The organism is Candidatus Chloroploca sp. Khr17 (assembly GCF_004138165.1).
Lineage (GTDB): Bacteria > Chloroflexota > Chloroflexia > Chloroflexales > Chloroflexaceae > Chloroploca.
This window is the reverse complement of record NZ_RYFF01000005.1, coordinates 123600-212087: the sequence shown is the minus strand read 5'-3', so window position 1 is coordinate 212087 and position 88488 is coordinate 123600. Positions and strand designations below refer to the sequence as shown.

Sequence of the window (88488 nt, the reverse complement as noted above, 5' to 3'; positions counted from 1 at the left end):
CGACCGCCGCGCTCGTCACGTCCGGGGCCACCGTAGCTCCGCTCGCCCCGCTCGTACCCGCGTCCGCCACGCTCATCACGTCCAGCGCCGTAGCCACGCTCATCGCCACGACCGCCGCGCTCGTCACGTCCGGGGCCACCGTAGCTCCGCTCGCCCCGCTCGTACCCGCGTCCGCCGCGCTCATCGCGCTGATCGCGACGAGAATGAGGCGAAGTTCGATCATCATCAGGCCGTCTGGCGGCACGATCTTCGCGATCGCCAGAAACTTTCTTCACGCCAGCCGCACCCGCCGCACCTGCCGCAACGCCCGCAGCCACACGGCGCGATGAACCGGTCTCATCAGCATGCTCGGCCTCACGGTGCATCGAACGATCATCCGCACGCGCCTCATCAGCAAATGATGTCGGCGGCACATGCGTGCGCAACTCGGCAATCTCTTCATCGGTAAGGGTACGATACTCACGGATGGGCAAAGTACCAAGGGTGAGTTTACCTTCGCGCACACGGATCAGGCGTCGCACCTCGTAGCCCAGCGTTTTTGCTGTTTCACGGATCTGCCGTTTACGGCCTTCACGAAGCACCACCGAATACCAGACACCTTCATCGGTTGTTTCGGCGAGAGCGACCCTGGCCGGAGCGGTCATCTCGCCCTGAAGCAACAACCCATTCCGCCAATCGCGGAGGGCAACGGTCTCGAGGGGACGGTCAAGCAGAACGCGATATTCTTTCTCAACCTCAAAACGGGGATGGGTCAAATGATGGGTCAGTTCGCCATCATCAGTCAACAATAACAGCCCCTCACTATCAACATCAAGGCGGCCAACTGGAAAAATCCGTGCAGGCACCTGCACCAGATCGATCACCGTCGGGCGACCGTGGGGGTCTTCCACGGTTGAAACTACCCCAACCGGTTTATGTAACAACACATACGTACGACGACCGGGCTGCCGTACCGGCTCGCCATCAAGCATAATCACATCCTGCTCTGGATCAACTCTCAAACCTGGCTCTTGCACTACACGGCCATTAACTGTCACTCGTCCGGCAGCAATCAACCCTTCGCTATCACGACGCGAAGCAATGCCAGCACCCGCCAGCACTTTTTGCAGACGTTCTGCACCCAAAACACACCTTCTTCCGACCTTTTCAGGTCACGTCAAGAACGTGCTGGCCATCGCCGCGGCCTCACGCCGGGGCGCTCAGGCGAGCACACAGAGACATTGCTCTTTCTGGTTCGTTCGCAATGTACAATGTAGTATAGCATACTCATCCTGATCCAGAAGAAGCGACCAAGCCTCTGGAAGAGGAGGAAAAGTCAACCTGTTATGAGCAACGACGCAATACCACTGACACTGAAGTCTTTTCTCTCGACCTGGCTCTCCGAGCAGCTTGCCAAAGGCCAGGTTCAACAGGGTATGGTCGTTTCCACACAAGCCACCACACTCTATGCCGATTTGAGCGGGTTTACGCAACTCACCAGTGCCTTTGCGGATCAACCCGATGGGGCAAGCCAACTGCATGACACGTTGAACCACTATTACGCGACCTTGATTGACACGATCGGGACTTATGGTGGGGATGTGACCTCAATTGCAGGTGACGCCCTGACCGCCTGGTGGCCTGAGATAAGTGATCGCGAACTCGGATGTGCCTGTGGGGAAGCGTTACTCAGCACGATCAAGCGGTTTCCCGCGATCGTAACGCCACAGAGTTCGATCAAGCTACACCTGCGCATCGGCGTAAGCACAGGCTTGATCAACGGCCTCGTGGTGGGAACGCCTGAACATGGATGTCACTTCCTGCTCGCCGGGCCAGGACTCCGCGCTGCAATTGAAGCCAGGCAAACCTGCCCGCCCAAGCAACTCCGGTACGCCCTTGCCCCAGAAGCAGCCTGTGAGGTTGATCCTTCGCCCGCGTCAACAACCTCCACCATCGTATGGCACGACTTTCTACCACGGCCAATCGCGCAACAGTTGGCGAGGGATCAACTCGTTTCAGGCTATCGGCGTTGCCTTCCGGTATTTGCGGCCTTTGAAGTTCCCCCACAGCTAGGCGCACTCCATCTGGTTGTGCGCGACGTTCAGGGCGTGGTTGCACGATGGGGTGGGGAACTCAACGAAATTGAGCTTGGGGATAAAGGGCCTATCTTTGTGCTCCTCTTTGGGCGCAACGGTCTCCCCGAGCAAGGATCGTGCCAAGCCGTAGGATGCTGCCTTGAGTTGCGCCAACGTGGTCTGATTACATGCGCAGGCATCACGCTTGGGCAACTCTTTGTTGGGGCGGTGGGCAATACGCGGCGGCGTGTCTATACGGCACAAGGCGAAGAGATGAACCTGGCCGCCCATTTGATGCAACAGGCTCGCTCTGGTGACATTTTCGTTTCAGGGCGGGTTCATAGCGATATGATGGGTTGTTATCCGACCAGTGAGCCAGAGATGATCAGAACAAAAGGCCATCGCCAAGGCATTCCAGTGAATCGTGTGCTTGCATATGTGTTACCCTGAAAGTGAGAAGGTACTTGGGATACTGAAGATGAAAACATTACGTGAATTACTCGCCCATGTTGCGGTCGTCCAGATCATTGGCTCGCTGGATACACCCATTGCCGGGTTGGCCTATGACTCGCGGCAGGTGGTGCCAGGTGGCCTCTTTGTCGCCATCGCGGGGCACCATGTTGATGGGCATGCCTACATTGCACAGGCGCTTGCCCGTGGGGCGCGAGCCATCGTCGTTGATGCACGGCACCAGAGTGCGCATGCCTTGGAGGGTGCCACGCTGATCAAAGTGATTGATAGCCGGGTGGCCCTGGCACCCCTGGCAGCGGCTTTTTACGACTATCCTGCAACCCGGTTACGCACGATCGGCATAACGGGAACCAAAGGCAAGAGTACCACCACCGATCTCGTCAGTCAGTTGCTTGATGCATGTGGCAAGACGACCGGGCTCATCAGTACGGTTGATTTCAAAATAGGGAACCGCCGCTGGGCGAATACTACCCGTCAGAGCACCCCCGAGGCCCCTGATGTCCAGGCATTATTGACCGAGATGGTAGCGAACGGGTGTGATACCGCCGTGATCGAGGCAACCTCCCACGCCTTGTCAGCCAGCTGGAATCGCCTGAACGGATGCTATTTTGATGTGGCTGTCTTTCTCAATCTCAGCCACGAACACCTCGACTATCATGGCACATTTGAGCAGTATCGAGCCGATAAAACCCGCCTCTTTGCCATGCTCGATGAACCAGCGGTTGGAGCGACCCAAGGAACAAGCCTGCCCTGGGCCATTGCCAATGCTGATGACCCACACCACCACTTTTTTCTTGAGGAGGCTCCGGCGAAGGCGCACCAACTCACCTACGGGATCCTCAAAGCGGCTGAGGTCAAAGGCACCATCGTGCGCAGTGGGCCGACAGGCTCGCTCGTGCATGTGGCTACCCCGTGGGGTGAAGGCGAATTGAGCTTGCGGTTACCGGGCACCTTCAACATCAGTAACGCGCTCGCCGCGCTCAGTGTCACGCTCAGTCAGGAGGTGCCCCTGGAACGAGCGCTGGCCGCCCTCGCCACAACCCATGCCCCGCGTGGGCGTATGGAACCAGTTGAACGAGGCCAACCATTTGACGTCATTGTTGATTATGCGCACAGCCCAGGTTCGTTCGAGCAGGTGATGGGCATGCTCCGCCCGCTCGTGACGGGGCGCATGATCGCGGTCTTTGGCAGTGCTGGCGAACGTGATATCGCCAAACGGAGCCTGCAGGGCGCGATTGCCGGGCGTTACTGTGAGCTGCTGATCCTCACCGATGAAGATCCACGTGGCGAAGACCGCGAAGCAATCATCGAACAGATTGCCACAGGGGCACGTCAGGCGGGCCTGCGGCCCAATGAAGGGTATCTGTGCATCCCCGATCGTGCGCAGGCGCTGCGTACCGCGCTGGCAAAAGCATGCCCAGGCGACCTCGTCCTGCTGCTGGGCAAAGGACACGAAGGTAGCATCATCTATGCCGATCATGCCATCCCATGGGATGAAGCAGCCGAGGCACAGCAGGCGCTACGCGAACTTGGGTATAGACTCTCGGAAGCATGAGAGGAAGGAACGCATTGATCAAATACCGTTTGTTGGGCCGCACCGGGGTGCGCGTAGCACCAATCTGTATCGGAACGATGAATTTTGGCAATCCAACGCCAGAGGATGAAGCAGCGCGCATGCTTGATTGGGCACTTGATGCCGGGCTCAATTTCTTTGATACGGCGAACAGCTACAATGCCGGCGAAAGTGAAGCGATTATCGGTCGCGCCCTGGACATCAGTGGACGTCGCCACGAGGTTATCCTGGCAACCAAAGCCCACTATCCCACCGGGCCAGGCCCAAACGAGCGCGGCAATTCCCGCTTGCACTTGCTACGAGCTTGCGACGCCTCGTTGCAGCGCCTGAAAACCGACTATATCGATCTCTATCAGATCCACCGGCCTGATCCAACCGTGCCGGTTGAAGAAACCCTTGGCGTCCTGACCGATCTGGTGCGCCAGGGCAAAGTACGCTACATTGGCTGCTCGACGCATCCCGCCTGGCGCGTCATGGAAGCACTGATGATCAGCGAGATGAAGGGGTTGGCGCGTTACGTTTCAGAGCAACCGCCGTACAACCTGCTTGATCGGCGGATCGAAAATGAATTGGTACCGCTGTGCCAGGCCCACAACCTTGCGCTTATGCCCTGGTCACCAATGGCGCAGGGGGTACTGGCCGGGCGCTACCACGATGCCCATGCCGTACCAACCGACTCACGGGCAGCCTTACGGGGCGGCATCTACGCCGAGCGCGTGACCGTTGCTGGCGTTGAGGTAGGCAAGCGTTTTGTCGCGCTGGCCGAAGCGCATGGCATCGCCCCGGCCCACCTGGCCTTGCTCTGGGTCAAAGATCAGCCAGGCATCACCGCACCAATCTTCGGCCCGCGCACCCTGGCCCAACTCGAAGCGATGCTACCGGTGGCGACGATGCAACTCAGCGACGAACTCCGCGCCGCCTGTGACGAACTGGTACCGCCGGGCACCGCCGTCGTCAACTTTCACAATACAAGTGGGTGGATGCGCATGCGCGTTGCCTAAGCTCACGCGAAGGCGCGAAGGGTTACGCTCACGTACGCTAAAAACTTTGCGCCTTTGCGCCTTTGCGTCAAAAACCAGTCTTATGTGCCAAGCATTGGCTCTAGCTCGACCACCCGCCCGGCGGCGGCGCGGGTGAGGCGGTCACGGATCGCCAAGGCAAGACCAAGCGCACCCAGATCACGGGCAAGGATCAAGGTCGGTTGGCGCTGATCAAGGGCACGGAGCGCCGCATAGAGGTTGCGGGCGATCTGGGAAACATCGCCTGCTGGCCCGAGTGGTTCACAATCAACCTCAAGGTCAGCCAGGGCGGCCGCATCTTCGTCAGGCACCAGCAACCCCACCCGATGCCCGAGAGCAAGTTCGGCACACACACGCTCGCGTAACCAACTCTGCATCGCAGCGGGTGAACCACGCACAAACCAGAGCGGCGTCACCGGTGCGTAGTGACGCTCAAGCAGGCCAGGCGAGGCAAGGCCAGTGCCTACGCCTGTGGGCTGACGTTGACCAACCAGCACCGGGCCAAGCCGATCCCGCAGGGCTTCGAGGCTCACCCCACCGGGGCGAAGCAGGGTCGGGATCGGCGTTGTGAGATCGAGCACCGTCGACTCAACCCCAATCGTCGTTGGCCCGCCATCAAGGATCGCCTCAATGCGCCCATCAAGATCGGCAAGCACATGCGCCGCCGTTGTCGGACTCGTATAGCCAAAACGATTCGCACTCGGTGCGGCAATCGGAAGGCCAGCCTCCCTCAGTAACGCACGCGCCACCGGGTGCGCCGGAATGCGCACCGCCACCGTCGGGCGACCGGCCGTCACTGCAAGGGGAAGATCAGGGCCACGTGGCACAATCAGCGTCAACGGACCGGGCCAGAAAGCCTCGGCAAGCAGCATCGCCGCCACAGGCAGCCCTGCGGTGACCCGGGGAAGCTCGGCGACATCAGCGAGATGAACAATGAGCGGATCCTCAGCGGGACGACCCTTGGCCGCAAAAATACGGGCCACAGCCGCCTCATCAAGCGCCGACCCGCCAAGGCCATAGACCGTCTCGGTAGGAAAAGCTACTAACCAACCGGCCCGCAACAGTGCAGCGGCTGTCGCAAGGCCCTCAGCATCAACCGGCAAAATTCGGGTCAGCTTGCGCATAGCAGAAAACTACGGCTTTCCATAGCCCAGGGCACGAGCGATGGTACTCATCATGGCACGTTCATCGAGGCTCATCGACTGTGCAGCGACACCAAAGAGTCCCGCTTCATTGTGCGCCCAGGCAACGTGTTCAGCAAGGTGAATCACAAACTCACGGTAGGCGTCCAATTCTTCGGGCGTAGCACGCTCGCGCAGCAGGGCAACGGCGCGGCTACAGAGATCCACTGCCTCATCGACAATACTGGCATAGGCATACCGCGCAGCACCACTCTCGGGTCGGCGCTCGGGATCAAGCCAGGCCACAATCTCTGCCCCAAGTTCAATCTGGGCAAAATGCTCACCAGCAGCACGCCACCCCTTCATCATCGCCTCGGCCTCACTGCGACCGCCGCCAGGCGAAGCCAGCGCCACCGCAGCGCCAGCGGCGAGCGGCGCATCGCCAAGCAACGTCCACTCAGCCGCCTTGAAACTCTCGCGTCGCGTCATTCCCACCTCCATGCATGATGAGCTGTGAAGCAAAAACCGTTACAATGGGGGAAACCCATCATAACGGCTTTACGCGTGTGGAGCCAATGCGGGGGCTCGAACCCCGGACCTGCTGTTTACGAAACAGCTGCTCTACCAACTGAGCTACATTGGCATGCGGATGATACGGCCACAAGCATAAAGATTGTAGCGGCAAATGCGATGCCTGTCAAGCCGTCGGGTGCAACAACGCAACTGAATGCACAGCTTTCGCGTCACATCAAAGGCATTTTCATCTGGCCTGGTGTGCTATAATCAGAATACTAGGTATACGCTACGATCACCGATCACGATCGGGCGTCAGGGAGGGTCTGTGCACGAGGAGACACCCGTTCTCTTCAATTTTCCTTCATCGAAACCCGATAGCACGCTGCACGATTCCTCTCCCGTAGAGCGCGATTTGATCGTGTTGCCGCTTTCTGATACCGTGCTCTTTCCACACATGCTGGCCCCGATCTTTCTGGTGGACGATGCGGCACTTGCGGCGACCGACCTGGCCCTCGACGGGGATCGTACCGTCCTGGCCCTGGCCCGCCGTGAACTCACCCTCGGAACGACGGGGCTCAGTGATCTCTACACGATCGGGGTAGAGGCCATTATTCAGCGTTCACGCAAAATGCCTGATGGCACGACCAGTGTGGTGCTCGAAGGACGGCGGCGCATGCGCATTGTCAGTGCGCTCGAGCACGACCAGGCTCTGCGCGTACGTGCGGTGGCCATTGAACATCACGGTGAACATACGATCGCCATCGAAGCGATGATGCGTGCGGTACGGTCGCTCTTCGAGAAGGTTGTGCGTCTGTCGCGCACGTTGCCCGATGATGCCTATATGATGGCCTTGAATGTCGATGACCCCGGTGGACTAGCCGATCTCATTGCGTCAACCTTGCCGATCAGCATCGCCAATCGCCAGCAGATTCTTGAAACAGTTGATCCCGAAGAACGCCTCCATCGCATCAGTACCCTGCTCACGCAGGAACTTGATCTGCTTGAGTTGGAGAGCCGGATCCAATCTCAGGTGCAAAAAGAAGTTGACCGGAGCCAACGTGAGTTTTTCTTGCGTGAACAACTCAAGGTGATCCAGCGCGAGCTTGGGCAAGAAGATCCCACCCAGCGTGAAATGGCCTCGTTGCGGTCACGCATGGCGGCAACGCATCTTCCTGTCAAGGCCCGCGCACGGGCCGAAGAGGAGCTTGGTCGCCTCGAGGCAATGTCGCCGGTAACGCCTGAATATGCGGTCATCCGCACATATGTTGAGTGGATCCTGAACTTGCCATGGTCAATCACCACTGAGGAAGCGATTGATCTGCGCAAGGCAGCCAAGGTGCTTGATGAGCATCACCATGGGCTCGCCAAGGTGAAGGATCGCATTCTTGAGTTTATTGCTGTTCGTCAGTTGGCCGGTCATAATCAGCGCGCACCAATCCTCTGCCTTGTAGGACCACCAGGCGTCGGCAAAACCAGCCTCGGACGCAGCATTGCTGAAGCGATTGGCTGCGCATTTGTGCGCTTGAGCCTCGGCGGCGTACGCGATGAGGCCGAAATTCGCGGCCATCGCCGAACGTATATCGGCGCTATGCCCGGACGGATCCTTCAACGGATGAAAGAAGCCGGAACGCTGAATCCCGTCTTTATGCTCGATGAAGTCGATAAACTCGGGGCCGATTTCCGCGGCGATCCCGCCGATGCCTTGCTGGAAGTCCTTGATCCCGAACAAAATTCATCGTTTTCCGATCATTATCTCGATCTACCTTTCGATCTTTCACAGGTGTTTTTTGTTACAACAGCCAACTATCTTGATGACATCCCCGAGCCGTTGCTCGACCGGATGGAAGTGATTACCCTCCCTGGCTATACCGAAGACGAGAAACTCCAGATTGCCCGCCGTTTTCTTGTCCCACGCCAGCAGGTTGCGAGCGGGCTGGTTGATACCCCGCTACGCTTTGGGCAACCAACCCTGACGACCCTTATCCGAAGCTACACGTATGAAGCAGGGGTGCGTAACCTCGAGCGCGAGATCGGATCGATCTGTCGCAAGACGGCACGCCGCATTGCGGAAGGCCGGACGTATCCGCGTGTGATCACACCAAAATTGGTCGAGAAGTTGCTCGGACCGCCGCGCTACGAGACGAATACCGCCGAGAGCAGTGCCCAGATCGGGTTGGCGACAGGTATGGTTTACACCGGTGCTGGTGGCGATACGATGCCGGTTGAAGTGTCGTTGATGGAGGGCAAAGGGGTGCTGACGCTGACCGGCCAACTTGGTGAGGTGATGCAAGAGTCAGCGCAGGCGGCCCTATCGTACACGCGCGCCAATGCAACAGCCCTGGGTATTGATGTACGGCGCTTCGAAAAACTCGATATCCATATCCACGTCCCCGAAGGTGCCACCCCGAAAGAGGGGCCTTCAGCAGGGATGACCATTGCCGTCGCGCTGATCTCGGCGCTGACCGGGCGCACAGTACGCCATGATCTTGCCATGACCGGCGAAATCACGCTGCGGGGCAATGTCTTGCCCATCGGCGGGGTCAAAGAGAAACTGCTCGGCGCCTTGCGGGCAGGCATTACCGAGGTCATCCTGCCACAAAAGAATAGCCGGGATCTGGTCGAAGTTCCTAACTCTACCCGCTCGCGCCTGACAGTTCACCTGGTCAACCATCTTGATCAGGTGCTTGAGCTTGTCCTTGGCCCACCCCCACCTGAACCCGAAAAACGCACCATTCGCTCGGTACTAGCCCGTTCCCGCTAAACGCGATAGCAAGAAGAGAGGGCGTGCCCACCACGTAGCTGCGCTACGTGGTTGGCACGCCCTCTCTTCTTGACAAGCCTCTAATCAAGCAACAGATTATCAATCAAACGCACACTGCCGAGGCGTGCAGCAAGTGAGATCAGTGCCCCACGCGCTCCGATCGTGTCAAGTTCGAGCAAGGTCATCGGATCGGCAAGACTGATGTACTCTGGTTTCACGAGTGGTTCACTTGCCAAGAGATCGGCGATCTGCTGACGCAAGCGCGTTGCATCACGTTCACCCGCCTGATAGGAGTGCGCAGCCGCAGATAACGCACGGTAGATCACGGGCGCAGCCGCTCGTTGCTCACTGGTAAGGTAGGTATTGCGACTGCTCATCGCTAACCCATCGGGTTCACGGACAGTAGAAGCAACGACAATCGTGGTGGGTATATTCAGGTCACGCACCATCTGGCGGACCACAACGGTCTGCTGCGCGTCTTTCTGGCCAAAATAGGCTCGGGTCGGTTGCACAATATTGAGGAGCTTGCACACCACCGTTGCCACCCCCCGAAAATGGGTTGGGCGGGCCGCGCCTTCAAGCACTTCATCGGCGGCAGGCAATACAACATAGGTACCAAAACCTTCGGGATACATCTCGCCTGGTGCAGGGGTAAAGACCAGGTCAACCCCTTCGGCTTCGAGCAGGCGCAGATCGCGTTCGAGATCTCGCGGGTAACGCGAAAAATCTTCGCGCGGGCTAAACTGCGTCGGGTTGACAAAGATACTCACCGCCACAGCGCCACATTCTTCACGCGCACGGCGCACAAGACTGAGGTGCCCCTCGTGCAGGTAGCCCATCGTCGGGACAAGGCCGATCTGGTCAAACTTGGCCCGCGCCGTACGAACGGCGTCAATTGTTGTCAATACTTGCATGCGTTGCATTACGATCCTACTCCTCAGCGAGTGTGACATAGCAGACGGCACCTAACGGCGTACACAATGCTTACGCTTGACCCGCTTTGCTCTGACTCAGAGCAGCCTGCAGCTCCGCCTCGTCCATCCGTGCGCTATGCTCGGCCCCGGGGAAGGTACCTTCACGGACTTCGGTCGCATACATTTGCAACGCAGCCTCCACGGTCTCCACCAGACTCGCATACCGTTTGGCGTGACGAGGCTTGAAATCGCTGTAGAGACCGAGCATATCATGCCAGACCTGCACCTGACCCGAGCAGTGAACCCCTGCCCCGATGCCAATGGTGGGGATGCGCAAGTGCGCCGTGATTTCACGTGCTAGTGCGCCCGGCACCAACTCGAGCACAATGCCAAAGGCCCCTGCCTCTTCAAGAGCGAGGGCATCATCAATCAAGCGTGCGGCCCCTGAAGATGTTTTGCCCTGAACACGGGTGCCAATTTGATGTACTGATTGCGGCGTAAAGCCGATATGCCCCATCACTGGAATGCCCAGGTTCACCAGACGCCGCACAATCGGGGCGACCTCGGCGCCTCCTTCGAGTTTGACCGCCTGAGCGCCACACTCCTGCATAATGCGCCCGGCACTCTGAATGGCTTGGTCAACCGTTGTATAGGTCAGAAACGGCAGATCGCCGATCACCAGAGCCTGACGACTGCCACGCACGACCGCTTTGATATGATGGATCATGTCATCGAGCGTGACATGCACCGTTGAGTCATAGCCGAGCACCACCATGCCGAGCGAATCACCCACGAGAATCATGGGAATACCCGCCCGATCGGCCATCTGCGCCGAAGTATAATCGTAGGCAGTCACCATCGGGATACGTTCACCCCGATCTTTGAGCTTCTGAATATCAAGAATATTTGTTCGCATATAACCTCCTGCCAGGGGCGTGAGCGTGCGCAGCCTGTGTGCGCAAACCCGGCTCACTATTGTAACATAGGGGAGATGCGTTCCGAAAGAGGCTTGACGATTTCACACGTAGACCTGCTGCGGGCAGCACAAAAGGCCAGTTTTGCTGGCCTTTTGTGCTGCCCAGCGTGTGCTTAGGCTGAGACGGGGATCTCTTCCGGCTCGTTCGTGAGGTCGCGCAAGGTGTTGAGATCACGGATACGTTCGGTAAAGAGGATGCCTTGCAGATGGTCAATTTCGTGCTGAAGTGCCCAACCAAGCAACCCGTCAGCCTTGCGCAAACGGCGCGTTTTGCCACTCAATTCCTGGTACTCGACCGTCACCCAGGTCTGGCGAGGCACCTGGCCAAACCAACCAGGCAGACTCAGGCAACCTTCGTCGCGCATGATCTCTTCGCCACTCGTTTTGACAATCTTGGGATTGCACAACACGTAACGCTCAGAAGGGGCAACCTCGACTTCGGTGCCATCCTCTTGCTGCTCGTATTCAGGTGGGATTTCAATAATGCAGAGTTGAATGGGCAGGCCGACCTGCGGCGCCGCCAGGCCAACCCCATTGGCAGCTTCCATAGTCTCAAACATATCAGCAACAAGTTGCTTGAGCGTGCGATCAGGAAGCTTGACTGGACGGCAGTTCGTCTTCAGAACTTTTTTGTCTTCTGGATGATCAATGCGAAAAATACGCCGCTGTGCCATAGGTTTCTTTCTTCCGGGTTGCTATCCCAACCCTAACGGGTTTAGTGTTTGTGTGCGTGCTCGCGGCTACACCGCGAGCACGCACACTTTACCGTTACAAATTCAGTATACCATTATAACATGCAACCTCACGGGCCTAACGACAGTTACAACACATGCACCGGATCAACATCAACCATCCAACCCGGGGCCGGGCCAAGATCATCGAGCAACCTGGTAACGGCATTGGCATCAGGCGTAATAGGCATGCGCACAATAAGGTGCCAGCGCCAACGCCCTCGGATCTGCTGGATAAAGGCTGGGGCCGGGCCAATGAGACTCCAGTTTTCTCGACGCTGACTGGTGATGAGGTTCTGCAGGCGTTCGGCGAGTTGTTCGGCGGCGCGCCTGGCCGCCGGTTCACCAGAACTGGCATAGACAAAGCGCACCAAACGGCTAAACGGAGGATAGCCGATTTCGCGCCGATAGGCGATCTCCTGGAGAAAAAAGGCCCGATAGTCGTGTTCCTGGGCGGCGAGCAAGGCGTAATGCTCGGGATTGTAGGTCTGAATGACCACTTCCGCCCCAGACGTGCGGCGCCCCGCCCGGCCTGCCACCTGGGTCAGCAGTTGAAACGCTCGCTCGCCACTGCGAAAATCGGGTAGGTGCAGACCGGTGTCGGCGGCAACGACCCCGACGAGCGCAACAAAGGGGAGATCGAGACCCTTGGCGATCATCTGGGTACCCACCAGGATATCAACCTCGCGTCGCAAGAGCAGGTCTAACATGCGCCCATGGGCACCTTTGCCGCTGGCTGTGTCGCGATCCCAGCGCATGACACGCGCCGCAGGAAGCAATTCGGCGACCGCTTCGGCGACACGCTGGGTGCCAACGCCAAAGCGACGAATCCGTGTGCTCATACATTGGGGGCAGACCGGCGGCACCGCTGCGCGACTCCCGCATGAATGGCAGATCAGAACCGAGGCGGGTTCCGCCACTTGCGCAGCCTCACGTGAGGAGCGTTCATTGACCGAGGAAGGGGGCGGGTCTTCCTCGTAATGCAGCGTCATCGGGCCACTACACACCCCACAATTGACCACATACCCACAGTCTCGACACATCACAAAACTGGCCGCCCCGCGTCGGTTGAGAAAGAGGATGCACTGTTCACCACGCTCAAACGCCGCGATCAGGCTCTGCTGCAAAACCCGGCTAAAGATCGAGCGGTTGCCCTGTTGCAATTCGTGACGCATATCAATGAGGCGCACCGGCGGCAACAGCAACGGGGCTGAACGGGCTTGCGCGTTGGGGCCAAGGCCACTGACCCGTTCACGCAATTCGAGCAGACGATACGTGCCTTGCGTAGCCCGATGATAGCTTTCCACTGCGGGCGTTGCACTCCCGAGAATGACGACACTTTTAGTCAAAGTTGCGAGGTGCAGCGCACAATCACGGGCATGGTAACGTGGGGCCGCATCGTGTTTATACGTGAGCTCGTGCTCTTCATCAATCACAATCAGGCCGAGATCAGGCAAGGGCGCAAAGACCGCCGAACGCGACCCGATCGCAAGGCGTGCCTCGCCGCGCCGCAAGCGACGCCACTCGTCGTAGCGTTCACCGAGGCTCAGACCGCTATGCAACACGGCGATCTGACCGGCGAAACGCGCCGCAAACCGGCGCACCAACTGCGTCGTCAGGGCAATCTCGGGTACCAGCACCAACGCCTGATGCCCAAGCCGCAGCGCCCGCGCAATGGTGCGCAAATAAACCTCGGTTTTTCCACTCCCAGTGATGCCATGCAACAAAAAGACCGCTGAACCCTCCGGAGCTTCAAGTGCCGTGACAATCGCTTCATACGCGGTACGTTGATCCGGACTCAACACCGGGGGCTGATCAGGGACAACATCATCACCGGCCAACGGATCGCGCCGTACCTCGCGCTGCTCAAGGGCAATCAGGCCGCGCTGCTCTAACATACGCAAGAGCGCGGCATTGGTGCCGGTTGCGGCATAGATCGCGCTGACCGGCAAAGCGACGGGCGAAGCCTCATCAGCAATGGATGCGGGCGGCTCGCCCACCCTTGGATACGCGGGCGAGTTGAGCGCCCCAGTTGCTTCAGCCGGGAAAGCAGGGGATGGCAAAGCAAAGCCTGCTTGATCAGCCATCCACTCGATCACAGCAGCCTGCCTGGGGGCACGACGCAACGCTTCCAGCGTGGGGCCGAGTTGCGCTGGTTCAATAGCGAGTTGGGCAAAACGTACCGTGCGGGGGCGCGCCCCCGGCGGTGTCTGCGCCGTCCCAGACGCGACGAGGCCACGCTCATAGAGGGCGCGATAGATGGTGCGCAGTTCGGTATCGGTACCACGCAAGGCCGCCCGCAAATCGCGTTCACGCTGCTCACCGTGCAGGCGCAAATAGTAGAGGATCGCACGCTCGCCTTCAGGCAGACTGCCCAGATCCACCAACATGCCGGCTGGCGTCGCCCGCCAGGTCAACTCGGCTTGCTGCCGCACCCCCGGCGGCAGCAAGAGACTCAAGGCGTCGTAGAGAGGCGCACGATAGGTCGTGGCAACCCACTGGGCCAGATCCAGGCCCACCGGGGTCAGGTAGCCTTCGGGATCGCCCAGCGCATCCAGTTCGCGCAGCCCCGTAGCTTCACCCCCGGCAGGGGCAACCCGCAAGACAACGCCCTGCACCCGGCGACGACGTAACGGCACCCAGACAAGGCGTCCGGGCGCAATCAACGCCTGGAGTGCAGGCGGCACGAGATAGGTGAGCACGGGGCTCTTGTCAAGGCCAAGACGCGCCCTGAGGGCCACGTCGGCAATCAGCGACGGCATCTGCTTGGATTCCTATAGCCTAGTAGGGTGTAACGTAAGTTTCCCGGTAGCGCCGCCGACCACGAAGAACCCTCACGAAGAAACGAAAACAGGCTTTGTGACGCACGTATTCGTTTCTTCGTGGCCCCCTTCGTGGACGGCTGAGGACGCCAGAAAATTTAGTTGACAGACTACTAAGTAGTCTGTGAACGAACGATCAACGCTTGATCAACGGCACAAAGACCTTGTTATCCAATTGTGGCCGCTCACCAAGGTTGCGATCGCCCGTATTCGAACTGTAACTCTGCCCAGTCGTGGCGATCAAGGCAAAGGGTTGCGAGCCAAAGACTGCATTGAGTGCGGTTGCCCGGACGATAATGCGGTAGGTACCAGCAGCCGGATTCTCGATCCGCACGCCCTCGACATTGTTGATCTGGTCAGCCTGGCCGTTGCCAAGGAACTGCGTTTGATCGGGGGCAATTACCACTAGATCGAGATTGTTGACGAGTGTCCGGGCTGCGCTTGCCTGTGCAGGCGGATCAGTCCAGACTAGCGTCACATAGAGCCCATTGCCACTCGGCGGGGGCTCGGTGCCGCCACCGCCACCACCGCTGCCGGTGATCTGGAACTGCGCACTCGCCTGGCGTGAACCCTGGGTTGCCCGCAGCGTGTAGGTACCCGGCGGAATATTGGCATTGGTCGTCAGAGCAACCTCGAAGGTTCCATCCGGCCCAGCCGCGAGCTCACCAATGGCCTCGCCATCGAGATCAAACTGGATCGACTGAGATGGCGCAAAGCCACTGCCCTGGAAGACAAAGCCCGAGCCCGGCGCACCGGTCTGGGGCGCAACGGTCATCACCGGTTGATCGCTGCTGACAGCGGTCACCTGGAACTGCGCCGAGGCGGTGCGACCGGCGCTATCGGTGAGTGCGACTGGATAGGTGCCAGCCGGGGTATTCGAGGCGGTGCGCAGGGTGACACCGACCTCACCATTGATATTGCTGCCCACCGTACCAAGATTCTGACCATTGACGGCCAGCGTGATATTGCTATCGTTGGGGCTAAAGCCCGCCCCGGCGACCCCAAATTCGGTACCGGCAGGCCCGGTCGAGGGCGTAATCACGACTTCAGGCGTTACACCACCAACAATCGTCAGCGTCGTACCCGCCGTACGATTCGCCACATCGCTCATCACCACCGTCCGCTGCCCAGGGGCAATCCCAGCGTCGGTCTGCAAATAGGCCAGCACATCGCCGCGGGCATCGGCATAGACCGTACCAAGGACATTTTCGGGGCTAGCACAACTCGTATTGCAGACCTGCACCGGGAAATAGGGCACCGCATTGATTGCCTCCAGCAAAAAGGTCGAGCCAGGAGGCCCCGCCGCAGGCACCGCCGCCAGCGCCATATCGGGATAGTCGATCTGCAAGAGCACATCGTCAACGAAGGCTGACATATGTGGTAACGCACCATCCCCATTGGTAAAGAGAGCAAGGTAGCCCGACATACCGGCGAGTGCCGCACGCTGATCGGCAGTAAAGGCGGCCTGGGCTTGATAGATCGTCAAGCGATCGAGGCCAGTACCATCCCAACACGACGCGATCCCGGGGATCACAGCCCCTGACGGATCGATTAACGCAAAACAGAATTGATCGAATCCAAGATCAAAATCAGCCATCGCAAAGAGGAACTGTATACCACTGGCGTTGGCACTATCAATGGTGCGCGGGAAGCTGACCGGGTAGAAGATCGCATCATTGACCGGGGTGCCACCGAGCCAGATCGAGGCATTGCCATTGATCACTGGCTCGTCAAGCGCACGACTCGTACGCAACGGGGCCCCCTGGCCCAGCCAGAGTTGACTGAAGTTTTGCCAGCCTGGATCTTCAAAATCACCACCAAGCACCACGTTGTAGGCAAAGGCACTGGTAGTAGCACCATCCTGCACCGGCGTGATCTGCAGGTTCAAGGCACCCTGACCAGTGATCGTTGGCACGGCAAGCGGGCTATTCAGCCCAGGCAGGCCAGTTTTATCGACACCCATACTATCGGGAATAAGCGAGGTAACCGGCGGCTGATCGTAACCCGGCACCGTCTGGAGGCTCACGTCATCAGCGGCAAACCGCATACGACCCTGGATCGCAGGAGTGCCACTGGCAGTCATATAAGCGGCAGGGTTTTCGGTCAACACAGGCGCCGGTGACTGGACAAAGAGCGTACCAGCCGGGGTACTCCCGGCGACCTGCACCGTGAACTCGCGCTCTTGGCCGTTCGTCAGGCCACTGCGATTATCCTCAAAAACGGCATAGTTGGCCTCAAGAATATTCTTGAGGTCAACCCGGCCCCAGCCACTATCAAAGTTGGGCAGAGCCCCAGGCATGCGCGCCGTCCCGTGAATGAGCAACCCCTTGAGCAACGCCGCACTCGGATCGGCTACCCCACGCTCGCCCGTCACCCACTCACGCACCTGCGTCGCAACCCCAGCAGTCAGCGGTGTCGCCATCGACGTTCCACTTGAATAGGCATAGGGCACCCCAGGGGCCACTGGCTCAAGGCCCGTCGCCTGAGCACCGAGCACCGACAGAATATTGGTGCCAGGGGCCACGAGGTCGGGCTTCAACCGCCCATCAGCCGTTGGCCCACGCGACGAAAAATCGGCGACCTGATTGGGATTATCCGAAGATGGCCCAAGCGCAGGACGGTTATTCTCCGAGGCCCCGACCGTCAAAATATTTTTGGCTGAGCCAGGCGAACCAATCGTCTGTGACCCATTGCGTCCGGCATTACCCGCCGAGTAGAGCACCAGATAATTCTGGTTGCGCCAGATATAGTCATCAACAACCATCGAGTTCTGGGTATAGGCCCCCTGTGCATTCGAACCCCAGCTATTGGTCGAGATGCGGGCACCATTCTCATAGCCAAGGGCAATGTAGTTGCCATTGACCGGCACACATTGAATACCCGACGAACCATCGGTATTCATCGCCATAAAGACCATGCGCGCCTTTGGTGCCGGGCCAGCGTGTGACGTTCCATACTCATTATTGGCCGGCACTGCCCCCGACTGCGAACCATTGCCAAGCACCGAACCGGCGACGTGGGTTCCGTGACCATTCAGGTCAGTCCAGGAGGTTTTCGCGGCACACTGCGGTACCCCTGGCAGCATCTCGCTGGGGGCAAAGGCCCGCACTAGGCTCCCCTGGAAATCTGGGCTCAACTGACTGACATCGGTTCCCTGGCCAACACTCAACCCCGAGTCAGAGATCGCGACAATCTGGCCTGCGCCATACAGCCCGCGGCTCTGCCAGATCGCCTCGACGCCCATGATCCGCCGACCCTCGGCATTGGTCAGATCGGGGGCAAGATAGGGTTCGATCCAGGCAATCGCGGGATGGGCAGCAAGCTCGGCGAGACTAGCCAGGGGAAGCGTCGCCCGCACAACGGCACCTGTCGCAAGCGCGGCGCTATCCTCGATCACGGCACCCTGGCCGCGCAAAAACATGCGCAGAGCGGGCAACGACTCGCCCGGATGCGCAATGATCGTCACCTGGCTGCGGGCATCGGCAAGCTGCGGACCCGTCATCACCGCCGTCATTGCCGGGGCAAGCTTATAGGCCGGTTGATACGCCCCGAGCCAGCGCACCGCATACATCGCCCGCACCTTCGCCACATCCTCCGGCGCAAGGTGCACCACATGCGTATGCTCGGGCAGATAGCCGAGCACCTGAGCCCCAAGGCGCTCAAGCTGAGCGAGCCATGCCGCCTGCACTGGCCCGGTAAACTGGACAAGATAGTACGGATTTTCGCCACCAGGAACCGCGCTCAAAAGCGGGCTGCGCGGTTCACGATCAACAAGGGGATCAAAGACACCAGCCTGAAGATAGATCGGCTGCTGGAACGCGGGTTGCCGACTCTCTGCAACCGAAACCATGCCTACCATCAGCAGAATGGCAAAAAAGAGGGCCAGAGACGTAGTAAAACGCCGCATAACATTACCTCCTCTACAAAGTCTCTTGCTCAATCAACACTCCTTCGCGATAAGCCGCAACCAGTTTACGCAGGTCTTCGAGTTGACCACGGAGCAACGTACCCGTATCCGTATCACCAATCAGCAGACGGCGAGCAAAGGTCTGCACATACTCGGTGTGGGGGGTCGGGTCATGGCCGGTACGGATCATTGCTTCGGCGCTGGTAAAAGCTTCGTGGGCGGCAAGGATCAAGACGTGCGAGCTACCCACTAGGGTATAACCTGCGATCCCCGTCTCGTGCTGATAGGCCTCGCTCATGCCGCCGTCAATGATGATGAGCTTGCCATTCGCCAGCAGCGGACGCTCACCACGCCTGGTCTTGACGGGCGTGTGACCGTTAATAATATGGCCGTACTCGGGATCAGCCCCGAATGCGGCCAGCACGCGTCGGCAAAAGGCCTCATCGTCACGCAACGCATAGTAAGGGCCTTTGGGTTCTTCGTGCGACACGGGATCGGCAATGACATACCGCTCGAACGTCGCCATCCGCAAGCGCCCATACAGAGGCGAATGCTCACCACACCAGAGATACCAGAGGGCATCCTGTCCAGCCCGACGTACCTGCGCATCGCGGCTAAAGAAGGCTTCGCGAGCCATTTGTTCATAGCGGGTCAGCAGGGCGGGGCCAGCGAGTTCTTCGCCACCAAGGGGAAAGTGAATAAAATTGCCTGCTGCATCCACCGGCAAACAACCATGGAATTTCAGGTTACCATCGTGAACCTGAAACATATTGCCATAGCTATAAAGAAAGCGGATATGCCGTTGCAAACGTGTACTCTGTTGAAACTGGGCACAGAGATCGGCAATGAGCTCGGCCTCGCCAGGGGTCAGCACCGAACGATCACGCCCGCCCATCGTCGGCCAGTTTGCATCAAGCAACTGATAGGCACGTCCCTCGATCGTCGCCGTCCCAGCGGCAAGATCCAGGCCCTCCAGAATCAACCGATGCTCCATCTGATATTCAGGATGACGCCGGATGATCTGGGCTTCAAGTTTGAATTGAATAGCGGCAATCGCCTTGTGCATCCGGGCGAGCGCTGCGGGGGTATAATCTTCAATTGGCGAAGCAACTTTGGGGCGAAAGGCGTGACATGGGTCATGGCTGTACACGGCATCGGCGAAACGGCTGAGTTCGCGCAAATTGATGCCATAGCCATCAATCAGGGTTGCAAGCGTGCTATAACGCAGGGCAACACGCACCACATTAGCCACAAGAGCCGGGCACCCACTCGCCGCACCCATCCACGAGACATCGTGATTGCCCCACTGGATCGAGACATAGTGGTAATGCATCAGACGATCCATAACCTTCTCGGCAGCGGGACCACGGTCGTAGATATCACCAATGACATAGAGACGATCAATGACCAGGCTACGGATCAGATCCGCCAGCGTTACAATGAAGGCCTCACCTTCACCTAGCTCAACAATCGTCGCCACGATGCTCCGATAATACTGTTCCTTCTGGGCTGTCTCGGCGGCTTCACTTTCGCTCAACAACTCTTCAAGCACATAGGCACGCTGGGGATCGAGCCGTTTGCGTACTTTGCTCCGCGTGTATTTCTGGGCCGACGTACGGGCAACCCGCGCCAGACGCACAATCGTCTCGGCAATCCAGGTCGCCGGCGTATCAAGCGTAGGCAACGTCGCACGAAGCTTCTGCTCAGGATAATAGACGAGCAGCGCCAGTTCGATCTGCTCCTGGTCAGTCAGTTCACCTTCAAAGGTCTGGGCAAGCTTGCGCCTCACCGCACCCGAGGCATGGCGCAGCATATGGTCAAACTGATCATACGCCCCATGAATATCCGAAAGATAGTGGTCGGTTCCCTTCGGCAAGGCCATGATCGCGTAGAGATTGATCATCTCGTTGTGGGCAGCCGTAATCGAAGGGAACCGACGACTGAGCAACTGCAAAAGCCTGAGTTCCTGATCACTGTAGCTCATAGGGGTTGATCTCGTTGAGGTGAGGGAGGATTTTATACCATTGTACCAAATCCTTGCAAGATTTGGGCCATGGTACGGCTCCCCTTCGCAGGGCTGATTAGCGTTGCGCCCCAGACCACATTTTTTGGTTCGTTTTGGCGGCGAAGCCGCTCCACACCCCATCGCCCGAAGCGAACGTGGCAACAGCCTAGGGCTATTGCCAAGATACGCATTGTCCCTCATCAGCCGATGGGGTACAATGCCTCTAGCATAACCACGTCTGTACGCTGCGGCCAGCCTTCGATGGGCTGCCACCGCAGTTGAGAATGATCCTATGCCTCGTCTCTCCTTTGTGTATCCTGAGATGCTCTGGTTGCTGGGCTTGATCGGGTTGATGGTGGCAATTGCCGTGCTCACCCCACGCCGCTTGGCCCCGTGGCGGTTTTGGTCAAGCCTGACCGTGCGCACACTCATCGCCCTTGCCCTCGTTCTTGCGATCGCAGGGGTGCAACTGGTACTTCCAGTCAATCGACTGACGACCGTCTTTTTGCTCGATGGCAGCGACTCGCTCTCGGCATCGGCGCGAGCTCAGGCCGAGACGTTTATCCAAGAGGCGTTGCAGGCTATGCCCGAGGATGATCGAGCGGCGATTGTGGTCTTTGGCGGCAATGCGCTGGTCGAACGGGCTCCTAGCGAAGAACAACGCCTCGGGCGCATCAGTTCGGTGCCAATTGCGACCCGTACCAATCTTGAACAAGCCATTCAGCTCGGCCTCGCCCTCTTTCCCGCCGATGCTTCTCGTCGCATCGTCTTGCTCTCGGATGGAGGCGAGAATGCCGGACGGGCCGTCGAGGCGGCCCGCCTGACGGCTAGTCGTGGGGTGCCCATTGAAGTCGTTGCCTTAACCATTGGTGCCGGTGAAGCCGAGGCGCTCGTTGCCAGCGTCGAAGCCCCGGCTCAGGTGCGTGAAGGCCAGGTGGCAACGGTTGTGGCGACGATCGAGAGCAATGTGGCGCAACCGGCGACGGTGCGGTTGATCGGCGATGGTGGTACGATCAGCGAACAACAACTCGCTCTGCAACCCGGTCTGACCGAGGTGACGTTTGCCGTCGAGATTGCGGGTAATGGCTTTCAACGCTTCCGTGTACAGATCGAGCCCGAACGCGATGGGCGAGCCCAAAATAATGAAGCCGCTGCGCTCATTCAAGTCCAGGGGCCACCACGGATCCTCGTTGTGGCTCAAGATCAGGCCGACGCGCAACCGCTCGTCAGCGCTCTTGAAGCAACCAATATGGACCCCGAAGTGCTTTCGCCAGCGATGATGCCTTCGGATTTGGCGGGAATGATCACCTATGATGCGGTTATTCTCGTCAATACCCCTGCACGCACCTTGCCTGTGGGCGCCATGCGCGCCTTGCCAGGGTATGTGCGCGACCTTGGACGCGGCCTGATGATGATCGGTGGGGGAGATAGTTTTGGCGTTGGCGGCTACGGTCGCACACCGATCGAAGAGACCATGCCCGTCTATATGGATGTGCGCAATCGCGAAGAACGCCCCGATCTCGCGATGGTCTTTGTGATTGATAAATCAGGGTCAATGGATGCCTGCCACTGCAGCAGCCCTGATATGAGCAGCAACCCTTCGCAACTTGGTGGGGTGCGCAAGGTTGATATTGCCAAAGAAGCCGTCGCACAGGCTGCCGCCCTGCTTGGGCCGCAAGATACTCTTGGCATTGTCACTTTTGATAGTCGGGCCTTCGATACGCTACCCGCAACCACCGGCGCCACGCTTGACCAGATTCTCGATGCGCTCTCGGGTGTCGAGCCGCGTGGGGCCACCAATCTTCGTTCTGGCCTCATCCAGGCCGAAGCGATGTTGCAACAGGTTGATGCCCGCCTTAAACACGTCGTGCTGCTCACCGATGGCTGGGGCAACGGCGGTGATCAGTTGGAGATCGCCGCCCGGATGCGCGAACAGGGCATGACCCTTACCACCATTGCCGCAGGGAGCGGGTCGGCCACCTTCCTCGAAAATCTCGCCACTACTGGCGGCGGCCGTTACTATTTCGCCGAAGATATTACCAGTGTGCCGCAGATCTTCGTCCAAGAGACGATCAGCGCCGTGGGCAACTATATTGTCGAACGACCATTTACCCCGGTGATCATCGGCAGTAGCCCCGTGCTCAATGGGCTCGGCGGCTTGCCTCCGCTCTACGGGTTCAATGGCAGTACCCTGAAGGATAGCGCTCGCGTCTTGTTAGAGACCGATGATGCCCAGCCGCTGCTGGCAACATGGCAGTATGGCCTCGGACGCAGCGCGGCCTGGTTGAGCGATACCAAAGGGAAATGGGCCATTGACTGGATGTCCTGGGAGGGGTTTCCGCGTTTCGCCGGGCAGGTCGTGGGTGATATCTTGCCCGTCCGTGGCGGCCAGGAGATCAGCACCGATCTGCTCGTGGCCGGCGGCGAGACGATGATCCGCCTGAATGCAGGGCCAGGCCAGGAAAACCTGGACGTCACGGCAACCTTGATTGGCACCGATGGCTCACGGCGTGCCGTGCCGTTACCCCAGGTTGGGCCCTTGACCTATCAGGGCCGCGTCGAAAGCCCGACCCCTGGCACGTATCTTGTCCAAATCAGTGGTTCTGCCGCCGATCGCATTGTCCTGCAAGAGATGGCAGGCCTGGTCGTACCCTACTCATCGGAATATCGTGGCGGCCAGGGAAATCCGGCCCTGCTCGACGAACTGGCCGCCCTGACCGGGGGCCAGCGCCTGAGCGAGCCTGCCGACGCGTTTCTGCCCGTCGCAGGGCGCATCACCCAGGCCCGCGAAATCGGGCTGAGTCTGCTCTTGCTCGTCCTTATGCTGCTCCCCTTTGACATCGCGCTCCGTCGGTTGATGCTGCAGCCCGGTGATCTGCCCTTCGGCCAGTTCTGGCGTTCACAGCAGCAACGTGCGGACGCCCGGCGCGTTGCCGCCGAGCAGGTTCCACCCGACCCGACTATGGCACGCCTCCAAAGCGCGAAAGAACGGGCTAGCACGCGCATCAGGGGTGTCAGCCAGACACCCGAAGATCAAGTACCTGATAAACAGGCCCCTGACGATGATCCCCTCGAACGCCTGCGGGCAGCCAAAGAACGCGCCCGCAAACGCACCTCCGGCGAAGAAGGGTGATCATCTGCTCAACGCCGTGGCCGCTGGATTGCAAAGCAATCCAGCGGCCACGGCGTTGAGCAGATGACTTTAGATACGTTCTTTGGCTCGGTGCAAACGCCAGGTGCGGGTTAACAGGGTCAACCCAAGCATCAGCACACCAATCAGCGGAACCCCCGTGCTTGTTTCAGGCAACGGTGAGCTCTCGCCTGGAGGTTTGCCGCCCCCTGGTTCAGACGTTGGTTGCGGATCGGGTTGACCACCTGCTGGCGGGGTCGTGACCGGTGTAGGCGAGGGCGCACTCGGGGCCGAGGTGCTGGTTGGCACGGCGGTCGCCCCTGGCGGCACAGGCGATGGCCCCGGATCGGGGGTACTGGTTGGATCAACGGTTGGCGTCGCGGTCGACACAACCGTCGGTGGCGTACTGCCAACAACCTGCACCGAGACAATGTTCGAGAAGAGCTCTTGCGGTCGTCCGGCATAAGTGAGTTGCCCCTGCGCCACCAGCAAGGTACCAGCCGTGACGCTCGTCTTGATACGGGTATTGATGGTGAGTTCGACACTCTCGCCGGGTTGCAGCACTTCAACTGCATGACGGATTTCGTTACCGGTGATGGTCGGATCAGTGCCACGGTCGGCCCGTACGCCAAGCACTTCAAGATTGCTCGGCAAGAGCGTCCGCATATTCACCATCCGCAGATCGTTGGCACCTTCTGCGGCAGCAGGGCGCGAATTACGCACAACCAGGGTGTAATTCATGATCTGGCCCGGGTAGGCACTCCCCCAGTCACTTGCCATCCGGAAGAAGACATCACTGCCTGTCTGGTTTCCCCCAAGCCCCGGTGAGGGGGTTACCGCTGTGGTGGCGGTGACTTGAACAGGTGTGCTTGTCGCAGCACTGCTTCCTCCGGTAGTCCCCCCACCAGACGGTGGCCGTGGGGCCGCCGTTGGGCGAACCACCGTCGGACCAGGCGGAGGTGGCACCGGCGTTGGTGGCTCGGTTGGCACGACAGGCTCAGGTGTTGGCGGAGCCGGCGGAGCGATCGGCAGTGGCGTGGCGGGTGGAGCAGGTTCGCCCGCAGGCGGCACAACGACCGGTGGTACCGTCGGATCAACCCCTGGCGGCGTCGTTGGCACAACCACTGACGGCGTGGTCGGTGAGGGCAAAAGTGGTGTCGTAGGCGACGGGCCAACCGGTGTCGTAGGCGACGGGCCAACCGGTGTCGTAGGCGACGGGCCAACCGGTGTCGTAGGCGACGGGCCAACCGGTGTCGCCGTCGCCGAAGGCCCAGGCGTGCCTGCAATAACCATGATCGAAGCCCCGCTTGTCTCGGCTCCCGGTGCGGTCGCAACATTGCTAATCGTCATCCCAACCGCAGCACTCGAGCGAACCCGTACTTGCAAGGTGATCGACGCCGAATTACCACTGTTCACCGTCAGATCACAGACAACCGTCTGACCGCCGCTGCATGAACCACCACGAGCATCAAGCCCGAGGAACTCAAGGTTGGCATCAAGGGCATCTTGCAGACGCACCGACTGATTGGCCGTGCTCGTCGAAACAACCGAAATGCTGTAACTGAACTGCTGCCCCTGGGCAACCTGCGACGATGAGGCAATCTTGAAGATGCTGACACCGGTTGGCGGCACGTCACTGGTGGGGCTCGGCGGAACAGTGGGAATCGCCGTAAATGTGGCCGTCGGCGAAGCCGGCTCACTCGTGGCCGTCGGCGAAGCCGGCTCACTCGTGGCCGTCGGCGACCCTGGCTCACTCGTGGCCGTCGGCGACCCTGGCTCACTCGTGGCCGTCGGCGACCCTGGCTCACTCGTGGCCGTCGGCGACCCTGGCTCACTCGTGGCCGTCGGCGACCCTGGCTCAGTTGTTGGCGTAGCAGGTTCACCTGTACTCGTGGCAGTGGGTGTCCCGGCCAGCGGAGTATTGGTCGGCGTCAAGGTTGGCCCTTGATTCGTCCCTGTACCCGAAGGTGAAGGCTGAGGCAAAATCGGATCAGTTGTTGGTGTTAGATCAGGCAGCGATGTCTCAGTTGGTGGTGGTAGCGGCGTATTCGTAGGCGGAAATGCAAGATCAGGCGTCGCCGTAGGATTCTCCTGCGCCGGAGCAACAGGCGCGAAAACAAGGCGCGTCGCTTCGGCGTAGAGCGGAAAGGCGATCATCACAATGCTGACGACAATCAGGCTGATCTCCCATACCGTCCAGCGAACAGGCCCGCGACCACGGCCTGGTTGAGAGGGGCGTCCCCGTGCAGGAGGTTGCATATCTTCTCCTCGGCTCAAGACAGAGGGCTTACATCAATTAAATCGGCAACGACAATCAAACGCTGTGTATCCCAGTTCGTACATGTAATCAAAGTCAAAACTGGCGTGGACGTCGGATTCATCACTTCAACTTGATGCGGCCAAACATTGTGAGTATGGCGCACCTGGTAAGTATAGCGCCAGTTACTCGTTTCAATAACAACCTGATCACCGGGCTTGAGGCGCCCAAGGTGCTGAAACACAGCCCCTCTGAGCCCAGCGTGCCCCGAGAGCACCGTATTGCCAAGCTCACCGGGCAGCGCACTGCCATGATGAAACCCAGCCGCATACTCGGCTACTTCCCATTCATTATTGCGCACAAAGACTTCATAGACATCCATCTCGGCCCCAACTGAGGGCATCGAGAGGCGTTGTGGACGTGGATCATCAGCCACCAGGGGCGCACGCATCGTCTGCGGCACAAGAAACTGATCATCGGCTGCAAACGACGACGACTCTTCATCTCGATGAATAAAGGGCAGGGGAGCAACCGCCAGCGCCTCTGGCGGAACAGAAGGTGTCGGCGTGCTGAACGCGGGGGGAGAAGGAGGGGTACGTTCGGGTTCCACCTGGCTCGCCGCAACAGGTTGGGCCTGGCGCAGCATAAAGAGCCAATCGCGCCCATAGCCATCGAGCAACCAGTAGCCAAACGCCACAAAAGCCGCCACAATGAGCACCCGCTCAACGACAAAAAGGGCACGGTCAAACCCGTTGCGCAAGAGATAGCCGCGCAGGGCCTCGTTACGCTGCTGCGAAGTAGAGCGCACACGTGCCGCACGCAGACTCTCACGGCGACTCGGCACGTCACTGGTGAGCAACGTACTCAAGAGTTGAGCATCTTGATCATCCGGCCGAGCGACCGGCGAGCAAACAATTCGCGGCATGGAAACGCCTGGCTGATGAGGTTGAAGACAAGGCGATGGCCTGTCGCGTTGTCTTTCGTCGTGGTAATGATTATACAACCAGGCGTGTGCAGATGCAATAGGATCGCATGAAAATCACGATCTTGTAAGTGCTTGCATCAGGCGCGTAAGACCATGGGCAAACTGAGTCGGCTCGGTCAGGGCCGAAATGAGGAGATGCGTGCCCGCTGCTTCGCCATAAAAATAGCCTGGATGGACAAGCACCCCTTGCGCAAGCAAGTGCAACACCAGTGCATCTTCATCCTCCCAGCCGTGAACCACCGGAAACAGGTAATAACCACCATCAGGCGGGCGAAGCGTGATCTGAGGAGCCTGACAAATCGTTGCAAAAAACAGATCAAGGTTGGTGCGTACCCGGGCAACCATTGCGTTGACAAAATCCATACCCTGGGCAAAGAGGGCCGGCACAAGATACTGGGTCAGGCTGTTGGCCCCCAGAAAAGTGTCGTTCAACAATTCGAGCCGAGGGAGAAAGTGACGCGCCGGTGGATTGAGGGCGATCCAGCCCAGTTTAAGATCGGGCAGGGCAAAGAACTTCGAGATCCCATTCAAGGTAAAGACCGGCAATTCAGGATGCAACGCAGCAAGCGGTGGCACCTGGGGTTGGGCATACGTAAAGGCGGCAAAGACCTCATCACAAATGAGTGGCAACCCCAGTTCGCGCAGCACCGCCACCGGTTGCTGGATCACCGAGCCAGTAGGATTATGCGGCGAAATGAGAAGAATGGCACGGGTACGCTGGTCAACGGCAGCACGGAGTGAGGCCTCATCGATGCGCCAGCCTTCTTCTTCACAGAGTTGATAGGGGCGCAACTCAAGATCGCGTAAGGCAGCCAGGTATTCGAAGAGCGGATAACAAAGACCCGGGGCCAGCAGGTTATCCCCCGGATCAGCGAGAAGCGCAAAAAGCAAGGCGTAGGCTTCACTCGTACTGGCCGTGATGAAGAGATCATCAAGAGTCAGGTGCAGCGCCGGTGTACGCCCCGCATAATAAGCCACCACCGCAGCACGAGCAGTTGCACTGCCATGCGGGTCAGGCGCATAACGACGTGAGGCCCAGAAGCCCTCGGCAGCCTGCTGCAGCACCTGGGGGGGAAAGATGAGCCCGTGTTCCGTCGGATTGCTACTGCTGAGATCAACGTAGCCGCCGGTCGCCTGCTGCTGCAGACGGGCCAGTTCCAACTCATTCGGGCTCAGATCGAGATCGTCATAGACGCCTGGCATTAGCGATGCACCGTCTGCACCAATTGGCGCCAGAAATCGTCCATCTGCCCGGGGACAAAGGGAATATAGAGGGCAACGCGATCAAGGAGGCCCTCGTAGCGTTCGCGCAGCGCCGCCCCAAGATCAGCAGGGTCAGCCTCAACCGCAAAGGCTGCAACCATCTCATCAGTGATCAGTGCGGGCATATCTGTCCAGCGCTGCTGACTAGCGAGTTGCGAGAGTTGCTCACCGACGGCCCCCCACCCGTGGCATTCGAGCACAGGGCGATACGACGGTGTTGAACCATAGAAGGCAAGCTGCTGACGCACAAAATGGCGCAGGCGCTCACGCTGCTTTGGTTCAGCACCAGTAATCACAAAGCTGCTCCCCGCAAGCATACAGGCCGAAGGATCGCGGCCTGCTTTGGCCGCACCAGCGGCAACTTGAGGGCGCAAAACCTCGGTGAGATAGCGCGCACTATTGAGGGGATGGGCATGGAAGCCATCACAAATCTCACCAGCAAGCTGCGCAAGGCCACTATTGACGCCGGCGATATAGATCGGAATCGTCGGATGCGCGATCGGGCCGGGGTTAAAGAAGGGCGACATCAGCGTATGCTGATAGAACTCACCGCGATAGCGCAGTGGCCCCCCAGTTTGCCAGCAGGTCCAGATCGCCTGCAGCGCGAGGATATAGTCACGGAGGCGGGCGACAGGCTGATCAAAATTGGCACTGAAGCGACGCTCGATATGGGCACGCACCTGCGTCCCAAGCCCGAGCACAAAGCGGCCCTGGCTATAAGCCGCGAGATCCCAGGCAAGCTGGGCCGTAATCATCGGGCTACGGGGAAACGCAATCGCAACGGCGGTACCAAGTGTCATGCGGTTGGTGTGTTCAGCCGCCAGCACCAGAGGCAAAAAGCCATTATGCCCGGTCTCGGGCGTCCAGAGGGCAGCAAAACCAATCGACTCGGCGGCACGGGCAAGTTCAACAGCGGTAGGCAAAGGATTCGCATCTACCGGAACAGCAACATCAAGCAACATAGCTTGCTCCTATGGGCGAATACGTCGTAGCAACGCCGTCAGGCGGTCGTAATCATCTTTGAGCAGACCGGCCACTTCGCGTCCAGCGCGAAGCAGGTAGGGTTCGCCATCGGGGCGCACACGGGCAAAGCCACGAATCGAGGCAGCCAGCAACTCGTCACCGGGGATCTGGGCGGCAAAGAGCACCCCACGAAAAAAACTGGTCACCTCACTAAAGCGAACCATTTCAGCAGAGGTTGCGGCATAGACTGAATAATGCACAGGCGGAGGCTGAGGAGGCAAATAGTGGCAGATCTGACCATCCGCAACATAGCCAACGGTCAACGCCGAAAACTCCGTTTGCAACACCTCAGCGAGGTCAGGATGTTCGGCATAGATCTCTTCATCAAACAATTCACGCCCGCTATAGGTACGCCCGCGTACGAGCGCACGGCCTCCAGGATCTTTGCTACTGGTACGAATCTCATAGACGAGACCATAGACGTCGAGACTGGGATCACGGGTCACCGCTCGCACCAGGACACCAAAAGAGGGTGCCTCGAGCAACTCATAGGCACCTGCGGTAAAACGAGTCGTTGACGCTTCAATCACTTCGCCGATGCGTTGCATCTGGGGCACCACGTAAACGCAAGGACGAGACGGGAGGTAACTACCCCCGTCTCGCCTGAGAGAGGCCCGGTAGCCCCGAGGATCCTACCGAAAAGCTGCGTGATCACCTGCACTGGAGCGGGCGACAGAAGCTAGTACCGATCGCCGTAGCCACCACGACCACCACGGCCGCCGCCGCCCCCGTAACCGCCGCCGCCGCCGCCGCCGTAACCACCACGGCCACCGCCACCGCCACCGCCACCGCCACGGCTGCCACGGTCGCGATCCTCAGACTCATTCACCCGGATCGGGCGGCCATTCAACTCCTGGCCATCAGTTGCCCGGATCACGGTATTGACATCATCAACCTCAATCTCAACAAACCCAAACCCACGTGAGCGACCCGTATCGCGATCAGTGATCACGCGAGCGCTCTGCACATCCCCGTGGGGTGCAAAGACTTGCGCCAGATCTTCGTCACCGACACTCCAGGGCAGATTCCCAACAAACAGCTTGACCAACATCAAAACTACTCCTCTGCGTCTCTACGCAGTGTTGACAGACGCACGGCACCAGACACCGTCGTCAAAAACCCTACTTCCCTATCACCTTCCGTACCACCGGCAGCCACCATAACGGCTGTCGCACTCCGGCCATCACAACGTAACACACCCTTCGAGCGAAGAAGTTCCCACGACCGCTCAGGGGACTAATCAGGAGTCTCTGATGCAAGTCTGGCAGCTATGCAACGTTGGCAAACACCGCAATCATAGCATATTTTTCAAGAATAGCAAGACCTGAATGGGTACAGAATCCACAGATATGAAAAAACTCAACAGGCAGCACAGGCTTCTGCCCGAGCACCTATTGAGTCACTACACCATCGGACTGCCCACAAAGGCTCAACCTTGTTCAAGAAGGGTCGGCCATGAGTTCAGCCTGAAGCGCTGCAATTGCCACGCGCACCTGACGTTCACGCTCTTCGAGCGTTGTTGCCATCGCCCGCGCTGCCGAAAGTTGGGCTGCCAGCGCACCCGAAATAGTCCCCGCTGGTACCTCTACCTGCTCACGTTCAAGACGCCAGACGGCCTGCCGTGCCCGTTCGGTGCTAGGAGCCAACGCATTGAGGCGCAGGCGCAAGGCATCGAGACGTCGCTCGAAATAGACTTTGTTCATAAAGATGCAAGCTCCATAACCCAGCCTCACCCGAAAGCATGAGGCTGAACTACTACCGTCCCGCAGAAGTGCCGCGCCGCATTCCGGGTATGTTAGGTAAAGTATATCACATCTTTTGTATTTTGCACAGGTTTTTTCAAGATCATGTCAATAATTTGCAAAATCTTCGGCGTCATCTTCGTCGACACCAAACAGACGCATCCATTCTTCAATTTCTGCCGCAGTCAGGGGGCGATCATTGCGTTTGTCCTGAAGCGAGGCCCGCGGCTGATCGAGTGCAGCCAGGCGGCGCGCAAAGGCCTGTGCCGAGATAACCGGAATGCGGTGGGCCTGGGCCGCCCCAATTACCGCCCGATCAGAACTGACAACGAGCCATTCGTCACGCCGTTTGATCGCTCGGATGCGCCGGATCAACTGGGTATCGGCATCAGACGGCGAGTGCGCAAAATGGGCTTCGACACCATAGCCATTGAGATTATCAGGGTGCCCATAAACGCCGCCATCAAAAACGACCACGATTTTGCGCCCCCGGCGGCGCGTGGCATAACGACGCAAGAGCATCACCAGACGCGCCTCATCATCGGGGTCGGCAAGGCTGAAACCAGGCAACTGACCAATCAGGTTGTGTCCATCAATAAGGATCGGCATATTGCATTGTACCATCAGGAGCCAGTTGGAACGCAACACTCAGACCAATCAAGGCGTCGTATGCATAGTGAAGATGCTTTAGTGCGAGGTGTGCTGTGCAAGACAATCCTGAACCTCAATCCTCTTCAGGGCCAGAGGAACGCTATGACCGACGCGGTGAGCAGGCCCGACGCTGGGGGGTTCTGCTGCTCGTCATCGGTGTGATCTGGCTCGTTTTTGCGCTCAGCGCCCGCAACTGGCCCGGGAACTTTATCCTCAGCACCGCTGAACGTAGTCAGGTGATGCTTGAGCAACGCTATGAGGCCAGTACGGTGGTGATCCGCGGCGTCAATGACCAGGTGCAGCTGGTGGGCATTGCGGGCAATCAGGTCGAGGTCAATGCTCTGCGTCGTGGCTTTGGCTTTACCGAACAGTCAGCCAATCGGGCGCTGGATCGCCTCGAATTGCAGGATTCACTCGAGAATGGCACGCTCACCCTTGAAGTACGCCGTTCACCATGGAATGGCCTCTCCTTCGGGCGTTCGCCCTATGTCGAGTTTCGCATCGGGGTTCCCGAGGGTGTGCAGGTCCAGGCTGAATTGGTGAGTGGCGATGTCCAAGTCGAGGGAGTGCAGGGTGCCTTGACCTTGACGACCGTCAGTGGCGATCTTACCACCACCAATACCAGTGGTGCCCTCCAGATCAGCAATACATCGGGGGATCTGAGCGTGCAGAATCATCGTGGCAAGCTGCACCTCAATGGGGTGAGCGGCGATGTGCAACTCAGCGGTCAACTTGATGATCCCTTTGTCCGTACCGTCAGTGGCGATATCGAGGTTGATGGCGCAACCGGGCTTGTTGATGTACAGACGATTTCGGGTGATATACAGATCAACGGCGAGGGGCCGATGCGTTTGCAGCTTGAAAATACTAGTGGCGACATCGACGTCCGAACGAAGCTAATGCCAGGGGCGACACACACCATCAGCAATGCGTCAGGTAGTATCAAGGTACGCCTGGCTTCAAGCGAGAATCTGCATCTTGAGGCCACCACCACCAGCGGTTCGGTGGCGACAAATATTGATGGCCTTGCGCTTGAACGACGTAGTTTGCGTGGTACGCTGGGCACCGGCGAAACACGCTTGACCATCACGACTGCCTCTGGCAGCATTTCGGTTGAGACGCTAGAATAAATATTAGTAGCTTGCGGCACGCAAACCGCCAATTATGTGGCGGTTTGCGTGCCGCAAGCAAACCTGGCAACCGCAGGCAAGCTTTTGAGGGACGCGAGCGATGTTTGTTGTTGGAACCGCAGGCCATGTCGATCACGGGAAATCCACGCTGGTGAAAGCCTTGACGGGCATCGATCCTGATCGCTGGGAAGAAGAACAACGTCGCCAGATGACTATTGATCTCGGGTTTGCCTGGTTGACCCTCCCCGGCGGGCGCAGGGTCAGCGTGGTGGATGTGCCTGGACACGAGCGTTTTATCAAGAACATGCTCGCTGGCGTCGGCGGACTCGATGCGGCCCTGCTGATCATCGCCGCCGATGAGTCACTGATGCCCCAGACCCGCGAACATCTGGCGATCCTCGATCTGCTTGATGTCCGCCATGGGGTGGTGGTGCTCACCAAGGCCGATCTGGTTGATGCCGAGTGGCTGGCGCTGGTGCGCGAGGAGGTCACGAGTGAATTGGCCGGAACAAGCCTCGCTGAAGCTCCGCTGGTGGCTGTTTCCGCCCGTACTGGGGCAGGGCTTGATCTGCTCCGGCAGACGCTGGAACAGGTGCTACAGAGCCTGCCTCCCCGCACGACGGCTGACGGTGTGCCGCGCTTGCCAGTTGATCGGTCGTTCACGATTGGCGGCTTTGGCACCGTTGTGACAGGCACGCTCCGCGATGGCCCGTTACGGGTTGGTGACGAGGTTGTTGTTTTGCCTTCGGGTTTGAACGGGCGCATTCGTGGTCTGCAGATCCATTATGATAAGGTTGAAGCGGTTGCGCCTGGGACGCGCGTCGCGGTGAATCTAGCCGGCATTCATCATAGCGAGGTCAAGCGTGGTGATGTCTTGGTGCCCCCCGGGACGTTGCAGCCAACACGATTGATCGATCTGCACCTGCGCGTTCTCCCTGATGCGCCGGGGCCACTCGAGCAGAATTGCAGCCTCGATCTCTTCACTGGCGCAAGTGAGGTGCCTTGTCGCCTGACCCTGCTTGATACCGAGCAACTCGCGCCTGGCAGCAGCGGGTGGGCGCAGGTACGCCTCGAAGCTCCGGTCGTTGTTGTGCGCGATGACCATTGCATCCTGCGCGTTGCCTCGCCGAGCCGCACCGCCGCCGGGGGCATGGTCGTTGATCCCTTCCCGGTGCGCCACCGGCGCTTTCGCACCGAGGTCATCGCTGCCCTCGAAACGCTGGCTCGCGGCGACCCCGCCGAACTGGTGCTCCAGACGCTCGGCACTGATCCGCCCCGCCCCTGGGAGGAGGTCGCCAGGGCGGTGGGCTTGCCCGATGAGCAGATGCGGTCGTTGGTCGGTGATCTGGTGACGAGCGGGCGAGTGCTGACGATGCCGGCTCTTCATCTCGGCGAAAAAGCCGCGCCCTTGGCCGACGTCTTGCTGGTGACACCAGCAGGCTGGCAGGTGCTCGCGACTCGTCTGGTGCCACCGGTGCGCGCCTATCATACGCGGTTTCCGCTGCGCCAAGGGATGCCCCGCGAAGAACTTCGCCAGAAATTGCGCCTCGCGCCACGTCTGATCGGTGGCATCGTTGGCGAAGCCATTCGGTGCCAGATCATTGCCGCCAACGAAACAAGCGTCTGGCTGGTGGGACACGACCCGCAACTTGCGGCACATCAGCAACGTGCGGTGGAAACGACGCTCGCGGCAATGCGACGCACCCCGTACAGTCCGCCCCTCCCCGATCTTGACCCCGAAGTGCTGGCGTGGGTGGTTGAACAGCAGATGCTCGTGCGCATTGCCCCTGATCTCTACCTGCTACCCGAAACCTATACTGAACTGGTCAACTGGGTGCTCACGCTACTCCAGGCCGAAGGCAGCCTGACGGTAGGGCAGTTGCGTGACCACTTTGGCAGCACCCGCCGTTATGCGCTGGCCCTCCTTGAGCATCTCGACGAGCGCAAACTGACGCGCCGCGTCGGCGAACGACGCGAGCTCGCGTGATGTGGTAGACTATGCCGTGTGGCAACGGGATGACAGAGGAGCAAGGCATGGACACGTTCGGGGAACCTGGTGAAGCGTTTGCGGCCCATTTTGGCAGCGAACCCGCGATGCTGGTACGCGCACCGGGGCGTGTCAATCTGATTGGTGAGCATACTGATTACAACGATGGCTTTGTCTTGCCGATGGCGATTGACCGATCCACCCTTGTGGTAGCTCGGCCCCGTAGCGATCAGATGGTACAGGTCTATAGCACCAGTATGCAGGCCGAAGACCAGTTCAGCCTTGAGACGCTCGAACGAAGCCAGACGCACCCATGGAGCAACTATATTCGTGGGATGCTCAAGTCGATGCTTGCCCGCGATCTGCATGTCCAGGGAGCGGATCTGCTGATCACCGGTGATCTGCCGGTCGGTGGCGGGCTTTCTTCCTCGGCGTCCCTGGCAATCGGGGTTGGCTACACCTTTCAGTTGCTTAACGATCTCAACTTGCTCGGCGAAGAGTTGGCGCTGCTCGCCCAGGGGGCGGAGCAGAGTTTTGTGGGTACCCAGTGCGGCATCATGGATCAGTTTATTGTCACGCTCGGGCGGGCAGGCCACGCGATGTTGCTCGATTGTCGCGATCTGAGCTATCGTAGCATCCGGTTGCCCGCCGAGGCCAGGGTAGTTGTCTGTGATAGTGGCGTGCGGCATCAACTCGTCGCTTCGGCGTACAACGAACGGCGCGAGGCCTGTCACGAAGCTGTACGGCGTTTGCGCACTCGTCTGCCCAGGCTGATGGCTCTCCGCGATCTCACGCCGACGCAATTGCAGGCGCACGCCGATCTGCTCACGGGGAAACTGCTGCCCAGGGTACGCCATGTCGTCACCGAGATCAGTCGGACGGTTCATGCTGCCGCAGCGATGGAACACGGCGATCTGGCAGGCTTTGGGCAACTGATGAACGCCTCGCACGCAAGCCTGCGCGACGATTACGAGGTGAGCATCCCCGAGCTTGACACTCTGGTTGAACTGGCCTGCGCCTTGCCAGGGTGCTACGGTTCACGAATGACCGGGGGTGGCTTTGGGGGCAGCACCGTCAGCCTGGTGGCCCACGATGCGGTCGCCACTTTTGAAACTGAACTGCGTGCCGGTTACCAGGCCCGCACCGGGCGCGAAGCCCACACCCTGGTCTGCACACCTGCCGAGGGTGTCCGCCTGATTGCCATTGCCTGATACCATTTCAGCGTGCAGCTTTTGGATTGCGGATTGCCGCCTGTGGCGTCCCAATATGCCCTGGCAACACGACCTATGCGGATTGCTCAATTCCAATTGGTATGACGCGCCAGCCGATGGCGCTTTGCAGATGAAAGCCGTACCTATGCCCCAGAATACCCCGCAACACGACCAGGTTTTCCGCCGTCGCCTCGAAGTCGGCGGGGCCTTTTCACGTGTGCTGATCCCGCTCAGCCTCGGTATCACCCGACGCGCCCTGCTCCGCGCTGGCGTGAGCAGCCACGAACGCCGCCTGGCAGGCATTCTGAGCCACTACTACTACGCGCCTGCACACCACAAAGCGGTGACGAGCCACCCGCTGGTACTTATTCACGGCATAGCCGATAATGCGTTGACTTGGGCGTTCACGATGCGCGGCATGACAAAAATCGGGCCAGTCTACGCACTTGATCTGCCCGGCTTCGGCCAGAGTGGCTATCCACCAGGGCGTCGTTTTGCCACCATTGCCGAGCAGGTGGCCGTGATTCAGGCCCTGATCCGCGAGGTGATCGGCCAACCCGCGATCCTGGTGGGCAACTCGATGGGCGGATGGGTTGCCGCACGCCTCGCCGAACTATCGCCTGAATTGACGCGTGGCATCGTCTTGCTTGATCCTGGTGGCGCGCAACTGAACGGGCGCCCTTCGTGGGAGCATTTTGTGGCAACGGTGAGCGTCCCTGATTTGGCGACGGTTCGTCGCATCTACCGCCAGATGTTCGGGCGGGTTCCCCTAGCCCTCTACCTAGGACAGGCCAGTTTCCGCGATCTCTTCGCACGCGATGCTGTGCGGCAATTTATTGAGGCGGCGAGCGAAGATGACTTCTTTACCCCCGAAGACTTGCGAAGCATCACCGTCCCAACCATGCTGATCTGGGGCGACCGCGACCGTTTTTTACCCGCAGGATCGTTTGAGTTCTTCCGTGACAACATGCCGCAGGCCGAATTGCACGTCATCAAAGGGTCCGGCCACCTACCCCAACGCGAACAACCACGGCGACTGGTTCGCCTTGTGCGTGGATTTGCCCTCAAGCAGAGCGTGCCTGCCAGCGGGAGGTAGGGGCCTGCGGCCCACACGTAGCTTTGCTGTGTTCAGAAAAAAGCCAGCGACGCTGGCTTTTTTCTGAACACAGCAAGAGGTTTGAGGCGTCAGCCTTCAGAAGGAAAAAAGATGAAAATCCACGCCCACACACTTGCCAACGGCATGCTCGTCTTGATTCGCGAAGTTCATAGCGCCCCGGTCGCCACCAGTTGGATCTGGTATCGCGTGGGGAGTCGCAACGAGCCAACGGGTCAGACGGGGATTTCGCACTGGGTTGAGCATATGCTCTTTAAGGGGACGCCAGCCGTGCCGAGGGGTGAAATTGATCGCCTGATTGCCCGCAATGGCGGTACCTTCAACGGGTTTACCTGGGTCGATTATACGGCCTACTACGAGACGTTGCCAGCCGATCGCATCGAGCTCGCGCTGCGTCTCGAAGCTGATCGTATGGTCAATGCCCTCTTTGAACCTGACGAAGTGGAGAGCGAGCGCACGGTCATCATCGCCGAGCTCGAAGGGGCCGCGAACTACCCAGAAACATGGCTCGATGAGGCGGTGAAGGCCAGTGCGTTCACGGCTCACCCGTACCACAACCCGGTCATTGGCTACAAAAGTGATCTCCTCGCCATGACCCGCGACGAACTCTACACCTATTACCAGACCTTCTATATGCCAAAGAACGCGGTACTGGTGATCGTCGGCGACGTTGACACCGACACCATCCTGCGTCAGGCCGAAACCCATTTCGGGTCACTGCCGTCAGGGCCGTCCTTGCCTTCGGTACGTGCGGTCGAACCAGAGCCACAGGGAGAACGGCGCGTTGTGATCCGCCGCCCCGGGCCAGCCCAATATGTGCAGATCGGCTTTCTTGCGCCTGATTGTCGTCACCCCGACTTTGCCGCTACGGTGGTGCTTGATGCCGTGTTGAGTGGGGCGAAAGCACCCAGTTTTATGGGGGGCGGTGCTCCGACCAACCGGAGCGCCCGGATCTACCAGGGGCTTGTCGAGACCGAGCTGGCTGCCGCCGCGTGGAGCAGCTTTATGCCCACCCGCGACCCCTATCTCTTTGAACTGAGTGCCATTGTGAGTGAAGCACATAGCGCTGAAGAGGTCGAAACGGCGCTGCTGCACGAACTGGTGAAGATCCAGCAGGACGGCATCACACCGAACGAACTCGCACGGGTTCTCAAGCAGATGCGGGCCCAGCTTGCCTACAGCCTCGAAAGCGTGACCAATCAAGCCTTGCAAATCGGCATGTGGGAAGTGCTCGACAACTACCAACGCGGCGAGACCCTGCTTGAAGAACTTGCCGCTGTCGAGGCTGCCGACGTGCAACGCGTCGCACAGACCTATTTGACAAGCAACCGTAGTGTGATTGGGACTTTTCTGCCTACGGCAGAGGAGTTGTAGGTTCCTCTGCCGTAGACGGATGAAGGGTGCGTCTGTGGCCCTACCTCTGCTCGATACGGGGACCTGACGACTCACCTGCACTGCGGGGGGAGAGCAAAAACCCCCGCACAGCCTTTTCAAAAGCATACGGGCGTTCGTCCATTGGATTATGCAAGGCACCAGAAACTTGATGATAGCTGGCACCAGGGATCAGGTCAGCGAGGCGGTGGGAATTGGCCGGAGGCACCAGGCTATCAAATTGACCTGAGAGCACAAGCGTAGGCACCGCAATCCGGGCGAGGCGATCACCAGTCTGGGTCGCAAAGAGCGAACGATAGACACGGTGCAAGCCTTCAGGTTCAAACATTGCCAGATAGGACGAGCGGCGCAACCAGGGGCGAATCCAGCCCCCACCGTGTTCGTGGGGAATGCGGAGACCGAGGGGGCGCGCACGACGTCCAATCAACTGGGTCAGGCGCAACAACCCCCAACCAAGTTGCGGCAAGAGATAGACCCGGGCATAGATAGGCATCAGATGGGCATCAACCGCCGCATCCACGAGCACCAGACGATGGACAAGGTCAGGATGCGCAAGGGTCAACTCGGCAGCAATCGCCCCGCCCATCGAATGGCCCATCAAGATAATCTCGGTCAAACCGAGATCGGCGCAAAACTGGGCCACAACGTCAGCAAGCAACGGAATCGTGTGCGCGCCTCCCAAGGGCGAATCGCCGTGACCAGGCACATCCAGGGCAAAACAACGGTGATCGCGCCCCAGGCCACGCAGTGTGCTCCACCAGAGTTCCTTGAAAGCCCCCCAGCCGTGCAGCATCACGACGGGCGGCCCAGTCTCACCGGCACAGAGATAGGCCAGGCGAGGATGGGGATGCAGGCAGGCCTGGATCGCGGCCGGAGGCCGATCCGCGAAGGCAACACGGACGTTGTTGTTATTGAGAGCAGCCATACGCTGCATTATAACAAGCCTGGCTTCCGCGCTCCATCATAATTAACCGTGCAAAAGTATTGCAAAGTATTGACAGACAGTGTACAATAGGAAAAGACAAAGGTAGGGTTGTGATTTCGAAAGAACTTCCTTATAATACTCACGCAACCACCACCAGATGCATCAGCAACAGAGGATCGTTCGAAGTTCAGCCTGATGAGACCATCGGACTGGTACCAGGGAAGGGATGGTATGCCCGTTCAACTTACGATGTGCAGGTTTTGCATCCGCAGTCGACCTGAAGTGCAGCGCACCGTTGCCCAACTCGTCAAAGAGTTTCCGAATCAGATCGAAGTTGAAGAACTCGACTGCATAGCAGCATGTGACGATGTACCAGCCATCATGATCGAAACTGATTATCACCCGCAGGTCGCGCCGTGTGAACTAGCTCGCCTCATCCGCGAGCGTCTGACCCCTCAGGTAACTGCGACACAAAGTGTTGGGGTACCCGCCCCTTACCCACCTGCATAGAGGAGGCCTTGCGGCCTCCAGAAGCACAAAAAGGCCAGCAAAACTGGCCTTTTTGTGCTGCTCAAAGAGCCCGGTGGATGCTCACGCCAACGTCGCGCTGGCGAGATCAGGGCGATTCGTAATAATGCCCTGGACACCCAGGGCCGCCAGTTGGCGCATCCGCTGAGGCGCATCAACAGTCCAAACATTGACCTGATAGCCAGCCTTGCGCACAAGCGGAATAATCCGGTCAACGAGGGGCAATTCGTGCGAGGGATGCCAGGCAGCGACAGCAAAGCGACGCAGGGCCAGAAAAGGCCACAACTCGCGGAGACGTATATCAGGGCGATAGGTACGAGTTCCCATCAAATACGCCCGGCGCACCGCCGGATCCGCCGTTTGCACCTCACGCAGGGCAGCAGGGGCAAACGAAGAGACGATCACCTGATCAACGAGGCGGGCCTGGCGCACCAGATGGGCGCACTGCCTTCCTGTTCCGGCAGTCTTGAGTTCAATATTCAGGGCAATGCCGGTCGTAGCGGCAAAAGCAAGCACCTCTTCGAGGATAGGGACACGTTCGCCGCCGATATCAAGGGCTTGCAATTCGGCCAAACGACACGTCGCAACCGGACGCGGGCGGCCATCCCAGCGCTCGGTTGTCTCATCGTGAAAGACCGCGAGGTACCCATCGGCGGTGGGTTGCACATCCAGTTCGATCATCCCGGCCCCCTGGCGATAGGCCAGTTCGAACGCAGCCATCGTATTCTCGGGTGCATAGGCTGAGGCACCGCGGTGAGCAATAATCAGTGGCATAGGCATAAGGCACAGAAAAAGACCATGAAGGTGCAACGTAGTAAAAAGCGAACGAAACACACTTCATGGTCTTAAAATATTTTGAAGAGATCGCTAAACCGACACTTCGGCAGACGCATCAATTGCCAACTCAGCCTGCCGAGCTTCTTCATCAAGCATCGGATTCAACATGCGCTGCATCGCCATCACGTGTGCGCAGGTGCCCCACGTCTGAAAGAATGCACAATCGCAGGTCCAGTGGCCTTCGCGCAGCACCACTTCGTGATTGCTATTGCCACCATTAAAGTTCGCACGCAACTCGACAAATTTCACCCGATCAGGTTCAGCAGCGTAACGGCGGGCCTTTTCAATCTTGCCGATCAGATCTGATTGCATTTCGTGCCTCCTGTCCTTCCTGAACTCCCATGTCCAGATATGCGGAGCGTAAACAAAACAACAGGGGCGGCAGCAGGACATTATCCCGCGCCGCCCCTTAGGAAACCAGCTCTTTTGTCAGTTTTGCCCCCATGGTGGCTCCTTGATCAAAAGTTAAGCAACCCTTAACATAACCTTATTATACGAGTGTGCGTGAGGCACGTCAAGGAGCAATTCAACGACCTTAGCGGAAAGTAATTCGGCTTTCTAATGAGCGACAACGCCTCACTAGACAACAAGATAATCAGTGAAGATTTGCGCATTGAACGGTTGGCCGACGTTAACTTTGACGCATACGGTGGGCGAGATCGAGAATGCGTTGCCCATACTCAGTCCCAGGAACAGCCCAGATACCATTGAGCCCAATGATCGTCGGGGCAATGCCACGGATCTGCGCGGCGAGTGGTCTCACGGCGAGCGCATAGTCAATCAATTCACGCTGATAGGATGTCGCCGCCCAATCAGGCAAGGCATAGGCTAGGAGACGCCCCAGATGTGCCCGCACCGAGAAGCTATCCCAAGCTTCAAAACTCGCCCCTTCGCGCCATTGGCTTCCATCCCAAGCCCAGTTCACTCCAGGCGGATTATCCGGCGTGCCATCACGCACGGCTCCGGTGACGGCAATGCCAGCGGGATTCCGGCGCGGACGATCACACCACCACGAGGTCAGACTGCCTGTTTCATGGGCGCACTGTGCCAGCGCCAGAAACCAGTCCACCCCGGCTTCATTGCCGATCCGCTCATAGGCCCCGACGATCTGCAGTAGATCGTAATGGGTATAGATTGTTGAACGAGCATGGAACCATGCGATCGCTTGATCAAACCGCCCCGACGGGCCAGCAACGATCCAGCCCTCATCATTGGGCCAGGGTCCCGAATGTGCGTCAGCAGGTTGCAGCACCAACGGCAGATAGGCTTGATGAGACGAAGCTGAAGCAGCATCTGCCGTACAATGCTGTGCCACTGCGCCCATTGTCCCTGCGGCGAGCATCAAGCGAAGGAACTGTCGTCGCGTTGTCATAGGATGAGCCTCTAGCTATGTCTTTGATCCAAGGGTACGTATTGAATCAAACGTCTCAGGAGGCTCAACCTGGATGAGAAGAAGGTGGTACCTGGCTCACTGATTTGAGGACTGCAGGCCCCAAGAATCTTGCGTATACTGACGAAAACAGCCAACGGCGCTGGCTGTTTTCGTCAGTATACGCATAGGTTTTCAGATCGAGACCCCAGCAAAAAGATCTGTTTCATGCAAACCGGCTTCAGGCTCAGGATAGGCGCGCATAAAGGTATCACGGCCTCCAAAGAGGCGGGCAAAGACGGCAAAGAAGCTGCCCCCAAAATTGGTTCCGCCCTGACTCGCGTGGCACCGCGCTGCGGCCATGCGCGCCTGGGCCATCGGGAGGTAGTCGACCTGGGCGTGTACCGGGAAATCGACTTCGGCGAGCGAGACAAGGTCAACATCGTGGTTCCGTCCAAACCGGCGCGGATCACGGCCAAAGAAGGGCATAAGGCGCACAAAGATGCGCAGGAGGCGACGCGGGATCGTTTGAAAGTAGAGTTTTTGGGGCTGCCAGGGAGGCAGATCGCCAGGGAAGCGGGCAGGATCGCCAGCAGCATAGAACGCAGCGACCGTCGCCTGATGAATAGCAATATGATCCGGATGCCGGTAGCCGCCAATTGGATCAAAAGTAACAACAACATGGGGGCGCAAGCGGCGGATATGCTCGACCACCCGGGCGATGACCTGTTCAAGGGGTTGTGCGGCCAGCGCCTCGGGATGGTGGTTTGCAGGGGTATCGGGCATCCCCGAGTCGCGATAGCCAAGCAGCGTGACACTGGTCAAGCCAAGTGCTTGCGCAGCACAGGCAAGTTCCGCCTCGCGGCGTGCAGCAAGCGACGGATAGCCCACCAGAAACTCGGGGTCAGCCGCACCCTCTTCGCCACCAGTGGCACAGATCAGGTGAACATGCGCTCCCATCCACGCATAGGCGGCCAGCGTCCCGCCGATCCCAAACGACTCGTCATCAGGATGCGCGAGCACGGCAAGCAAGGTTGGGCGAATACCATCTATGTTTGGTAACGTAGACATTCTTTTACTTTCTTCTTTTGGTCACAAAATACGTTTCCCCAACGCCGAGAGCGCCAGATCGACAGCAAGGGCAGCGGTGGCATTGCGTTCATCGAGAATTGGGTTGACTTCAACAAGATCGAGGCTACGCATGCCGCCAGCGTGGGCAATGATTTCGAGCGCAAGATGGGCCTCACGACGCGAAATACCACCCGCTACTGGCGTACCAACCCCAGGGGCTTCGCGGGGATCGATCACATCAAGATCAAAGCTGACGTGAAAGCCACCGGTACCTTGCTGAGCAATCGCGACGGCGGCCTCGATGACTGCGGCCATACCCCGGCGGTCAATGTCATGCATGGTGAAGACATGGATCGAGGCATGGCGCAACGCTTCACGCTCGAGCGGATCGAGGTCCCGCACGCCAACGAGGGCAACATGCGCCGGCTGAATCGCCGGGGTTCGCCCGGCAAGCCCGGTCAACAATGGATGTCCACGACCAGTCAGGGCCGCCAGCGGCATCCCGTGGATGTTGCCGCTGAGGGTCGTCTCGGCGGTATTGAAATCGGCGTGCGCATCGATCCAGATAAGACCGGGGGCGCAACCACGCGCACTGCCACTGACCGAGCCAAGCGAGAGGCTATGATCCCCGCCGAGGATGAGTGGTAAGAAGCCATCGGCAATGCTCGTCTCAACCGTAGCGGCCAAGGTCGCACACACCTCGGCAATTGGCTCGAGATACCGCAGGCACTCACCGGGGGCCGGTGGCGCACTCGTCTCGACCATCGGCGTGACCAGGTTGCCCAGATCAACAATCGGATAGCCAAGATCCTCGATGCGTCGACGCAGGGCCGTATAGCGCATCGCACTTGGCCCCATGTCAACGCCACGCCGTCCAGCCCCCAGGTCAAGTGGTACCCCAATAAGCGCGATTTTCTCAGGCTTCATTCGCACTCGCAGCCGGCTCAAGCGGCAACCCCTCAGGCACACCAAACCGCACTTCGAGCACACCATTGCGGAAGACTGCGCGGCGCGCAGGACGTTCAGCAAGGGTCATCGGCAAGATCATATCGCGCCGGAAGTTACCAATTTCGATAAAGAGCTCATCGCCACGTTTGGTCATCGCGACTTTGCCAATTTCGACGTGCGGCAGGGGCAGACGCATCACATACTCTTCGCCCTCACGCACAATCTCCTGAGTCTTGCCCCGAAACTGCACTTTGACCGGGTCGGTCTCACCAAAAAGGGCCCGGCCAACCATCGAAAGGTCGTCAACACCGGCAAGATCACGGGCATAGTGGGGGCTTTCCCAGATCGGCAGCGGTTGAAAAATATCGTACGCCATCTGGCGATAGCCCTGCTGGATACGGGCCAGTTCCTGCATAAAAGCGCCCTCGGCCTGATCAACTGGCAAAACCCGGTTGAGCACCACCCCGTCGACCGGATAGCCAAAGAGCGCGAGGTAGGTCGCCGCACGCTGCGCCTCTTTGATCACCATACGTTCAGGATTGATTACCAGGCGATACGAACTGACCTCGGGATCAATCAGCGTTTCACGCAAGGCTTCGACCCCTTTCGAGAGGCGCTCGAGGGTCGCAAACATATCGGTTGCCGGAATCAACTGCTTGACGAGGGGGCGGGCAGCCTTCAACGTTTGCGGCTCCCAGTCCATCACCCGTGCAGCATACCAGGTAAAGGTTTCAGGCATCGTCAAAAGGCGCACCGTTTCGCCGGTCGGGGCGGCATCAACCACCACAACATCAAACTCGCCCGTTTTGGCCTGACGACGAATATGGAGCAAGCTGACAACCTCTTCCATCCCTGGAATGATCGCCAACTCTTCGGCTGCAACTTCGTCGACCCCGCGCCGTCGCAGCAGGGTTGATAGATAGCTACGTAACTCGCCCCAATGCTCACGCACCTCGTCAAGCACATTGATCTCCTGGCCCCAAAGACGATCAGTCAAAGGGGTAGGATTAGAGCCAAGAGGCGCATCAAGGGCATCAGCAAGGCTGTGCGCAACATCAGTACTGACAACAAGGGTACGATAACCTAACTCGGCGGCCCGGACGGCCGTAGCGGCAGCTGTGGTCGTCTTGCCAACTCCGCCTTTGCCAAGATAGAGGATGAGCCGCATATATCTTCTTCTCTCTCCACTAAACTACAATGTCAGTCATTGCTCTCTTCATCTGACGCTTCTTCTATTGTACGTGTTGCATAAGAGGGCGTCAAACGTCATTGACAGTGCGCGCGAGGCTGTGCTACCCTGAAGGTAATGTATCATTGTTCAACGCGGAGAGGCGCAAGGAGTGCTGACTGATCTCTATTTGATTCGTCACGGTGATCCCGCACGCAAAGCTGACATCCCCTATCAGACGCTGCCAGGCCCTGATCTTTCACCACGCGGGCGCGAAGAGGCGCGTCAGGCAGCGGCGTTTCTTGCCAATGTGGGCCTGGAACATCTCTTTGTCTCGCCGTTTGCCCGCACCACCCAGACGGCCGAGGTTCTTGTTGACCACCTGCATGTCCCTGTTACCTTTACTGGTCTGGTGCAGGAGCATGGCCCCCACGAGCCGTTCGAGCAGGTGCGTGAGCGGCTCCGCGAGTTACTGGCAGCCGCGCAGGACTCACCCTATCAACGCATCGGTCTGGTGACACACGGTTCACCGATCCGGGCGCTGTTACTCGAAATGAGCAGTGAAAAGATCGATCTGAGCAAGCATGTCTACGCGGGAGGGAACCCCGCGCCCACCTGTGGCATCTGGCATATTCACCGTGTTGACGAACATACCCAGCGTTTTGAACTCATCTTTCGACCATCATGAGCAAGGAAGAGCCAGCCATCCCGAATAGTCTGCTGGAGGCGCTGCGCACAGCCCAGCATCTTGTTGTGCTGACGGGGGCAGGTATTTCAGCCGAGAGCGGCATTCCGACCTTCCGCGATGCGCAGACGGGCCTCTGGGCGCAATACAGTGCCGAAGAACTCGCCACACCTGAAGCTTTTCAACACCATCCGCGCCTTGTCTGGGACTGGTATGCCTGGCGGAGGCAGATGGTTGCGGCGGCCAAGCCAAATGCAGGCCACCTGGCCTTAGCCCGTCTCGAACATCTTGTCCCGACCTTTACCCTGATTACACAGAATGTTGATGGCTTGCACGCAGCAGCCGGGAGTCGCGCGCCAATCGAGTTGCATGGGAACATCATGCGTGTCCGGTGCGCCACCGAAGAGACCAGGTATACGACCTGGAGCGAGGAGGGCGCATTGCCGCCACCTTGCCCAACCTGTGGCGCACCCCTGCGCCCCGATGTTGTCTGGTTTGGCGAACAATTGCCCGTGATCGCCCTTGAACGAGCCTGGACCGCCGCCGCAACCTGTGATGTCATGCTCTCGATTGGCACCTCGGGACTGGTCGAGCCAGCCGCGTCGCTGCCACGGTTAGCCTACAACCGCGGGGCTACTGTCGCGGTGCTAAACCTTGATGTCACCCCACACAACGAAGAACGACTCTATCTGCTCAACGGCCAAGCAGGAAGCCTGCTGCCAGCGTTGGTGGCTGCCCTGGAGCAACAGGGATAAAACCCGGGGAAACCTGCCGGGGTACGGCGCGCGGTTGGGCGCCATCTTTAGTATTTTGCAGATGGCACAAGCCCGCTTAGCGGGCTTGTGCCATCTGCAAAATACAAAGATACGCTACTCCTGAAACCACCAGGCATAGCGCGCCCACGGCTGATCAGGATAGACATGCTCGGGTCGTTCGGGGTTGATGCGGACGGTCAACTCGATCCCAGCCCGCAGGTGATAGACATTGGCATCGTTGACCACCCACGCGACACGGGCTTCGTAGGGGCGACGGTTGGGCGGTCGTACCCATAAGACGAGCGTCAATTCAGCAGCGTGGAAAAGCATCTGGTGGTTGATCGCATCCTGGCGTTCGACGCGCAGAATCTCGGCCGGTGCCACAATCGCATGCGAAAGATCGGCTTGCATCGTCGTCCGCGCTTTTTCCGCCCGCTGCGCACGCCCTGCCAGGGCAAACCAGATCAATGGGGCGACGCCAAACGACACGATTGACACCGTGTACTGCATAACCAGGCCCGTAGCCACAGGTTCGCTGCGCCCATCAGTGGGCAAAATGCAACGAAAACGTAGGCTTAGAAACCCCGTCTCCGGTTCAAGCCTTCCCTGACAGAGCAATGGTTCAGCCAGACGTGCTGAAACCGGCATCACAACCAGGCCAACAAGACTAACGACAAAGCCGAGCGCCAAGCTCACAAGCGTGCGTTTGATTAGCTGCACCATACGACTTCCCGTCTAGATGATGATAGGGAGGTTGGAAGGATCACACCACAAGCACAACGACCCGATAATCTTTCTTTAAGCGCAGAAGCCTTGCTCTTTGGTTGTATTTTGCAAACTATGTTGTGGGAATTATACCAGTTCTGGTTACGTTGGGGAAGGATCATGCGGCAGAAAAACGAGTGGTCTCCTGTATAATAAGAACTATCAGGAGCGTAGCCGCCCTGAACATGAGACCTCTACGGTGCTGCACCCCATAGATGGGGGTTGCCATGAAGATCAAAATCACGCGAAGCAAGAAGCGTTCCAAAACCGTGAGTGCCCGTCAGGACGGCGATACGATCGAAATCCTTGCGCCAGCCCATCTTTCTGATGAAGAACTCCAGCCGATTATCGCCCATTTAACTGGCCGGATCGAGCGCCGTGCGCAAAAAGAGGCGCTTGATGATGCGAACCTGCACGCAATCGCCAGTGAACTCAATCACCGTTATTTTCAGAATGCCCTGCACTGGGCTAGCATTACCTGGTCAATGCAACAGAACAAACGCTTTGGTAGTTGCACCCCGATCGATAGTACGATCCGAATTTCGCATCGGCTGGCGCATATGCCCCGTTTTGTCCAGGAATATGTGGTGATGCACGAGCTCGCCCATTTGCTTGAGGCGAATCATGGCCCCCGGTTCTGGAGCATTGTTGAACAGTACCCGCTTACCGAACGTGCGCGGGGGTATCTGATGGCGGTTGGGTTGGAACAACTTGACGATGAGGCATAAGGACGTTGGTATGGCTAATGAAGCAACGGTGCTCTATTCGGTTCATGACGGTGTGGCGACGCTCACGTTGAATCGTCCGGAAGTTTATCACGCGCTCAATGCGCAGATGCACGCCGATCTTATGGCTGGCCTGGCAAGGGCTGAAGATGATCCGTCAGTGCGGGCGGTGATTCTTACAGGGACTGACCAGGCCTTTTGCAGCGGGCAGGATCTGCGCGAGTTTCCAACCGAAGGCACCGTCGCGATGATTGGCGAACGCCTGCGCGACAGTTATAATCCGCTGGTGCGCAAGCTCCAGACGCTCCCCAAGCCGATCCTTGCCGCCATCAATGGGGTCGCCGCAGGGGCCGGGTTGAGCCTCGCACTGGCATGCGATCTCCGACTGGCCGGCCAGCAAGCCCGTCTGGTCGTTGCGTTTGCCCGCATTGGCCTGATTCCCGACTGCGGGATGCTCTATACCCTGCCCCGTCTCATTGGTCAAACCCGTGCGTTTGAGCTTGCCGCGCTCGGTGGCGAGCTTGATGCGACTACCGCCATGGCCTGGGGAATGGTCAATCGCGTTGTGCCTGATGACGAGGTGCTCGCCGCTGCCCAGGCGCTCGCCGCCCAGCTCGCACGCGGCCCGGCAACGGCAATCCGGCTCATCAAAGCCGGCCTCGCCGAGTCGCAACACGCCACGCTTGATGCCATGCTCGACTACGAGCTCCACGCGCAGCAGATTGCCGGGGCGCACCCCGATTTCCGTGAGGGTGTGGCCGCGTTTGTGCAGAAGCGCGCCGCTCGCTTTCAGTAGGAGCCCTATGCAGACTCTACCCTTCGGGTTGTGGGCCAGTCCGTTGACTCCACGCCAGATGGCGGCTTCGTTGCGCCTCGATGATGTGCTCTGGGATGCCAGTGGGCGGTATATCGTCTGGCTCGAGGCCCTTGATGGGCGCGGCGCGCTCTGGTGCGTTGATACGCAGCGTAACGATGCACCCCGTGAACTGACCCCCGGCGATCTTGCGGTGCGCGGGCGGGTTGGCTATGGCGGAGGCGCTTTTGCCGTTGGCGATGGGCAGGTTGTCTTTGCCGAAGCTTCTTCGGGCCGCCTCTGGTGCCAGCACCTCGACGGGAATTCGCGCCGCCCAGTGACACCAGCCTTTGGGTCCGCCGCCGCCCCTGCGCTTGCCCCTGATGGCAAAACGGTGATCTTTGTCCATAGTTATGAAGAGCAGGATTGCCTCGCCATTACGTCACTTGATGGCACCCACTGGCCGCAACAACTAGTCAGAGGGCACGATTTTGTGATGTGGCCCTGCTGGCATCCTGCGGGTGACCGCATCGCCTATGTGGCATGGCAGCATCCCCATATGCCCTGGGATAGCTCGACCCTCTATCTGGCCGAGCTTGGGTTCGAGGGGCAACTGCCACACGTGCATACGACCCGTATAGTCGCTGGGGGTGAAGGCCAGAGCATTGTGCAGCCCTGCTTTTCACCCGATGGGCACTATCTCGCGTATGGATCTGATCACGAGGGTACGTGGCAGGTGTATCTCTACGAAGTGGCGACGGGGAACAACCGACGGCTCAGCGCGGGCGCGGGCGAGTATGGGCAGCCAGCCTGGGCGCAAGGTTTACGCTCTTTGGCGTGGAGCCATGACAGCCAGCGGATTTATGCGCTGCACAATGAGCGTGGCATACGAAGCATCGAGGCTCTGCCCATTGACGGCAGTCCTGCGTCTACCCTTGCCAATCCCGAGGGATATACCTGGTTTTCACAGCTTGCCGCTTCCCCCCGGAACGACGACCTGGTGAGTCTGGCCTCGGCTTCGACCATACCGCCCCGCCTGGTCGTACAGAATGCAGCAACCACCCAAATCCTGCGCCGGAGCAGTAGCGAACTGGTGGCAAAAGAGCAATTGGCCGACGTACAGTGCGTCAGTTGGGTCGCAGGAACCGCCACAATCCACGGCATGCTCTACCTGCCACCGGGATATGACCCCAACCAAGATGGCCCAAAACCACCTGCGGTGATCCGTATTCACGGCGGCCCAACTGATCAGGCGGTGGCGACCTATAGCGGTGAGGTTCAATTCTTTGCGACCCGTGGTTATGTTGTGCTCGACGTCAACTACCGTGGAAGCACCGGCTACGGGCGCGCCTACGCCCAGAGTCTGCGCTACGCATGGGGCGTCTTTGACGTGGCCGATGCGATCAGCGGAGCTCACTATCTTGCGCAAGAGAACCTGGCTGACGCTTCACGGATCATCATCATAGGAGGCAGCGCGGGTGGCTACACCGTGCTTGAGGCGCTCTGTCAGGCACCCGAACGCTTTCGTGCAGGCATTTGCCGTTACGGCGTCAGCAACCTCTTTGCCCTGGCAACCGACACCCACAAATTCGAGGCGCACTACCTCGACAGTCTGGTCGGCCCCTTGCCAGAAACGGCCACGCGCTACCGCGAACGCTCACCGCTCTTTCACGCCGAACGGATCAACGCCCCGATGGCAATCTTTCAAGGCAGTGAAGACCGGGTCGTGCCGCCCGATCAGGCCGAAACGATTGTTGCGGCCCTGCGACGACGTGGCATCCCACACATCTACCACCTCTTCGACGGCGAAGGCCACGGCTGGCGGCGGGCCGAAACAATTGCAACCTACTACCGCGCCATTGACGATTTTTTACGTCAACACGTCGTCTTTGCCGGGGCCTAAGGTGGTTTGGCGTCCGTCCACACAAGGGTACGTGGGCCGCGTGCCAGCGTTGCTGGCACACGGTACACGCACCATTACACCCCTTGCCCGTAGACACGCCTGATCGCAACACGCACACTGGCACGGGGCGCATCTGGTCGACGGGTCAACCATTCCTGAACACGCTCAGGAGCCAGGTAACGCTGCGCCAGGCGTAGACGCAGCGCAGGATCGCTCGGCTCAACAATCGCCTCGCCTTGCAACGATAGATAGCGAATCCCGTCTTCGATCGTGATGCTAATCGTCGGCGTACGGCGCAGGTTGCGGGCCTTGACACTCTGATCACCAACACTAAAACAGATCACATCCCCATCCAGGAGGTACCAGACAACCGTCTGTTGAATGCTGCCATCGGCATTGAGCGTAGCGATCACCGCATAGTGCCGTTCGTCGAGCAGCGCACGTTGCGGTGGCGTGAGGGTAACAGATGTGTTCATTGATTCGGCTTTCCCTTCCGATAAGAATCTATCTTGTGACGCACAAGTTTTGAGAACCGCAGGCCCTAGGGCGATGGCATCTTCCGTGTATGCACCCGCCCGGGCACCCGCAAGGGGTGCCCGTACACCGGGCCCGGGCACCCGCAAGGCGAGCCCATACACCGGGTCTGGCACCCGGCCGGTAGGGGCACCCCTTGCGGGTGCCCTGATAGCGCGTCTTTTTGTCTCCGGTTTCGTATCATGCAATCGCCCTGCCGCAGGACCCCAGGCCCGTTGGCAATTGCCCGCTCGTATTGTATGATCAGTTAGCAAGCGTTGCCAGCACATACTGGTCAAGAAGGAGAACCATCCGATGCTCACCCTCGAAGCGCCCCTCGATATGCACCTCCATTTGCGTGAAGGAGCAATGCTCGAGTTGGTTGCGCCCCTCAGTGCTCAGGCGTTTGCCGGGGCCGTGATCATGCCGAATCTTGTTCCCCCGGTCGACACCCTTGAACGGCTTACGACCTATCGCGCGGCGATCGAGGCAGCGGTTGTGCCCCACCGCTTCCTTCCGCTGATGACGCTCTTTTTTCGTGCCTACGACCGGGCGACCCTGGCGGCAGCACGCCCAGCGATCATCGGGGTAAAACTCTATCCTGATGGGGTGACGACCAATAGCAGCGGTGGCGTCAGCGATCTGGCGGGGGTGGAACCAACCCTGGCCTTGCTTGAAGAGCTTGGCATTCCGCTGCTGGTTCACGGCGAGAGTCACGGCTTTGTGCTCGACCGCGAGACCGAGTTTCTGCCTTTCTATGCACATTGGGCGCAACGCTTCCCCCGCCTGACGATTGTGATGGAGCATATCACCACGGCGGGGGCCTTGGCGCTGCTCGATGAATATCCGAATCTGGCGGCTACGGTAACATTGCATCATCTGCTGATCACGCTTGATGATGTCGCAGGAGGCTTGCTGGCCCCGCACCTCTTTTGCAAGCCTATCGCCAAGCGCCCCGAGGATCGTGCCGCATTGCTTGCGGCAGCCTTGCGGGCTCATCCGCGCCTGATGTTTGGGAGCGACTCGGCCCCGCACCCAATCCACCGCAAAGAGGCGGCAGGATGTGCCGCCGGAGTCTTCACGGCACCGGTGATCCTGCCCATGCTCGCGGATCTTTTTGAGCGTCACGAAGCACTTGACCAACTCCAGGCTTTTGTTTCCGACAATGCGCGCCGCATCTACGGCCTCGAGCCACCGGCGAAGCAGGTTCGCCTGGCACGGGAAGCCTGGCGGGTACCCGAGCGCTACGGTGACGTTGTCCCCTTCGCAGCCGGCGAAACGTTGAACTGGCAGATCGTTGAAGTTTGTTGATACTGCTTCAATGCACGCGCACCACAAGGAGCGTCATATCGTCGTGGGTCGGCATACCAGCGCTAAACAACTCGACATCGTACGCAATACGATCAATCAAAGCCTCGGGGGCGAGATGCCCCCAGTGTGCCAGCAGCGCTTGCAAGCGCTCAAAACCAAAGAGATTGCGCTCGTGATCATGGGCCTCGACAATGCCGTCAGTATAAAAAAGCAGCGTATCGCCAGGGGCGAGCGCAATCTCGACCTGCGAAAATGTGGTGTCACGCGAAAAGCCTAGCGGCAACGACTGAGGGCTCGGCAGAAAATCGGTTGTTCCATCGCGCCGATAGCGCAGCGGCGTCAACTGGCCTGCCGAGGCAAGCACCATCCGCTGCTGCTGAGGATCAACCACGGCATAGCTCACGGCCACAAAGCTAGAACGGGGAACATCATCGACCAACCAACGGTTGGTCTCGGTCAACACAACCCAGGGCGTCTCGTGGTTGCGGGCCTCTGAGCGCACCGTCGAGCGCGCCACGGCCATCAGCATCGCGGCAGGCAACGATTTGCCGCTCACATCACCGATAATGACCCCAACGCGCGTACCAAGGTCAACCACATCATAGAAATCACCTCCGGTCTCGCGTGCAGGCAAACAACGCGCCGCCAGTTCGACCTGTGGCATCCGGGGCAGTTCACGCGGAAAGAGGTTCAACTGGATCTTGCGCGCAATCTCAAGTTCTTGTTCAACCCGTGTGATCGACTCTTGATAGAGGCGTGCATTCTCGATCGCGAGGGCGGCATGGTTGGCGAAAGCGCGTGCGACCTCAATCTCACGCTCGGTAAAGATCCGCGACACACGGCTCTGCGGATCGAGGCTACGTGAATCGATATTGAGAACCCCAAGGACGCGGCCCCGCGCCACCAGGGGCACACCGAGCCACGAGCGAATATCGTTGAGGACTTCCATTGGCAGCCACGGAGCGCCCCCCTCCCCTTGAATATAGACTAGCGGTTCATTGCGAAGAACCACCGCCCCGCCGGCACTTCCTTCGAGAGGCAAGATAAACGGGAACAACTCTTGGTCTTGCGCGCGACCTTTGAAGGCAACCATATGCAGATACGAGCCTTCGCGCAACATAATCGAAGCCGTATCAAATGCAATCAGCTTGCCAAGCTCATCGAGCACCAGACGCAACACCTCAGCAGGGTCAAACGAAGAACTGAGCACTCGGGTCATCTCGCGCAGCGTATCGGCGGTCTGGCGTTGCGCCTGTTCAGCCGCAAAGAGTTGCGCATTCTCGATGGCAGCAGCAATCGAAGTCGCCACCGTCATCATCAACTCTAGTTCCTCAGCGCTAAAATTGAGTGGCTCGCTAAGGCTATCGAGCGAAATCGAGCCAAAGACCCGGTCACGGCTAATCAACGGGACGATCACCAGCGCCTTGATGCCAAGCGACCGCCAGAGCTCACGTGAGGCGGCGGCAAGCGGATCGTGATCTGGGTCATTAATGACCACGGGACGGCGAGTTATCGCAAGTTGCCGCACAATCGGGTTGTCGCTCGCCTCAATCTGCAGGCCAACCAGTTGGAGATCGGGGTATTCAGCCGCGACATACCCTGTTCCATCAGGGTGGAGAATGACCGTCCCCGTATGATCGGCCCAAAAGAGTTGCACCAATTCACGCGCCGCGAGATCGAGGATCTCCTGTTGATCAAGGCGGGCCGACAAAACCGAGGCCATCCGATGCACAAGAGCCATCCGGTCGGCCTGGCGCTCGGCAGCCTCGGCACTCTCACGGGCTTCGCGGAGCAGACGTTCACGTTCTTGAAACAGGCGTACCTTCTGGACACCAAGACTGATATAGCTCGCCACCTGGCTCAGAAAATCGAGCGTGCCAACATCATAGCGATAGGGCTGATACGCCTGGATCGAGAGCACGCCGATCAACTCGCCATCACGCGCAACCACGGGCACACCGGCCCAAGAACGCACCTCATAGGGCGGACCAATGGGTTGGGGCATAATGCCACGCCGGTGCAACGCTTCGCGCTGTTCGACCAGATCCTGAAAAAGCAGCGGCTCACGTTGCGCAAGAATCCACGTGCTCATTGAAGCGTGGGGCGGGGGCTGACCAACAAGATCGAGTGAAAACCACTCACCCTCTTCAACAAAGGCGGCATTGGTAATCAAACCACTCTCAGGATCGCAAACAACCAGCGCAAAGACATTGACGCCAATCAATTCGTGAAAGATGCGATAGGTCTCGGCGAGCATCTGATCGAGGTCATACGAAGCAGCGACGAGTTTACCGATCTGACCAATCGCTTCGAGTTCAACAATCTGGCGTTCGCGCTGACTCTGCAGGCGCACATTTTGCAGATAGAGGGCAATCTGGGCCGCAACATTTGGTAAGAACTGCGCATCACGTTGGGTAAAAACACCAGGGCACGCACTCCGAATGCTCATCTGACCAATGACCACCCCGTTCCGGTCATACAGGGGCACGCCAAGCCACGCATGTACCGGCAGCAACCCGGGCGGGGCGGCATGGCGAATATTTGGGTAGGCCGCAAGTTCAACCGACAGATCGTTGAAGCGCATCACCTGGCCGGTCGCCAGAATATGCGCGGTCAAAGAGTTCGCCGGCGGCGGCTCAAGCTCCCACAACCGGGTCGTCCGCCCCTCTTCCAGCATCAGGCTATCCGTGACCACCCCGCGCTCGTGATCATAGGCAATCACCGTCAACCCATCAAGCTGGACAAAGCTCTGCAAGGCATCACGCACCGTAAAGAGCAAGGTTTCGAGCGTCGGAGCGGTCAGGGCGGCCGTACTGATCGTACCGAGGGCACGGAGTTCAGCAATCTGGCGTTCACGCTGGTCGAGCAAGCGCGCATTTTCAATAATCGTCGCAATCTGATACGCGATCGACATCGAAAGATTGATTTCGTACTCCTCAAACGGGCGCGGGGACAACCCGAAGAGGTTCAGGGTACCGATCACCATGCCACTGATAGTTAACGGTAAAATCAGCGAACTTTCGGCAGGCGGAAAGACCTCAAACGGCAAACCAATGCCTTCATAGTGAGAGCGCCAGTTATCAGGAATCACAATTGGCTGTGCCGTATAAACCGCCTCGCGGATCGGGCTGACCGTCAGACGTGAGTAGGTCGTCCGCTCAACATACGCCTCAGAAAACCCCCGCTGCGCATAGAGCACCAGGAATTCGCGGTTCTCATCGATCAAGCGCACATTGCCGGCATCAAGCTGAAACAATTCGAGCACGACATCAATCGCGTGATCGAGCAACTCCGTGAGTGGCTTGCGCGTCACCAACCCTGCCGAGACCTCACTGAGGGCACGAATCTCTTCAGTGCGGGCAGCAACCTGTGCGGCTAGCGCATGCGAGAGATTCTCCTGTTGTTCGATCAGGGCAACATTTTCGAGGGCAACGGCAATCACATTAGCCATGCGCTGCAACAGGTCAAGCGTAGCCTGGGTATAAAGGCCAACCTTATAGCTCTGCAGCGAAATCACGCCAACCGAGGCCGCGCCGATCAAGAGCGGGACACCCATCCAGGCCCGCGAGCGCTTCTCGATCTGACCGAAAGGGACACGGGGCAAGGCAGGATCGCGCTCATAGAGCAAATCGCGATAGAGCATCGGCTGCCCACTCCGCACAATCGCCCCGGTGAGGAAGCCGTACTCAACCTGTTCGATATACGAAACATCACCCTCATCAACCAGCAGCGCACACTTGAAGTATTCAGGACGCTCATCGCAAAAAGCCAGGTAGGCCGCGTCAAAATCAAAGACAGTCGCGAGTTCAGCCTGGATCGCCTGAAAGATCGCCTGAAAACTCGGACGCTCGCGGCACGTCAGGCTAATATTGTAGAGCGCTTTGAGCACACGCGGATCGCGCTCCTGCTGTAAGCGGAGCAAGCGGCGGCGGTATGCACGTTCAAGGTGATCGCGCCTGGCAGCAAGCCTGGGCATAGTGCTCTAGATCCTGATTGGTTAGCGGAAGGGAAGTTCTACAACCTCCGCAGCGACACCGGCAATCTCAAGCCGGGTACCCACAGCAGCATAAGCGGTACGCACATACCCCAGGGCAATCAAGCCATAGCGTGGGGAGACAACAAGGCTGGTGAGATCACCGGCCTCTTTGTCACCAACAGCAAGTTTTGCCAAAGGGATGGTTGGTTCAGTCGGCAGCGTGGGCAACGCCGCCAGGCGTAAGCCACGCAACTGTTTCGCCAGGCGCCCACGACTCTCCATACGGGCAATAATCTCTTGCCCAACATAGCAGCCTTTGTTGAAACTCACCGCCTCCCACAGACCGGTCTCAAGCGGAATATACTCCTGTGACAATTCACGCGCATAGGCCGGATAGCCCTGTTCGACCCGCAGCACATCGTAGGTCGCGGGGTCAAGCAGCTGCGCACCAGCTTCACGCAGCGCATCAGCCACCTGCGCCATCGTTTCAGGTGCCGCGAGCAGCCAGTACCCATTGCCGCCAATAGCGTGTGTCCGTGTTACATACAGCAACTGATCATGCCAGGTTGTCACCGCAACCCCGTGCGCAGCAAGCTCAACCCCCGGCAGACCAAGTTGGGCAAGCAGCGTAGGAGCCTGAGGCCCATAGAGGGCACGCTGATCAAGGCTGGATCCGGCATCTTCAAGTTTCACCCTGTCGTTGAAAAAGATATTTTTGCGTAGATGGCTGCTCAACGCCGCCCCACGCCCGGGACTGCTGATCAGCAACAGCGCATCATCAAAAGCGTACACCGTCAAAAGATCAATCATCCGCCCGATTGGCGTCGTCAGGACGGTCATCGTCCCTTGCCCAGGTTGCAACGCTTCAATATGGTTCGTCGAGAGGCGATGGAGGAGCGCAGCACGATCACGGTCACGCATCCAGACGCGACCGTGATCAGTCGCAACCAGCAGGCTTGCGCCTTCGTACGTATCAGCATAGGCACGAGGCATGGCCTCGGAAATATATGACAGCATAGGGGATTACCTCACTATTCATGTCATGATACCACAGGCCGCCTGGTTTTATCTGCGATCTTGCTGAAATTCATTGCCGAGCAGACCAAGCAAGACATTGTAAGGTGGCGCATTTTCGGGATGGAGCTCGAAGCGTGCCCGCTCAAACCACTGCACCGTATACTCGCGCCCATCACTGAGTGTCTCGGCCTGTGGGCCACTCAGCGGCAACCCAAAGAGCGCAAGGCTCTCGGCTTCACTCTTGCCGGGGCGTCCATCAAACTCAAGCCCATTGGCACGCCAGAGGGCCAGGATCGCACCGCAGACATTGTGGCCCGTCTCGGCAAAGAAACGACAGCCTGGCTCTGATGTACTCGTTGCAAAGGTTTGCCAATCACGCCCCTGTTGCACCAGCCGATCAAACCCCAGCCGCCCGAGCAGCACATCGTACGGCGGCGCATTGCCGGGATGCAACTCAAGGCGATTGCGTTCAAACCACTGCACCTGCAACGCCCGACCTTCGATCATCTCTTCGCGCTGCGGCCCCACCGGATACCCAAAGACAGGCAGGCCACCATTCTGTTCCCAGAATGTCCGGATCCGACCCGCGATGCAAAAGCCCGTCTCGGGGAAACAGCGTTGATCAACCGGCTGGGGTTGCGGTTGCGGTTGAGGCTGAGCCTGGCCGACGACGTGACGCAGGAAGACTGGCGACGGGCCGAGCCCGAGGACAAATTGCCCATCACGTGCCACCTCGGTACGGGTTTCACCACTGAGCGTCACCAGTGTTCCTTGGCCTGCGCCGGTAGGAATGGCAACCTGAGCAGGCTGCAAGGCCCAGAGCAGATCAACCACCTCGCCCCCGCGTTGAAAGCGTGCGCCATAGGCCGACGGGCCACTCAAAACCGTCAGATCATCAAGGTAGATCGTCCCTGCTCCCGTCGCCGTATCGGGTTCATCATCAAGCACCAGGGCGATCAAACGAGCCGGCAGATCGAGGCGAAGGTTGCCACTGCCACTGACGCGATCGTAGGCCTCGACCTGACCAGAGAGCGGCACGGCGAGGAATTGCCACCCAGGCGCACCAACAAAACCGAGGCGAAACTGCAACGTCTCGCCTTCGGCATCACGCAACCAGACCTTGAGCGCATGACCACTACCATCGCCATAGATTTGAACCCCAAGGTCGGTGGCACCAGCCGGGATCAGGGCCGGTGAACCTGCGGTAAAGACAACATAATCATTGCCACGAGTACCAAAGGTATAACTGAGCTGGCCCGAAAACTGACCGCCATAGACCTGTGCCGAACTCTGGGTAAACGTACCATTCGGCTGATCACCACGGCGCCACGTGCCAAAGTTCTCGAAATCAACCACCACGCTGCGCTGACCGAACTCAAGCATGCCAGCGGGCGTCGTCCCAACGAGTTGCTGATTGAGGGTACGGAAGGCCTCGAGGGCGGGTTTGCCCTGGCTATAATCAGTACGCCCCGCGCCATAGGCGAGCAGACCAAGGCCATCACCGGGGTTGACGTCCTTGAGGTTATACCAGATCACCCGTTCCACCCCGGCAGCCCGTAAAAGGGCAGCCCCGCGCACAAGATAGCTCGCCTGAACCTCAGGCGCAACCTGACGGCCATCGCGGTCACCACTGGCCGTCGACCAGCCATACTCAGTCACCCAGATCGGCTTCGATCCAAGGCGTTCAGCGAGCGCTCGTACTGAACCAACCCCAGCCGCAGCGATCTGACCCTCTTCAGGGCTTTTGGGATCGGTATAAGGGTGCAACGCAATCACATCAAACGCATTCCAGGCCCCGTGCGTCGCCATCGCTTGCAAAAAGCTCGTCGCAGGCTCAGGCGAGACCAGGCCAGCCGCTAACACCCGGGCATTGGGATCAGCCGCCTTGATCGCCTGGTTCGTTGCCTGCAAGAGCGCGGCATAGGCAGCAGGGTCGGGGGCAGGTGCCCAGTAACGCGCATTATCAGGCTCATTCCAGACCTGCCAATATTGCACCCGATCTTTATAGCGAGCGACGACCGCACCGGCAAACGCCGCAAACTGCGCCACATCAGGAGGGGCAAAGGCTTCGCCGCGTCCACGCGCAGCCCAGGCCGGGGTCGGGCCATTCAACAGACCAATGACCTTGATGCCACGCCGCGTCAGATCATCAACCACCCGGTCATGCCAACCCCAATCAAACTCACCCGGACGAGGCTCGATCCGCGCAAACTGGAAATCTTCGCGTGCCCACCCCATCCCCGTCTGCCCCACTAGATCGACCGGCACCTGCAACGTCTCATAGACTGGATAGCGCGACGCCAGGTGGCTATTCACCCCAAACGCCGAATCGATCCCAGCGCCTGATGATTGCCCAGCGACTGGTGGCAAGGGCGTGAGCAGCAGCGCAAGGCCGACGAGCACCCCAAGCCAGAGGCGAGCTGATTTGAACATACAAAGGCTCCTTACGTAACTGTTCATACTCATCCTGGGAGCGAGAGCGTCCCGCCCTCGGAATGCCTTCGAGGGCGGGACGCCCTCGCTCCCAGGCAAGCCTGCTACCCCAAATGTGAACACATACCTCCTCAGGGTGACTTGAAAGAATAACAAGACCCTGGTATAATACCGAAGGTTTGAGCCAATTGGTTACGCACCAAGACGAGCCACATTGTACAGCATGTCTTATTTCTGCGCCCCCATAGTCTAGCGGCCTAGGACGTCACCCTTTCAAGGTGAAGATCGCGGGTTCGAATCCCGCTGGGGGTACCATTTTTTGTATGGCTTGCTGGTTACTCAAAACTGAGCCCACCGTATACAGCTACGCTGACCTGGAGCGTGAGCGCAAAACGATCTGGGACGGGGTCGCAAACAACGTTGCCCTCAAACACATGCGCACGATGGCCCCAGGCGATCAAGCACTCATCTATCACACGGGCGACGAGCGCCAGGCTGTAGGCATAGCTGAAGTAATCAGCGCCTCATATCAAGACCCCAAGACAGACAATCCTCGCGTTCTTGTCGTTGATATTCGTGCCACGCGCGCCTTGCCCTCACCCGTCAAACTGGCCGACATCAAAGCCGATCCGCTCTTTGCCGACTCGGCGCTGGTGCGCCAGGGTCGCCTCTCAATCGTTCCTTTGACAGATCAACAGTGGCAACGTTTGCTTGTCATGGCCGAAGTTTCGGCGTAATATGGTATATTACGCACTATGTTTGGTCAATTTGCAACTCCAGTGAAACTGGAACTATCTGAGGCGCTGCGGAGGTGCTGCGATGGATGCAGCGACAATCCTGGTCGTAGACGACGAGCAGCCCATTGTCGATCTGGTGGCGAGCTATCTAGCTGCTGAAGGTTTTGCGATTCAGCGCGCCTTCGATGGCCCATCAGCGCTGACGCTGGCCCGGGCGATCCGGCCTGACTTGGTCATCCTGGACGTCATGCTGCCCGGCATTGATGGCATCGAAGTCTGTCGACGTTTGCATCAAGAGACATCAGTCTATGTGTTAATGCTGACCGCTCGCACTGACGAGGTTGACAAATTGATTGGGCTTTCGGTCGGGGCCGACGATTACCTGACCAAACCCTTCAGCCCGCGTGAACTCGTCGCCCGCGTCAAAGCAATCCTGCGGCGTTCGCGGATGCCCCAGGAAAAAAGCGCCGAACGCCCAGCACTTCAGTTTGGGGTGCTCAGTATTGACCCCGAACGCCGCGAGGTGCAACATGGCGAGACCATGGTCGAGTTAACGCCGCGTGAATTTGATCTCCTCTACGTGATGGCGAGCTATCCGGGGCGCGTGTTTACCCGTGAAGAGCTGTTGCAACGCATCTGGGGGGCCGATTTTGCGGGCATAGATCGGGTCGTTGATGTGCATGTCGGCACCCTCCGCCGGAAACTCGAAGAATGTGGCCCGCGTGAAGCCCCAGTTGTCCAGACCGTGCGTGGGGTTGGATATAAATTTGTCGGTGGGATACGATGAGATGGCATCATCAGTTACGCTGGAAGCTCTTTGCATCGCACCTGATCATTGTGGTGATTGCTGATGTTGTCTTGATCGCCACGGCGCTCTTCCTGGCTCGCGTCGGGTTGGTTGAGGTCGCCCCGCTCACCCTCGGGGCAGCAGCGGCGGAAACAGGCCCGCTCCGCGATCTTGCGGCAACCGAGGGCGTGCAGACACCCTTATTGCGTCAGTTTCAAACCGTCTTGCAGCAAGCCCTGTTGATCAGTGGCTTTGCTGCACTGACGGCTGCGGTGATTGTCAGCCTGTTTGTTTCCAAACGCATCGTTGAACCCCTTTACACGCTCTCGATCGTCAGCCGACGGCTTGCCCAGGGCTTTTACCGGGAACGAACCAGGATCTCGAGTGACGATGAGATCGCCCAATTATCGCAGAGTGTCAATCAACTGGCCGACACCCTTGACCGTACCGAACAACGGCGCCTGGCGCTACTCGCCGATGTGACTCACGAATTGCGCACCCCGCTCGCAACCATCAGTGGGTATATGGAAGGATTGCTCGATGGCGTCATCAAACCTGAACCGCAAACCTTCAACCTGATTCTCCACGAGTCAAACCGCCTCCAACGCCTGATTGAAGACCTCGAACTGCTCTCACGCGTCGAAGCTGGCCAGATCCCCGTGGTGGTGCGCAGCATGAACCTGCGCACCTTGCTGCAAGGGGTCGTGACCCATTTTGAGCCGATCTTTCAGGCCAATCAGGTCGAATTGGCCCTCGATGTCGAGGCCTACCTACCTTCGGTCTGGAGCGATCCCGATCGCATTGATCAGGTGATGATCAATGTGCTCTCGAATGCCTTTCGCTACACACCCAGTGGGGGCAAGGTAACGGTACGAGCCGTCTATGCCAACCCGATGGTCAAAGTCTCAGTGCAAGATACCGGAGTAGGCATCGCAGCCGAGCATTTGCCCCATGTCTTTGAACGGTTCTATCGCGTCGATAAATCACGCGCACGCCAAAGCGGGGGCAACGGCATCGGTTTAGCCATTGTGCGCCACCTGATTGATGTCCAGGGTGGTGAGATCTGGGCCGAAAGTGCAGGGCCGGGCACCGGCACAACCATCTCTTTTACGCTGCCCATCCCGCCGGGGGCCTCAGAAGCCCTGTTGCAACCTGCACGCCAACCAGGCGCCGTCGAGGCCCCATGAGCGAACTGATCACGCTGGAACTCTGGCACGTCTTTTTGATCGTCGTCAGTTCACTGGCCGTGGCCTTCCTCGTGATGCACCGGATCTTCCCCCCGATGGAACGCATCCGCGACATACGTGATCTCTCACGCGAGAGCGGCTTGCCGACACGACCACAACCCGAGCCAGAGGTAGCCAGCACGCCAGAGCGTAGCGTTCAAGAAGAAGGGCTGGTTGGCTACCGTGCGCCACCGTGGCTGGGGGTCTATTGGAAGGCTAATCTTACGTTGATTGGGCCATTGCTGTTAATCTGGCTGGCAAGTTTTCTCCTGCCGGCAATCTTTGCCCCCATGCTCAATCAGGTGACGGTACTGACGGGTTTTCCACTCGGCTATTATATGCAGAGCCAGGGTGCGCTCATTATCTTCATTGGCCTGACCTTTGGCTATACCCTGCGTATGAGGAAACTCGATCGTCGCTTTGCCACGAGTCCACCCGAAAGCGCGGATCAACGCAATTACCGCAATCGTCTGCTGATGGCGTATCTGGGCTTTACGCTCGGGTTTCTTCTGCTGATCGGGGCAGTAAGCCTGCTTGATGCGATCTATACTTTGCCGCCAGGCGCGATCAGTTGGTTCTTTCTCTTGCTCACCATCGGCGTTTATGCGGTGATCGGGCTACGTGCGCGAACCGAGCAGCTTGATGAGTATTATGTCGCCGGACGGCGCGTGCCAGCGCCGCTCAACGGCCTGGCGACAGGCTCGGACTGGATGAGTGCGGCCTCGTTTATCAGTATGGCCGGGGCGCTCTTCCTGCTCGGCTACGAGGGGCTGGCCTATATAACCGGCTGGACAGGTGGCTTTGTCTTGCTCGTGCTTTTGCTTGCACCGTATTTGCGCAAGTTTGGGCAATTCACGATTCCTGATTTCATTGGCGCACGCTATCCAGGAAGTGCCACCCGTGTGCTCGGGGCGATTATCTGCATCATTATCAGCTTTACCTATCTGACCGCACAGGTGACGGGGATAGGGATCATCATGAGCCGGTTCCTCGGTATCAATTATATGCTCGGCGTCATCGTCGGGCTCTCGACTGTGCTGCTCTGCTCGTTTCTGGGGGGGATGAAAGCGATTACCTGGACCCAGGGCGTGCAGGGCATTATCATGGTTGTGGCCTATCTCGTGCCAGTGACCTGGCTCTCACTCAAACTGACCGGGGTACCGATTCCCCAGTTGATGTACGGCGAAGCGCTACAAAACATTATCCGTCTGGAAGCCGAGCAGGGCATTACGTCAAGTTATATTGAACCGTTCAACGACTGGTCATCGCTCAATTTTATTGCGCTCACGATCTGCCTGATGGTAGGAACAGCGGGGATGCCCCACATTCTGACGCGCTTTTATACCGTACCCGACGTGCATCAGAGTCGCAGCAGTGTTGCGTGGGCCCTCGTCTGGATCGCGGTGCTGTACCTCACTGCACCGGCCTATGCCGCCTTTTCACGCTGGGAGATCCTGCAAGATGTTGTAGGACGCCCGGTTGCCGCGCTCCCTGAATGGGCCGAAAACTGGGCGCAGACTGGGTTGCTCACGATCAGCGAAAATTCCCCCGACGAAAACGGTCCTGATAATCGTCTGCAATACAGCGAATTGCGGATTGACCCGGATCTGATCGTGCTCGCAACACCCGAGATTGCCGGTTTACCAACAACGGTGGTGGCACTGGTGGCGGCCGGGGGCATGGCGGCTGCCCTCTCGACGGCTGACGGACTGTTGATGGTCATTGCAGCAGCGGTGGCACACGATATCTACCACCGCACCCTCAACCCAAAAGCCTCGTTGCGGGAACGGCTCTGGCTTGGGCGCATTATGATTCTGGTGGCCGCAGTGCTGGCGACACTCACAGCCTTGCAACGTCTCGCCATCATTGTGCAGATGGTTGCCTGGGCCTTTTCGCTCGCAGCAGCAACGTTCTTTCCTATTCTGGTCATGGGCATCTTCTGGAAGAGAGCCACGAGCCGCGGGGCAGCAGCGGGTATGCTGAGTGGCTTGATCGTCACTGCAGGGTATATGGCTCTCACCTCGATCCTGCCAGATTGGAGCATTCTAGGCATTAGCAGCAGTGCCGCAGGCATCTTTGGCATTCCAATCAATGCCCTGGTGACCTGGCTCGTCAGCCGGTTCGACATCCCACCCTCGCCCGAGACCCAGGCTATGGTCGACTCGCTACGCCATCCGTAGGTACGATAGATAGACCTTCCGAGTAAGCTACCCAAGGCTAAAGCTCTTGGGCTTTACCCTGCACTACCGACGAGTCGGCAGCCGGGTAGCATGGCGCACTTACAGGCGCCCGGCGGCCAATATTGACCGCCGCGATCACATCTGCTGGCCCAGCGAAGCCACAAGATGTGCAGACAAACGAAGCCTGGGTTTTGCGGTTGGCCTTGTCAATACAACCGCACATAGGACAGGTACGAGAGGTATTCCGAGGATCAACCCGATGGACAGGAACCCCGCACATCGCTGCCTTGTAGACGATAAAGGCCTGCAACTGCGCAAAGGCCCAGCTATGGAGTGTTGCGCGCTGCGACCTGCGAGCCGTTATCCGCGTGCGAATATGCGTCAGATCCTCCAACGCTATCGCCCGCTTCGTGCCTTCGGCCTTCGCAACAATCCGTTTGGAGAGGTTGTGGTTTACCCATGTCGCAAAGCGGTATTCCTGCCCTACGAGCTTTCGCAAGCGGCGGCGGGCACCGTGGGTCCGTTTCCGCTGGAGCTTGCGCCGCAAGCTCCGATGCCGATAGCGCACGTTCTTGATCGCCTTGCCGGAATGGGTCTCGCCGTCGCTATCTACCGCAATATTGGTCACCCCCAGGTCAATGCCCATCACGCCTTCCACGTCGCCAGGGTCGGGTATTTCAACCTCGCACCCAGCGAACAGATACCACGCGCCGTTGACCAGCGCCAGATCCGTCTCGCCCCGCTGCGAAGCGAGCAACGGGCGCTGCCTATCGCCGCAGAGGAACGGGATCGCCTGCCGCCCGTCGAGCGTCCAGATCGAGACTTCCTGCTTGCCGCGGTGGAAGGACAGGATGCGATCATCGTAGGCCATCGCACCGTGTGGGCGAAACGTGCGCTGAACCTTGCGATCCAGCTTGTAGGCATCCGCTACCTTCGCAATGCACCGCACCACCATTTGCGCGGCAAGCCCGAACGCCTCGCGGGTGTCCTGGTACACCAGCTTGTGAACCGCAAACTGCCGAAAGGTCTTGGTCTCCCATGCCGTCAGACTCATCGCGTTACACGCCTCATTCGCCCGCTCAAGCGTGCGCTGCAAAGCGTCAGCTTGCTCAGGAGTCGGCTGCAACTTCAGTTGGATTGTGAGCCTCATAATATGAGAAGTATACTACATAGCGAACACCCGTGCAACTCAGGGCTAAAGCCGCTCAAGCGGGGCGCTCCTCCCACGGCTAAAGCTCGTGGGTTTCCGCGCCTAAAGGCAAGCATTCTATGAGGCCGACAAACCGTCCTATGCTATAATAAACAGCATTGTACAACGTTCCGAAAGGGGGTGAGCACCATGTCAGAACCTGACCTTAGTGGCCTTACAGCCTATGATCACTCATGCCAATTCGTCGTAGGTGCCACCAATTCTGCTCAACCCTTGAGGAGTGTGACCGTATGAAAGATGCACAGCCCGAGAAAATATTGCACGAACGTTATGACCCGACGACCATCGAGTCAAAGTGGCAGGCACGCTGGGCGGCTGATGATCTCTATCGAACCGCCCCGGCTGATGAACGCCCCAAGTATTATGTGCTCGATTTTTATCCCTACCCGTCGGGTGAGGGCTTGAGCGTCGGCCATTGCCGCAATTATGTGCCCACCGATGTGGTTGCGCGCTACTATCGGATGAAGGGCTATAACGTCCTGCATCCGATGGGATGGGATGCCTTCGGGTTGCCCACCGAAAACCAGGCCATCAAAACCAAAACCAACCCCTCGGTCTTGACCCGCCGTTACGCCGCCAACTACAAACGCCAGATGAATTTGATCGGGGCCAGTTATGACTGGAGCCGTGAGATTACCTCGTCTGAGCCAGACTATTATCACTGGACCCAGTGGATCTTTTTGCGTCTCTACGACCATTGGTACGATCCACGCGTCGATCAGGCCCGTCCGATTGCCGAACTTGAGGCCGAATTAGCGGCGTATGGCACCTCGCGCCTGGGCTTGCCCTTGTCAGAGCGTGGGGTTACGGCGGAAGCATGGCAGGCGACAACAGCACTCGAACGGCAAGAGATCCTCAAGCGCTTCCGGCTAGCCTATCGCGGGGAAGCGACGGTCAACTGGGATCCTGTTGACAAGACGGTGCTGGCGAATGAAGAGGTCGGCCCTGATGGTCGCGCCTGGCGGAGTGGGGCGCTGGTCGAGCGCCGTACGCTGAAACAGTGGTTTTTCCGCACGACGGCCTACGCCAGTCGCCTGGATCGCGACCTTGATACTGTTGACTGGCCTAGTCGCATTGTCACGATGCAGCGCAACTGGATCGGGGCCTCGGTCGGGGCTGAGGTTATCTTCAAGACAGTGGCCGGCGACGAATTGATCGTCTTTACGACGCGGCCCGATACGTTGTGGGGGGCCACCTTTATGGTGCTGTCACCCGAACACCCGCTGGTCGCCAAGCTGACCACACCGGCACAGCAGGCTACCGTCGAGGCCTACGTTACACAGGCCAAAACCAACGCCAGTGCGCCTGTGCCCGTCGAAGAGAAAGAGAAGACCGGCGTTTTTACCGGCAGTTATGCGGTGAATCCGGTGAACGGGGCCGAAATTCCCATCTGGGTCGCCGATTATGTCTTGATGGGCTACGGCACCGGCGCGATTATGGCGGTACCCGCCCACGACGAGCGCGACTTTGCCTTTGCCCTGAAATTTGGCTTGCCGATCATCCCGGTGATCCAGCGACCCGACGATGCCGCCCGTTCGGTGGTACGTCGGGGAACCTATGCTGAGGATCTGCCAAACCAGTTGCGTGCGGCGGGGTATCAGTTCAGTGAACAGGATGGCGATCTGGTCGTTGACCTGACCGGGGCGCAGGCCGAGGCGTATGCCCACCTGGTGCAACCGGCGTTGTTCAATGGATGGACCGAAATCGCTGGGAGCGGGTGGAAGTTCATCTTTCCCGATGTCATCGTCGCCGTCGACTCGGTTGAAGCGGATCAGCAACTGGCCGCACGGATCAGCACCGCGTTGCAACGCAACGATCTGCCAACCGTGATGGCCTATCTGACGACGATTCCAGCCTACCGCGACCTGCTCTATCACGATGAGACCGGGGTACCGATCAGCTCGGGGGCGATCAACGGCCTGCCTGGTGATGAAGCGATCAGTTGGACGATTGATCTGCTTGAGGCTGAAGGGAAGGGCAAGGCCCGCCACAATTACAAACTGCGCGACTGGTTGATCAGCCGCCAACGCTACTGGGGCACCCCCATTCCGATCATTCACCGTGCCGATGGCCTCGAGGTGATGGAAAGCGACGAGCAACTGCCCGTCACCCTTCCAGGGGTCGAAAACTATGAACCCACAGCAACCGGCGAGTCGCCCCTGGCCCAGATTGACGAGTGGGTCAAGGTGACCCTGAGCGATGGGCAACAGGGACGGCGCGAAACCGATACGATGGGAACCTTTGCCTGTTCGTCGTGGTATTTCCTGCGCTTTGTTGACCCCCGGAATCCCCACGAGTTGGCACGCCAAGAGGAACTGGCTTACTGGTTGCCCGTCGATATGTATGTCGGTGGGGCGGAACACGCCGTCATGCACCTGCTCTATGCCCGATTCTGGACCAAGTTTCTCTATGATATTGGGGTTGTCCCCTTTATCGAGCCCTTTCAGAGCCTGCGCAATCAGGGGCTGATCCTGGCCCCGCCCCGTGAAGTAGATGGGCAGATCGTCATCGAAAAGATGTCGAAGTCCAAAAATAATGTCATCACGCCCGATGAAGTCGTCGCAACCCACGGGGCCGATGCGCTGCGGGGCTATGAATGCTTCATCTCGGACTTCGAGGCTGCGGTACCCTGGAGTACCGATGGGGTACCGGGGATTCGCCGATGGCTCGACCGCGTCTGGCGCATTGTGCTCAATCCTGAGCAAGACCGTGCGAGCGAAGGCGAGTTCACCGAGCGGCAATTGCAGCGGATCCTGCATCAGACGATCATGCGCGTTGAACATGATATCAAAGGATTCAAGTTCAATACAATGGTTGCTGCGTTGATGGAGTTTACGAATGCGCTCTATAAAGCGCGTGAAGCCGGGCTGAGCAAGACCCCCACATGGGCCGAAGCGATCGAGACGTTGATGCGCCTGATCGCACCGGTCGCGCCCCATATTGCCGAAGAGCTCTGGGCACGCACGCAACGCAGTTATAGCATTCATCAACAGTCCTGGCCCAAGGCAGATCCTGCCCTGGCGGCGGAAGAAGAGATCGAGATCGTCTTGCAAGTCAATGGCAAAATCCGCGACAAACTCGTGGTACCTGCTGATGCTGATGAAGCGCAGTTGCGCGACGTTGCGTTGCAGAGCGAGCGGGTCAAAGGATACGTTGGCGACAAAACGATCCGCAAGCTCATTGTGGTGCCAGGCAAACTGGTGAACGTTGTTGTTAGTTAAGACGAACCCTCAGGCGGGCAACCTCCGGTTGCCTGGCTGAGGGTTTGGTGGATGTATGAATATTTCTACGCAGCGGATTCTGGTTGCCTATACCATTTTGTTCGCTGGCATAGCCCTCTTTATCTTGCGGAGGATGGTCTTGCCAACTACCTTCGAAATCCAGGGTGTGCCCTTTGACATTGCCGTACCATCAGTGCTCAATTCATGCTACAATCGTCCTGCACTGAACACGTGTAGTGATAGTTTCATTGTCATCCTGACCACGGTCGGCGTTGTGCTGGCGAGTGGGTGGAGGAGTGCGGGGCGGATGATTTTTGCCGTTATTCTCGGCATTCTACCGCTTGGACTCTATTTTATCTTGAGTCCAATCTGGATTCCATTGATCCTACTTGCGCTCTTGCCCATAGAAATTGAAATTGGCACTCGCTTTCTTTTTCCAAGGCAAGATCGTCTTTCGATCTAACATTGTTGTAACACTACTATCTGGATTGTAAACAGGAATACCGGCTTTAGTCGGCTAAAGCCGGTACTCCTCAGACACAAATCGTCTAGCTTTGCTCTATAGTCAGGAGAATATATGTATCGTGGTGATGTTGTTGAACTTCAGAAGATTGTGACCTACCCGTGTCTAACGATTACGCTTCCTACGCATCGGACCTCGCCCGACAACCGGCAGGATCCGATTCGCTTGAAGAATCTGACCCGCGAGGCCAACGAGCGTTTGAAAGATGAGTTTGGCAAACGCGAAGTGGCCCAGTTGCTCGCCAATCTTGAAACTGCAACGAATGATTTAGACTTTTCACGTACGCTTGATGGGCTGGCAATCTTTGTCAACGCCGAGACAAGCTACATCTATACAGTACCCTTTGAACTGCCTGAACGGGTGGTCGTCGACGAAACCTTCTTTACGCGAGATATGGTCTTTGCAATGAACCGCACGCCCCGCTACTGGGTGGTGGTGTTGAGCGAGCAGCCGACCCGACTCTTTGAAGCGACCCGTGAGGATCTCGAGGAAGTCAAAGTGGCAGGCTTCCCGCTGACCCACGGCGGCCCAGGGGGAGGCAGTGGGTTGCCGAACGATCCGGCAGTCAACAGTTCGCGGTTCCGCGATGAGCACCACCGGATCTTCTTCCGGAGCGTTGATGAAGCGCTGACCGAAGTCTTGAAGGAAGATCCTTTGCCCGTTGCCGTCGTTGGCGTTGACCGATGGATCTCCTTCTTCAATGAGGTTACCAGTAACGCGAGCCAGATCGTGGCGACCGTCCGAGGGAACCACGACACGACACCGGGGCACGAATTGGGCAAACTGGTCTGGCCTGAAGTCAAAGCAAGCCTAGCAGAGCGGCGCAATGGTGTGCTGGAAGAGCTTGGCACAGCCGTGGGTGGGCAGCGTAGCGCCTCGACACTCGGTGAAGTGTGGCGCTTTGCGCGTGAAGGCCGTGGCGCAACCTTGCTTGTCGAAGAGAACTACCACGAGTCGGCCATGCTCGACGAGACTGGCTTCCAGCTCTTGCCCGATACAGGCGAGAGCGGCCCAAACCATCTCGACGATGCGGTTGACGAGGCGATCACGATGGTGATGAGCATGGGTGGTCGTGTGGTCTTTGTGGAAGATGGTGCCCTCGAACAGCACGGGCGGATCGCCTTGATTCTGCGGTATTAGGGAGATCTTGGGGGCCTACGGCCCTCATCTTCTTGCGCTGGAGCAAAGCCAGCTACGTCGGCTTTGCTCCAGCACAAGAAGATGAGGGCTTCTTTCCCTCTTGATTCGGGAAAGCCCACTATTGCGCTGCGACAATGAAAGCGTTATCCTTAAAGAGAGCTATTGTGTGACAAGACTGAGCATGGTGGTGAGGCGAGTCAGGATAAGCGACTCCCTTCGCCAGAAACATAGAAAGAAGCAAAATAATGCGTATGAGTTTTCGTATTGCACGTATTGCAGGCATTGATCTTAATCTTCATATAACTTTTTTGCTGATGTTGCCGCTAGGAGCTTTGATCTGGGGCAATGGAAGTCTTTTTGGGGCGCTCTTTGGTGTGTTGATGATGATCCTGCTCTTTAGCAGTGTACTGCTGCACGAGCTTGGGCACGCCCTCACCGCACGCGCACTCGGTATTCCGGTACGTGAGATTCAACTGTTACCAATCGGTGGTGTAGCCGTGCTTGGGCGGCCCGTGCAACGTCCCGGGCACGAACTGTTGATCACCATCATGGGGCCAATTGTCAATCTCTTGATTGTCTTTGGCCTGCTCATCGTCGCGATCTTTAGTGGTCTGGCAACCAGGATGACCGCCGAGTCAATGGTCAACATGGTTGGGACACCCTCATTCGATGGGATGGTGCTCTGGCTGATCCAGGCGAACCTGCTGCTGGCGCTTTTCAACATGATCCCGGCGTTCCCGCTCGACGGTGGGCGAGTGCTGCGTTCGGTTATGGCAATGTTGATGGATTACCGACGAGCGACGCGCATCGCGGGGGCCATTGGGCAGGGTATTGCTATCTTGCTGGCTGTGGTTGGGGTTATGAGTGTCAACTTCTTGCTGATTGCCGTGGCGGTCTTTATCTTCCTTGGTGCACGCCAGGAGGTGGTGGCAACCGATGTCATCGGGGTGCTTGATGATTTGAGTATTGCCGATGCGCTAAACCGTGAGCCTGCCAGTTTGCAGATCGGGCAGCGGGTGAGTGATGCGGCGGCCCTGATGGATGCGACACGCCAGCAGGCCCTGGTGGTCTTGCAGGGCGAGCGCGTGCTTGGCATTGTGCTGCGCGCCGATATTCAGGCCGCGATCGCAACCGGACGGGGCGAAATGTGGATCACGATGATCATGCGCCGCGAGATTGTCCGGGTTCCCTTTGGCGAGTCGCTGGAAGTCGCCCGCGCAACAATGGCCGAGCATAGCACCCCGGTGCTCGCCGCCTACGACGGCGAGGAATTTCGTGGTCTGCTGACGATTGACGATATTGCCACCGCGTATGCCGTGCGCGACCGAGGCACACCACCACAAGGGCCGTCGACGACCCCACGCACCACGCCGTCGGCATAAAGACCGCTAGGTGCGCAGCAGCGGTAGAGCGGAGCCTTCGGCAACAGGTGGGCCAGGGGGGGGCAGCACCTCTCCCTGGCCCACCTCGTCAGTGTCGACACCTCGGCTCGAGGGTACTGGGTCGCGGCAATGGGTGAGAACGAAATGCGTCATCCTGTCCCTGCCTTCAGAGGCCCGAGACGGCACGAACGACACTAACCTGGCGCACCGGGCCGAGGTCGCTTGGCACATCAGAATGTGCGCCCCAACAATAGAGTTGTCCGGCACGATTGAGCGCACAAGTTTTGCGCTCACCAGCGCTCACCTGAGGCAGCGTGGTAGGGCTAAGATCGCGCATCATATGCGAGCGCAGATCCACCACCACGAATGAAGGCTTCGGTGCTGGCGGCTCATCTACCGACGGCCCACTCAGCAAGGCGGGAGTGGTCGCAAGCAGTAGAAACCCGAAGCCAATGAGGAGCAGCACGAGCACCCAACGCATCACGCTCCTCCCTCTGTATACTCAGCGCAAGCCATAGCCATGGAACAACGAACTACCCAGGCATCCTGCCCAAAGTGAACGCCCGTAACCCTTCGGCAAAGGCAGTTGCGCCACCCTGGGCGGGGTGGCGTACGGCATGATGAGGTACCTCAAGCGTCGTCAGCGAAGCGGCAGCCACCCGCCCCATCGCAACCACTGGCACCCCTGGGAAGAGGGCAAGCATTTGCAGCAGCAAGGGACGACCAAGCGCAAGCTCGGCGGCTCGCGGCAAGCGGTTGCTCTGATCATTGCCGGGACGATGTGGGTGAAGTGGGTAGGCGTTCCAGCCCACGGCAGAGAGACCGAGCGCGGCAAGTTCACGGTAGACCAGGGTAGCAGTCTGTTCGGCACTGATGCGCCCATCATCCGTCGCCAGGGCAAACCCTCGGGCAACGCCAAATTGGCCATCGTCGGCCAGCAAGATGCGCTCGCTGGTAAAGGGAACCCCGGTGCGCCGCGCCCCGTGGTAGCCCGGGGCCTCGCCGACGATGATCAGATCGGGGCCGCGCTGCTGTGCCAGGTGCAAGGCAAGCGCCAGGTTCGCCCGCCGGATCGCGTTGCCAGGCGGATCGTCGCCTGCGTACATATTGATCGCGTCCGACGGGGCCGCAATGCTCGCCAGGGTCGTGATCAGCGTCGTGACAGCTCGTTGGTATGGCATAGTCTTGTTGTGGTATCCTGTTATACCAATTGGAATTGAGCACGCCGCATAGGTCGTGCTGCCAGAGGGCATTGGAACGCCATAAGTGGCAATCTGCAATCCAAAATCCGCAATCTGCAATGGTGTTAGGTATGATGAAATCACGCTTGTGGAAGCAAAGCACGCCAGCGTTGATGCCCACAAGCAAAGGAGCGACTCGATGAAGCGTTGGCTCGTGTGTCTTGGTGAGATCCTGGTTGACTTTTTGCCGCTTGAACGGGATGGTACCATAACTGGCTTTAGCTTGCATCCTGGGGGCGGGCCGTTCAATGTGGCGGTCGGGTTGGCCCGGATGGGGGTGCCAACAGCGTTTGTCAGCAAGGTTGGCAACGACTATTTTGGGCGACGCCTGCGCTCGCATGTACGCGCCGAGGGCATCAACGATCGCTGGCTGGCGAGTGTTGAGGCCCCCACGACCCTGGCATTTGTGACAATTGAGGATGGCGAACCGGCTTTTACGTTTTATGGTGATGCCGCAGCCGATACACTGCTGACGCCCGCAGATATCACGCCCGATCTCGTCGAAGCAACGGCGCTGCTCCATTTTGGCGGAATCAGTCTCTTGCGCGGAACAACCCCGTCGGCGGCACTGGCAGCGGCGCTGGGGTTGCGTGGAAAAGCCCTAGTCTCACTTGATATCAATGTGCGCCCACGTCTGATCACTGATGAGGCAAGCTACCGGGCTACGGTGGCCCAGGCAGTCGCAGCGTGCGATCTGCTCAAACTGAGTGCCGCCGACATTGCTTGGCTCGCCCCCGCGACCAATCCGCTCGTTTATGCACGTGCGCAACTCGAGGCAGGCCCCTGTGTGGTTGCGGTGACCCGGGGCGGCGAAGGCGTGACCGCCCTGCGACGACAGGGCGACAGGATCGAACAACTCGATGTACCCGGTTTCAAGGTGCAGGTCGCCGACACGGTCGGGGCCGGCGACACCTTTAGCGCGGGTCTGCTCGCTGCGCTGGCTGACACCGACGCACTGAGTCGCGACGCCCTGACGCAGATGCCCAGCGCAAGCCTGGTTGAAGCCTTGCGGCGTGGGGCCGCTGCCGCAGCGCTTGCCTGCTCACGCCCTGGTGCCAACCCACCAAACCGAGCCGAACTAGAGGCCTTCCTTTGCACATAAGACAAGGTTGCAAAAGGGCCGGATCAGCGTTACCCTCAACATGGAGTGCCGACGTATGGTTTTCCAGCAATGAATCCGCTCGACCAAACCTCACAGATCTCGCAGACCTGCGCGGTCTCGCCCGTGCCGCGCATACCGGATTATTTCCTGGAAGACCATAAGTAGGCTGTAACATAAGTTTTTTGATACCAGCGGGGGCTGCGACAGGCTCCTTTCGCCCTGGGAGCTGTCACTGGCTGAAAGGCAATCATGCTTTATGGATCGCACAGACTTGCAGGCACGTTTTGGCCTTGCTGGACGGGTGGAGTTTGTTGATGAGCCAGGCGGGATGCTCACGGCCAGGCTCATGGCTGAAGAGGGCACGGCGACGGTCGCGTTGTACGGAGGACAGGTGTTGACATACCAGCCTACCGCAGGGCCACCCTTGCTATGGGTCAGTCAGGCTGCGCGCAAGGCTGGTCGCCCCCCGGTGCATGGGGGCATCCCGATATGCTGGCCCTGGTTTGGGGCGCACCCCAGCGATCCTGGCAAACCGCTGCATGGCTTTGTGCGTGAGCGCTGGTGGCAGGTAGATGGCAGTGGCGTCAACAATACAGGCGTGTGGCTTCAACTGAGTCTCAGCCACGACAAGACAACGCTGGCTCTGTGGCCGTATGCGTTTCGTTTAACGCTGACGGTGACGGTTGACAAGCACCTGGAGGTTGCGCTGAAGATCACTAACCTGGATGCCGAAACCTTTGGCTGGAGTGGCGCGTTGCACAGCTATTTTCAGGTCACTGATGTAACTCAGTGTGGCATCATAGGACTTGATGGTGTTAGCTACTTTGATAAACTCACGCACGAAACCCACACCCAGAGTGGGCCGGTCAAAGTTGGCGCAGAGATCGATCGGGTTTATCAAGGCACAACCGGAACGTGTTTGCTTGAAGATCCCGTGCAAGGTCACACGATCAGGATCGCCAAGCAAGGAAGTCATTCAACGGTTATCTGGAACCCGTGGCACGCAAAGGCCCAACAGATTCCCGATTTTGCTGATGATGCATCCACCTCAATGGTCTGTATCGAAACAGCCAATGCTCTGGCTGCAACAATGACGCTGGCCCCAGACGAAAGTCACACGATGATGGCGATCATTGATCGTCTAGAGAAGAAGTAAGATGCAATTCCCCGAAGTTTCCTGGCTCAACCTCCCAACTGGCCCCCTTGCCTACCGACGTGGCGGCACAGGCGCTCCCTTGCTGCTTATTCACGGATGGGGCGGATCATCACGGTATTGGATGGGGGCATTTGCGACGTTGGCAGAAGAGCATGATCTGATTGCGCTTGATCTGCCAGGATTTGGCGAGTCGCCACCACCGAAAACGCCGGCGACGCTTGATACGTTAACCGCCAGCGCCCTTGCGACCATTGATGCCCTGGGTCTCGGACGGGTTACGGTGGTCGGGCATTCACTTGGGGCGGCGATCGCCTTGCTGCTAGCGGCGGCACGGCCTGATCGGGTGGAACGGACAATCCTAGCGAGCTTTGGGCTGCCGCGGAGTTCAGTCGAAGCAGGCGTCTTTGCCGGCCTGCACTCGCAACTCCGCACGAACGCCGCGCTCTGGGCACCCTGGCTGAGCTTTTGGGGGCCGTGGTTTACGATGATGCGACCGTGGACGCAGATGGCGTGGATGACACCGCCCTGGCCAATCATGCTGGCCTCGCAGGTGGTCTATCGCATGAACGAGATCCCGTACGCCGCGATGGCGATTGGCGTTGCTGACCTGATCGCGATGGATCCGCGCGTTGCGATGGAAGCAGCAAGCAGTTCGGGCGATCCGATTGTCATGGTTGCCGCCGAGCAGGTACGGGTACCAACGCTGGTTGTGAGTGGACGCGAAGATCCGCTCTTTCCACCAACAGCAGTGATGGCCCTCGCCAATACCCTTCCTGATGCAGGGCTCGTCTTGCTCGACAACTGCGGCCATGTGCCAATGATCGAGGCGGCTGTGCCGTTTTATACCTCAATTGGCGCATTTCTCGCCTGAGCGCACGTTTCACCGATACGTGCCTTCAAACACTTCAGCGGCTTCAGCCAATGACGAAAACGACCAGCTTTGCTGGTCGTTTTCGTCATCATACGCACGTTTCTTGGGAATGGTCGCCCTGGTAATAGACTGGTACATCCTCTCACTATACTGAAAATATACTCGATCCTGGGACAAAAAGAGGAGCACCGATATGGCTATGCATGCGCACCGTTGGATCCTCATCATTATGGTTATCCTCGTGAGCACCGCCTGTGGCTCGACGACAAGCATTGCTCCAACAAGCTCCCCTCAGAATGCACTAGTAAGCGCCCCCGAGGGTTCGCCCGCCGCCTTCGTGATTGACCTGCCACTCGACCTGATCAATAATCCAGCCGAGCGTGCCCAAACGGTTATCTTTGATATGCTCTCGGGTTCGGTTGATGTGCCTGAGCAATGGAACCCGTTTGCACGTGATGCGCGTCTCGACAAAGGGCTGCATCAGGCGATGATCGAGCCCCTCTTTATTCTCAACTACGAGAGTGGCGTGATCGAGCCATGGCTCGGCGAGCGTATGGATCCTAATCCAGAGCAGGATGTCTGGACGTTGACCCTGCGTAAAGGGGTACGCTGGAGCGATGGTGAGCCATTGACCTCCAAAGATGTCGTCTTCAGTACCAATCTTTTGCTCGAACATCCCGATCTCGAACTCGACTTCTTTGCCGGTCTGACCGACTGGATCGCGTCAGTCGAAGCGGTCGACGACCATACCGTACGCTTCCAGTTGACCGCCCCCAATCCGCGCTTTCAGCTTGACTTCTTCTCGGTCAAAGTCTGGGGCAGCTTCAACCTCGTCCCCGAACACATCTGGCGCGATAAAGATCCGTACACCTTTACCAACTATGATCCCGCCCAGGGTTGGCCGGTCTTTACCGGGCCGTACGTGCTCGAGAGCTTTAACGAAAACACCTTCATCTATGTCCGTGATGATGACTGGTGGGGTGTCGAGGCGGGCTTCAAGTCGTTACCAGCGCCGAAACGGCTTATCTGGACGATCGTTAATATGGAAGCAGATCTGGCTCAGGCTGTCGAACACCTCGATTCGCTTGGCAATGTCACCCTCGAAGAGTATCAAGCCATCGCTGCGCTCAAGCCCAAGCTCATCACCTGGCTCGATGGGGTGCCCTTCTCGTGGATCGACCCGTGTTCACGCACGCTCTCCTTCAATACCCTCCAACAACCCTGGGATCAGAAAGATCTGCGCTGGGCCGTCAACTATGCCCTTGATCGCCAAGAGATTGTCACCGACGCCTATGAGGGCACCACGATTGCCGCTCGCCACTTCTTCCCCGCCTATCCACCCCTCGATCGTTATGTTCAGCTCCTTGAGCAGGCCGGTCTCTATGAACAATACCCTTTGCTGCAAAACAATCCGCAGTTGGCGCGCCAGTTGATCGAGAGCCAGGGATGGAGCCTCGGGAGCGACGGGTATTATGAAAAAGACGGGAGCCAACTGAGCCTGACGATTCACGTTCACGAAGCGTCCACAACGATGCAACGTAGTGCCGAACTGATCGCCGCACGGCTCAAAGCAGTCGGGATCAACGCTTCCTCCAAAGCCCTCACCAATAGCGAATGGGTCTACCACAAGACCAATGGGGTCTTTGAGGCCATGATTGACTGGGATAGCTGTGGCTCGATCAATGAACCCTGGGCCGCAATGAATCGCTATCACGCCCGTTGGGCGCAACCCATCGGGACACCTGTCACCAACTACAATAACCAGGTACGGTGGAGCAACCAGGCCTACAGCGACCTCGTTGACCAGATGGGAGCGTTGCCGCTCGGCGATGCCCGTGTCGAACCGCTCTTTGTTGAAGCCAGCGCCATCTGGCTCGATGAATTACCCTTCATTCCTCTGGTACAATATAGGCAACTGATCTCCTTTGATGAAACCTACTGGCAAAACTGGCCCAGTGCCTCCAATGCCTATATTCACCCACCCTCATGGTGGCAAAGCATGCATGTGATTATTCATGAATTGCAACCTGTCAATGCAGAGACCAAGTAAATATAGCAGTCCTAGACGATTTATGCCTGAGGAGTGCCGGCTTTAGCCGGCTAAAGCCGGCACTCCTGTTTACAACCCATATAGGAGTTATAGTCAATAGACGACGTGTGTGACAAGGCATGTGGGTTTCGACAAGCTCAGCCCACATGCGTTGTCACAGCTCACATGCGTTGTCGGCCATATACCAAAAATCTTTGTGGACAGACTAGTAAGACCTGGCTTTTATGGATCGCGTTGCTGGCCGTTTCAAGCACCTGACCAGCCGAGGCGCAAGGCTTTTTTCTCACTTCCGCCTTGGCACCATTCGGAATCGTTTACTGCTAGCATCTATGCTATTGGTTTTACTTCCGATGTTCTTGATTGGCAGTAGCTCGGTGTTGCTGGGGCTGCGTGGTGGGCAAACACAGGTTGTCAATCAACTCGAGTCAGTTGCAACCCTCAAAGAAGAACAGATTGTGGCATGGATCCAGAGCCTGCGCATCCATATGGGAGCGATCGTCTATCCCCATCAAGTGCCTCGCCTGATTGAACCATTGCTGACCAATGAACCAGGTACACCAGCCTATACCGTGGCCTATAACGAATTGCGGATTCAGTTTGATGGGGTCATCGCATCAACCGGGCTGTTTGAAGAGGTTTTGCTCCTGAATCCTCAAGGTCGTGCGCTGGTGGCAACTGATCCCGCCAAAGAGGGCCAGGTTCACTCGCTCCAGGAATATTTCTGGCGAGGCATCGAGGGCACCTATGTGCAGTCACTCTCCTCGGCGACCGCCCAGGGCTTGAGTAGCCCCGTCGTCGTTTCACAGCCCGTCTATGACGCCGACGGGCGCGCCCGTGCCGTACTGGTTGGACGCGCAAGTGCCCGCACACTCAATGAGATCATGTTGCAGCGGGCAGGGCTGGGGGAGACCGGTGAGACCTATCTCGTCGGGCCGAATTACCTGTTGCTCACCGACTCACGCTTTGCCGACCGCCGCACCCAGATCCTGCGCCTGCATACACCGATTATGGAACAGGTGATCCGCGATCAGACCAATGGGGCCGGGGTCTATGACAACTATCGCCAGCAACGCGTCATCGGGGTCTATCACTGGCTCCCGTCACTGCAGTTTGTGCTCGTCGCCGAACAAGAAGAGACCGAGGCGTTTCAGACCATCTATGCGACCCTGCGCCTAAATATGGTGATTGCCCTGATCGCTATTTTGTTCGCGCTTATCTCGGCCCTCTTTGTCGCCCGAAGCATTGCCACACCTCTGGCGAGCCTGGCTGATACGGCCACCCGCATTGCCGGCGGTGATTTGCAACTGATCGCCCATCCCCGCCGCAACGACGAGATCGGCGCACTCACCGTGGCCTTTAACCGGATGACGGCCCGCCTGCGCGAGTTGATCGGCAATCTCGAAAGCCATGTGGCTGAACTTGAACAAGCCGAGACTGAAATTCGCCGGGTGAATCAGCAACTCGCCCGTGATGTCAAAGAACAAGAGTTGCTCAATCGCCTCAGCAGCCGTTTACAGCAAAGCCAGAGCCTTGAAGAGGCCTATGCGGTCAGTATTCCCTTGTTGCAAGAAATCTTCGAAGGCTGCGCCGGTGCCTTCTATCATCATACGGGCAAGACCGAGGTCTACCCCCTCGTCGGCGCGTGGGGCAAGCAGCCTGACCCGTATCCTGACCAGATCTGCTCAACGTGCCTGGCAATGCAAGTCGGCACCCGTTTTGTCCATCCCAACAATCAACTTGATGCCCATGCCTGCGCTCTTTGCCTGCCAATCGGTGGGCACCCGTTGCTCTGTGTGCAACTCCACGCCAATCGTGAACCCGCAGGCCTGCTGTGTCTTTATGGAGAGCCGGGTTCTGGCAACGCGGAAGAGCCACGTGAACTTTCGCTCGCGATTCGTACAGCGGATCTGCTGGCCCTCGCTCTGGCAAATCTACAACTGCGCGAAGACCTACGTGAGCAGGCGATCCGCGACCCACTCACCGGGCTCTTCAACCGGCGTTTTGTCAATGAAATTCTTGGCCCTAAATTGATTGAAGCGCAACGCCATCAGCGCTCCCTGGGCATTATGCTGCTTGACATTGATTACTTCAAACGCATCAATGACACCTTCGGGCATGATGCCGGCGATACAACGTTGCGCATTCTGGGGCGCTTTCTCAGCACGAGCTTACGTGGTGAAGACATCGCCTGTCGCTTTGGCGGCGAAGAGATGCTGCTGATCATGCCTAGCATGACCGAAGAAAATGCCATCAGCCGTGCCAACAACCTGCGTGAAGCGATCAGTAACCTCGATCTAATCCACGAGGGGCAACGTCTGCCTAACATTACCACCTCGATCGGCGTGGCAATCTTCCCCGATCACGGCCTTAACCACGACGAACTCATCACTGCTGCCGACCAGGCCCTCTACCGTGCCAAGAGTGAAGGACGTAACCGCGTCTGCCTCGCCAAACCCAGAGACGTCACAATATATAACCCGTAGGGGCCCGGCGGTGCCGTGCCCAGCGCCGGGCCCGGCACCGCCGTGCCCCTACGACGACGTTGTGTCCATCTGCGCCTCGTCAGGCCAGGGTTCCAGATTGCCGGCCCGATCACGGGCACGTACCCGAAAGGCAAAATGTTTGCCTTCATCTGGCCCAAACCAGGCCGTTGTCGCTGTCGTCTGCATGCGCCAGTCGGTCCAGCCACCGCGGGGCAAAATCCGCACCTGGACATCGTAGCTCGCGATGCTACTCGCATCGTCGGTTCCACCCCAGGTGATTTGATAGCCATTGCCCTTGCGCTCGATCAGTTCGATGCTGCTCACGGGGGGCGCGGTGTCGAGACGTGGTGCCCAGGCAAGCGCATCAAAACGCACGGTGCGCCCATTCTCATCAGTCAAATCAGTCAAGGCAACCTGAGGCTGCACCCCAACGACGCGGCCAAAACTGTAGGTACCCAACGAGACCCAGGTTCCCGCCAAAGCCTGCTGGTTAATCGTGACACTGGTCACCGCATCATCGTGGGTCACCTGATAACGCGCCGATGTGGTGGCCGGGTTCCCACAGTTCGGGAGATAGGCCAGCACCTCATAACTCCCAGCCGAAGGCAAGGATGGCGTCCATGCCGCTGCTGCCGTTGAGCGGGTGGCATCAGACGTTGAAGCGATCCAGGCATGACTGCCATTCATACCACAACTGGCATTATTCCAGCCACTGCCTTGCGCACGATACCCCTCGGCCTCATCGTCGACAACGCTTGACCCTGCTTCGGCCTCAACGGGCGGGGCAGGAACACTCGTTGGCGCAGGCGGCGGGGCAGGCGGCGCAGAGGGTGGGGGAGGATTGATCGTAATCGCCGCACCAGGGCCAGGATCGGCCCCCAGCCAGAGAAAGCTCACCTCGACCCAATCATTGCGCGTCATCAAGAGGTCGTCCCAGAAAGTTCCATCGGCAATATCGATCCCATTGGGATTATTAATCCGGCGGCCCCGTTCATCGAGGCCGCCATTATAGCCATCAAAAAAGGCCGCCTCGGCCATCGGGCGTCCAACCGGCAGATCGCGATAGAGGCGATCCGGGGTCCAATAATCGTCACGCGTATTCCACGGGCCAACATCCCAGACAGGCACCACCACACTACGACCCTTATAGGTAACCCGTACGCGATAGCGGTCGCTTCCTTTTGGGGAGAGCACCGCCCACGAAGGCAACGCCACAAAGCGGTCACGTGGCTGAATAATATGCCCATTGCCCGTCATCTCACCCACCAGGCCTTCGCGCGTGGCAAAGATACGATAGGTTGGGGCCAAGGCCTGTTGCGCCTGTTGCGGCAACGGGGCAGCCTCTACATGCGCCGCAACCAGGACAAGCAAACCTAGCAGCACAACGCTCAACCGATTGCAGAGTCTGACAAGGGTCATAACTCTACCGTCAAATGATCGAGTGACGGCAACACGGCAATCCAGACCGGCCCACTATTCAGGGTCAGTTCGGTTCCACCGGGGCCATAGATACGCAATGGCGCAAAGCCAGCGCCCTTGCGCCAAGTCGCCTCGATCATGCGACCATCCAGAAAGACCCGGGCAGAGCCTTCACCGAGCACCTGTTGTTCAATGCGCTGCTTGGGATCGCCAGGAATAGGGCGTTCGGGCACTTCCAACACAACCACATTCTTAAAACGAAGTTGCTGCCCCGTCGCTCCGTCAACATGCGGGCGGTTCTGCCGAAAATAGAGATAGCTATTGCTGATGCGGTCATACTTCCAGGCCACAAACGACTCACGGTACAAGAAATAATAGCTAAGTTGTTGGGCCTCAGGCCGACGAGCCAGGGGCAAATCTGGCTTGATCAAAAAACCCAGTTCGCTCAGATCAACCTCGGCGAGCGCTTGCGCCTCGGCAAAGGCCGCGAGTTCGCGTGTTGAAGTAAAAAGATTATGCGGAGCCTGGCGATCGCCCACGCGACGAAAATAGCGTTCCGCATCGACGCGAAGCGCATCCACATCAAGCAATTCGAGCGAGGTACGCGCCATCGTCAACGCATCGGGGGCACCGCCTGCATGCACATAAACAGCCTGCATCCCCTTAGCATACTCCACAAAATACGCACGGGCGCTGCGCACCGGGCCAATGGTGGGCAACTCGGGCGTTATGCCGGGTACAAACAGCGCCATATAGCGGGTAATGCCAAACTCGGCGAGCGCCTCAAAGACCAGCGGGGCCTGGTTGAGGCCAACCTGCGGATACGCCATCGGATGGTTATCGAGCATCACCGCATAGGGGCGTGCCGTCACTCTCCCCCGGACAAGCGTCAGTGGCGACACAGGTGGCTGGGGCTTGATGTGGTGGAGGGTAACGTCATCGGGAAAAGCCGCCAGCGCGGGGGAGGCGGTCAAAAACAGGGTACACACAGCCAAAAGGAGTAGGGTACGAACGAGGTATCGTATCATGCTGTCATTTTCTCTCCGCGAACCTAGCGGGTATTCCATGCGACGGCATTATAGCACAGGCCCCGCGCTCACCGTCGCTTCAAGACATCCACCAGTTCTTCGAGCGAGAGGGCGGAAGGCACACGTGGCGGGGACTTGGGGGTACCACAGAGCAACATCCGTTTTCCAGGATGCAAATACCAATCGGCATCAGCGTCAACGCGCTTCAAATCACGGTAGACCACGCCAAGATCGACGCAGGAACGATTCTGGGCCGCGACCCCCATATAGCCGTGACCATCGCGATAGGCATAGAGCACCGCGCCACAGCTATAGGCAAGCCGGCTTGAACCGCCATCCTCGCTTGCCATCGCAATGCCAAGGCCCCACCGTGTCTGGAACTCAAGCCTACGGTTAAACGCACGCTCAAGGCGCAAACTGCGCTGCTCATGCTCGTACCATGCATCAAGATTAGGCAACATCGCCTGAGCAACGTGATAGGGGCGATTCGGGAAGAGCGCGTTGTAGCCAGCGATGAGATCGGTAATATTAAAGAAAATCGGCTGGCGATCACCATACGCTTGAGCATTGTCAATGCGGGTCACTTGATCAACAAGACGACGTAACGCCTCGTCATCAGGGGCAACCTCACGGCGCACCAGTTCAGCGGCACTCAAGGTAGGATCAGCGGCATCGTGGTGATCAAAACGACCGCTACCGGTATCAACGTGGATGATAGATGGTTCAGCATCAACTGGCTGATCATCGAGGGTACGTCCGGCTGGAACAAACTCCAGTTCAGCGTCAGCAGCGTCACCAAAACGCATCAAAAGCCAGATCGCCACCAGACAATCGAGATCAGGGGCCAGATGGCCGACGATAACAGGTGTGTGGAGCAAACGCAAGGTTCTCTCATTCTAGGCCCATTCTAACCTTTGAGGCTTCAAGTATAACAGAGCCATGACATAAAAGTCAATCTTCATGGCATAAACTACAAGGTGCAATATGACCACGATCGGTGACAATCAATTAACCTTCGCCCTCGACTGCGCCTTCAATATGTTCAAGGCGGCAGATGCGCCCAGAGGCATCCAGCTCAATGGCGATCAAATCGATCCGCCAAGAGCTATCAAGTGGCACCTGCAACTCGGTGAGATAGGTATAGGCCAATTGCACAAGGCGCCGAGCCTTGGCGGGGCCAAGGGCATCTTCGGGCAACCAGGCCCCCACGTGGCGGGTCTTGACTTCGACAAACAGCAACTGGTCGCCCTTACGAGCGACCAGATCAAGTTCACCAAGTGGGCACCGCCAATTACGGTCTACAATCACATAGCCTGCCCGTCGCAGGTGTGCAGCCGCAGCGGCTTCACCAAACCGCCCAAGATCATGATTAGCCAAAGGCATACTTACGCCAGACATCGTGGCGTTCGAGCTCACCAAGCAGCGCAAAGGCCATATACTGGGGCTGACGAGGCGTGCTCAACAGCAGCATATGCGCCTGTTCAGGTGTGCGACCACCTTTGCGATGGTTGCAATCACGGCAAGCCGTCACCACATTGTCCCAGGTAGTCATACCACCCTGCGAACGCGGCAGCACATGATCCATCGTCAAATGCGCTCGTCCGGGTTGGGTTCCACAATACTGACACGTCTCACGGTCACGCGCAAAGACCCCCCGACGCGAGCAGGGCAACTTGAGCTTGCGCGGGATGCGAATATACCGTACGAGACGAATCACCAGAGGCACATCAAAACTGATCGCTCTGGCGCGAAGCTGAGCCTCCGCAGCCTCAACGAGTTCAGCTTTTTCCTGGAGGAGCAAGACAACGGCACGACGAACCGAGATGAGTTGCAGTGGCTCGTAGCTCGCATTAAGGACGAGAACACGCTGGCCCAAGGTGCCCACCCCCTTCAAAGAACCCTTTGTTGCTGAAACAAAAGCTCTTCGCACGGGGGTGATGCATGGTGCCCCGGCTAGAGCGTTTGATCCCAGGTCTGACAGCGCGTCGAGACAGACTGGATAGCTTGCAGTGCCACACCGATGCCGGGGCTACGACGGGACGCGGCACGATCAGCCCGGTCTGGCTGTATCATCACCGCCCCTCGGTTAGCGCCGCACCGACGCCGGACATATGCTCGCGATCCGTTGTTGATCACCTGACAGACCTTTGCTACCCTTGCCCTGCGACAGCAGGACGATGCCATTTTTGCCTACATCTTAACAGTAGCATATCTCCCGTCTGCTTGTCAAACAGCCTCTGGCATAACTTGCTCGCACGTGGGGGCCGCTTTGCAACTGGGAGCGCGGGCGGGGCCTACACGTAATCCGCATGGGACGGTGGCCCAAGAGTCACAAAACGCAAGACCACCAGCGACGCCACAAGCAGCAGGCTCGTCGCAAGCATCTCGCCGCCATCTTCAAGGAGGGGCAACACCGTTATTGACTTAAAGAGCGCATGCAAGAGATCGAGGCCAACCCCACAGAAAAAGAGGAACCCGAGCAATCCAAAGAAAATATGGGCCACCTGACGCTCACCAGGGCTACTCCGGCGATAAGCAAGCAATGTCAGAAACGCAAAGAAGCCGCCGAACGCAGCAAACGCCAGCACTTCGTTGAGACTTTGGCGGCCCATCAGGGAAATGCTCGTACCCAGAGTATGCTTGAGCCAGAAGGCGATTGCTTCATGCCAACCCAGCATATCATCAAAGAAGGTATAGAAAAAGAAAGCGGCCCCTACAAGCGCGAGCGGTGCTCGTGTACGCCAAAACACTGTCAGGAAGACAAGCGTAAGAAGAAATTCTTTCGCATATTCAAACCGCTCACCATACGAGCCTTCACCTTCAAGCAGCCAGCGCCAGTTGACTGTGGGCGAGCGTGAGTATGGCGTGCCATTGGCGGTATAGGCGATGAAGCGCGGATCGACCGTCGTACTCATGTAGATAAAGAAACTATCGAGTGCGAGCAGCAGCAGCAAGCAGAGCAGAAGAGCCAGACCAACTCGTTGTACCATAACAGCCAGTCCTTTCTGAGCTTTCCTCAAGGTTGCCGGGAACGGTTCACTGCAGCGTCATGCACCGTGTCTTGAGCGGCTCAATCCTCTGTCAACGACGTTTCCTGGTATGCGGGAGTATCGTTACAGACCACTCAATCACCCCCTACGGCTGAGCGATCATGATCCCCCTATGGCTTCACGCAGAATCAAGCCATCGATCAGGCGTTCAACGGGGGCAAGATCATCGGTAAAGGGCGTAAAACGCGCCTGGGCGGGGGTAAACGGACGCACAGGGCCAAAACGACCGTCATTGAGCGACCAGTACATCACGAGTTGCAAAGCCTGATACTGCGTCTTCGTTTCGGCGAGCGTCGCAATAGTTTCGGCATTGCGGATAAAGTTGGTCACGCCATCACCGGCTGGCGTATTGACACCAATCAGGATCGCATTGGCAAAACGCGTATCAATGACATAGACCTCGGGAAAGACAGCGAGCATCGTGGAGCCAAGGGCATTGACGAGACGATCGTCACCACTAGCCGGACGACCGGCATTGACGACGGCAACGCCCTGAGGTTTGAGGCGTGCCTTGACTTCGGTAAAAAACTCAACCGTGGTGAGGTGAAAGGGGATATAGGGTTGATGATAGGCATCCATGCCAATCACATCATACTGTTGATCAGTCGTGGCAAGCCAGTAACGTGCATCGGCGACATACGTTGTATAGAAGGGGAAGGCCGGATCGCGATCCTCGAGATCAAAATAGCGACGGCCCATCTCGACAATCCGCCCATCAATTTCAACGGCATCAATGCGCGTCTGCGGACCATAGATCGCCAGGAACTGTTTGGGAATGCTGCCAGCCGCCGAGCCAAGCATAGCAAAGCTTTGCACCTGCTGCGGATCCTTAGCGGCATAGACAAACGGCGCGACCGTAAAATAATCCCACGGGCCACCATCGGTCAGCAGATCAAGCGGATTCCCCGTCTCGCGGTAGCGGAGCCGATAGATCGAGTGCAAAGCCTGACCCTCATTGAGCATCAGGACACGGCGGGGATCAACCCGGCCACCCTGGTAGATCACCTCTTGTTCGGCCACCTGAATATAGTTATAGTTCGACTCACGTTCTGCAAGCAGGCGGCAACCCCCACAATCCGCACGCTTGATGGTGCCCACATTGAACGTATGCACCCCAAAGAGTGCCGCAACAACCGCAAGCATAAGCCCAACGCGCCAATCACGCAGCCCAACAAAGGCCAGCACGATCAGAAAGGCCGCAAAGA

General features: G+C 58.5%; 69 protein-coding genes and 2 tRNA genes (1 of these 71 cut by a window edge). 31 read left to right on the top strand and 40 right to left on the bottom strand.

The annotated features are described in order from the left end of the window. On the bottom strand, positions 1-1124 hold a 1124-nt coding region (locus EKD05_RS05270), incomplete at its 3' end, for a pseudouridine synthase (RefSeq protein WP_165360595.1). 201 nt (positions 1125-1325) lie between these two features. Here EKD05_RS05270 and EKD05_RS05265 point away from each other — a divergent pair. From EKD05_RS05265 to EKD05_RS05255, 3 genes are read left to right on the top strand one after another with little or no spacing between them, the layout of a single operon-like run. Beyond that, entirely contained in the window at positions 1326-2504 is a 1179-nt protein-coding gene (locus EKD05_RS05265) for an adenylate/guanylate cyclase domain-containing protein (RefSeq protein WP_129671384.1), read from the top strand. 28 nt (positions 2505-2532) lie between these two features. Further along, on the top strand, positions 2533-4080 hold the full coding sequence (locus EKD05_RS05260; protein WP_205703863.1) for a UDP-N-acetylmuramoyl-L-alanyl-D-glutamate--2,6-diaminopimelate ligase: 1548 nt from the start codon (positions 2533-2535) through the stop codon (positions 4078-4080). A gap of 17 nt (positions 4081-4097) precedes the next feature. Next, on the top strand, positions 4098-5099 hold the full coding sequence (locus EKD05_RS05255) for an aldo/keto reductase (RefSeq protein ID WP_205703864.1): 1002 nt from the start codon (positions 4098-4100) through the stop codon (positions 5097-5099). An 80-nt stretch (positions 5100-5179) separates the two neighbouring features. Here EKD05_RS05255 and EKD05_RS05250 read toward each other — a convergent pair whose 3' ends face one another. The 3 genes from EKD05_RS05250 to EKD05_RS05240 all read right to left on the bottom strand — a co-directional run bounded on the left by EKD05_RS05250 (position 5180) and on the right by EKD05_RS05240 (position 6881). Next, positions 5180-6241: an L-threonylcarbamoyladenylate synthase gene (locus EKD05_RS05250; protein ID WP_129671382.1), complete on the bottom strand. Its 1062-nt coding sequence runs from the start codon at positions 6239-6241 to the stop codon at positions 5180-5182. Positions 6242-6250: 9 nt separating this feature from the next. After that, positions 6251-6727, bottom strand: a complete 477-nt coding sequence (locus EKD05_RS05245; RefSeq protein ID WP_129671381.1) for a hypothetical protein — start codon at positions 6725-6727, stop codon at positions 6251-6253. A 78-nt stretch (positions 6728-6805) separates the two neighbouring features. Continuing rightward, positions 6806-6881: transfer RNA gene (locus EKD05_RS05240), tRNA-Thr, on the bottom strand. 198 nt (positions 6882-7079) lie between these two features. On the opposite strand from EKD05_RS05240, the gene lon reads away from it, so the two are divergent. Beyond that, the gene (gene lon / locus EKD05_RS05235; RefSeq protein ID WP_240695645.1) at positions 7080-9515 is read left to right on the top strand and encodes an endopeptidase La; all 2436 of its coding nucleotides are present in this window, start codon (positions 7080-7082) and stop codon (positions 9513-9515) included. An 80-nt stretch (positions 9516-9595) separates the two neighbouring features. On the opposite strand, the gene panC is transcribed toward lon, so the two are convergent. From panC to EKD05_RS05205, 6 genes are all read right to left on the bottom strand, one after another. After that, positions 9596-10429 (bottom strand): pantoate--beta-alanine ligase, encoded by an 834-nt coding sequence (panC, locus tag EKD05_RS05230; protein WP_129671395.1) that lies wholly within the window; start codon positions 10427-10429, stop codon positions 9596-9598. 70 nt (positions 10430-10499) lie between these two features. After that, positions 10500-11345, bottom strand: coding sequence for a 3-methyl-2-oxobutanoate hydroxymethyltransferase (gene panB / locus EKD05_RS05225; RefSeq protein ID WP_129671379.1), 846 nt, complete (start codon positions 11343-11345; stop codon positions 10500-10502). 173 nt (positions 11346-11518) lie between these two features. Beyond that, positions 11519-12079 (bottom strand): peptide deformylase, encoded by a 561-nt coding sequence (gene def, locus EKD05_RS05220; protein WP_129671378.1) that lies wholly within the window; start codon positions 12077-12079, stop codon positions 11519-11521. A gap of 146 nt (positions 12080-12225) precedes the next feature. After that, a complete protein-coding gene (priA, locus tag EKD05_RS05215; protein WP_129671377.1) occupies positions 12226-14898 on the bottom strand; it encodes a primosomal protein N' in 2673 nt (890 codons plus the stop codon). A gap of 196 nt (positions 14899-15094) precedes the next feature. Next, a complete protein-coding gene (locus EKD05_RS05210; protein WP_129671376.1) occupies positions 15095-18865 on the bottom strand; it encodes a S8 family serine peptidase in 3771 nt (1256 codons plus the stop codon). Positions 18866-18878: 13 nt separating this feature from the next. Beyond that, positions 18879-20849, bottom strand: a complete 1971-nt coding sequence (locus EKD05_RS05205) for a fructose-1,6-bisphosphatase (RefSeq protein ID WP_165360594.1) — start codon at positions 20847-20849, stop codon at positions 18879-18881. 313 nt (positions 20850-21162) lie between these two features. On the opposite strand from EKD05_RS05205, the gene EKD05_RS05200 reads away from it, so the two are divergent. Further along, positions 21163-24003 carry a VWA domain-containing protein gene (locus EKD05_RS05200; protein ID WP_129671374.1) on the top strand — a complete coding sequence of 947 codons (2841 nt, stop codon included), beginning with the start codon at positions 21163-21165 and terminating at the stop codon, positions 24001-24003. A 69-nt stretch (positions 24004-24072) separates the two neighbouring features. On the opposite strand, the gene EKD05_RS05195 is transcribed toward EKD05_RS05200, so the two are convergent. From EKD05_RS05195 to EKD05_RS05160, 8 genes are all read right to left on the bottom strand, one after another. Then, positions 24073-26259 (bottom strand): DUF11 domain-containing protein, encoded by a 2187-nt coding sequence (locus EKD05_RS05195; RefSeq protein ID WP_129671373.1) that lies wholly within the window; start codon positions 26257-26259, stop codon positions 24073-24075. Between the two features lie 14 nt (positions 26260-26273). Next, positions 26274-27182, bottom strand: coding sequence for a sortase (locus EKD05_RS05190; RefSeq protein ID WP_129671372.1), 909 nt, complete (start codon positions 27180-27182; stop codon positions 26274-26276). A gap of 114 nt (positions 27183-27296) precedes the next feature. Beyond that, positions 27297-28445: a pyridoxal phosphate-dependent aminotransferase gene (locus EKD05_RS05185; protein ID WP_129671371.1), complete on the bottom strand. Its 1149-nt coding sequence runs from the start codon at positions 28443-28445 to the stop codon at positions 27297-27299. Further along, complete coding sequence (locus EKD05_RS05180; RefSeq protein ID WP_129671370.1) at positions 28445-29467, bottom strand: LLM class F420-dependent oxidoreductase; 1023 nt, start codon at positions 29465-29467, stop codon at positions 28445-28447. The genes EKD05_RS05185 and EKD05_RS05180 overlap by 1 nt, the downstream gene beginning before the upstream one ends. Before the next feature lie 9 nt (positions 29468-29476). After that, positions 29477-30076 (bottom strand): HAS-barrel domain-containing protein, encoded by a 600-nt coding sequence (locus EKD05_RS05175; protein WP_129671369.1) that lies wholly within the window; start codon positions 30074-30076, stop codon positions 29477-29479. Between the two features lie 131 nt (positions 30077-30207). Continuing rightward, positions 30208-30579, bottom strand: coding sequence for an RNA-binding protein (locus tag EKD05_RS05170; protein ID WP_129671368.1), 372 nt, complete (start codon positions 30577-30579; stop codon positions 30208-30210). A 388-nt stretch (positions 30580-30967) separates the two neighbouring features. After that, the gene (locus EKD05_RS05165; protein ID WP_129671367.1) at positions 30968-31231 is read right to left on the bottom strand and encodes a hypothetical protein; all 264 of its coding nucleotides are present in this window, start codon (positions 31229-31231) and stop codon (positions 30968-30970) included. A 147-nt stretch (positions 31232-31378) separates the two neighbouring features. Continuing rightward, a complete protein-coding gene (locus EKD05_RS05160) occupies positions 31379-31879 on the bottom strand; it encodes an NYN domain-containing protein (RefSeq protein ID WP_129671366.1) in 501 nt (166 codons plus the stop codon). Positions 31880-31974: 95 nt separating this feature from the next. Here EKD05_RS05160 and EKD05_RS05155 point away from each other — a divergent pair, with 95 nt between their 5' ends. From EKD05_RS05155 to EKD05_RS05135, 5 genes are all read left to right on the top strand, one after another. Continuing rightward, complete coding sequence (locus EKD05_RS05155; RefSeq protein ID WP_129671365.1) at positions 31975-33051, top strand: DUF4097 family beta strand repeat-containing protein; 1077 nt, start codon at positions 31975-31977, stop codon at positions 33049-33051. 100 nt (positions 33052-33151) lie between these two features. After that, positions 33152-35038, top strand: a complete 1887-nt coding sequence (gene selB / locus EKD05_RS05150; RefSeq protein WP_129671364.1) for a selenocysteine-specific translation elongation factor — start codon at positions 33152-33154, stop codon at positions 35036-35038. Between the two features lie 47 nt (positions 35039-35085). Next, a complete protein-coding gene (galK, locus tag EKD05_RS05145) occupies positions 35086-36249 on the top strand; it encodes a galactokinase (protein WP_129671363.1) in 1164 nt (387 codons plus the stop codon). 130 nt (positions 36250-36379) lie between these two features. Further along, positions 36380-37345, top strand: coding sequence for an alpha/beta fold hydrolase (locus tag EKD05_RS05140; RefSeq protein WP_240695644.1), 966 nt, complete (start codon positions 36380-36382; stop codon positions 37343-37345). Between the two features lie 111 nt (positions 37346-37456). Next, positions 37457-38737: a pitrilysin family protein gene (locus EKD05_RS05135; protein WP_129671362.1), complete on the top strand. Its 1281-nt coding sequence runs from the start codon at positions 37457-37459 to the stop codon at positions 38735-38737. 40 nt (positions 38738-38777) lie between these two features. Here EKD05_RS05135 and EKD05_RS05130 read toward each other — a convergent pair whose 3' ends face one another. Further along, positions 38778-39680 carry an alpha/beta fold hydrolase gene (locus EKD05_RS05130; protein ID WP_129671361.1) on the bottom strand — a complete coding sequence of 301 codons (903 nt, stop codon included), beginning with the start codon at positions 39678-39680 and terminating at the stop codon, positions 38778-38780. Between the two features lie 231 nt (positions 39681-39911). Here EKD05_RS05130 and EKD05_RS05125 point away from each other — a divergent pair, with 231 nt between their 5' ends. Beyond that, positions 39912-40190 (top strand): NAD(P)H-dependent oxidoreductase subunit E, encoded by a 279-nt coding sequence (locus tag EKD05_RS05125; RefSeq protein ID WP_129671360.1) that lies wholly within the window; start codon positions 39912-39914, stop codon positions 40188-40190. 81 nt (positions 40191-40271) lie between these two features. On the opposite strand, the gene EKD05_RS05120 is transcribed toward EKD05_RS05125, so the two are convergent. The 6 genes from EKD05_RS05120 to EKD05_RS05095 form a co-directional block, all read right to left on the bottom strand. Continuing rightward, a complete protein-coding gene (locus EKD05_RS05120; protein WP_129671359.1) occupies positions 40272-40982 on the bottom strand; it encodes a glycerophosphodiester phosphodiesterase family protein in 711 nt (236 codons plus the stop codon). Between the two features lie 93 nt (positions 40983-41075). Next, positions 41076-41357, bottom strand: a complete 282-nt coding sequence (locus tag EKD05_RS05115) for a hypothetical protein (protein ID WP_129671358.1) — start codon at positions 41355-41357, stop codon at positions 41076-41078. A gap of 319 nt (positions 41358-41676) precedes the next feature. Further along, complete coding sequence (locus tag EKD05_RS05110; RefSeq protein ID WP_129671357.1) at positions 41677-42417, bottom strand: glucosaminidase domain-containing protein; 741 nt, start codon at positions 42415-42417, stop codon at positions 41677-41679. 192 nt (positions 42418-42609) lie between these two features. Beyond that, positions 42610-43485 carry a PIG-L family deacetylase gene (locus EKD05_RS05105; RefSeq protein ID WP_129671356.1) on the bottom strand — a complete coding sequence of 292 codons (876 nt, stop codon included), beginning with the start codon at positions 43483-43485 and terminating at the stop codon, positions 42610-42612. Positions 43486-43506: 21 nt separating this feature from the next. After that, positions 43507-44412: an arginase gene (rocF, locus tag EKD05_RS05100; RefSeq protein WP_129671355.1), complete on the bottom strand. Its 906-nt coding sequence runs from the start codon at positions 44410-44412 to the stop codon at positions 43507-43509. Continuing rightward, entirely contained in the window at positions 44402-45601 is a 1200-nt protein-coding gene (locus EKD05_RS05095; RefSeq protein WP_129671354.1) for an ArsA family ATPase, read from the bottom strand. Before EKD05_RS05095 ends, rocF begins: the two co-directional genes overlap by 11 nt. A gap of 172 nt (positions 45602-45773) precedes the next feature. Here EKD05_RS05095 and EKD05_RS05090 point away from each other — a divergent pair, with 172 nt between their 5' ends. Together EKD05_RS05090 and EKD05_RS05085 are read left to right on the top strand one after the other, a co-directional pair. Next, entirely contained in the window at positions 45774-46289 is a 516-nt protein-coding gene (locus EKD05_RS05090) for a histidine phosphatase family protein (RefSeq protein WP_129671353.1), read from the top strand. After that, on the top strand, positions 46286-47041 hold the full coding sequence (locus EKD05_RS05085; protein ID WP_129671352.1) for an NAD-dependent deacylase: 756 nt from the start codon (positions 46286-46288) through the stop codon (positions 47039-47041). The genes EKD05_RS05090 and EKD05_RS05085 overlap by 4 nt, the downstream gene beginning before the upstream one ends. 114 nt (positions 47042-47155) lie before the next feature. Here EKD05_RS05085 and EKD05_RS05080 read toward each other — a convergent pair whose 3' ends face one another. Next, on the bottom strand, positions 47156-47764 hold the full coding sequence (locus tag EKD05_RS05080) for a hypothetical protein (protein WP_129671351.1): 609 nt from the start codon (positions 47762-47764) through the stop codon (positions 47156-47158). Positions 47765-48033: 269 nt separating this feature from the next. Here EKD05_RS05080 and EKD05_RS05075 point away from each other — a divergent pair, with 269 nt between their 5' ends. From EKD05_RS05075 to EKD05_RS05065, 3 genes are read left to right on the top strand one after another with little or no spacing between them, the layout of a single operon-like run. Next, positions 48034-48534 carry a M48 family metallopeptidase gene (locus EKD05_RS05075; protein WP_129671350.1) on the top strand — a complete coding sequence of 167 codons (501 nt, stop codon included), beginning with the start codon at positions 48034-48036 and terminating at the stop codon, positions 48532-48534. A 10-nt stretch (positions 48535-48544) separates the two neighbouring features. After that, positions 48545-49327: an enoyl-CoA hydratase-related protein gene (locus tag EKD05_RS05070; RefSeq protein ID WP_129671349.1), complete on the top strand. Its 783-nt coding sequence runs from the start codon at positions 48545-48547 to the stop codon at positions 49325-49327. Between the two features lie 7 nt (positions 49328-49334). After that, positions 49335-51227 (top strand): prolyl oligopeptidase family serine peptidase, encoded by a 1893-nt coding sequence (locus EKD05_RS05065; protein WP_165360593.1) that lies wholly within the window; start codon positions 49335-49337, stop codon positions 51225-51227. Between the two features lie 74 nt (positions 51228-51301). On the opposite strand, the gene EKD05_RS25655 is transcribed toward EKD05_RS05065, so the two are convergent. After that, positions 51302-51703 carry a PPOX class F420-dependent oxidoreductase gene (locus EKD05_RS25655; protein WP_165360592.1) on the bottom strand — a complete coding sequence of 134 codons (402 nt, stop codon included), beginning with the start codon at positions 51701-51703 and terminating at the stop codon, positions 51302-51304. Positions 51704-52055: 352 nt separating this feature from the next. Between EKD05_RS25655 and pyrC the strand changes: the two genes are divergently transcribed. Then, entirely contained in the window at positions 52056-53051 is a 996-nt protein-coding gene (gene pyrC, locus EKD05_RS05055; RefSeq protein ID WP_129671346.1) for a dihydroorotase, read from the top strand. A gap of 7 nt (positions 53052-53058) precedes the next feature. Here pyrC and EKD05_RS05050 read toward each other — a convergent pair whose 3' ends face one another. The 3 genes from EKD05_RS05050 to EKD05_RS05040 are packed head-to-tail and all read right to left on the bottom strand — an operon-like array spanning position 53059 to position 60477. Next, entirely contained in the window at positions 53059-57027 is a 3969-nt protein-coding gene (locus EKD05_RS05050; RefSeq protein WP_129671345.1) for a GAF domain-containing protein, read from the bottom strand. A 21-nt stretch (positions 57028-57048) separates the two neighbouring features. Continuing rightward, positions 57049-58044 carry a folate-binding protein YgfZ gene (locus EKD05_RS05045; RefSeq protein WP_240695643.1) on the bottom strand — a complete coding sequence of 332 codons (996 nt, stop codon included), beginning with the start codon at positions 58042-58044 and terminating at the stop codon, positions 57049-57051. 48 nt (positions 58045-58092) lie between these two features. After that, positions 58093-60477, bottom strand: coding sequence for a glycosyl hydrolase (locus tag EKD05_RS05040; RefSeq protein WP_165360591.1), 2385 nt, complete (start codon positions 60475-60477; stop codon positions 58093-58095). Between the two features lie 238 nt (positions 60478-60715). Here EKD05_RS05040 and EKD05_RS05035 point away from each other — a divergent pair. From EKD05_RS05035 to EKD05_RS05015, 5 genes are all read left to right on the top strand, one after another. Beyond that, positions 60716-60792, top strand: a tRNA-Glu gene (locus EKD05_RS05035). Between the two features lie 8 nt (positions 60793-60800). Next, the gene (locus EKD05_RS05030; protein WP_129671343.1) at positions 60801-61214 is read left to right on the top strand and encodes an EVE domain-containing protein; all 414 of its coding nucleotides are present in this window, start codon (positions 60801-60803) and stop codon (positions 61212-61214) included. Positions 61215-61296: 82 nt separating this feature from the next. After that, entirely contained in the window at positions 61297-62001 is a 705-nt protein-coding gene (locus EKD05_RS05025) for a response regulator transcription factor (protein ID WP_129671342.1), read from the top strand. Next, positions 61998-63188 (top strand): cell wall metabolism sensor histidine kinase WalK, encoded by a 1191-nt coding sequence (locus EKD05_RS05020; protein WP_129671341.1) that lies wholly within the window; start codon positions 61998-62000, stop codon positions 63186-63188. Before EKD05_RS05025 ends, EKD05_RS05020 begins: the two co-directional genes overlap by 4 nt. Next, complete coding sequence (locus EKD05_RS05015; protein WP_129671340.1) at positions 63185-65407, top strand: VC_2705 family sodium/solute symporter; 2223 nt, start codon at positions 63185-63187, stop codon at positions 65405-65407. The genes EKD05_RS05020 and EKD05_RS05015 overlap by 4 nt, the downstream gene beginning before the upstream one ends. 37 nt (positions 65408-65444) lie before the next feature. Here EKD05_RS05015 and EKD05_RS05010 read toward each other — a convergent pair whose 3' ends face one another. Next, a complete protein-coding gene (locus EKD05_RS05010; protein WP_097654297.1) occupies positions 65445-66557 on the bottom strand; it encodes an RNA-guided endonuclease TnpB family protein in 1113 nt (370 codons plus the stop codon). Between the two features lie 290 nt (positions 66558-66847). Here EKD05_RS05010 and EKD05_RS05005 point away from each other — a divergent pair, with 290 nt between their 5' ends. From EKD05_RS05005 to EKD05_RS04990, 4 genes are all read left to right on the top strand, one after another. Continuing rightward, positions 66848-69838, top strand: a complete 2991-nt coding sequence (locus EKD05_RS05005) for a leucine--tRNA ligase (RefSeq protein WP_129671339.1) — start codon at positions 66848-66850, stop codon at positions 69836-69838. Between the two features lie 55 nt (positions 69839-69893). Next, positions 69894-70301 carry a hypothetical protein gene (locus EKD05_RS05000; protein WP_129671338.1) on the top strand — a complete coding sequence of 136 codons (408 nt, stop codon included), beginning with the start codon at positions 69894-69896 and terminating at the stop codon, positions 70299-70301. Positions 70302-70415: 114 nt separating this feature from the next. Further along, positions 70416-71501 carry a hypothetical protein gene (locus EKD05_RS04995; RefSeq protein WP_129671337.1) on the top strand — a complete coding sequence of 362 codons (1086 nt, stop codon included), beginning with the start codon at positions 70416-70418 and terminating at the stop codon, positions 71499-71501. A 251-nt stretch (positions 71502-71752) separates the two neighbouring features. Continuing rightward, positions 71753-72883, top strand: coding sequence for a site-2 protease family protein (locus EKD05_RS04990; protein ID WP_165360590.1), 1131 nt, complete (start codon positions 71753-71755; stop codon positions 72881-72883). A gap of 166 nt (positions 72884-73049) precedes the next feature. On the opposite strand, the gene EKD05_RS04985 is transcribed toward EKD05_RS04990, so the two are convergent. Then, on the bottom strand, positions 73050-73364 hold the full coding sequence (locus EKD05_RS04985; protein WP_129671335.1) for an RCC1 domain-containing protein: 315 nt from the start codon (positions 73362-73364) through the stop codon (positions 73050-73052). Positions 73365-73416: 52 nt separating this feature from the next. Next, complete coding sequence (locus EKD05_RS04980; RefSeq protein WP_129671334.1) at positions 73417-74064, bottom strand: uracil-DNA glycosylase; 648 nt, start codon at positions 74062-74064, stop codon at positions 73417-73419. A gap of 199 nt (positions 74065-74263) precedes the next feature. Between EKD05_RS04980 and EKD05_RS04975 the strand changes: the two genes are divergently transcribed. The 5 genes from EKD05_RS04975 to EKD05_RS04955 all read left to right on the top strand — a co-directional run bounded on the left by EKD05_RS04975 (position 74264) and on the right by EKD05_RS04955 (position 81786). Next, positions 74264-75226 carry a carbohydrate kinase gene (locus EKD05_RS04975; RefSeq protein ID WP_129671333.1) on the top strand — a complete coding sequence of 321 codons (963 nt, stop codon included), beginning with the start codon at positions 74264-74266 and terminating at the stop codon, positions 75224-75226. A 256-nt stretch (positions 75227-75482) separates the two neighbouring features. Then, positions 75483-76382, top strand: a complete 900-nt coding sequence (locus EKD05_RS04970) for a D-hexose-6-phosphate mutarotase (RefSeq protein ID WP_129671332.1) — start codon at positions 75483-75485, stop codon at positions 76380-76382. Between the two features lies 1 nt (position 76383). Then, positions 76384-77253, top strand: a complete 870-nt coding sequence (locus EKD05_RS04965; protein WP_129671331.1) for an alpha/beta fold hydrolase — start codon at positions 76384-76386, stop codon at positions 77251-77253. A gap of 193 nt (positions 77254-77446) precedes the next feature. Then, a complete protein-coding gene (locus tag EKD05_RS04960) occupies positions 77447-79303 on the top strand; it encodes an ABC transporter substrate-binding protein (protein WP_129671330.1) in 1857 nt (618 codons plus the stop codon). Positions 79304-79632: 329 nt separating this feature from the next. After that, complete coding sequence (locus EKD05_RS04955) at positions 79633-81786, top strand: diguanylate cyclase (protein WP_165360589.1); 2154 nt, start codon at positions 79633-79635, stop codon at positions 81784-81786. A gap of 48 nt (positions 81787-81834) precedes the next feature. On the opposite strand, the gene EKD05_RS04950 is transcribed toward EKD05_RS04955, so the two are convergent. From EKD05_RS04950 to EKD05_RS04920, 7 genes are all read right to left on the bottom strand, one after another. Continuing rightward, complete coding sequence (locus EKD05_RS04950; protein ID WP_129671328.1) at positions 81835-83205, bottom strand: hypothetical protein; 1371 nt, start codon at positions 83203-83205, stop codon at positions 81835-81837. Continuing rightward, positions 83202-84233, bottom strand: coding sequence for a DUF3048 domain-containing protein (locus EKD05_RS04945; RefSeq protein WP_129671327.1), 1032 nt, complete (start codon positions 84231-84233; stop codon positions 83202-83204). The genes EKD05_RS04950 and EKD05_RS04945 overlap by 4 nt, the downstream gene beginning before the upstream one ends. Positions 84234-84301: 68 nt before the next feature. Next, positions 84302-85117, bottom strand: a complete 816-nt coding sequence (locus EKD05_RS04940; protein ID WP_240695642.1) for a hypothetical protein — start codon at positions 85115-85117, stop codon at positions 84302-84304. Between the two features lie 124 nt (positions 85118-85241). Next, entirely contained in the window at positions 85242-85616 is a 375-nt protein-coding gene (locus tag EKD05_RS04935; protein ID WP_129671326.1) for a YraN family protein, read from the bottom strand. Then, entirely contained in the window at positions 85603-86109 is a 507-nt protein-coding gene (locus tag EKD05_RS04930) for an HNH endonuclease (protein ID WP_129671325.1), read from the bottom strand. The genes EKD05_RS04935 and EKD05_RS04930 overlap by 14 nt, the downstream gene beginning before the upstream one ends. A gap of 418 nt (positions 86110-86527) precedes the next feature. Next, positions 86528-87223, bottom strand: a complete 696-nt coding sequence (locus EKD05_RS04925; protein WP_129671324.1) for a hypothetical protein — start codon at positions 87221-87223, stop codon at positions 86528-86530. A 159-nt stretch (positions 87224-87382) separates the two neighbouring features. Then, positions 87383-88488, bottom strand: partial view of a spermidine synthase gene (locus EKD05_RS04920; protein ID WP_129671323.1) — the 3' portion only. Its footprint extends 559 nt past the window's final position; the window shows 1106 of its 1665 coding nt (coding positions 560-1665); its start codon lies beyond the right edge, outside the window; the stop codon is at positions 87383-87385.

Coding starts and splice junctions, on each gene's coding strand:
- EKD05_RS05125 (WP_129671360.1), top strand. CDS start 39,912: ATGCCCGTTCAACTTACGATGTGCAGGTTTTGCATCCGCAGTCGACCT.
- EKD05_RS05120 (WP_129671359.1), bottom strand. CDS start 40,982: ATGCCACTGATTATTGCTCACCGCGGTGCCTCAGCCTATGCACCCGAG.
- EKD05_RS05105 (WP_129671356.1), bottom strand. CDS start 43,485: ATGTCTACGTTACCAAACATAGATGGTATTCGCCCAACCTTGCTTGCC.
- EKD05_RS05015 (WP_129671340.1), top strand. CDS start 63,185: ATGAGCGAACTGATCACGCTGGAACTCTGGCACGTCTTTTTGATCGTC.
- EKD05_RS05005 (WP_129671339.1), top strand. CDS start 66,848: ATGAAAGATGCACAGCCCGAGAAAATATTGCACGAACGTTATGACCCG.
- EKD05_RS05045 (WP_240695643.1), bottom strand. CDS start 58,044: ATGCTGTCATATATTTCCGAGGCCATGCCTCGTGCCTATGCTGATACG.
- EKD05_RS25655 (WP_165360592.1), bottom strand. CDS start 51,703: ATGAACACATCTGTTACCCTCACGCCACCGCAACGTGCGCTGCTCGAC.
- EKD05_RS05175 (WP_129671369.1), bottom strand. CDS start 30,076: ATGCAACGCATCGGCGAAGTGATTGAAGCGTCAACGACTCGTTTTACC.
- EKD05_RS05260 (WP_205703863.1), top strand. CDS start 2,533: ATGAAAACATTACGTGAATTACTCGCCCATGTTGCGGTCGTCCAGATC.
- EKD05_RS05200 (WP_129671374.1), top strand. CDS start 21,163: ATGCCTCGTCTCTCCTTTGTGTATCCTGAGATGCTCTGGTTGCTGGGC.
- EKD05_RS05140 (WP_240695644.1), top strand. CDS start 36,380: ATGAAAGCCGTACCTATGCCCCAGAATACCCCGCAACACGACCAGGTT.
- EKD05_RS04945 (WP_129671327.1), bottom strand. CDS start 84,233: ATGATACGATACCTCGTTCGTACCCTACTCCTTTTGGCTGTGTGTACC.
- EKD05_RS05020 (WP_129671341.1), top strand. CDS start 61,998: ATGAGATGGCATCATCAGTTACGCTGGAAGCTCTTTGCATCGCACCTG.
- selB (WP_129671364.1), top strand. CDS start 33,152: ATGTTTGTTGTTGGAACCGCAGGCCATGTCGATCACGGGAAATCCACG.
- pyrC (WP_129671346.1), top strand. CDS start 52,056: ATGCTCACCCTCGAAGCGCCCCTCGATATGCACCTCCATTTGCGTGAA.
- EKD05_RS04975 (WP_129671333.1), top strand. CDS start 74,264: ATGAAGCGTTGGCTCGTGTGTCTTGGTGAGATCCTGGTTGACTTTTTG.
- EKD05_RS05080 (WP_129671351.1), bottom strand. CDS start 47,764: ATGGTGCAGCTAATCAAACGCACGCTTGTGAGCTTGGCGCTCGGCTTT.
- def (WP_129671378.1), bottom strand. CDS start 12,079: ATGGCACAGCGGCGTATTTTTCGCATTGATCATCCAGAAGACAAAAAA.
- EKD05_RS05010 (WP_097654297.1), bottom strand. CDS start 66,557: ATGAGGCTCACAATCCAACTGAAGTTGCAGCCGACTCCTGAGCAAGCT.
- EKD05_RS04965 (WP_129671331.1), top strand. CDS start 76,384: ATGCAATTCCCCGAAGTTTCCTGGCTCAACCTCCCAACTGGCCCCCTT.
- EKD05_RS05030 (WP_129671343.1), top strand. CDS start 60,801: ATGGCTTGCTGGTTACTCAAAACTGAGCCCACCGTATACAGCTACGCT.
- EKD05_RS05250 (WP_129671382.1), bottom strand. CDS start 6,241: ATGCGCAAGCTGACCCGAATTTTGCCGGTTGATGCTGAGGGCCTTGCG.
- EKD05_RS04985 (WP_129671335.1), bottom strand. CDS start 73,364: ATGCGTTGGGTGCTCGTGCTGCTCCTCATTGGCTTCGGGTTTCTACTG.
- EKD05_RS05115 (WP_129671358.1), bottom strand. CDS start 41,357: ATGCAATCAGATCTGATCGGCAAGATTGAAAAGGCCCGCCGTTACGCT.
- EKD05_RS05130 (WP_129671361.1), bottom strand. CDS start 39,680: ATGGCTGCTCTCAATAACAACAACGTCCGTGTTGCCTTCGCGGATCGG.
- rocF (WP_129671355.1), bottom strand. CDS start 44,412: ATGAAGCCTGAGAAAATCGCGCTTATTGGGGTACCACTTGACCTGGGG.
- panC (WP_129671395.1), bottom strand. CDS start 10,429: ATGCAAGTATTGACAACAATTGACGCCGTTCGTACGGCGCGGGCCAAG.
- EKD05_RS05165 (WP_129671367.1), bottom strand. CDS start 31,231: ATGAACAAAGTCTATTTCGAGCGACGTCTCGATGCCTTGCGCCTGCGC.
- EKD05_RS05205 (WP_165360594.1), bottom strand. CDS start 20,849: ATGAGCTACAGTGATCAGGAACTCAGGCTTTTGCAGTTGCTCAGTCGT.
- EKD05_RS05085 (WP_129671352.1), top strand. CDS start 46,286: ATGAGCAAGGAAGAGCCAGCCATCCCGAATAGTCTGCTGGAGGCGCTG.
- EKD05_RS04970 (WP_129671332.1), top strand. CDS start 75,483: ATGGATCGCACAGACTTGCAGGCACGTTTTGGCCTTGCTGGACGGGTG.
- EKD05_RS05265 (WP_129671384.1), top strand. CDS start 1,326: ATGAGCAACGACGCAATACCACTGACACTGAAGTCTTTTCTCTCGACC.
- EKD05_RS05025 (WP_129671342.1), top strand. CDS start 61,297: ATGGATGCAGCGACAATCCTGGTCGTAGACGACGAGCAGCCCATTGTC.
- EKD05_RS05210 (WP_129671376.1), bottom strand. CDS start 18,865: ATGCGGCGTTTTACTACGTCTCTGGCCCTCTTTTTTGCCATTCTGCTG.
- EKD05_RS05195 (WP_129671373.1), bottom strand. CDS start 26,259: ATGCAACCTCCTGCACGGGGACGCCCCTCTCAACCAGGCCGTGGTCGC.
- EKD05_RS04980 (WP_129671334.1), bottom strand. CDS start 74,064: ATGCCATACCAACGAGCTGTCACGACGCTGATCACGACCCTGGCGAGC.
- EKD05_RS04955 (WP_165360589.1), top strand. CDS start 79,633: ATGCTATTGGTTTTACTTCCGATGTTCTTGATTGGCAGTAGCTCGGTG.
- EKD05_RS05180 (WP_129671370.1), bottom strand. CDS start 29,467: ATGTTGCTTGATGTTGCTGTTCCGGTAGATGCGAATCCTTTGCCTACC.
- priA (WP_129671377.1), bottom strand. CDS start 14,898: ATGCCGTCGCTGATTGCCGACGTGGCCCTCAGGGCGCGTCTTGGCCTT.
- EKD05_RS05040 (WP_165360591.1), bottom strand. CDS start 60,477: ATGTTCAAATCAGCTCGCCTCTGGCTTGGGGTGCTCGTCGGCCTTGCG.
- EKD05_RS05050 (WP_129671345.1), bottom strand. CDS start 57,027: ATGCCCAGGCTTGCTGCCAGGCGCGATCACCTTGAACGTGCATACCGC.
- EKD05_RS04990 (WP_165360590.1), top strand. CDS start 71,753: ATGAGTTTTCGTATTGCACGTATTGCAGGCATTGATCTTAATCTTCAT.
- EKD05_RS05095 (WP_129671354.1), bottom strand. CDS start 45,601: ATGCGGCTCATCCTCTATCTTGGCAAAGGCGGAGTTGGCAAGACGACC.
- EKD05_RS05000 (WP_129671338.1), top strand. CDS start 69,894: ATGAATATTTCTACGCAGCGGATTCTGGTTGCCTATACCATTTTGTTC.
- EKD05_RS04995 (WP_129671337.1), top strand. CDS start 70,416: ATGTATCGTGGTGATGTTGTTGAACTTCAGAAGATTGTGACCTACCCG.
- EKD05_RS05160 (WP_129671366.1), bottom strand. CDS start 31,879: ATGCCGATCCTTATTGATGGACACAACCTGATTGGTCAGTTGCCTGGT.
- EKD05_RS05135 (WP_129671362.1), top strand. CDS start 37,457: ATGAAAATCCACGCCCACACACTTGCCAACGGCATGCTCGTCTTGATT.
- galK (WP_129671363.1), top strand. CDS start 35,086: ATGGACACGTTCGGGGAACCTGGTGAAGCGTTTGCGGCCCATTTTGGC.
- EKD05_RS04950 (WP_129671328.1), bottom strand. CDS start 83,205: ATGACCCTTGTCAGACTCTGCAATCGGTTGAGCGTTGTGCTGCTAGGT.
- EKD05_RS05245 (WP_129671381.1), bottom strand. CDS start 6,727: ATGACGCGACGCGAGAGTTTCAAGGCGGCTGAGTGGACGTTGCTTGGC.
- panB (WP_129671379.1), bottom strand. CDS start 11,345: ATGCGAACAAATATTCTTGATATTCAGAAGCTCAAAGATCGGGGTGAA.
- EKD05_RS05185 (WP_129671371.1), bottom strand. CDS start 28,445: ATGCCAGGCGTCTATGACGATCTCGATCTGAGCCCGAATGAGTTGGAA.
- EKD05_RS04960 (WP_129671330.1), top strand. CDS start 77,447: ATGGCTATGCATGCGCACCGTTGGATCCTCATCATTATGGTTATCCTC.
- EKD05_RS04925 (WP_129671324.1), bottom strand. CDS start 87,223: ATGGTACAACGAGTTGGTCTGGCTCTTCTGCTCTGCTTGCTGCTGCTG.
- EKD05_RS05065 (WP_165360593.1), top strand. CDS start 49,335: ATGCAGACTCTACCCTTCGGGTTGTGGGCCAGTCCGTTGACTCCACGC.
- EKD05_RS05110 (WP_129671357.1), bottom strand. CDS start 42,417: ATGACAACGCGACGACAGTTCCTTCGCTTGATGCTCGCCGCAGGGACA.
- EKD05_RS05170 (WP_129671368.1), bottom strand. CDS start 30,579: ATGTTGGTCAAGCTGTTTGTTGGGAATCTGCCCTGGAGTGTCGGTGAC.
- EKD05_RS05190 (WP_129671372.1), bottom strand. CDS start 27,182: ATGCCGCGAATTGTTTGCTCGCCGGTCGCTCGGCCGGATGATCAAGAT.
- EKD05_RS05075 (WP_129671350.1), top strand. CDS start 48,034: ATGAAGATCAAAATCACGCGAAGCAAGAAGCGTTCCAAAACCGTGAGT.
- EKD05_RS05070 (WP_129671349.1), top strand. CDS start 48,545: ATGGCTAATGAAGCAACGGTGCTCTATTCGGTTCATGACGGTGTGGCG.
- EKD05_RS04935 (WP_129671326.1), bottom strand. CDS start 85,616: ATGCCTTTGGCTAATCATGATCTTGGGCGGTTTGGTGAAGCCGCTGCG.